At 69.2% G+C, this 108,624-nt stretch carries 81 protein-coding genes, 1 tRNA gene and 2 pseudogenes; 30 read left to right on the plus strand and 54 right to left on the minus strand.

Features of this window, described 5'->3' with window-relative positions; genetic code table 11:
* Window positions 1-36: 36 nt before the first annotated feature.
* Window positions 37-480 carry a hypothetical protein gene (locus tag RF645_RS11720; protein WP_368819117.1) on the minus strand — a complete coding sequence of 148 codons (444 nt, stop codon included), beginning with the start codon at window positions 478-480 and terminating at the stop codon, window positions 37-39.
* 145 nt (window positions 481-625) lie between these two features.
* On the opposite strand from RF645_RS11720, the gene RF645_RS11725 reads away from it, so the two are divergent.
* From RF645_RS11725 to dnaE, 5 genes are all read left to right on the plus strand, one after another.
* Complete coding sequence (locus tag RF645_RS11725) at window positions 626-976, plus strand: helix-turn-helix domain-containing protein (protein WP_368819118.1); 351 nt, start codon at window positions 626-628, stop codon at window positions 974-976.
* Entirely contained in the window at window positions 973-1,803 is an 831-nt protein-coding gene (locus RF645_RS11730; protein ID WP_368819119.1) for an ImmA/IrrE family metallo-endopeptidase, read from the plus strand. Before RF645_RS11725 ends, RF645_RS11730 begins: the two co-directional genes overlap by 4 nt.
* Window positions 1,800-2,420: a hypothetical protein gene (locus RF645_RS11735; protein WP_368819120.1), complete on the plus strand. Its 621-nt coding sequence runs from the start codon at window positions 1,800-1,802 to the stop codon at window positions 2,418-2,420. The genes RF645_RS11730 and RF645_RS11735 overlap by 4 nt, the downstream gene beginning before the upstream one ends.
* A 157-nt stretch (window positions 2,421-2,577) precedes the next feature.
* The gene (locus RF645_RS11740) at window positions 2,578-2,994 is read left to right on the plus strand and encodes a hypothetical protein (RefSeq protein ID WP_006215694.1); all 417 of its coding nucleotides are present in this window, start codon (window positions 2,578-2,580) and stop codon (window positions 2,992-2,994) included.
* Window positions 2,995-3,059: 65 nt separating this feature from the next.
* Window positions 3,060-6,761: a DNA polymerase III subunit alpha gene (gene dnaE / locus RF645_RS11745; RefSeq protein ID WP_368819121.1), complete on the plus strand. Its 3,702-nt coding sequence runs from the start codon at window positions 3,060-3,062 to the stop codon at window positions 6,759-6,761.
* A gap of 17 nt (window positions 6,762-6,778) precedes the next feature.
* Here the strand turns inward: dnaE and RF645_RS11750 are convergent, their stop codons facing one another.
* The 5 genes from RF645_RS11750 to RF645_RS11770 form a co-directional block, all read right to left on the minus strand.
* On the minus strand, window positions 6,779-7,330 hold the full coding sequence (locus RF645_RS11750) for a gluconokinase (RefSeq protein ID WP_268143341.1): 552 nt from the start codon (window positions 7,328-7,330) through the stop codon (window positions 6,779-6,781).
* Window positions 7,331-7,420: 90 nt separating this feature from the next.
* Window positions 7,421-8,452, minus strand: coding sequence for an MFS transporter (locus tag RF645_RS11755; RefSeq protein WP_368819122.1), 1,032 nt, complete (start codon window positions 8,450-8,452; stop codon window positions 7,421-7,423).
* A 228-nt stretch (window positions 8,453-8,680) separates the two neighbouring features.
* Complete coding sequence (locus tag RF645_RS11760; RefSeq protein WP_368819123.1) at window positions 8,681-9,388, minus strand: hypothetical protein; 708 nt, start codon at window positions 9,386-9,388, stop codon at window positions 8,681-8,683.
* A gap of 163 nt (window positions 9,389-9,551) precedes the next feature.
* Window positions 9,552-9,836, minus strand: a complete 285-nt coding sequence (locus tag RF645_RS11765) for a glucuronate isomerase (RefSeq protein WP_368819124.1) — start codon at window positions 9,834-9,836, stop codon at window positions 9,552-9,554.
* A gap of 21 nt (window positions 9,837-9,857) precedes the next feature.
* On the minus strand, window positions 9,858-10,091 hold the full coding sequence (locus RF645_RS11770) for a hypothetical protein (protein ID WP_368819125.1): 234 nt from the start codon (window positions 10,089-10,091) through the stop codon (window positions 9,858-9,860).
* Between the two features lie 218 nt (window positions 10,092-10,309).
* Here RF645_RS11770 and RF645_RS11775 point away from each other — a divergent pair, with 218 nt between their 5' ends.
* Both RF645_RS11775 and RF645_RS11780 read left to right on the plus strand, forming a co-directional pair.
* On the plus strand, window positions 10,310-11,527 hold the full coding sequence (locus RF645_RS11775) for a hypothetical protein (RefSeq protein WP_368819126.1): 1,218 nt from the start codon (window positions 10,310-10,312) through the stop codon (window positions 11,525-11,527).
* Between the two features lie 400 nt (window positions 11,528-11,927).
* Complete coding sequence (locus tag RF645_RS11780) at window positions 11,928-14,147, plus strand: catalase (RefSeq protein WP_368819127.1); 2,220 nt, start codon at window positions 11,928-11,930, stop codon at window positions 14,145-14,147.
* Window positions 14,148-14,257: 110 nt separating this feature from the next.
* Here the strand turns inward: RF645_RS11780 and RF645_RS11785 are convergent, their stop codons facing one another.
* Complete coding sequence (locus RF645_RS11785; RefSeq protein ID WP_368819128.1) at window positions 14,258-15,373, minus strand: tyrosine-type recombinase/integrase; 1,116 nt, start codon at window positions 15,371-15,373, stop codon at window positions 14,258-14,260.
* Between the two features lie 959 nt (window positions 15,374-16,332).
* Here RF645_RS11785 and RF645_RS11790 point away from each other — a divergent pair.
* Window positions 16,333-16,578 (plus strand): hypothetical protein, encoded by a 246-nt coding sequence (locus tag RF645_RS11790; protein ID WP_006215703.1) that lies wholly within the window; start codon window positions 16,333-16,335, stop codon window positions 16,576-16,578.
* Window positions 16,579-16,588: 10 nt separating this feature from the next.
* Here RF645_RS11790 and RF645_RS11795 read toward each other — a convergent pair whose 3' ends face one another.
* Window positions 16,589-17,029 carry a hypothetical protein gene (locus RF645_RS11795; RefSeq protein ID WP_368819129.1) on the minus strand — a complete coding sequence of 147 codons (441 nt, stop codon included), beginning with the start codon at window positions 17,027-17,029 and terminating at the stop codon, window positions 16,589-16,591.
* A 197-nt stretch (window positions 17,030-17,226) separates the two neighbouring features.
* Here RF645_RS11795 and RF645_RS11800 point away from each other — a divergent pair, with 197 nt between their 5' ends.
* The 3 genes from RF645_RS11800 (at window position 17,227) to RF645_RS11810 (ending at window position 19,556) form a co-directional block, all read left to right on the plus strand.
* Entirely contained in the window at window positions 17,227-17,706 is a 480-nt protein-coding gene (locus RF645_RS11800) for an NfeD family protein (protein WP_368819130.1), read from the plus strand.
* A 76-nt stretch (window positions 17,707-17,782) separates the two neighbouring features.
* Window positions 17,783-19,066 (plus strand): SPFH domain-containing protein, encoded by a 1,284-nt coding sequence (locus tag RF645_RS11805; RefSeq protein ID WP_368819131.1) that lies wholly within the window; start codon window positions 17,783-17,785, stop codon window positions 19,064-19,066.
* A gap of 154 nt (window positions 19,067-19,220) precedes the next feature.
* Window positions 19,221-19,556: an RNA polymerase-binding protein RbpA gene (locus RF645_RS11810; RefSeq protein WP_024290413.1), complete on the plus strand. Its 336-nt coding sequence runs from the start codon at window positions 19,221-19,223 to the stop codon at window positions 19,554-19,556.
* Window positions 19,557-19,677: 121 nt separating this feature from the next.
* Here the strand turns inward: RF645_RS11810 and RF645_RS11815 are convergent, their stop codons facing one another.
* The 12 genes from RF645_RS11815 to RF645_RS11870 all read right to left on the minus strand — a co-directional run bounded on the left by RF645_RS11815 (window position 19,678) and on the right by RF645_RS11870 (window position 34,781).
* Window positions 19,678-20,424 carry a polyprenol monophosphomannose synthase gene (locus tag RF645_RS11815; RefSeq protein WP_368819132.1) on the minus strand — a complete coding sequence of 249 codons (747 nt, stop codon included), beginning with the start codon at window positions 20,422-20,424 and terminating at the stop codon, window positions 19,678-19,680.
* 344 nt (window positions 20,425-20,768) lie between these two features.
* The gene (locus RF645_RS11820; RefSeq protein ID WP_368819133.1) at window positions 20,769-21,896 is read right to left on the minus strand and encodes an amidohydrolase family protein; all 1,128 of its coding nucleotides are present in this window, start codon (window positions 21,894-21,896) and stop codon (window positions 20,769-20,771) included.
* Between the two features lie 93 nt (window positions 21,897-21,989).
* Window positions 21,990-24,887, minus strand: coding sequence for a DEAD/DEAH box helicase (locus tag RF645_RS11825; protein WP_368819134.1), 2,898 nt, complete (start codon window positions 24,885-24,887; stop codon window positions 21,990-21,992).
* A 117-nt stretch (window positions 24,888-25,004) separates the two neighbouring features.
* Window positions 25,005-25,820 (minus strand): twin-arginine translocase subunit TatC, encoded by an 816-nt coding sequence (gene tatC, locus RF645_RS11830; RefSeq protein WP_051990512.1) that lies wholly within the window; start codon window positions 25,818-25,820, stop codon window positions 25,005-25,007.
* A 214-nt stretch (window positions 25,821-26,034) separates the two neighbouring features.
* Window positions 26,035-26,328, minus strand: a complete 294-nt coding sequence (gene tatA / locus RF645_RS11835) for a Sec-independent protein translocase subunit TatA (protein WP_368819135.1) — start codon at window positions 26,326-26,328, stop codon at window positions 26,035-26,037.
* Window positions 26,321-26,707: a hypothetical protein gene (locus RF645_RS11840; RefSeq protein ID WP_368819136.1), complete on the minus strand. Its 387-nt coding sequence runs from the start codon at window positions 26,705-26,707 to the stop codon at window positions 26,321-26,323. Before RF645_RS11840 ends, tatA begins: the two co-directional genes overlap by 8 nt.
* A complete protein-coding gene (locus RF645_RS11845) occupies window positions 26,704-28,953 on the minus strand; it encodes a WYL domain-containing protein (RefSeq protein WP_368819137.1) in 2,250 nt (749 codons plus the stop codon). The genes RF645_RS11840 and RF645_RS11845 overlap by 4 nt, the downstream gene beginning before the upstream one ends.
* A 55-nt stretch (window positions 28,954-29,008) precedes the next feature.
* Window positions 29,009-29,404, minus strand: coding sequence for an FKBP-type peptidyl-prolyl cis-trans isomerase (locus tag RF645_RS11850; RefSeq protein WP_006215715.1), 396 nt, complete (start codon window positions 29,402-29,404; stop codon window positions 29,009-29,011).
* Window positions 29,405-29,530: 126 nt separating this feature from the next.
* On the minus strand, window positions 29,531-31,276 hold the full coding sequence (locus tag RF645_RS11855; RefSeq protein WP_368819138.1) for an FKBP-type peptidyl-prolyl cis-trans isomerase: 1,746 nt from the start codon (window positions 31,274-31,276) through the stop codon (window positions 29,531-29,533).
* A 153-nt stretch (window positions 31,277-31,429) separates the two neighbouring features.
* Entirely contained in the window at window positions 31,430-32,515 is a 1,086-nt protein-coding gene (locus RF645_RS11860) for a tRNA (adenine-N1)-methyltransferase (RefSeq protein ID WP_368819139.1), read from the minus strand.
* Window positions 32,516-32,772: 257 nt separating this feature from the next.
* On the minus strand, window positions 32,773-33,912 hold the full coding sequence (locus tag RF645_RS11865; RefSeq protein WP_368819140.1) for a site-2 protease family protein: 1,140 nt from the start codon (window positions 33,910-33,912) through the stop codon (window positions 32,773-32,775).
* Window positions 33,913-33,980: 68 nt separating this feature from the next.
* Window positions 33,981-34,781 (minus strand): HAD family hydrolase, encoded by an 801-nt coding sequence (locus RF645_RS11870; RefSeq protein ID WP_368819141.1) that lies wholly within the window; start codon window positions 34,779-34,781, stop codon window positions 33,981-33,983.
* Window positions 34,782-34,909: 128 nt separating this feature from the next.
* Between RF645_RS11870 and RF645_RS11875 the strand changes: the two genes are divergently transcribed.
* Window positions 34,910-35,803: a PAC2 family protein gene (locus RF645_RS11875; RefSeq protein ID WP_350871039.1), complete on the plus strand. Its 894-nt coding sequence runs from the start codon at window positions 34,910-34,912 to the stop codon at window positions 35,801-35,803.
* Window positions 35,804-35,877: 74 nt separating this feature from the next.
* On the opposite strand, the gene mshC is transcribed toward RF645_RS11875, so the two are convergent.
* The 3 genes from mshC to RF645_RS11890 form a co-directional block, all read right to left on the minus strand.
* Complete coding sequence (gene mshC / locus RF645_RS11880) at window positions 35,878-37,197, minus strand: cysteine--1-D-myo-inosityl 2-amino-2-deoxy-alpha-D-glucopyranoside ligase (protein WP_137802447.1); 1,320 nt, start codon at window positions 37,195-37,197, stop codon at window positions 35,878-35,880.
* A gap of 220 nt (window positions 37,198-37,417) precedes the next feature.
* Window positions 37,418-38,272, minus strand: a complete 855-nt coding sequence (locus RF645_RS11885) for an undecaprenyl-diphosphate phosphatase (protein WP_137802402.1) — start codon at window positions 38,270-38,272, stop codon at window positions 37,418-37,420.
* A 154-nt stretch (window positions 38,273-38,426) separates the two neighbouring features.
* Window positions 38,427-38,732, minus strand: coding sequence for a hypothetical protein (locus RF645_RS11890; protein WP_053447417.1), 306 nt, complete (start codon window positions 38,730-38,732; stop codon window positions 38,427-38,429).
* A gap of 39 nt (window positions 38,733-38,771) precedes the next feature.
* Between RF645_RS11890 and RF645_RS11895 the strand changes: the two genes are divergently transcribed.
* Window positions 38,772-39,017 carry a DUF5703 family protein gene (locus tag RF645_RS11895; RefSeq protein ID WP_024290401.1) on the plus strand — a complete coding sequence of 82 codons (246 nt, stop codon included), beginning with the start codon at window positions 38,772-38,774 and terminating at the stop codon, window positions 39,015-39,017.
* 155 nt (window positions 39,018-39,172) lie between these two features.
* Here the strand turns inward: RF645_RS11895 and RF645_RS11900 are convergent, their stop codons facing one another.
* The 5 genes from RF645_RS11900 to arc all read right to left on the minus strand — a co-directional run bounded on the left by RF645_RS11900 (window position 39,173) and on the right by arc (window position 45,772).
* On the minus strand, window positions 39,173-40,510 hold the full coding sequence (locus tag RF645_RS11900) for a M20/M25/M40 family metallo-hydrolase (protein WP_006215725.1): 1,338 nt from the start codon (window positions 40,508-40,510) through the stop codon (window positions 39,173-39,175).
* Between the two features lie 110 nt (window positions 40,511-40,620).
* A complete protein-coding gene (pafA, locus tag RF645_RS11905) occupies window positions 40,621-42,099 on the minus strand; it encodes a Pup--protein ligase (RefSeq protein WP_053447419.1) in 1,479 nt (492 codons plus the stop codon).
* Window positions 42,100-42,103: 4 nt separating this feature from the next.
* Entirely contained in the window at window positions 42,104-42,313 is a 210-nt protein-coding gene (locus tag RF645_RS11910) for a ubiquitin-like protein Pup (protein ID WP_271403631.1), read from the minus strand.
* 103 nt (window positions 42,314-42,416) lie between these two features.
* The gene (dop, locus tag RF645_RS11915) at window positions 42,417-44,054 is read right to left on the minus strand and encodes a depupylase/deamidase Dop (RefSeq protein WP_368819142.1); all 1,638 of its coding nucleotides are present in this window, start codon (window positions 44,052-44,054) and stop codon (window positions 42,417-42,419) included.
* A complete protein-coding gene (gene arc, locus RF645_RS11920) occupies window positions 44,051-45,772 on the minus strand; it encodes a proteasome ATPase (protein ID WP_368819143.1) in 1,722 nt (573 codons plus the stop codon). The genes dop and arc overlap by 4 nt, the downstream gene beginning before the upstream one ends.
* Before the next feature lie 231 nt (window positions 45,773-46,003).
* Here arc and RF645_RS11925 point away from each other — a divergent pair, with 231 nt between their 5' ends.
* The 5 genes and pseudogenes from RF645_RS11925 (at window position 46,004) to RF645_RS11945 (ending at window position 51,469) form a co-directional block, all read left to right on the plus strand.
* On the plus strand, window positions 46,004-47,215 hold the full coding sequence (locus RF645_RS11925) for an MFS transporter (protein WP_368819144.1): 1,212 nt from the start codon (window positions 46,004-46,006) through the stop codon (window positions 47,213-47,215).
* Between the two features lie 81 nt (window positions 47,216-47,296).
* Window positions 47,297-49,162 carry a gamma-glutamyltransferase gene (gene ggt / locus RF645_RS11930; protein WP_368819145.1) on the plus strand — a complete coding sequence of 622 codons (1,866 nt, stop codon included), beginning with the start codon at window positions 47,297-47,299 and terminating at the stop codon, window positions 49,160-49,162.
* Between the two features lie 56 nt (window positions 49,163-49,218).
* A pseudogene (locus RF645_RS11935) lies at window positions 49,219-50,318 on the plus strand (maleylacetate reductase).
* Window positions 50,315-51,214, plus strand: coding sequence for a dioxygenase (locus RF645_RS11940; protein ID WP_368819146.1), 900 nt, complete (start codon window positions 50,315-50,317; stop codon window positions 51,212-51,214). The pseudogene RF645_RS11935 and the gene RF645_RS11940 overlap by 4 nt, the downstream one beginning before the upstream one ends.
* A gap of 87 nt (window positions 51,215-51,301) precedes the next feature.
* Window positions 51,302-51,469: a hypothetical protein gene (locus RF645_RS11945; RefSeq protein ID WP_006215736.1), complete on the plus strand. Its 168-nt coding sequence runs from the start codon at window positions 51,302-51,304 to the stop codon at window positions 51,467-51,469.
* Between the two features lie 134 nt (window positions 51,470-51,603).
* Here the strand turns inward: RF645_RS11945 and purU are convergent, their stop codons facing one another.
* The 3 genes and pseudogenes from purU to RF645_RS11960 all read right to left on the minus strand — a co-directional run.
* Complete coding sequence (gene purU, locus RF645_RS11950) at window positions 51,604-52,503, minus strand: formyltetrahydrofolate deformylase (protein WP_006215737.1); 900 nt, start codon at window positions 52,501-52,503, stop codon at window positions 51,604-51,606.
* Complete coding sequence (locus tag RF645_RS11955; protein ID WP_006215738.1) at window positions 52,503-53,150, minus strand: sarcosine oxidase subunit gamma; 648 nt, start codon at window positions 53,148-53,150, stop codon at window positions 52,503-52,505. The genes purU and RF645_RS11955 overlap by 1 nt, the downstream gene beginning before the upstream one ends.
* Window positions 53,143-53,988: pseudogene (locus RF645_RS11960) on the minus strand (aminomethyltransferase family protein); the annotation flags it as partial. The pseudogene RF645_RS11960 and the gene RF645_RS11955, both read right to left, overlap by 8 nt.
* A gap of 37 nt (window positions 53,989-54,025) precedes the next feature.
* On the opposite strand from RF645_RS11960, the gene RF645_RS11965 reads away from it, so the two are divergent.
* On the plus strand, window positions 54,026-54,364 hold the full coding sequence (locus RF645_RS11965) for an aldehyde dehydrogenase family protein (RefSeq protein WP_235044779.1): 339 nt from the start codon (window positions 54,026-54,028) through the stop codon (window positions 54,362-54,364).
* Window positions 54,365-54,466: 102 nt separating this feature from the next.
* Here the strand turns inward: RF645_RS11965 and RF645_RS11970 are convergent, their stop codons facing one another.
* The 3 genes from RF645_RS11970 to RF645_RS11980 form a co-directional block, all read right to left on the minus strand.
* The gene (locus tag RF645_RS11970; protein ID WP_157796679.1) at window positions 54,467-55,318 is read right to left on the minus strand and encodes a hypothetical protein; all 852 of its coding nucleotides are present in this window, start codon (window positions 55,316-55,318) and stop codon (window positions 54,467-54,469) included.
* Between the two features lie 336 nt (window positions 55,319-55,654).
* Entirely contained in the window at window positions 55,655-57,016 is a 1,362-nt protein-coding gene (locus RF645_RS11975; protein ID WP_368819147.1) for a hypothetical protein, read from the minus strand.
* A gap of 228 nt (window positions 57,017-57,244) precedes the next feature.
* A complete protein-coding gene (locus RF645_RS11980; protein ID WP_157796690.1) occupies window positions 57,245-58,546 on the minus strand; it encodes a hypothetical protein in 1,302 nt (433 codons plus the stop codon).
* A 194-nt stretch (window positions 58,547-58,740) separates the two neighbouring features.
* Between RF645_RS11980 and RF645_RS11985 the strand changes: the two genes are divergently transcribed.
* Window positions 58,741-60,474 (plus strand): heparinase II/III family protein, encoded by a 1,734-nt coding sequence (locus tag RF645_RS11985; protein WP_006215874.1) that lies wholly within the window; start codon window positions 58,741-58,743, stop codon window positions 60,472-60,474.
* Between the two features lie 1,065 nt (window positions 60,475-61,539).
* On the opposite strand, the gene RF645_RS11990 is transcribed toward RF645_RS11985, so the two are convergent.
* Both RF645_RS11990 and glgA read right to left on the minus strand, forming a co-directional pair.
* Window positions 61,540-61,625, minus strand: a tRNA-Leu gene (locus tag RF645_RS11990).
* A 138-nt stretch (window positions 61,626-61,763) separates the two neighbouring features.
* Window positions 61,764-62,966 carry a glycogen synthase gene (gene glgA / locus RF645_RS11995; protein WP_006215555.1) on the minus strand — a complete coding sequence of 401 codons (1,203 nt, stop codon included), beginning with the start codon at window positions 62,964-62,966 and terminating at the stop codon, window positions 61,764-61,766.
* 276 nt (window positions 62,967-63,242) lie between these two features.
* Here glgA and glgC point away from each other — a divergent pair, with 276 nt between their 5' ends.
* On the plus strand, window positions 63,243-64,478 hold the full coding sequence (gene glgC, locus RF645_RS12000; protein WP_040561435.1) for a glucose-1-phosphate adenylyltransferase: 1,236 nt from the start codon (window positions 63,243-63,245) through the stop codon (window positions 64,476-64,478).
* A gap of 103 nt (window positions 64,479-64,581) precedes the next feature.
* On the opposite strand, the gene RF645_RS12005 is transcribed toward glgC, so the two are convergent.
* Genes RF645_RS12005 through RF645_RS12015 form a run of 3 tightly spaced genes read right to left on the minus strand, consistent with a single transcriptional unit; the run spans window position 64,582 to window position 67,996 of the window.
* Complete coding sequence (locus tag RF645_RS12005) at window positions 64,582-65,439, minus strand: transglutaminase family protein (RefSeq protein WP_006215553.1); 858 nt, start codon at window positions 65,437-65,439, stop codon at window positions 64,582-64,584.
* A complete protein-coding gene (locus RF645_RS12010; RefSeq protein ID WP_006215552.1) occupies window positions 65,436-66,368 on the minus strand; it encodes an alpha-E domain-containing protein in 933 nt (310 codons plus the stop codon). Before RF645_RS12010 ends, RF645_RS12005 begins: the two co-directional genes overlap by 4 nt.
* Window positions 66,368-67,996 (minus strand): circularly permuted type 2 ATP-grasp protein, encoded by a 1,629-nt coding sequence (locus tag RF645_RS12015; RefSeq protein WP_040561433.1) that lies wholly within the window; start codon window positions 67,994-67,996, stop codon window positions 66,368-66,370. Before RF645_RS12015 ends, RF645_RS12010 begins: the two co-directional genes overlap by 1 nt.
* 152 nt (window positions 67,997-68,148) lie before the next feature.
* On the opposite strand from RF645_RS12015, the gene pepN reads away from it, so the two are divergent.
* The 4 genes from pepN to RF645_RS12035 all read left to right on the plus strand — a co-directional run bounded on the left by pepN (window position 68,149) and on the right by RF645_RS12035 (window position 75,079).
* Window positions 68,149-70,746 carry an aminopeptidase N gene (gene pepN, locus RF645_RS12020; protein WP_006215550.1) on the plus strand — a complete coding sequence of 866 codons (2,598 nt, stop codon included), beginning with the start codon at window positions 68,149-68,151 and terminating at the stop codon, window positions 70,744-70,746.
* Window positions 70,747-70,895: 149 nt separating this feature from the next.
* On the plus strand, window positions 70,896-72,260 hold the full coding sequence (locus RF645_RS12025) for a hypothetical protein (RefSeq protein ID WP_006215549.1): 1,365 nt from the start codon (window positions 70,896-70,898) through the stop codon (window positions 72,258-72,260).
* 11 nt (window positions 72,261-72,271) lie between these two features.
* Entirely contained in the window at window positions 72,272-73,963 is a 1,692-nt protein-coding gene (locus tag RF645_RS12030; protein ID WP_251715268.1) for an AarF/ABC1/UbiB kinase family protein, read from the plus strand.
* Window positions 73,964-74,266: 303 nt separating this feature from the next.
* A complete protein-coding gene (locus RF645_RS12035; protein ID WP_006215547.1) occupies window positions 74,267-75,079 on the plus strand; it encodes a hypothetical protein in 813 nt (270 codons plus the stop codon).
* A 13-nt stretch (window positions 75,080-75,092) separates the two neighbouring features.
* Here RF645_RS12035 and RF645_RS12040 read toward each other — a convergent pair whose 3' ends face one another.
* Complete coding sequence (locus RF645_RS12040; RefSeq protein ID WP_006215546.1) at window positions 75,093-75,827, minus strand: hypothetical protein; 735 nt, start codon at window positions 75,825-75,827, stop codon at window positions 75,093-75,095.
* A 189-nt stretch (window positions 75,828-76,016) separates the two neighbouring features.
* Window positions 76,017-77,348: a histidine kinase gene (locus RF645_RS12045; RefSeq protein WP_350869033.1), complete on the minus strand. Its 1,332-nt coding sequence runs from the start codon at window positions 77,346-77,348 to the stop codon at window positions 76,017-76,019.
* 259 nt (window positions 77,349-77,607) lie between these two features.
* Between RF645_RS12045 and RF645_RS12050 the strand changes: the two genes are divergently transcribed.
* From RF645_RS12050 to RF645_RS12065, 4 genes are all read left to right on the plus strand, one after another.
* Window positions 77,608-78,291, plus strand: coding sequence for a response regulator (locus RF645_RS12050; protein WP_368819148.1), 684 nt, complete (start codon window positions 77,608-77,610; stop codon window positions 78,289-78,291).
* Window positions 78,292-78,409: 118 nt separating this feature from the next.
* Window positions 78,410-79,573, plus strand: coding sequence for a non-hydrolyzing UDP-N-acetylglucosamine 2-epimerase (gene wecB / locus RF645_RS12055; protein ID WP_368819149.1), 1,164 nt, complete (start codon window positions 78,410-78,412; stop codon window positions 79,571-79,573).
* 22 nt (window positions 79,574-79,595) lie between these two features.
* On the plus strand, window positions 79,596-81,497 hold the full coding sequence (locus tag RF645_RS12060) for a hypothetical protein (RefSeq protein WP_368819150.1): 1,902 nt from the start codon (window positions 79,596-79,598) through the stop codon (window positions 81,495-81,497).
* Window positions 81,494-82,339, plus strand: a complete 846-nt coding sequence (locus RF645_RS12065) for a hypothetical protein (protein ID WP_368819151.1) — start codon at window positions 81,494-81,496, stop codon at window positions 82,337-82,339. The genes RF645_RS12060 and RF645_RS12065 overlap by 4 nt, the downstream gene beginning before the upstream one ends.
* Before the next feature lie 21 nt (window positions 82,340-82,360).
* On the opposite strand, the gene RF645_RS12070 is transcribed toward RF645_RS12065, so the two are convergent.
* From RF645_RS12070 to RF645_RS12130, 13 genes are all read right to left on the minus strand, one after another.
* Window positions 82,361-85,210, minus strand: coding sequence for an alpha/beta hydrolase family protein (locus RF645_RS12070; RefSeq protein ID WP_368819152.1), 2,850 nt, complete (start codon window positions 85,208-85,210; stop codon window positions 82,361-82,363).
* Window positions 85,207-86,949, minus strand: coding sequence for a hypothetical protein (locus RF645_RS12075; protein ID WP_368819153.1), 1,743 nt, complete (start codon window positions 86,947-86,949; stop codon window positions 85,207-85,209). The genes RF645_RS12070 and RF645_RS12075 overlap by 4 nt, the downstream gene beginning before the upstream one ends.
* A gap of 75 nt (window positions 86,950-87,024) precedes the next feature.
* Window positions 87,025-92,418, minus strand: coding sequence for a heparinase II/III family protein (locus RF645_RS12080; RefSeq protein WP_368819154.1), 5,394 nt, complete (start codon window positions 92,416-92,418; stop codon window positions 87,025-87,027).
* Between the two features lie 54 nt (window positions 92,419-92,472).
* A complete protein-coding gene (locus RF645_RS12085; RefSeq protein WP_368819155.1) occupies window positions 92,473-94,383 on the minus strand; it encodes a glycosyltransferase in 1,911 nt (636 codons plus the stop codon).
* Between the two features lie 406 nt (window positions 94,384-94,789).
* Window positions 94,790-96,052, minus strand: coding sequence for a UDP-N-acetyl-D-mannosamine dehydrogenase (wecC, locus tag RF645_RS12090; RefSeq protein WP_368819157.1), 1,263 nt, complete (start codon window positions 96,050-96,052; stop codon window positions 94,790-94,792).
* A gap of 119 nt (window positions 96,053-96,171) precedes the next feature.
* Window positions 96,172-98,085 carry a glycosyltransferase gene (locus RF645_RS12095; protein ID WP_024290365.1) on the minus strand — a complete coding sequence of 638 codons (1,914 nt, stop codon included), beginning with the start codon at window positions 98,083-98,085 and terminating at the stop codon, window positions 96,172-96,174.
* Between the two features lie 77 nt (window positions 98,086-98,162).
* Window positions 98,163-99,140, minus strand: coding sequence for an ABC transporter ATP-binding protein (locus RF645_RS12100; protein WP_368819158.1), 978 nt, complete (start codon window positions 99,138-99,140; stop codon window positions 98,163-98,165).
* A complete protein-coding gene (locus tag RF645_RS12105) occupies window positions 99,121-100,062 on the minus strand; it encodes an ABC transporter permease (RefSeq protein WP_368819159.1) in 942 nt (313 codons plus the stop codon). The genes RF645_RS12100 and RF645_RS12105 overlap by 20 nt, the downstream gene beginning before the upstream one ends.
* Entirely contained in the window at window positions 100,059-101,957 is a 1,899-nt protein-coding gene (locus tag RF645_RS12110; protein WP_368819160.1) for a glycosyltransferase, read from the minus strand. Before RF645_RS12110 ends, RF645_RS12105 begins: the two co-directional genes overlap by 4 nt.
* Window positions 101,954-103,177: a glycosyltransferase family 4 protein gene (locus RF645_RS12115; RefSeq protein WP_368819161.1), complete on the minus strand. Its 1,224-nt coding sequence runs from the start codon at window positions 103,175-103,177 to the stop codon at window positions 101,954-101,956. The genes RF645_RS12110 and RF645_RS12115 overlap by 4 nt, the downstream gene beginning before the upstream one ends.
* Window positions 103,174-104,238 (minus strand): LCP family protein, encoded by a 1,065-nt coding sequence (locus RF645_RS12120; RefSeq protein WP_368819162.1) that lies wholly within the window; start codon window positions 104,236-104,238, stop codon window positions 103,174-103,176. The genes RF645_RS12115 and RF645_RS12120 overlap by 4 nt, the downstream gene beginning before the upstream one ends.
* Before the next feature lie 117 nt (window positions 104,239-104,355).
* Window positions 104,356-106,188 carry a hypothetical protein gene (locus RF645_RS12125; RefSeq protein WP_368819163.1) on the minus strand — a complete coding sequence of 611 codons (1,833 nt, stop codon included), beginning with the start codon at window positions 106,186-106,188 and terminating at the stop codon, window positions 104,356-104,358.
* Between the two features lie 147 nt (window positions 106,189-106,335).
* Window positions 106,336-106,596, minus strand: a complete 261-nt coding sequence (locus RF645_RS12130) for a type B 50S ribosomal protein L31 (protein WP_006215670.1) — start codon at window positions 106,594-106,596, stop codon at window positions 106,336-106,338.
* A 304-nt stretch (window positions 106,597-106,900) separates the two neighbouring features.
* Between RF645_RS12130 and RF645_RS12135 the strand changes: the two genes are divergently transcribed.
* On the plus strand, window positions 106,901-108,624 hold a 1,724-nt coding region (locus tag RF645_RS12135), incomplete at its 3' end, for a S8 family serine peptidase (RefSeq protein ID WP_368819164.1).

Here is a 108,624-nt window from a genome sequence, read left to right on the forward strand (position 1 = left end):
GACCCGACCATGCCTCAGACCCCGTCGACAGTCGCCCTAGCGGCTTGACGAAAACCATAGAGGCACCCCCCCGGAGCGCAGGTGCGCCTTGAAGGCGTCGCTGGCGCTGTTCGGGATCAGCTCCACGATGTGGGCGTCGACGTCGAAGTAGCTGAACGATCCGCGGTCCCAGATCAGCGAGGCCGGGCGGTCCACCGCGAAGTAGTGCATGTTGGCGTCGGGATCGGCCAGGTTGTCTCCGGCGGGCACCGGCTCGGTCGGCTCAGGCAGCTCGGGCTGCGGGAACCCGCCCATGATCGCGCGGCTCGTCCCGGACCCGCTGAGCCAGCCGCGGTGCCCGGAGTAGAAGCGGCCCTTGCCCAGGAACAGGTCGAAGTACAGCTTCTGCGAGCGCATGCCGGCCGGGGTGGGGTTGGCGATGCCGTCGATCTTCCCGTTGAGCAGGGTGTGCCTGTGGCAGATGATCCGGGGGCGGGTCATGGTGCTCCTTCGTCTCGGTCGATGTCTTCTCTGTCAGGGAACACCTTGGGCCCATGCGATGGAAGGCTCTGGGAGGACCCCCTTCCGCGTGAGGTGTCGCGAGCGGTAGGCTGAATCATCTTCCCAAACTGATTCAGGAGCCCTCATGTCCACCCTCCAGATCGGATCGGCGATCGAGGCAGCCCGCACTGCGGCAGGACTGTCTCAGCGCGCACTGCAGGACCGCACCGGGATCTCGCAATCGACGCTGAGCCGCATCCTCTCCGGCAAGCGGGCAGCCAAGATGACCGAGATCATGCTCATCGCGGAAGCCACCGGCAGCACCATCTCCCAGCTGACGGGAACGGGCGCCTCCCAGCGCGTGCAGTGCGCCGCCCGGTCCGCGAACGGCGCGGGCATGGAAGGGATGCGCCAGCAGCTGCTGCGGTTCGTCGAGCTCGATACCCAGCTCGACGACCAGGCGATCCCTGGCTCCGCGCCCCAGAGCCGAGCATGAGCGCCGAGCAGGAGGGCAGGCAGAAGGCGGAGGAGTTTCGCCGGACGCACGGCCTCGGCTGCCAGCCTCTGGGAGATCTTGTGGCGCTCATCGAGCAGACCACCGGGCATGACGTCGCCGTGCTGGATGCCGGAGCCGACGAGCACGGCCTGACCATGCATGACCCCGAGCGCGACGTCACCTTCATCGGCGTGGCGCGCACCCGTCGCCCCATGCGTCAGCGCAGCACGCTGGCTCACGAGCTGGCCCATGCTCTCTTCGCCGACTGGGCGGACAGCGCGGATCTCTCCGTCCGCTCTCCTGAAGAGATCCGCGCCGATTCCTTCGCTCGCCACCTGCTCCTTCCCGCGGAGGGCCTCCGGGAGATGCTGGGGGAGCCGAGGGCTCTCGCCGCTCAGGATCTCTCCCGCGTCGTGCAGCGGTTCCTGGTCTCACCCGCCCTCGCGGCAATCGCCCTGCATGGCAGCGGGTACATCGACGCCACGACCAAGACCGAGTGGATGAGCCGCTCCACACCGCAGCTCGCGACCCTGTTCGGCTGGCGAGACCAGTACCAGTCGCTGCAGGCCGACGCTGACCGCCCCCGCCCGCCGCAGCGCCTCCTGGCCCGCGCCGTGGCCGGTTACGAGGAGGGAGCCGTCCCCCTGCAGACGCTGGCGTCTCTGCGAAGTCTCAGCATGGAGACCATCGAGCTGGAGCTGCGCGAAGCCGGCATCACGCCCCTGGAGCCGGCGCCCCCGCAGCTGGCCGCCGCAGACCTGCCGCCCGTCTCCGTGGATCTGAGCGATATCGATGAGCCCGGAGCCGCCCAGAATCGGCCTGTGTGAGGCAGCGCCCGATCATGGATGCGGGGCCGGGCCTCAACTTCTTCTCGATCCATCGGGAGCGCCTCCTCTTCGGAACACTGGGGCCGCTGAGCATCCCGGAGGTCGTCGAGTCCGAGATTCGTCGCCGCTCCGGTCAGGATCGTCGCTTCGCAGCGGCGGGTGCCGTCATGCGCAAGATCCCCGAGCACCTGCTCGAGGTCCTCTCCGACGACCTCACACCGGATCTCAGCAGGGCCGTGGAGCGGCTCGGTCGCGCTCCGGCAGCCGAGCGCCTCCGAACCGCGAGAGATCTGGGCGAGACATTGGTCATCGCACATGCCGCAGTGGTCGCCGAGGCCGGGGCGGATGTCATCGTCCTCATCGACGACGGCGGAGGCCGCCGCGCTGCGGCCGCTGAAGCGCGGCGCCTCGATCGGCTCCGCTCTCAGGGCGCAGACGTTGGCAGCATCCGACTGATCGGGACGCTCACCGTTCTCGAGCGCGCAGCCGGAAGTCGGCATCTGCCTCATAGGGACGACATGCGGGATCTCTATAACCGGCTCAGGGGCCTCGACGACGGCCTTCCTCCCTTGAAGGACACGCCGCTGATGTCCCTGCCCTGCTGGCGCCCGTCCTGATCGCGCCCCCGCAGGCCTTCTGAGACGGAGGCGCCATGGGAACTGGTGTTCCCATGAGCGTCATATTCGTCTTGTGCTGTCGTACACCTTTTCTAGTTTCGAAGCATCGATCGGACGACGATCGGGACAGGCGGGACGCGGGAGAGCGGAGGACATCATGGGACTGCTGACGCAGGGCGTGGAGGTCGAGTGCGGGAGGTCGGGAGCGCCCGTGCGGGTGCTCTGGGAGGGGCGGGTGCACAGCGTCGCGGAGGAGCCGGTGCGCTGGCATCGGCGCCGCTCGTGGTGGGTGGATGGGCATCGCGCCCCGCGGGACACCGAGGTGGTCGATCAGGAGATGTGGCGCGTGCAGGTGCGGCTGAGCCCGCGCGCGGCACTGATCACCCTGGAGCTCGTGCACACCATGGAGACCGGGCGCTGGCGCCTGCTGCGGGCCACCACGGAGACCGGAGGCGGGGTGATCGATCTGCCTCTGCGGCGCCGCGAGGCCCTCGCCCAGTGCTCGGCGGCCGCAGAGCCCTCCGGGCTCGACCGCAGGATCGGCGAGCTGCGGGCCCTCGACTCCGCCTCGTGAGCCCGACGCCCTCGAGCCGCCTGCGGTGAGTTGACTCTGATTCGAACATAGTTTCGAATACGGGGGTGACCTTCACCCATCTGCATGTGCGCACGGCCTTCAGCGCGCACTACGGCGTCGCCCGCCCGGAGGCTCTCGTGGCCGCCGCCGCGGCCGACGGAGCCGACGCCCTGGGGTGCACGGATCGCGACGGCCTCTACGGGGCGGTCAAGCATCTGGGTGCCTGCCGGGCTGCGGGCATCGACCCCATCCTGGGCGTCGATCTGCGGGTGGGCGATCCGGACCGCGAGCGCTTCCACCGCGTGGTGGTGCTCGCCGCCGGAGCCGGGGCCGGAGCAGCGCCGGGGGAGGGCTACGCCGCGCTGTGCCGGCTGATCTCGGACGCGCACCGGGTGGAGGGGGCGGAGCAGACCTGTGGGGCCGCGGCTGGTGAGCGCGGTGACGGTGCGGCTGGGGCGAGTGCACGGGGAGGCTCCGGCGGAGGCGCCCGGACAGGCGCTGCGCGGCTGCGCTCGCGGCTCGGGTCGGGGCCGAGCGCCTCGTTCCTGCCCGGGATCACCAGGCAGCAGCTGCGTCGACGGGCGGTCCCGGGGGCCTTGGGGGACCCCGGGACCGGCTCCTCAGGTGGCGGCCTCTCGTCCACGAAGCACAGCGCAGAGCCGGGGGCAGAGGACACGGCCGCAGAGGCGAGGGCGGGAGCCCCGGTTCGGCTGGTCGTGCTGCTGGGCCCGGATTCGGATGTGGGCAGGCTGCTGGCGGCCCGTCGCTATCGCAGCGCTCGGCAGGCCCTGGCTCGCTGGAAGCAGCTGCTGCCCCCGCAGGCGCTGGCCCTGGAGGTCGTGCACCACCTGGCGGAGCCCGGCGCCTCGGGGAGCGCGGGCCACGCCGCCCGGACCCTGCGAATGGGCGTCGAGTCCGGAGTGCGCTGCGTGCTCTCCAATGCCGTGCGCTATCTCGATCCGCAGGATGCGGCCACCGCCGACGTCCTGGACGCCGCCCGCACCCTGACCCCGCTGGCCCAGCTGGCAGCGGGGGAGACCGACAGCGAATCCCTGCAGCCCAACGGCCAGGCCTGGCTCAAGCCCGCCGCGCAGATGGAGGACCTGGCCCGCGACACAGCCCGCAGCGCCGATCTGGGCGCAGCAGGGGTGAAGGCGCTGCTGGGCGGCACCGCCGAGGTCGCCGACCTCACCCGCCTGGACGCCGCCGCCGACTGCGGCTGGGGCAGACCGGTCGTGCCGGAGGCCTCGGTGCTGGGCCTGAGCTCCCCGGCACCCCGGGAGCTGCGCCAGCGCTGCCAGGCGGCCGTGGCCCGCTGCTACCCGCAGGCCGCCCCCGGCTCACCGGCCTGGCAGAGGGTGCAGGAGCGCCTGGAGCACGAGCTGGCGATCATCGAGCACCTGGGCTTCGCGTCCTACTTCCTCACCGTCGCCGAGGTCTCGGACATGATCGGGCAGATGGGGGTGCGTCGGGCCGCCCGCGGCTCGGGCGTCTCCTCGCTGGTCAACCACCTGTTGGGCGTCTCGCAGCCGGATCCGCTGGAGCACGGACTGATCTTCGAGCGCTTCCTCTCCCGGGACCGCTCGACCCTGCCGGACATCGACATCGACGTCGAGTCCGCCCGGCGCCACGAGGTCTACGACCGCATCTTCGAGCGCTTCGGGCCCGAGCGGGTCTCGCTGATGAGCATGCAGAACGCCTACCGCGCTCGCGGTGCGGTCCGCGACGCCGGCCTGGCCCTGGGCATGGAGCCGGGGCAGGTGGACGCGATCGCCAAGCAGCTGTGGCGCTTCTCGGCCTCGTCGTTCCGGGAGGCCCTCGAGGAGAAGCCCGAGCTCGCCGAGTTCGCCCAGCAGGTCGCCCAGGACCGGCAGCTCGATCTGCTGGTCGATGTCGCCGAGCGCCTGGACCGGCTGCCGCGGCACATCTCCATGCACCCGTGCGGGGTGATCCTCTCCGATCAGTCCCTGCTGGAGCGCACTCCCGTGCAGGCCTCCGGGCTGGGTCTGCCCATGAGCCAGTTCGACAAGCACGACATGGACCCCATGGGCATGCTCAAGCTCGATGTCCTGGGGGTGCGCATGCAGTCCACGCTGACCTACGCGCTCGACGAGATCCAGCGCCTCGAGCTGATCCGCGCCCGTCGTCGCGATGAGGAGGATGAGGCCGCCGTCGTCCCGCCGCGCATCGATCTGGAGGCGGTGCCGCGGGACGACCCGGCGACCTTCGAGCTGATCCGCTCCACCCACACCCTGGGCTGCTTCCAGATCGAGTCCCCGGGCCAGCGGGAGCTGATCGGCAAGATGGCCCCGGAGAGCTTCGACGACCTGATCGTGGACATCTCCCTGTTCCGCCCCGGGCCGATGCAGTCGAACATGGTGCGGCCGTACCTGGATCAGCGCCACGGCTTCGCCACGGTGCCCTCGATCGACCCGCGCCTGGACCCGATCCTCGCCGAGACCCACGGGGTGACGGTCTTCCACGAGCAGATCCTGCGCATCCTCGACACCGTGACCGGCTGCGGTCTGGCCCGGGCCGACGAGCTGCGCCGCAAGCTCGGCGGCCCCGAGGAGCCGGCCGTGGAGCGCTTCGTGCGCGAGTCCGCCCGCGCGCAGGGGGACTGGAAGCCCGCGGTGCTCGATCAGGTCTGGGAGATCCTCTCGGCCTTCGGCTCGTTCGGCTTCTGCAAGGCCCACGGCGCGGCCTTCGCCGTGCCCACCTACGAATCCGCGTGGCTGAAGGCCCACCACCCGGAGGCCTTCCTGGCCGGGGTGTGGGAGCACGACCCCGGCATGTACCCCAAGCGCCTGCTCGTGGGGGAGGCCCGACGCATGGGCATCCCCGTGCTGCCCGTGGACGTGAACCGCTCCGATGACCACCACCGCGTGGAGGAGCTAGCCCCGGAGGAGGGCCTGGACGCTCAGGGACGCCGCCGGCTGGGCATCCGGCTGTCCCTGCGCGAGCTCAGCGGCGTCTCGGAGTCGGAGATCGCACGCCTCGTGGCAGGACAGCCCTACGCCTCGCTCGGGGATCTGCGTGCACGGGCGCGGCCCACCCGGCGCTCGCTCGAGCGGCTGGCCTCGGTGGGCGCGCTGGACGGGCTGCTCGAGAGCTCCGGCAGCACGGCCAACCGCGCGGACCTGGTCCAGGCCATGCGCCACCGCGCCGACGCCCGCCCGTCCGCCGTCCGCCGCGAGGTCTCCGGGCAGCTCGAGCTGCCCTTGGGCGATCCGGAGCTGCGGGGCCTGGTGCCGGGCCTGCCGAGCCCCAGCACCGAGCAGACCGTGCGCGCCGAGCTCGACCACATGGCTCTGGACGTCTCCGCCCACCTGGTCGACAGCTACGCCCCGCTGCTGCGCCGACTGGGCGCCACCGCCGCGGGCGATCTGCTGGAGCTGCGCTCGCAGACCGAGGTGCTCGTGGCCGGGGTGCGGGTCTCCACCATGACCCCGCCCATGCGCGGCGGGAACCGCGTGGTGTTCATCAGCCTGGACGACGGCAGCGGGACGGCCGACTGCGCGTTCTTCGACGAGGCGCAGAGATTGTCCGGGTCGGTGCTCTTCGGCACGCGACTGCTGCTGGTGCGCGGGACCACCCGCCGCACCGGCCCGCGCGGGATCAGCATCACCGCGCTGCAGGCCTGGGCCCTGACCCGACCGGATCTGGAGGAGCAGGTCGCCGCTGCCCGGGCCGACAGCGAGCAGCACGGCAGGCGGGGCCGGGGCCCGGATTCGGGTTCAGAGCGACCTCGTCGTCGGGCCGGCTGAGGGGCAGCAGCAGCGACTCAGTCGCGGGGCATCTCGTCCCGGATGGACTGCAGCGCCGGCAGGGCCTCGTCGATCATCTGCTCGACGCTCTGGCCGATGTCCAGGACGTAGCCGGCCTCGTCCTCCGTGAGCGCCTCGAGGGTCTCCATCTGTGAGCTCAGCAGCGCCGGGGGCATGAAGTGCCCGCTGCGGCCCTCGATGCGGGCGGTGAGCACCTCCAGCGAGCCGTTCAGGTGCAGGAAGATCGTGCTGGGGGCCGTGGCGCGGATGCGGTCGCGGTAGACGCGGCGCAGCGCCGAGCACGCCATGACCACGCCCTCGCCGGACTCCTCGGCCTCCTGCAGGCGTCGGCCGACGATGTCGAGCCAGGGCCAGCGGTCCTCGTCATCCAGGGGAGTGCCCGCGGCCATCTTCTTGACGTTGTCGATCGGATGCAGGTCATCGGCATCCACGAACGGCACGGACTTGGCATCGGCCACCAGGGCGCCGATCGTCGTCTTCCCGGAGCCGGAGACCCCCATCACGACGACTACAGGGGTGGGCCTGGCAGCTTGCTCGTTGGCGACCATCACAGAAGTTCCTCTCCTCGGTGCTCGGCGGGGGCATCGTCGCCTCCCGCGGCAGACCGCCCGCCAGGCTACGGCCCCGCGGGACGGTTCTCAGCGGGATTTCCCTCGATTGCCCGCGACGGGGCCGCTCAGCGCGCAGCGGGCCCCTGATCGTCCGGGGCGCTCGAGGAGCCCCCGTCGTACTGGGGTCCGTCGGCTCCGTCGGCGGACGACGGGGCAGCGGCGGGCGAGGCGCCTGCGGCACCGCGAGCGGCCTCCATCTCCTGGCGAGCTGCCGTCGGCAGGATGCCGGTGTCCTTGCGGGTGCGCAGGTCCAACAGGATCTCCGCGGGGCGCTGATCGGTCAGCGGGTAGGACTGCACCAGGATCCGCGGCCAGCAGGAAGAACGCGGCGGGGGCCACGCCTGCGGCCAGGGTGATGCCCGTGATCGCGGGGTCGGGCTGCGCTGCGGCGCCGGAGACGCAGCCGAACTGGCCGATCAGCCACAGCCCGGCCCAGTCGCCCAGGGCCTCGCCCACGAAGGCCAGGGCGTCGCGCGCGTAGTAGATCAGGATGCCCGTGACGCAGAACAGCCCGGCGAGATACACCACGGAGATCCCGGCCAGGGTCTGCAGAGCGCGGTTGGCTGCGAGGGTCTGCAGGCTCTCCTTGAGCCCGACCTCGGCGATCCTGCGCTCGACGTTCGCCCGGGAGGTGATGACGAGCAGCGCGATGGTGCGGGTCAGTGTGGCCTGCAGGCCGTCCGGATCGCCGGCGAACTGCTGGATCGCCGGGCTGATGGCCACGGCCGTGACGATCTGCATGATGCCCGTGCCGATGGTGCGCGCCAGTGCGAACTTGGAGCGGTCCTGGCTGTTGCCCGTCATGGCGGCTGCCAGCGAGCCGTAGGGGATGTTGACCAGGGTGTAGAAGACCGACCCCAGCAGGAAGCAGGTGACGACGGCCCAGATCAGCACACCGTTCGTGCCGCGCAGACCGGCCGGCGAGAACGCGAAGACGGCCGAGAGCAACAGCGGCACGCAGAAGACCATGATGTGGGGCCGGAACTTGCCCATGCGGGTGTTCGTGCGGTCGATGACGGACCCGATGAGGATGTCCGTGAAGGCGCCGACGAAGCGCATGGCCGGAAGATCAGCCCGACGGTGAGCTCGACGTCTCCGCCTTGCGCCCCCATGCTCTGAAATCGCGGAGGTGGCCCACCTGCACGTTGCAGGGTGCTGCCCGCAGGGCAGCGAGCGTCGCCTCAGGTCAGAGGTGACACAGATCTGGCCGCAGTCGCCCGGAGGCGGCTGCGGCCAGTTCCCGTGCTGTGCTCGGCTGCCCCGAGAGGGGCTCGGCCGCGCAGAGGCTCAGTCGCGCAGGGCCTGCGCCAGATCCGTGATCTGCTCGATCACCTCGGGTTGCTCGGCCAGGTGCGCGTCCAGGAGCACGACGAGTGCGCGGATCCGATCCTCGCTGCGAGAGACCTCAAGGACCTGCGCGGCCCGGGAGTCGCCGAGCTCGTCGCGCCCGTCCACGTACACAGTCCAGGCGGCGATCATGCGCGCTGCGGCCTCGCCGCTGCACCCGATGCGCGGGTTCTCGAAGCGCTCGAGCAGCGCCTCCCGGGAGGCCGGCACGTCCAAGCCCGGGGTGGTGAGGTGATGCGCCGCCTCGTCCCAGAACTCGAGGACCTGCTGGCGGGAGACCTCGTCGGTGATGGCCTGCTCGACGGTCTCGTGCCCGCGCAGCTGCCCGGCGTAGACCAGCAGCGAATGCGCCCCGTTGAGCAGCCACAGCTTGCTGCGCTCGAACGGCTCGAGGTCCTCGACGAACACCGCACCGGCGCGCTCCCACTCGGGGCGCCCGGCGGGGAACTCGCCCTGCAGCATCCAGCTGCTGAACGGCTCGGTGACGACCGGGGCCTGATCGGCGAACCCGGTGGCCTGGGCGACGTCGTCGAGCAGGCAGTCCTCGGTGGCAGGGGTGATGCGGTCGATCGAGGTGCCCACGAAGGACACGCTGCGCTCGATCCATTGGCCGAGCCGCGGGTCGAGCTCGGCGGCCAGGCCCACCACGAGCTGGCCGCCGGCGAGGCCGGCACGCCCACGGCGTCGGTGTCGAAGGAGCCGCTCGAGAAGGCCGCGCGCAGAGTCCCCAGATCGGCCGCCACGGTCTCCTCAGCGGCGTCGAAGGACAGCTCCGGGCCGAGGTTGTAGGCGGCCTCGGTGATCGTCAGCGTCACCACGGCGGTGGACGGCGCGCCAGCAGCTCCCATAGGCGCCGCACATCATCGACGGCGCACGGATCGCTCAAGGCGCCGATGATCTCCGACTCGTCGGCCGCCACTCGATCATGCAGCTCGAGGGTGTCCAGCGGATCGTCGGTGGGGGCCAGGACCTCGATGCCGAAGCTGTCGAACAGCGCGCGCGGCCGGAACTGCGGCTTCTGCACGAGCCCCATGAACTGGTCGTAGAGCTCATCGGCGTGGGCCTCGTCGATCTTCGAGTCGTCGATGCCGAACACGTTGACGAACGACGAGCGCAGTCAGCAGCCCGTGGCGGTGCCGTCGAAGTCCTCCCAGTGCCGGCAGAAGATCCGCCACGACTCCCGGGGATCCGTCTCGGTGTGCCCGCCCACGCGCAGATCCGCCAGGTCCTCCCCATTGGCGTGCAGCAGCCGCGTCAGGTAGTGGTCCGGGCTGATGAACAGGTCCGCGGGGTCCGGGAACGTGGTGTCGTCGGCGATCATGACCGGCGGCACATGGCCGTGCAGGGACACGATGAGCAGGTGCTAAACATCGGCCAGCAGGCTGCGGGCAATGGAGCGGGTGGCCGGATCCGCCGGGAGCAGGCGGTCCGGATGAGATGCGATCGACTCTGATGACATGCTCCCCAGCCACCGCGGCCGGGTGATGGCCCGACAACGGGTGGCCGTGACTTGCTGATCCTCGGACGCATCCGGAGCGAGCCGCGGCAGCAGGATGCCAGAATGAGCAGATGGCTTATCGAACCCAGGTTCTCGGACTGCTCGCAGACCCCGGCGTGCCCCAGAAGGTCATCGACGCGCTCGCCGGCAGGATCGCCGAGCAGCTCACCCGCAGGACGGGCACGCCCTGGGAGACCGAGGTCAGCGATGTGACCTTCCCCCTGAACGACGACGGCACCGTGCCCTTCAGCGATCGCGCCCCGGACATCCTGGACCGCCACGGCTGGCGCTACCTGGTCTACGCGACTGATCTCCCGCGCGCCCTGGACCGCGTTCCGGTCGTCGCCGAGGTCGACAAGGCAGGCCGCTCGGCCATGGTCTCCCTCCCGTCGCTGGGCGCGGTGGGGCTGAAGTCCTCGGCCCTCGAGCTGATCGTGGATCTGGTGGCCACGAGCGCCCGCGACGCGCACAGCCCGGTCGAGGGCGATGAGCTCATCGAGGCGCTGCGGCTCTCCCGACTGGTCTCCCGGGCCGGGCTGGAGGAGGGCGTGCACTACCTGGTGCGCCCGGGCCCGACGGCTCGGCTGCGCCAGGTCTCGGGCATGGTGCGCGCCAACCGCCCGGGACGTCTGATCACAGCGCTGGGCGGCGGCATCGCCGCAGGTATGGCCTCGGGCGGGTTCGGCGTGTTCTTCGGCAGCATCTGGAGCCTCTCCGTGGCACTGAGCCCGGTGCGGCATGTGCTGATAGCGGCCATCATGATCGTGACCTTCACCCTGTGGCTGATCACGAGCAACAAGCTGTGGTTCCGCGACCGTGCGGCCACCGGCTCGGGTCGAGCGCTCGTGGAGAACATCGCCACGTTCGTGACGGTGCTGCTGAGCATCATCGCGTTCTTCGCCGTGCTGTTCGCCGCCCTGGGGCTGCTCTCGCTGATCGTGATCGACGCCGACTTCCTGGCCGGGCAGCTGGGGTACGCACCCGGGCCGTGGGACTACATCGCCATCACGTCCCTGTCCGTGTCCATGGGCATGCTCGCCGGCGCCCTGGGCTCCAACTTCGACGACGCCGAGGCCGTGCGCATCGCGACCTACTCCAAGCGCGGCCAAGAGCAGCGCGAGAAGCTCGACGAGTACCGCGACGAGGAGGATGAGCAGCAGGACCAGGAGGATCAGGACGAGCAGGCCGACCGGGAGGACAAGCATTCCGAGGACCGCTCGGACCCCGAGGCGCAGCGCACCAGCGAGGACCGCAGGCGGGCGCAGGAGGATCGGGACCGGCGGCACTGATCCGTGCTGGAGCTCGATGCTCCCGCAGCATGCAGCAGGGCCCGTCGCCATCACGGCGACGGGCCCTGCTGCCTTCCGGGGGAGGGAGGCCGGGACGACGGCCTGGGTGCGGATCAGGTGGTCCCCTGCCGAGAGCCCGGCGGTGGCGCCGGCGCCCTGGGCGACCACGATCTGCTTGAAGGGGATCGCGGTGCAATCCCCGGCCGCGAAGACGCCCGGGATGGACCGCAGGCGGAGTCCATGCGACACGGGGGTCATGTGGCGCACCTCACCCACAGCTCCGGATTCCCTGACAATCCAGTCAGCCTCCTTACTTTTCAGGCTGCGAACGGATAGACAGGAGGCGGGCCGGAGGCCGACAGCCCCGACCGGCACAGCGACGACGTCAGGAGGATCCGCCATGTCAGATCACCGCCCCGAGCTTCCTCAGGTGCCAGGGGTCCCTGGCTCCGAACCGGCATCCGCGCAGGAGCCCGTCCAGCCGCGCAGCCCGCTGCCTCCCAAGCCCGATCAGTCCGCCCCGCAGACTCGCACGGCCACCGGAGAGCAGACCGGCGCTCCCAAGGGCGCCCGAGCCCAGCAGGGCGAGTTCCTCACCACCGCGCACGGGACCCGCCTGAGCACCTCCGAGGACTCCCTGAGGGCGGGGCGCCGCGGACCCGCGCTCCTGCAGGACCATCACTTCCGCGAGAAGGTCTCGCACTTCGATCACGAGCGCATCCCCGAGCGGGTGGTCCATGCTCGCGGTGCCGGTGCCCACGGCGTCTTCGAGTCCTACGGGACGGCCTCCCGCCTGTCCAGCGCCGAGGTGTTCGCCGAGGGGAAGCAGACTCCCGTCTTCGTGCGGTTCTCCACCGTGCTCGGCTCACGCGGCTCGGGGGATCTGGCCCGCGACACCCGCGGATTCGCCACGAAGTTCTACACCGATGAGGGCACCTGGGACCTGGTGGGAAACAACATCCCGGTGTTCTTCATCCAGGATCCGATCAAGTTCCCCGATGTCATCCACGCGGCCAAGCCCCATCCGGATCGGGAGATCCCGCAGGCGCAGTCCGCCCACGACACCTTCTGGGACTTCGTCTCCCTCCATACGGAGGCGCAGCATCACACGATCTGGAACATGGCCGACCGCGGCATCCCGCGCTCCCTGCGGATGATGGAGGGCTTCGGGGTCCACACGTTCCGCCTCGTGGCCGCCGACGGCTCCACCTCGCTCGTGAAGTTCCACTGGAAGCCCAGGCTGGGCGTGCACTCCGTGCTGTGGGAGGAGGCGCAGCTGATCAACGGCGCCGATCCCGACATGCACCGACGCGACCTGGCCGATGCGATCGAGGCCGGAGCACATCCGCAGTGGGAGCTGGGCGTCCAGGTCTTCCCGGACACCGAGGACGAGACCTTCCAGGGGATCGACCTGCTGGACCCCACCAAGCTCGTGCCGGAGGAGCTTGCCCCCGTCGAGGCGGTCGGGCTGATGACGCTCACGGCCAATCCCTCGAACTACTTCGCCGAGACGGAGCAGGTCGCCTTCAACCCGAACAACCTGGTCCCAGGCATCGATGTGACGAACGACCCGCTCCTGCAGGGGCGGCTGTTCTCCTATCTGGACACGCAGATCACACGGCTGGGCGGGCCGAACTGGCCCCAGCTGCCGATCAACCGCCCGCATGCCCCGGTCAACGACATGCTGCGCGACGGCATGCACCAGTCCGCCGTGCACTCCGGGGTCGCGCCCTACCGCCCGAATTCGCTGGACGGGGGCAATCCGTTCGAGACGCCCGACTCGCAGCGGCCGTTCATCGACGTGGCGCAGCCGATCGAGGAATCGGTCAAGGAGCGTCGCCGCCCGCAGTCCTTCGAGGATCACTTCAGTCAGGCCCGGATGTTCTGGCTCTCGCTCAGCGAGATCGAGCGCGAGCACACCGCGCAGGGATACATGTTCGAGCTCGGCAAGTGCTGGGATGAGAACGTGCGCATCCGCCAGCTGCAGCATCTGTCGGCGATCGATGCGGAGCTGGGCCGCACGGTGGCCGAGGGCCTCGGCCTGCCCGAGCAGGAGCCCACGACGGCGCCCGCCCAGGACGTCCAGCCATCCCCGGCGCTGTCGCAGCTGGGGAGGACCTGGCCGGTCGACGGGCGCCAGATCGGCATCCTGGTCGGGAGCCGCGTGGACGGCGACTCCCTGGCGCAGGTGATCCGCGAGATCGACGGCGCCGGCATGGTGCCGCTGGTGATCGCCCCCACCGGAGGCACCGCAGCCGGGGATGTGGTCGCCCAGCGCACGCTGCTCACAGCCCGCTCGGTCGAATTCGATGCGGTTCTGGTGGCTTCGGACCCCCTGCCCGGACCCGATGCCGCCCAGGGCCTGGACGCCAAAGCCGCTGCGCCCAGCCCCCAGGAGGTGGATCCGCGTGCGAGTCTGCTCCTGCAGGAGGTCTGGCGCCAGGCCAAGCCCATGGGCGCGTGGGGCACCGGCATCGACACCCTGGGGGCCCTGGGCATGGCCGACGGCGCCGGTGTGACCGTGGCGCAGACGCCCCAGGGCGTGCTCACCGGCGTGAAGGAGGCACTGACGCGCCATCGCGTATGGGACCGCTTCCCGACCACCGGCAGGCTGGCCTGAGTCCTCCGGACACCGGCACATGCGAGCCATGAGCGGCCGCACTCGCAGCTCGCACGCGCCCCCGTCGACGGCGGCCCCGGTCCCTCACGGCGATCGGGGCCGCCGGTCCGTCAGGGCCGCAGCGGGTGGGCGTCGATCGCGGCCGAGAGCTCTCCGGGCAGCTCGTCGAGGTAGCGGCTCGTGGTGGACACGGAGCTGTGCCCGAGCAGCCGGGCGACGACCTTGACGTCCCAGCCGTCGGCGAGCATCAGCGTGGCCGCGGTGTGGCGCAGCCCGTGGGGGACCACGCCGCGGGCCAGGCGCGGCTCGGCGGTTCGGGTGCGCTGCACGGCGCGCTCGAGCAGGCGCTCGATATCACGCACGGCCAGGCGGCGCCCGGTCACCGAGAGCAGCAGCGGCGCGGGGGCCTCCGGACCCAGGCGGGCTCGATACGACGAGATCAGCTCGTCGATCCAGGCTGCGATCGGGACCACCCGCGTGCTGCGGCCCTTCCCGTAGACCGTCACCCGCGCCGGGCCGGCCGGACCCGCGGGCGAGTGGTGATCCGCATCCAGGCGCACGATCTCCCCGGCGCGCAGCCCGACGACCATCATGAGCCCCAGCGCGATGGCGTCCCGGTCCCAGTGCCGGTTCGACTCCCGAGTGCCCGGGCCGTGGCGCAGCAGAGCCTGGGCCTCCTCGATGTCCAGGGAGGTCCGCTCGACGCGCAGGGGATCCTCGCCCTGGGGTATCAGCTCGGAGGCGGCCATGGGGGAGACGGTGGCCCAGGACTGCTCCGTGCAGTACGCGAAGAACCGCGACAGGGAGCGTCGCATCCGCAGGGTCGAGCCGGCCGACTTGGCCTCCCGTGCGGTGGCGGCCATCCGACGGCGAACGTCCCTGCTCTGCTCGCCGAGCCCTGGCTTGCGCCGGTGATCCGCGGTGCCGGCGAACAGCAGCAGGGCCTCGTCCACGTCCTGGCCGGTGACGGATTCCGCGGTGTGCTCGCTCGCGCGGGGGAGCAGCTCCAGGAAGCGCTCGAGGTCCACGCGGTAGTTCTTGGCCGTGGCCGCCGACAGCGACTGCACGCGCGCCCGTCGATCCACCGAGGCCAGGAAGCGCGCGACGGCCTCCTGCAGCGGGATCTCGACGGGCGGGGGAGGCAGAGCCATGGCGGCGGAGTCCTTCGGGTCGGCGACGACGGGCGGGTCGCCGAGCCCGGGGGAGTCGATCAGCGGATCGATCACTCGATCGGCGACTCGAACATACTATCGAAAAGCGCGACGGAAGAATGGGCCTGCGGGGGAGCGTCGGGCATCTCCCCGGAATCCTCGGGAATCGATACCGGGGGAGTCGGCGATACTGGTCTATTGAATGCTGACGAGCACCAGGATGGCCTCCACCATCTCGTGTCGTTCTATTTGTCTACTACGACACGGAATCGACGCGGGCTAGATCGTGCGACGGCAGATGCGGCGCCGCATGACTGTCAGACCCGGAGCGACAAGGATATCCCGACCGTCAGAAGAATAGCCAAGACGAGCTCCGGGTGGAATCTTCCAGGGGCCCTCACGGGCCGGCCAATGCACCGCGGCAGCGGAATATCCGATTTCCGGCGCGCAGAGCGCACCATGCGGAGGATATTTCCGAGCGGGTTATGCGAAGCCGTCATGGCCTTTGCGGTGCGGCAGCCCGCACGGAATGCCGTCTGCCGCCTAGGACGACACAGCTGGCGGTGAGCACGCGCGGCGAGTCGGGAGCATGGAGCGACACAGGCGCCAGCGCAGACAGATCATCGAGGCAAGACTGCAGGGCGGAGCCGAGACCGCCCGGCGGCGTCGAGCACCGCGCGGAGAGATCCGGCGTGAGGCGGCCCGCGGCGAGGTCGTCGCCCCGCGCACAAGTCGTGAACTCCGAGGCACGCCTCGAGTGAATGCCCACCGCCTGCGAGGGAGGGGCCATCCGGTCGGCGTCGAGCCCTCCGCTCAGCCTGACTTTACATAATGTAGATTATCGGCGAACGAGGTGCAGGATCGAGCGACCCTCTGGATCCCCGGCACCGCACCCGCAGGACGCCTCCGTCTTCGGACGAACCATGCTCCGGGACGGGAGTTTCTGCGGCGTTCGGACTACGGTGGTCACGGTCCGATCGGCGCTTACGCCTCGGATCCAGCCGCAGATCTTCCGGAGAGGCCGCACACCGACCATGAGCAAGGAAATCGAGTTCCTGAAGGGCGTGGACAAGCTGCATGCCTTCTACACGGAGAACGTCCGCATGCTCGCGCATGCCTACGACCTCGAGGACGAGGAAGCAGCCCAGCTCCTCGGGCGCTACGACTACCGCAACGTCTCCCGCAGCATCCTGCGCCCGCCGCGCGTCGATCCTCTCGGGCAGATCATCGGCGATCAGCCGCAGCAGTCGGACTCCGACGAGGACTCGCAGGGTTCCTGAGCGCCCGGCCTCAGCCGAGAGCTTCGGCCGACGAAACCCCGGTGCGCGCCTGCACAGAGCGTGCCAGTGCCGACATCGAGTCGCCGAGAACGAACTCCCGCTGGTGATCCGCCGGGACGGATTCTGCCAGCGCTCGCACCTGCGCCCGTCGGCGCGCCGAGCAGCGGGCGTCCGTGCGCAGGTCCACCAGGATCGCCGGGGTGTCGTACTCGGCTTCCAGTGCCCGACGCCACTGCTGGGCCTCGTCCGCAGCCGTGCCGCGGGTGCGGTGATCCGTCTCCCCCGTGCACAGCAGCACCCGACGGCCCGCCAGATCCGGCACCGGTTTCATCAGATGCGCCATGAGTGCAGGCATGTTGGACTGCACCGCCGACAGCGTGATCAGACCCGCCGCGATGCCGGTCACGCCGGCGCCCACAGCCGAAGCTGCGATCGAGGCGATGGGTCTCATGGTCACTCCTGTGCGGACGTCGAACGGAATCCCCAGATGATAAGCGGTTGAACGCCAGATGAACAGAGGGTGACGCCACTCCCCTGCTGGACGACGCGATCTCGGGGAATCGGCGACACACGCATGGACCTGCCTGTTCTCGAATGCGAATTCTGGCAGGATGGAGACCCGGATCACCGACGACGGAAGGCCGCCCGATGCTCGAGATGCTCGCCGACAGCGGATGGATCGTGTGGCTGATCCTCGCGGCCGTGCTGATCGTGATCGAGATCCTGAGCCTCGACCTGACCTTCCTGATGCTGGGAGTCGGCGCCCTGGCCTCCGCCGGTGCCTCTGCCCTCGGCGGAGGCGTGGTCGTCCAGGTGATCGTCTTCGTCGCCGTGTCCCTGCTGCTGCTCTTCCTCGTGCGTCCGCGCATCCTCGCCCGGCTGCACCGAGGCCCGGGCCGCGACGGTCTCTCCAACGCCGACCGTCTGCCCGGCTCCGAGTGCACCGTCCTGGAGCCCGTCACCTCGGCCACCGGCCTGGTCCGCCTCCACGGAGATGTCTGGACCGCCCGGACTTCGGGTCCGGAGATCCCGGTGGGCGAGACCGCCTACGTGCATCGCGTCGACGGCGCGACCGTGAGGGTCGAACGCAGCGCCCCCGCCATCGATCCCGCGGTACACCGGGCCTGAGCCGCCGCGGCCGGCCCGTCGATCGCCCCTGATCCGAACGCCCCCCCCCGAACACCGACGTCACGAGGAGAGCTCCATGATCGCCACGATCATCCTGCTGGTCATCCTTGTCGTGGTCGCTGTGGTGATCCTGCTGAAGGCGGTGCGGATCATTCCGCAGGCCCGCGCAGGCATCGTCGAGCGACTGGGCAAGTACCAGTCCACCCTGTCCCCCGGCCTGCACATCCTGGTCCCGTTCATCGACCGGCTGCTGCCCATGATCGATCTGCGCGAGCAGGTCGTGTCCTTCCCGGCGCAGTCGGTGATCACCGAGGACAACCTCGTGGTCGGCATCGACACCGTCGTCTACTTCCAGGTGACGGACCCCCGCTCGGCCACCTACGAGATCACCAACTACATCCATGCGGTCGACGAGCTCACCTCCGCGACGCTGCGCAACGTGGTCGGCGGTCTGAATCTCGAGGAGACGCTGACCTCCCGCGACAAGATCAATGCGGAGCTGCGCGGTGTGCTCGACTCCACGACCGGCCGCTGGGGCCTGCGGGTCTCGCGCGTGGACATCAAGGAGATCACTCCCCCGGCCTCCATCCAGGACTCGATGGAGAAGCAGATGCGCGCTGAGCGCGACCGTCGCGCGGCCATCCTCACTGCCGAGGGCGAGAAGCAGTCCCAGATCCTCACGGCCGAAGGTCAGCGCCAGGCCTCCGTGCTCTCCGCAGAGGGCGATGCCAAGGCCGCGATCCTGCGCGCCGACGGCGAGGCCCAGGCGATCCAGAAGGTCTTCGACTCGATCCACCGCGCCAAGCCCACGCAGAAGCTGCTGGCGTATCAGTACATCCAGACCCTGCCCAAGGTCGCCGAGGGCTCCGCGAACAAGGTGTGGATGATCCCCGCTGAGCTCGGCGATGCCCTGCGCGGCGTGGGCGAGTTCCTGGGCCGTCCCGACGCCGGACCGGACTGGGGCGAGGTCATGGAGGAGGAGGACGAGCAGGAGGCCGAGGCTCGTCGCCGCGCCAAGGAGGACGAGGGCCTGGTCAAGGTCACCGACGAGGACCTCAACCCCTCCAGGCGCTTCACCGACCCCGATGACTACGAGGTCCCCGGCCCCGAGACCATCGACCCGAACGCCCCGGTCGACCTCAACGCCAAGCTGCCCGGCGAAGACACCCGCGCCGGCGCCCAGCGCCCTCGCCAGGCGGCCGCCCCTCAGGACCGGGACCAGCCGTTCGATCAGCAGGGCCAGCAGCCCCACCCGCAGGCTCAGCAGGGCTACCAGGGCCAGCAGCACCCTCAGCAGCACGGCCGCGATCCCTACCGCCCGAGCGGGCACGACGGATACGGCCAGCCCCCGCAGCGCTGACCCCAGCGGCCGCAGACCACGGAAGAGGACGCGCCGAGAGCGCGTGGGAGGCATCGGCATCGCGACGTCTCGGGAATAGACTCGAGCGTCGCGGTGTTGTGTCTTCCAGCAGAGGTCTTCCCACCGACACCCCCACCGACAGGAGAAACATCCGATGAGCGATCGCAGCCTTCGCGGCATGCGCCTCGGTTCGCAGTCCATGGAGTCGGAGGCCGGCGTCGAGCCCGCCTCGCGTCAGCGCGTGGAGTACCGCACCCCGTCCGGCGAGTCGGTCTTCGTGACCTTCGCCATGGAGGCGGAGGTCCCGCAGGTCTGGTACACCAAGACCGGCCAGGAGGCCATCATCGTCGACGGCGAGAAGCCGGAGAACCCCAACGAGAAGCACCAGCGGACCCACTGGGACATGCTCATGGAGCGGCGCACCACGGAGGAGCTCGAGGAGATCCTCCAGCAGCGCCTCGAGCACTACCGGGAGCTGCACGCTCTCTGAGCCGCAGCCTCTGACAGGTCCCTCGTGGACCGATCAGTGCGCCCATGACGAAGGCCGCCCCCGATTCGGGGGCGGCCTTCGTCATGGGCGCGGCGGCTACTGAGCCTCCCGCGCGGGGGCTTCAGCGTCCGAGCAGACCCTGGGCCTTGTCCCGCAGCACCTCGGCGCGAGCGGTGACGCCCCACTTGGCCACGTTGACGATGGCCTCGCGAGTGATGTCGGCGCTCATCTTGGAATCGCCCTCGGCGCGCTCCACGAAGGTGATGGGGACCTCGACGACCTGCAGGCCGGCGAGCTCGGTGCGCCAGCCCAGGTCGATCTGGAAGCAGTAGCCGCGCGAGGTCACCGAGGTGAAGTCGATGGCTCGCAGGGTCTCGGCGCGGAAGGCGCGGAAGCCGGCCGTGATGTCCCGGATGTTCGAGCCCAGGAAGAAGCGGGCGTAGATCCCGCCGCCGCGGGAGATGAACTTGCGGATCCACGGCCAGTTCACCGTCGAGCCGCCCGGAACGTAGCGCGAGCCGATCGCCAGGTCGGCGCCGTTCTCGACGGCCTGCAGCAGCTTGGGCAGCTCCTCTGGCTGGTGGGAGCAGTCCGCGTCCATCTCCACGAGGATCTCGTAGCCCTGCTCCAGCCCCCAGCGGAACCCGGCGATGTACGCCTGGCCCAGGCCGTTCTTCTCGGTGCGGTGCAGGACGTGGATCTGCGCATCGGCCTCGGCCATGCGATCCGCCATCTCGCCCGTGCCGTCGGGGCTGTTGTCGTCCACGACGAGGACATCGCCCTGCGGGACGGCGCGACGCAGTCGATCCATGACGGTCGGCAGCGACTCGCGCTCGTTGTAGGTGGGGATGATGATGAGGGAACGCACGCTGCGCGCATCCTTTCGCCGAAGTGCACCGAGCAGGACATCGAGGGCCGATCCTGCGGGAGGCCCCCGCACCGACCGGGAATGGTGCGCCTCCTCGAGCCCTGCTGGGTGCAGTGCCGGGCCGGGAGGCGACGAGCCGGTGCAAGACGGTCAGTCTAGTCGCAGACGCGCCAGAACCCTCGAATGCGACGACAGGTCCCGACGCAGCCGTTGATCAGACCGCCGTTGACCAGGCCGCTGTGCTCCGACTCTGCCACGACCAGGCGCAGGGCCCCGGAATCGACAGGCCCGGCACAGGATCACCGAGCGTCTTCCCAGGGTAGGTGACGGGGCGTCGGAATGCCTCAGCTCAGCGGGAGGATGCGTCCGTCCACGACGGTCTGCGTGCAGCGCGGGCTCGCCTCGTCCTCGAGCGCCGGCAGCAGCGGGGTGCGGGCCCGGGGGTCGGTGCTCCAGGAGGCGCCGGTGCCCTCGGCCTGCTGGACCATCAGCGCCTCGACCTCCCACACGGCGTAGGTGGCCGGTGTTCCGGAGGCCAGCTGCCCGGCCATTGGATGTCCTCCGCCCAGAGCCCGCCAGGCGCCGCGGGTCGCGGCCACGAAGGCGGCCCTCGCGGAGATGCGCTGCTGCGGATCGGGGTGATGCAGCAGGGCTCGCACAGCCTCCCAGCCGTCGAGCAGAGCGGCGCCCGTGCCCCAGACCACCGGGATGCCCTGCCGGTAGAGCTCGGCCACCGGCGCCTCGACCGAGGGATCCAGGCACAGCGTGACAGAAGCGGCGGCGAGGCGCTCGAGGTCGCGCTGGGTCAGCTCCACCGCACCCACGAGGTCCACGCGCACGCCCATGGCGTGGGCGGTGCGCTCCCCCGCGCTGCTCGCCACGAGCTCGAGGCCCTCCAGCGCGATCGCCAGCTCGTCGGCGTGGCTGACGGCCAGCGCCGGGGCCAGAGACTCCTGCGACACGGCCGTGCAGAACGACGCCACGGCCTGGGCGTCAGCGTCCGCCACCGGCAGCCGGAGGCCGACCAGCGCAGCGCTGAAGCGCTCACGGACCTGCTCGACGACCGAGGCGACGTCATCCTGCGGATCGAGGCTCGGCCACAGCAGGACGCGCGCGGCACGGCCCTGCTGCGCCGCCTCGACCCAGTTCTGCAGCGCCTCGGCATCCTGCAGACCGCCGGTGTGCACCACGGCTCCGAGCCCGAGCGCCGCCGCTGCGCTCGGGTGCGCGCTGCGGCTCAGATCCGCAGAGCTGTCGACGAAGGCCGGGGTGATCAGCCGGCCGTCCAGCTCGACGACCTGCATCCGCTCGTCCTGCAGCGAGTCAGCGGCCTGCTCCGATCCGACCCAGACCACCTGATCCCCCTCGGCGATCAGCGCCGAGGCTCCCGGATCCACCGTCGTGTAGACGGAGCCTCGGCGGTAGAGGACAGGACCCTCGAGGGGGCTTCGCGCGGTGGACTGCTGGGACATGGTGCTCCTTCGGGAGGTTCGGGAAGTGGAAAGGGGACTCGGCACGCCCGGCGGACGGCTCAGTGCTCCGTGCCGGTCGGTGCTCGGTGCGGCTCAGGGCTCAGGGTCCTCGAGGACGGATTGGACGACCACGCCGCGTCTGATCAGGTCGACGGCGCGCTGGCAGCCGGTGCGTGTCTGGGCGTCGAGGCCGCGGATCGAGACCACCTGATCGAGAAGGTCGATCACCTGCTTGGTCCAGCGCACGAAGTCGCCGGCCGCCAGCTCGGTGTCCTCGAGCGTGGCGCGCAGGGAGCCGCCGCGGGCCCAGCGGTGCATGGGTCCGACCATGCCGAGCTCGGGCTCGGCCGTCTGATCGACGCGGTGCTGCTCCTCCAGATCGGTCAGCCGGGTCCAGTGCGTCACGGCGGTGGCGACGGCCTGCTCGATCTTGGCGGAGGGCAGTCGCGGCCGCGCACCGGCGTCCTGGCGCTTGGCCTGGTACGTGAAGACCGTGGCCACAGCGGCGATGGACGCCGGGTCCAGCCCGTCCAGGATGCCGTCGCGCAGCCCCATGGCCAGCAGGAGATCGCGATCGCCGTAGATCCGCCGCAGGCTCTGCCCGGCCGGGGTCAGCCGCAGCTCGTCGTCGCGGCGCTCGAGGTAGTCGAGCTCGTGCAGCACCGAGGTGATGCGGTCGAAGCGGGCGGCCACCGCGTTCGTGCGTCCGTCGAGCTGGCGCATGAGGCGGTCGGTCTCGCGGCGCAGCCGCTCCCAGCGCTCGGCCCAGCGGGCGTGCTGCTCGCGATCGCTGCAGCCGTGGCAGGGGTGCTCGCGCAGGCGCCGGCGCAGCTCCGTGATGCGCGCCTCCGAGCCCGAGCCGCCGCGGGCGAAGCGCGGCTGATCGCTGCGGCCTCCCGTCCGCGGAGGCACGCCCTCCTGCAGCGCGGAGCGCATGGCCCCGGAGATGACCTTGCGCTCCTTCAGCGAGGAGACCGCGATCCGCTTGGGCAGACGGATGCGCGAGATCGGCTCGAGCGGACCCTCGAGATCCTGAGCGCCCAGGCGTCGCAGGTGGGCGTCGTGGGTGACGATCGACGGCCGCGGCTGCGGCGAGTGCGGATCCGGGGAGACCACCACGGCGAAGCCCCGGTTGCGGCCAGTGGGGATGTCCACCACATCGCCGGGCAGCAGGTCCTGCAGCGATGCCGCGGCCTCAGTGCGCCGGGCGTGCGAGCGGGCCTTCTCGGCCGACTTCTCGGTGTCCTTGAGCTCCCTGCGCAGCGCCGCGTACTCCGTGAAGTCGCCCAGGTGGCAGGTCATGGACTCCTCGTAGCCGGCCAGCGCCTCCTGATTGCGGCGCACTTCCCGGGCGATGCCCACGACCGAGCGATCGGCCTGGAACTGGGCGAACGACGACTCCAGGATCCCGCGGGTGCGCTGGGCGCCGAACTGTGCGATCAGGTTGACCGACATGTTGTAGGTCGGCCGGAAGCTCGAGTTCAGCGGGTACGTGCGCTTGGAGGCCAGCCCGGCCACGGCCTGGGGGTCCGAGCCGGGCCGCCACAGCACGACCGCGTGGCCCTCCACGTCGATCCCTCGGCGCCCCGCGCGTCCGGTGAGCTGGGTGTACTCCCCCGGCGTGATGTCCACGCGGGCCTCGCCGTTGAACTTGTCCAGGCGCTCGAGCACCACGGAGCGCGCCGGCATGTTGATGCCCAGCGCCAGGGTCTCGGTGGCGAACACGGCTTTGATCAGCCCCTGGGTGAACAGCTCCTCCACGACTTCCTTGAACAGCGGCAGCAGCCCCGCGTGGTGGGCCGCCACGCCGTGCAGCAGGCCGTCCCGCCACTGCCGGAAGCCGAGAACGTCCAGATCGGCGTCGTTGAGCGAGGCGGCCGCCTCCGCGGTCACAGCGCGGATGGTGCGCCGCTCGGCCTCGGTAGTCAGCTGCAGGTCGGCGGCCAGGCACTGGGTCACGGCGTCGTCGCAGCCGGCTCGGGAGAAGATGAACGTGATCGCCGGCAGCAGGCCCTCGCTCTGCAGCTGTCGGAGAAGGTGGGGGCGGCTGATGCGCGGGATGGAGCCGCCGCGGTCGTCGCGCCCGGAGCCGCGTCCGCGGTCGTCTCGTCCGTGCCCGCCGCGCCCTCGGCCGTTCTTCTGGCGCATGCGCTCTCGGGACCGCCCGCCCGGACCGCGCCGTCCGGAGGCCTGGGAGCGGGCCAGATGCAGCAGCTCGGGGTTCACCGCCGGTGGCTCGATCCGGGCCTCGAGCCCGGCCTCTCGCGCTCGCTCGAGCCGTTCAGCCTTCTCGGCGGCCTGCTCGACCGTGTCCGTGACGAACAGGTCCATCAGCTCGGTGCCGACCTGCATGTGCTGCCACAGCGGCACCGGACGGTGCTCGGAGACCACCACGTCCGTCTCCCCGCGCACGGTGCCCAGCCAATCGCCGAACTCCTCCGCATTGGAGACCGTGGCGGACAGGCAGGCCATCTGCACGTGCGGCGGCAGGTGGATGATGACCTCCTCCCACACGGCGCCGCGGAAGCGATCGGCCAGGTAGTGGACCTCGTCCATGACCACGAAGCCGAGGTTGCTCAGGGTGGGCGAGTCCGCGTAGAGCATGTTGCGCAGGACCTCAGTGGTCATCACCACCACGTCCGCCTCGGAGTTGATCGAGGTGTCGCCGGTGAGCAGCCCCACGCGCTCGGCACCGAAGCGGCGCACGAAGTCCGAGTGCTTCTGGTTGCTCAGCGCCTTGATGGGCGTGGTGTAGAACGCCTTCTGCCCGCGATGCAGCGCCAGGTCGACGGCGAACTCCCCCACGACGGTCTTGCCGGCGCCGGTGGGTGCTGCGACCAGGACGCCGCGGCCCTCCTCGAGCGCACGGCAGCCCTCGATCTGGAAGTCGTCGAGCTCGAAGTCCAGGCTGGCCGCGAAGCGGCTGCGGTAGGTCCTGGCCTCGGAGGTGCGGGCCTTGGCTGCCATGTATCGCTCGGCTGGACTGGACATGCCCCCACCCTACGACCCGACGACGACAGCCCCGCGCCCGCCGGAGCGGGTGCGGGGCTGTCGGGTGCTGCGGCCGCCGGCAGGCACGCGGCCCTGAGGCAGACCGATCGGATCGGGTCAGCTCTTCTCGTCGGTGCGCCCCATGGCGCTGAGGTCCTCAGCAGACGTCGCGCTGTCTGCGCCGAGACCCGTCTCGGCCTCCCGGGCCGCCGCCCGCTTGGCCTTGCGGCGGTCGAGCAGCAGGCACAGCGCCACCGCCAGGAAGAACAGCAGCAGCAGCGGCACGGCCAGGTAGAACATGGTCATCATGTCCGGCCCTGGCGCCGCCATGGCCGAGATGATCAGCACGATGATCACGACCCAGCGCCATGAGCGCAGGATGGTCCGGCCCTTGAGCAGCCCGAGCATGTTCAGGCCCACGAGCAGCACCGGCAACACGAACGAGATGCCGAAGGTCAGGATCAGCTGCATGAAGAACGTGACGTAGACGTCGGCGCCGATCAGGTTGGTGCCGCCGGTGGGCGTGAACGACGTCAGCGCGATGACTGCGGTGGGCAGCACCAGCACGGCCACCGCGCAGCCGATCAGGAACAGCGGAACGGCTGCCAGCACGAAGCCGTAGGCGTAGCGCTTCTCCTTCTTCTGCAGCGCCGGCATGATGAACGCCCAGATCTGGTACAGCCAGACCGGGCTGGAGATGATCACGCCGAGCGTCAGGGCGACCTGGACCATCTGGTTGAACGGGCCGCCGACCGAGTTGTAGTTGACGGCGGCTTCCTGGCCCTGGGCCTCCGCCACCGCCGTGAGCGGCTCGGTGATGTAAGCCATGAACGGGTTGTAGACCACGAAGCCCAGGACCATGCCGATCACGAGGCCGATGGCGGACTTGATCAGGCGGTTGCGCAGCTCGCGCAGGTGCTCGGTGAGCGCCATCTGCGCCTGGGGGTTGCGGCGGCGGCTGCGCACGCGGCGCTGCTCGCGCCGATCCGCTGCTGACGGCCTCCCGGCGGGCTTCTCCGGCTGCATCTCGGTCATCGTCGATCTCCCTGGGGGCCGCGGCGACGGACTCGCCGCGGCAGGCGAACCGGGCCGGAGTCCGCAGGGACTTCGGCCCGGAGGTCAGCTGACGGGGCGGTGAGCCCCGGGGTCATCGGACGGTGCCGTCGGAGTTCGAGGCGCTGTCCGCCGCCGTGGAGCCGTTCGTGCCCGTGCTGGTACTGGTCCCGGACTCGCGCACGGTCTCGCCGTCGACGATCGTGGACTCGTTCTCCCCCGTGGAGTCCTTGCCGTCGTCCTTCATCTCCTTGACCTCGGACTTGAAGATGCGCATGGACTGGCCGAGGCTGCGGGCCATTCCGGGCAGCTTGGGAGCCCCGAAGAGCAGGACGATGACCAGCAGGATCAGGACGATGAACATCGGATTGTCGAAGAGCTTACCCATTCGGGAGTTCCTTTCCTCGTGCCGCGTGCAGGTCATGGACCCTCTGCGGCTGAGCTCTCAGCGCCCGCCGCGCGATGCGGCGCTCGACGCGCTCGGAGCGTCGTCTGTGACTGTCTTCACGATACTTCAGCCTGGCCTCGCGCACCGGCGTGAACACGTCCGACGCGCCCCGCACCGCCAGGCTCCGGGTCCGCCCGGCGGACCCGGAGGGATGCTGCGACCCCACCCGCTCGATCACGGCCCCCAGCCTGTCGAGCTCGCCCAGTGCGGCCAGAAGCCGCCGCCAGGCGAACCACAGCAGTGCCGCCAGGAACACTGCCGCGACGAGCACGAGCCCGGTCCACAGCAGGAGCCACATCCACCAGGACATGACGCTCACCCTAGTTCCGATTCCTGATCATCGGCCGCATCCAGATAGGGGGCCATGGCGGTGTTCACCCACTGTTCCCCGGCCTGGACGACGGGCGGCGGGGCCAGCGCGCCGAGCTGCCCGCCGTAGCGGGTGACCAGCGAGAAGGCCTGCTCCGCCGTGGTGAAGGAGATCTGCGCGGCCTCGAACTCGACCGGCGGACGCCCGCCTCGCCCTCGGGCGGCGGGGGCCTCCTCGACGGCAGCCTCCTCCGCGGCCACCCCCTCCAGCGGCGGCAGCTCGACGACCGCGGTGCGCGTGGCCCGGTACTGATCGGCGATCCAACGGCTGCGGCGGTCGGTGACCAGGGCGATCTCCGTCTCGGCGGACAGCGCTGGGTCCCGGGGGCGCAACTGCGGACGCGAGGCGGGGTCCTCGTGGACCTCGGCATCGCCGACCACCAGGGCCGAGCGCACGCGGTCCAGGCGGAACTCGCGCAGCGCCTGCGCCTTGGTGCACCACGCGATCACGTACCAGTAGGTGTTGGACGAGGTCAGGTGCAGGGGGTCGATCTCCCGCTCCGTGACTTCGTCGCGCGAGGCCACGATGTACTGGATCCGCACACGGCGGCGGTCGTCGATCGCCCCGCGGACGAGATCCACGAGCGAGTCGATCGGGTCCTGGGCGGCCGACCACGCAGTGATCTCCGGCAGCGGCTCGGGCTCGTCGTGGCCGGCCGCCTCCAGGGAGGCCGCGGCCAGGGCGGTGTCAGCACGTGCTCCGACGGCGTCCACGACCGTGGCCGGCTCCCCCGCCGCCTCCGCGACCTTGCGCAGCGCGGAGTCGATGGCCGGGGTCTGCTCGCCGGGCAGGGAGCGCAGCGTCTGCAGCCCGATCATCAGCGCGGCGGCCTCGGGCTGGGTCAGGCGCACCGGGTCCGAGATCTCCTCGGCGTTCGAGACGTTGACCGGCCCGCCGTCCCAGGAGGCCTCGATGAGCTGATCCGGGGTGTGCCCGGGACGTCCGCACACGAAGAGCAGGCCCAAGTCCTCGACCACCTGGTCGACGTCGACCTCGACGTGCTCGGCGACCTCGCTGATGTCCACGCCCTGGTGCCCGTAGACGTAGCGCACGATCTCGAGCAGCCGCGCCAGGTGCTCCGACGACGACGTGGAGGTGCGCCGGGAGCGCCGCGAGGGGCGGTTCCAGTCGACCTCGGCTCCTCGCAGGCGCTGCTGGAACTGAGCCGCCCCGCGCAGGCGGCGCAGCACGCTGGCGCGCACGCGGGTCTGCAGCCGCGGCTCGGGCTGGCCCGGCTGCAGCAGGGCCTCCAGCGGATCTGCGGCGCCGAGCTCGGCGTCCAGCGGGTCGGCCTCCGGCAGGTCCGCGAGCTCCGGCGACGGCATGAAGGCGTCCGGGCCCACGGCGGCGACCTCATCGGCCACGCGCTCCGGCTCGGTGACGGGCACCAGCAAGCGGTCTCGGCCATCGGTCCCGGCGCCCAGCGACTCGGCAGAGGCCATGCGTCGCAGCATCTGGCCTCGGCCCGGGGCCACGTCGACGGCGACTGATCCCAGTGCCGGTGCGGCCTCGAGCGCATCCAGGCGGTCGTTCATGGAGAACCCGGCCGGGGGCTCGAAGGTCTGGGCGGTGGCTCGGACCTCGGAGACGATGCGCGAGAGCCTGAACGTGCGCTCGGCCTGGCGATCCAGGTCCCAGCCCGTCACGTACCACGAGCCGAACCGGGAGCCGACGCCCCACGGCTCGAGCCGACGATGCGTCTGCTCATCGGTCGAGGCCGCCAGATAGTCGAAGCGCACCTGCCGGTGACGCAGCACGGCCTCCATGAGCGGAGCGAAGGCCGGTTCCTGGACAGTGACGGTGGGCTGGATCATGGGCGAGGGCTCGTCCTGGACGGCCGAGGCCTCCAGCACGGGCTCGAGCTTGCGCAGGGCGCGCCTGGCCACGGTGCCCAGCGACGCCTCGGTCCAGGCGTTGGCGGCCAGGCCGAGCACAGCCGTCTCCTCTGCGGTGAATCGCAGCGGAGGCAGCGTGAAGGAGCCGCGCGGGATCCGGTAGCGGAAGGTGGCGTCGTCCTCGAAGAGCAGCGACTCCGGGACCTCCTCGATCGGGAAGCCCAGGGCGCGCAGCTCCTGCTTGTCGCGTTCGAACATCCGCTCGAAGCCGCTGTCGGTCGTGGCCTCCTGGTAGTCGGGCACGACCCCGCGCAGCTCCGCGCGGGTGTAGCCCCGCTCGCGGTACAGCAGCGCGAGCATCAGATTCAGCCGACGCTCCGTAGCGCGTCGGCGCTGGTCGGCAGGCACTGCTGCGTCAGCGCACGTCGACGAGGTCGACGACGAAGATCAGGGCCTCGTTCGGGCCGATGGCGCCGCCTGCGCCGCGCTCCCCGTAGGCCATGGACGACGGGATCTCGAGACGACGGCGTCCGCCCACGCGCATGCCCAGCAGACCCTGGTCCCATCCCTCGATGACCTGGCCGATGCCGACCGTGAAGTCCAGCGGCTGGCCGCGGTTCCACGAGGCGTCGAACTCCTCGCCGGTCGAGTGGGCCACGCCGACGTAGTGGCAGGAGACCTGCTTGCCGGGCTCCGCCACAGCGCCCTTGCCCTCGACCAGGTCGATCGACACGAGCTCGGTGGGGGCATCGCCCTCGGGGAAGTCCACCTCGGGCTTGGAGCGGTCGAGATTTCGCTGTCCGAAGGACACGGTTTCCTCCTGGGGGTTCGGATGGGGGATCTCTGGGGTGGGAGATCGACGGTCGCACGGCCTGGACCGATGCGACGCAGACTGTGCGACCAGGATAGCCGCCCCTGACCATCAGCGCCCTGCGGATCAGCCCTCGGCGGACGCCTGGTCGTCGGCGGTCGCGGAATCCTCCGCACCGTCCGTCGCGTCGCCGGTCGCCGGCGCCTCCGGCTGCTCGGCGGATTCGGTGGCGCCGAGGATGTCCACGACGAACAGCAGGTCGCCGGCGGGGCTGCCGCTGCCGTCGGCATCGACCTCCTCCTGGGTGCCGTAGGCCTTGTCGGCGGGGATCGAGATCAGCACGCGCGAGCCGACCTTCTGGCCCTCCAGACCCTCCGACCAGCCCGGGATCACGGCCGAGAGCGGGAACGCGGTGGGGACGCCTCGTTCGTAGGAGGAGTCGAAGACCTCGCCGTCCTCCCAGCGCACGCCGACGTAGTCCACCGCCACGGTGTCCTCGGCCTTGACCTCGGCGCCGTCGCCTGCGATCAGCGTCTGGGTGACGACGTCATCCGGCGCCTCGCCCGACGGCTTCTCGATCTGCGGGGTGCCGCTCTCGCCCTCCGAGACCTGCGGCAGACCGTCGGTGCTGGCGGCCATCTCGCCCTCGGGTGAGTCCGGCAGGATCTCCTGGACGGTGTAGCGCACGGTGGTCTCCTGGACCTGCCCAGTGCCGTCGTCGGCGCTGGAGGTGATGTCCACGGAGGTCCCGACCCTGGCGTCGGCGAGCTGGTCGTGGAGGAACTGATCGCTCTCTGCCAGGTCGTCGTCGATGCGCATGACCTGGTCCTGCTCCTGCTGCGGCTCGCCGTCCTCGACCGGCGAGGTGCGCACCAGCAGGGTGTCGCCGTCCTCGACCTCCGCGCCGTCGCCCTCGTTGACCACGGAGGCGGTGGGATCGGGCAGGGGCTCCGGCTCGGGGGTGTCGTAGGAGGCCAGCAGGTCGACCACGAACACGAGGTCGCCGGCCGGGTACTCGGAGTCCTCGCCGAGCTCTTCAGCGGTGCCGTAGGCCTTCTCGGCGGGGATCGACATGATGACCCGCGAGCCGACCTTCTTGCCCTCGAGGGCCTCGGCCCAGCCCGGGATCATGGTGTCCAGCGGAAGAGCCGCCGGGGAGCCGGACTCGTAGGAGGAGTCGAAGACCTCTCCGTCCTCCCAGCGCACGCCGACATAGTCGGCCACGACGGTGTCGCCCTCGCCGATCTCCTCGCCGTCGCCCTCGATGAGGTACTCGGAGGTGACTTCGGACGGGGCCTTGCCCTCGGGCTCGGCGATCTGCGGGGCTCCGTCCTCGCCCTCAGTGACCACCGGCAGCCCGTCGGGAGACTCCTTCATCTCGCCGTCGATGCCGCTGGGCACCTCGTCGATGATCTCGTAGACCTCCACTGCGGTGGAGTCATCGCCCTCGGTGCCGCTCTGCCCGGCCGTGGCGTCCGAGGAGTAGGCCACGACGCCGCCGACCTTCATGCCCTCCATGGCCTCGTAGAGCTCCGGGACCCGCTCCTTGAGGTCATCGTCGAAGGTGAGGACCTGACCGGCGCTCTGGGAGTAGGACTCCCCCAGCTCCGACTTGTCGCCGCCGCTGTAGATCGACATCTGGACCATCAGGGTGTCACCGGGGTCGATGTCCTCGCCGTCGCCCTCGTCCAGGACCTTGGTCTCGTTGCCCTCGACCTTGATGGGGGTCTCGTAGTCGATCGAGGGGGCCTCACCGGCGGCGCGGTCCTCATCCGTCATCTCGACGGAGCGCAGTCCTCCGCCTCCCGAGCAGCCCACCAGGAGCAGGGCTGCAGACATCGCGGTTCCGGTGACGAGCAGGGGCTTGCGCACGTGTTCCTCCAGGCCGCGACCAGGTGCGGCATCTCGGTGGGGTCATCCCGGCAGCGAGGCGGCTTCCCAGGACGGACCGGTGGTCGGCGGACAGGCTATCGGTCGGGGCTGAATGCCGCCTGTGCCGACACTGGCGGCGCAGGCGGCCGGAGCTCAGTCCTGCGGAGTCTGCTCCCGCGGATCCTGACGCGCCAGGGCATCCGCCTGCGCGGCGCGATCGGCCAGGTGGCGGGCGTCGCGACTGGCGCGGCGGGCCTTCTTGTCCGTGACCTCGCGCTCCCCCAGTGTCAGCGGGGTCCAGGCCTGCAGGTCCTCCTGGGTGTACTCGGACTTCGACGCACGCCGCTTGGGCGCCAGCCGGCGGGCGCCGTCGGCCAGGCGACGGGCGGTGATCAGGAACCCGGTGTGGGCGACCATGCGGTGGTCCGGGCGCACGGCCAGGCCCTCCACGTGCCAGCCGCGGACCATGGTCTCGTGCGCGTCGGGCTCGGTGTAGCGCCCGTCGGCGCGCATGGCCTCGGCCACCCGCGACAGCTGCGTCACCGTGGCCACATAGCAGATCACCACGCCGCCGGGGACGAGCACCCCCGCGACGGCATCCAGGCACTCCCACGGCGCCAGCATGTCGAGCACCACGCGGTCCACGCTGCCGGGCTCCTCGCGCCAGCCGAGCTCCTCGGCCAGATCACCGATGCTCAGCCGCCAGGCGGGGTGGGCTCCGCCGAAGAACGTCTCGATGTTGCCCTGGGCGACCTCCGCGAACTCCTCGCGGCGCTCGAAGGAGTGCAGGCTGCCCTCGTCGCCGATCGCACGCAGCAGCGCGATCGACAGGGCTCCCGAGCCCACGCCGGCCTCGACCACGCGGGCGCCCGGGAAGATGTCGCCCATCGTGACGATCTGCCCGGCGTCCTTGGGGTAGACCACCGCGGCACCGCGCGGCATGGACAGCACGAAGTCCTTCATCAGCGGGCGAAGGGCCTGGTAGGCGATGCCCACGGAGTTCTCGACCACGGTGCCCTCGGGCTGCCCGATCAGCAGATCGTGCGGCAGGACGCCCTTGTGGGTCTGGTACTCCTGCCCGGCCGTGAGCGTGATCGTGGTCAGCTTGCCCCGGTCGTCCATGATCTGGATGCGCTCGCCCTCGCGCATGGGCCCGCGGCGGTTGATCGCCCCGGAGGGGCCGTGCGCGCGCTCGCCGGAGGTCTGCGGGGAGCTGGTGGGGGTGCTGGCCTCGGTCATGGACTGCCTTTCGCTGGCGGGAGAGCTCGCTGCACGAGCACGGGACGGGTGCGCCGGTGGCGGCTTCGAGGATTCGGGGCCGAGGCCCTTCGGGGCTTCGGCGACGGACATTGTCGCATCACCGCGCTCGACCGGCCGACCGCGACCGGCGCCCACAGGTCTCAGGCTCGGGACCGACGGGCGTCGGCAGTTCTCAGGATCCTGGAAGAGGGGGTGCGGCTGCGTCGCTTGCCTGGCGTCAGCCGGGTGCCTCGTGCTCAGCGTGCCGAGCCGTCCGGGCGGATCAGCCCGGATCGCTCGAGCTCGGCATTCAGACGCGCCGCCGACAGGGTGCCGATCACGGTGCCCTCGGCATCGACGACGACCATCACCGGGCTGGCGCAGCGCACCGCAGCCTCGAGCAGGTCGTGGCCGGAGAGCTCCTCGGGCAGGATCGCCGACGGGCGGATCGGCAGCAGGGCGCGGCTCAGCGGGGAGGCCGCGCGCTCGTGGGACGGCACGGCGCTGAGCCGGCCTCCGTCGAGCACGCCCACGGGGATGCCGTCCTCCATCCCGACGACCGAGGTGCCGGGCTCGAGCTGGGCTGCGATCTGCTCGACGGCGCGCAGGCTCTGCCCGGCGGGGATGCCGACCGCCGGCTGGCTCAGGCCCAGGGCGGTGCGGCCCTCCATGGCCGCCGAGGCCTTCGAGCGCCGCAGGCCATCCGCGGCGCCGGAGACCAGCATCCACACGAGCAGACCCGCCACGATCAGGCTCAGGGGACGCTGCCACATCCCCAGCAGCAGCACTGCGGTCACGATCGCCACGGCGCACAGCCGACCCGTCCAGGCCGCGGCCACGGTGCCCATCCGCTCGCTGCCGGTCAGTCCCCACACCAGGCCCTCGACCACCCTGCCGCCGTCCAGCGGAAGGCCCGGGACGAGGTTGAACAAGCCCACCAGGAGGTTGGCGGTCGAGGTCAGCGACAGCACTGACCAGCCGATGCGGGCAACCATGGCGCCGTCGACCTGCGCGGCCTCCCCCAGCCCGGGCAGCAGCGCGAATCCGACCGCCGCGATCAGCAGGTTCACGATCGGACCCACGACCGACACGACCGTGGACGCCCACCAGCGCGGATTCGTGCGCCCGAAGGCCGTGTGCCCGCCGGCGATCGAGAGCACGATCCGATCCACGGGCCAGCCGAAGGCCCGGGCGGCACCGGCATGGGCCAGCTCATGCAGCAGCACGGAGACTCCGAGCAGAAGGCAGAAACCGAGGGCCACCGCGTAGGCGCCGAGGCCGAGCTCGGGCATCGACCGGCGCAGAACGGGGCCGTAGAGGAGCACGACCAGGAAGCTGATGATCAGCCAGGAGGACTGCAGATGCAGCGGCATCCCGGCGATGTGCCCCAGGGGCACGGACCCGCGCGGGCCCCTCCGCCGCCGCGGCTGGGACGCCGGCGCTGCGCTGCCGGAAGGCGCCCTCGTCACGGGCGGCGCCGCTCGCGCTCGTCGACCCAGGTCCCGAGCGCTGCCGGGGTGACCTCGCTCAGGGAGCCGACCTCCCGGTCCAGGCCCACATCCGAGATGTCGATCAGGTTGGACACCCCCAGGACGAAGGCCCCGGAGCCGATGGCCGAGCGGATGCCGGTCAGCGAGTCCTCGATGGCGACCATCCGCCGGATGCTCAGCTCTTCGGGGTTATCCTGGCGCTCGGAGACCAGGGCGGAGAGCCGACGGGCGGCGAAGACGTAGGGGGCCGGATCCGGCTTGACCGGCAGACCGATGTTGCCCGTGACGATCAGATCGAACAGCGGGCCGTCCCAGCTGGTGGCGGGGTCCTCGCCGGAGGCGGCGATCGCGCCGAGCTTCTCCACGACCACATCGGCCACCGGGGACTCGGAGTTGGTCACCAGCGCTGTGGGAATGCCCTCGCGCCGAAGGGCCACGAGCAGCTCCAGGGCCCCGGGACGCAGCTCGAGCTCGCGGCGCACGCCTGCGGCCACGCGCTCGCACAGGGCGTCGACGACCTCGCGCACGCTCAGCGGGATCCCGGCGCGGACCATGATCCGCCCGGTCTCCTCGAGGTCTCCGCCGACCACGCTCAGGGAGTCCTCATCCGTCCAGACGAGGCCGTGGGAGCCCATGAGGTCGGCCTCGGCGGCGAACCAGTGCGGCTCGGTGTCCACGAGAGTTCCATCCATGTCCCACAGGACGGCGTGGGGGCGCGCGGAGGCCGCGGCGGCGGAAGCGGTCTCTGTCGCTGGATCGGGACTCGTCGGAAGCATGCTGGGATCCTATCGGCTCGCCCTGCCCCGGACCTGTACCGCGCCTGTGAAGTGATCGTGTGCGCTCACGGCGAGCAGCGGGCTCCCCGGCCGGGCGGACCGCAGGCCCCGCGCGTACAGTGAGTCGCGTGAGCGGATTCGACGAGACCTTCCCCCAGCCCGAGGCGGGCCCGTTCGGCATCGTGCAGGAGGCCGGATCGGGCGAGCGCGTGCGGGTGCTGATCGGTGCCTTCGAGGGCTGGAACGACGCAGGCGATGCGGCCACGGATGCCGTGAAGCTGCTGGCCGAGGCCTTCGGCGCGGCCGAGGACTTCGAGGTCAGCCCCGATGAGTACTACGACTACCAGTACTCGCGTCCGCGCATCGTCCGCTCCGCCACCGGCGAGTCCAGGATCGTGTGGCCGACCACGCGGATGCTGCGGGCCTCGGTGCCCGGGACCAACCTGGATCTGATCCTGCTGCACGGCTGGGAGCCGTCGTACCGGTGGTCCAGCTTCGCCGCCGAGATCCTGGAGCACGCGACCCAGCTCGAGGTGGACTTCGTGGTGATGGTGGGGGCGCTGCTGGCCGATGTGCCGCACACCCGCCCGATCCCCATCACCGTCACCTCGGAGACCGAGGAGCTGCAGCAGGAGCTCGAGATCACCGGCTCGGACTACGACGGCCCCACCGGCATGGTCGGAGTGCTCAGCCACCTGGCCTCGATGTCCGGGATCCCCTCGCTGAGCCTGTGGGCCGCCGTGCCGCACTACGTGGCCCAGTCTCCCTCCCCCAAGGCGCAGCTGGCCGTGCTGCGCCGGCTCGAGGACCTCCTGAGGATCACGGTGCCCATGGACGCGCTGGTCGAGGACTCCGAGGCGTGGGAGCGAGGGGTGGACGATCTGGCCGAGGAGGACCCGGAGATCGCCGCCTACGTGGCCAAGCTCGAGGAGGCCAAGGACACCGCCGATCTCCCCGAGGCCAGCGGCGACGCGATCGCCCAGGAGTTCGAGCGCTTCCTGCGCCGCCGCGACCAGGGCTGAGACAGCCGCCGAACCGGCAAGGGGCCCGTGCGCATCTCGCGCACGGGCCCCTTCCTCATGTCCTGCAGCAGCTCTTAGAGGACGACGCCCAGCCGTGCCTCGATGGCCTGCCGCGCGAGGTCGTCTCCGGAGCCGCGCTGTCCGCCGACCAGCACCCCTTCGGCCCAGACGTCGATCGCCTCGATCGCCCGGGGCGAATCGAGGTCATCCGCCAGGGCGTCGCGCACCGAGTCGAGAGCATCGGCGAAGGAGCCCTCCACGGCGACGTCGGCGGCCATGCGCCAGCGCGTGAGACGCGCCTCGGCGCGGGTGAGGACGTCCTGGCTCCAGGACCAGTCCTCGCGGTAGTGCTGGGACAGGATCGCCAGGCGGACAGCGGCAGGCTCGACGCCGCGCTCGCGCAGCCGCGAGACGAGCTCCAGGTTGCCCAGCGACTTGGACATCTTGTGCCCGTCCAGGCCGACCATCCCGGTGTGCACGAAGTTCCGGGCCATGGGCCGACCGGACAGCGCCCAACTGTGACCGGCTCCCATCTCATGGTGCGGGAAGACCAGGTCCGAGCCGCCGCCCTGGACGGTGAACGGCGCCGGCAGCAGCTTCAGGGAGATCAGCGAGCACTCGATGTGCCAGCCGGGACGCCCCTCGCCCAGCTCGCCCCCCTCCCAGGAGGGCTCGCCCTCGCGGTGCACGCGCCACAGCAGCGGATCGAAGATGTCGCGCTTGCCCGGGCGCTCGGGATCGCCGCCGCGCTCGCCGAAGACCTCGAGCATCTCGTCGCGGGTGAGCCCGGAGATCTGTCCGAGGCTCCAGGGGCCGGGCGCGCCGTCCTCGTCGCCCTGCACCTTCGGCTGAAGCACCGGGATGTTGCTGTCGCCGGCCTCGGCGACAGCGCGGACGTCGAAGTAGACGTCGCCGTCCGGCTCGCCGTCCTCCCCCTGGACCCGATAGGCCAGGCCCTGGGCCAGGAGCCCCTCGACGGCCGGGACGATCCACTCGAGCGTCTCCGTGGCGCCCAGGTAGTGCTGCGGCGGGATGACATTCAGCGCGGTCATGTCCTCGCGGAACAGGTCGGTCTGCTCACGGGCCAGATCGCGCCAGTCCACGCCGTCGCGATCAGCGCGCTCGAGCAGGGGGTCGTCCACGTCGGTCACGTTCTGGACGTAGTCTACCCGCATCCCGGCATCGAGCCAGGCCCGATGCAGCAGGTCGAAGGCCACGTAGGTGCTGGCGTGGCCCAGGTGGGTGGCGTCGTACGGGGTGATGCCGCAGACGTACAGCGAGGCTCGCTCCTGCTGCGGCAGCTGCTCCACCTGCCGGGTCCGGGAATCGAACACCGCGGGCGGGGCTGCCTGACCGGGAAGCTCGGGGACGGGGCGTGCGGACCAGGACTGCATTGTCACCTCTGGGGACGGTCGTACTGAAGATGGGGCGCGGAGACCTGACCGCGCGGGGGGGGGGGCGCTCGCTCGGCGGGGCGAGCGCACGTCTCGTCCAGTCTCCCACGTCGGCCGAGTGCAATAGACCCCGCCGCGCTCGGCTCCGCCTGCCGCGGCGGACGGCCGGGGCCCACGGGGTCGGATCGACGGGGTCCGGACGGGGCCTCGCAGCGGCGGATCAGCCGCCGGCGCTCAGCTCCGGCACCGCGGAGATCACGCCGGTGCCCAGGAGGATGAACAGCACGATGCCCAGGATGATCCGGTACCACACGAACAGCGAGTAGGAGCGGTTCGAGATGTAGTGCATGAACCAGCCGATGATCACGTAGCCGATCACGAAGGCGACGATCGTGGCCAGGGCGGTCTGGGCCATCGAGTACGGCTGGGGCGACGGATCGACGATCTCCGAGGCCAGCTTGTAGAGCCCCGAGGCGAACACCGCCGGGATGGCCAGCAGGAAGGCGTAGCGGGCGGCGGCCTCGCGCTTGTAGCCCATGAGCAGGCCCGCGGTGATCGTGCCGCCGGAGCGCGAGACCCCCGGGATCAGGGCCATGGCCTGGGCGAAGCCGTAGAGCACGCCGTGCTTGACGTTGAGGTCCTCGAGGTCGCGGACCTGCTTGCCGATGTGATCGGCGATGCCCAGGATCACGCCGAAGACGATCAGCATGGTGGCCGTGATCCACAGGCTGCGCAGGGTGGTGTCGATCTGGTCCTCGAACAGCAGTCCCAGGATGCCGATGGGCAGCGAGCCCACGATGATCAGCCATCCCATGCGGGCATCCGGATCGGAGCGATCCATCTTTCCCACGAGCGACAGCGCCCAGTGCTTGATGATCCGGACGATGTCCCGCCAGAAGTAGAGGATCACGGCAGTCTCTGTGCCGAGCTGCGTGATCGCCGTGAAGGCGGCACCGGGGTCCGCGGAGCCCGGGAGGAACTCCCCCACGATGCGCAGATGGGCGGACGAGGACACGGGGAGGAACTCCGTCAGGCCCTGGACCAGGCCGAGGATGATCGATTCAAGCCAATTCACGCCGTTCACCCTATGGCACGGCCCTGCGACTGCCACCGAGGGACGCCGTGCGATTCCCGGCACACATGCGCCGACACCCACCCCACGACGACGAAGCCCCCGGTGACCGGGATCACTGGGGGCTTCGGATGCCGGACGTCAGCCGGCAGCGGGATCAGGCTCCGCGCTCGTCGTCGGAGTCGTCCTCCGCGTCGTCGTCGAAGTCCTCGAGGTCGTCCTCGTCATCCTCGAAGTCGTCGTCGTCCTCATCATCCTCATCGTCTGCGAAGACGGTCAGAGGCGTGACCTCGTCGTAGTTCTCGTAGAGGGACTCCTCGTAGGCGTCGAAAGCATCGGCGATCGCCACGTAGGCGGCGTCCACCGAGGGGTCGTCCTCCCCGCGGCGATTGGACAGGGCGGCCAGGTGCTCTTCGAGGGCGGAGACGAGGGACTGGAGTGCGACGCGCGGATCGTTGCTCATGGACTCGACGTTACCGCCCCGAGGAGCAGAATGGGAGCGATGAGAGAGCAAGTCATCCAGAGTTCCCCTCGCGACCCCGGGGTGGGCCAGCCCATGCTCGACCCGCGCTTCGAGTACCTGGTGCTGACCGTCGGGCCCGGAGAGCGCCTCGCCGACGCCCGCGCGAGAGTCGTCGAGCACGCCGAATACGGCAAGTGGGAGCTGCACCGAGTGGTCCATCTCTACAGCGGGGCCCGCAAGCACTGGCTGCGCCGCCGGGTCATGCGCGTCGAGCGCACCCTCTGAGAGCAGTCAGCCAGCGCGTCGACGACACGGCATCAGCCCCATTCCCACCCCATCTCCATCGAGTGGCCGATTCGCCGCCGTCTCAGCCATGAACCGGTGACAACTCGGCCGCTCGATGGCTGGACGGGCCGGATTCGGCCGCTCGAGGGAGCGACTCAGTAGCCGGTGAGCAGCGTGTGCAGGACGTCGGCGCCGAACTCGAGCGAAGCGATCGGCACTCGCTCGTCGACCCCGTGGAACATGGCCGGGAAGTCGAGCTCATCGGGCAGGCGCAGCGGCACGAAGCCGTAGCCGGTGATCCCCAGCGGATCCAGCGCCTTGTTGTCCGTGCCCGCCGAGAGCATGTACGGCATGACCACGGCCTCCGGGTCGTGCTGCTTCAGCGAGGCGACCATGGCATCGACCACGTTGCCGGAGAACGGGACCTCGAGCCCGATGTCGTCGGCCTCGAACTCGAAGCGGATGCCCTCCCCCGCCAGCTCGCGCAGCTTCTCCAGCACGATCTCGCGCTGCTCCGGCAGGAAGCGCACGTCCAGCCCGGCCTCGGCGGTGCCGGGGATGACGTTGACCTTGTAGCCGGAGCTGAGCATGGAGGGGTTGGCCGTGTTCTGCAGCGTGGCACCGACGAAGCGGGCCACCGAGCCCAGCTCGTCGAGCATCCGCTGCGGGTTCTGCGGATCGAACTCCACGCCGGTCAGCTCCGTCACGGTGTCCAGGAACTGGCGCGTGGTCTTGGTCAGCTCGATCGGCCACTGGTACTCGCCGATGTTCGCCATGGCCCGGGACAGCCGCGTGACCGGATTGTCGGTGTTGACCTGGGAGCCGTGCCCGGCGGTGCCGTCGGCGAACAGGCGCATCCACATGAGCCCCTTCTCCGCGGTCTGCAGCAGGTAGGCGCGCTGGCCGCCGATGTTCGCCGAGTAGCCGCCGACCTCCGAGATCGCGTCCGTCACGCCCTCGAAGAGCTCCGGGTGGTTGCGCACGACCCACTTGGAGCCGTACTCCATCCCGGCCTCCTCATCGGCGAAGAAGCCCAGCATGATGTCCCGCTTGGGCTTCTGGCCGGTGCGCACCATGTGCCGCACGACCGAGAGGATCATGGCGTCCATGTCCTTCATGTCCACGGCGCCGCGGCCCCAGATCATGCCGTCGCGGATCTCGGCGGCGAAGGGGTCCACGCTCCAGTCCTCGGCCACTGCAGGAACCACGTCCAGGTGTCCGTGCACCAGCAGGGCATCGGCCGACGGGTCCGTGCCCTCCATGCGCGCGAAGACGCTCGTGCGTCCCGGGGCCGATTCCACCATGGTGGCCGCCAGCCCGACCTCCTCGAGCAGCCCGGCCACGTACTCCGCGGCACGGCGCTCCCCCTTGGACTCGCCGCGCCCGTAGTTGGAGGTGTCGATCCGGATCAGGTTCCGGCAGATCTCGGCGGCCTCGTCATGGGCCGTGCCCGCTGAGCCGGCGGGGGTGGTCGAGGGGTTCGGGGTGTTCACGGAGAGCTCCTGAGGGGTTCGAGGGACGTGAGGGACCTGAGGCCATCGTCCGCCCGGTCCGGAGCAGGTGTCCAGCCCGGGCGGCGGCGGCCCAAGATCGGCCGCTCGGCTCAGACGGCCGGCGGCAGCGGCGAGGACGTGACCGCGGTGGTGCGCTCGGCGCGCAGCCGCTCGAGCAGCTGCTCGGCGGCCTCGTCGTGCGTGGCGAACGGGTCCCGCAGGGTCACCACGCGCTGGGCCGGCCCGTTGACCTTCATGTTGACCCAGTCGGCCGTGAAGTGGACGCCGGCCTCCATGCCCGCCTGCACGAGCGCACCGCGCAGGGCCGCGCGCGTGGCCGGGGGCTGGTCGACGGCCGCCTCGGCCTCGGATCCGTCGGTGCCCGGCAGCCTGGCTGCCATGCCCCGTTCCTCCAGCATGCGGAACAGGCCGCGGCCCGGGGCGATGTCGTGGTAGGTCAGATCGAGCTGGGCGGCGCGCGGGTGGCTGTAGTCCGCACCGGCTCGCTCGGCCCACGAGTCGATGAGCTTCTTCTTGATGGCCCAGTCGATCTCGGTGTCGATGAGCGAATGGTCCCCGCTCTCGACGGCCTCCAGGGACCGCGCCCACAGTTCCAGCAGCCAGTCCACTCGGTCGTGGTGCGCGCCGTTGGCCTGCACGAAGCGGGAGACCACCTCCCAGTACTCGCGCTGCAGGTCCAGCGCCGAGCGGGTGCCGCCCTCGCGCATGGCCACCTGGAAGGTGCCGGTCAGATCATGCGAGATCTGACGCAGCGCCATGGCCGGCGAGTTCAGCGTGCGGTCCTGCAGCGGCTGGCCGGACTCGATCACCCGCAGCATCAGATCCGTCACGCCCAGGCGCAGCGCCGTGGTGGTCGTCGACATGGTCGAGTCCCCCACGATCACGTGCAGGCGGCGGAAGCGCTCGGAGTCCCCGTGGGGCTCGTCGCGGGTGTTGATCAGCGGCCGGGCGCGCGTGGTCGAGGACGACGCGTCCTCCCAGATGTGATCGGCGCGCTGCGAGAACGAGTACGAGGCCTCGCCCTGCCCGCCGCCGAACGTCTGGCCCTCGCCGAAGCCGACGGGTCCGTTCGGGTGGATGCGCCCGGTGCCCGAGTAGAGCTGCCGGGTGACCAGGAACGGGATCAGGCTGGCCACGAGGCGCGCGAAGCGGGTGTCCCGCCCGATCATGTAGTTCTCATGCGAGCCGAACGAGTTGCCGGAGCTGTCCACATTGGTCTTGAACAGGTAGACCGATCCCCCGGTGCCGTCGGCGGCCAGCTTGGCCTCCAGGGCCTGGCGCATCCGGTCGACGATCAGCTCGCCGGCGCGATCCTGCGCCACGATGTCCTGGAGGTTCGCGCACTCGGCGCTGGCGTACTCGGGGTGAGCGCCGACGTCCAGGTAGAGCCGAGCGCCGTTGGGCAGGAACAGGTTCGAGGACCGCCCCCACTCCACGATCGGCTGGAAGAGCAGCCGGGCGGCGTCGTCTGGGCTCAGCGTGCGCGCGGGCTCACCGAAAGCGGCGTCCCCGCGCTGCGTGTGGATGATCCCGAACTCGGTCTCGACGCCGATGATCCGCTGATCCATCGGATCACTGACCGCCCTTCTGCACGAAGCCCTTCACGAACTCCTCGGCATTGGCCTCGAGGATCGAGTCGATGTCCGCCAGGAAGTCATCGGCCTGGCTGCTGCGGGCCTGGGCGGCCTCCGAGGGCGCCCCGCCGCCGCTGGGGGCCGGGCCCGTGGGCTCGAAGTCCTCGTCGCGACGCTGCGGCTCGTTGTGCTGGATGCGCTCTGCCATGTTCGTTCTCCTTCGATGTTCGCTGCTGTGCGCGGCCGTCGGGCGGTCGCTGCGTGTGCGGTGCCATGCGCCCCGGCTGAGGCCGTGGACCACGGAGGCTGTGTCAGCCGATGCGGGCGGAGACCTCCACCAGATCGGGTCGATCCCGCTGCATCCGCTCGATGAACTCCTCGATGTCGGCTGCGGCCCACCAGTCCTGCGTCTGCTCCCGGGTCAGCTCGGTCGGCTCGGGCATGGTGATCCGCGCACCGCGGCGCAGTCCGGGGAGCTCCACGGCGATGGTCTCCCAGCCGGCGGCGATGACGTCGTCGGGGAAGCGCGCCACGAGGCGGCCGCGGAAGTCCGCGCGAGTGTCGGCCGGCGGGGTCCACATGGCCTGGCGGATCTCCTGCTCGTCGAAGAGGCGCCGCATCCGCCCAGCCGCCTCGAGCTTGCCGTACAGGCTCTTGTCCGGGCGGACGTCGTGGTACTGCAGGTCGATCATGACCAGCTTGGCGTCGTCCCAGCGCAGGCCTCCGCGCTCGCGGTAGCCCAGCAGCAGCTTGAGCTTGGCCAGCCAGTCCAGGCGGTCCGCCATGGCCATGGGGTCGTTCTCCAGCGTATCGAGGGTCTCGCGCCACATCTGCAGGACCTCGGCGGTCTCCGGATCGGGGCTCGCTCCGTCGGCGCTCTCCATGGCCTCGGCGGCCTCGAGGTACATCCGCTGGATCTGGATCCCGGTCAGCGGCTCGCCGTCACGACGGCCCACCACGGCCTGCAGCGACGGGTCGTGGCTGATCTGATGCAGCGCCATCACCGGCTCGGTGAGCTCGATCCTGGGCTGCAGGCCCTGCTCCACCAGGCGCAGCACGAGGGACGTCGTGCCGAACTTGAGCACCTGCGCCCAGTGGGACAGGTTGGCGTCGCCGATGATGACGTGCAGACGACGGTAGCGCTTCTGATCCGCGTGCGGCTCGTCGCGCGTGTTGACGATGGGCCGGCGCACGGTGGTCTCCAGCCCCACCCTCCGCTCGAAGAAGTCCGCGCGCTGGCTGATCTGGAAGCCGGCCCTCTCGCTGCCGGGGCCCAGCCCCACGCGTCCGGCACCGCACATGACCTGGCGGGAGGCGAAGAAGGGCAGCAGTGCGGCGGTCAGGGCGTCGTCGTCGATGTCGCGGGGCACCGTGTAGTTCTCGTGCGTGCCGTACGAGGACGACTTGCCGTCGGTGTTGTTCTTGTGCAGCAGCACGGGCTCCTGGTCGCTGGCCTCCGCGGTGGCCTGCAGCGTGGCCACGATCTCTGCCGCCACACGGTCTCCGGCGAGATCGTAGAGGGCTGCATCGCGCGGGGTGAGGACCTCGGGCGAGGAATACTCGGGATGCGAGTGGTCCACGTAGAGCCGGGCGCCGTTGGGCAGGACCGTGTTCATCACGACCTGCGGCGTCTGCTCGGACCACAGCCCGGACTCGGTCAGCGCCTCGGCCGCGATCTCCTCCGAGGTCAGCACCGGGGCCACGTCCGTGAGCTGGGTGGGGTGAGCCTCTGCCCGGGACAGCTCGAAGCCGCGGGCATCGCGCAGCGGCGTCTCCGAGCTGTAGTCGAAGTCCACGGTCCGGTCCGCGCGCGAGCCGAGCTCGCGGGCCACCAGGGCTGCGTAGGCCGTCACTGCCCGCGTGGAGAGCAGGGTCGAGTTGGCCTGGGGGTTGCCCGGTGCCAGGATCCCGAACTCGGTCTCGGCCCCCATGATGCGGCGCACGGTCATGACTGCTCTCCTGCCCGGGCGGTCGGTGCGGAAGCGGCTGCAGCGCGCGAGCCGCGGTGCAGGACGAAGCGCAGGTCCGCGATGGTGTCCTTGCGGCGCCCGGAGATCCGGGCCCACTCCTCCGGATCGGAGGTGTCCGGCAGGTCCTGCTGCTCCAGGAACTCCTCGGCCACCGCTCGACGCAGGTGCTCCTGGGACAGGCCGCGCACCTGAGCGGTGAGCAGGTCCTTGATCGCCATCTTCTTGGCGCGGTCCACCACGTTGCGGATGACCGCGCCCGAGGTGAAGTCCGAGAACCACAGGGTCTCGCGCGAGCCGTCCCGGTAGGTGATCTCCAGGAAGCGCGTGGAGTCGTCCTGGGCGTACATGGACGACACGCCCACCTCGATGAGCTGCTCCAGGGCCGCCTCGCGGGAGCCTGCGGCGATGACCTCCTCCTGGCGCAGCGGCAGCGTCTCCGTGAGGTAGAGCCCGAAGATCTCCCGGGCGCCTTCGGCGGTGGGGCGGTCGATGCGGATCTTGGCGTCGAGTCGGCCGGGGCGCAGCACGGCCGGGTCGATCATGTCCTCGCGGTTGGTGGCGCCCACGATGATCACGTTGTCGAGCTTCTCGACGCCGTCCATCTCCGTGAGCAGCTGCGGGACGATCGTGGTCTCCACGTCCGAGGAGACCCCCGAGCCGCGCGTGCGGAACAGCGACTCCATCTCGTCGAAGAACACCACGACGGGCACGCCGGAAGCGGCCTGCTCGCGGGCGCGGGAGAAGATCTGGCGGATCTGGCGCTCGGTCTCGCCCACGTACTTGTCCAGCAGCTCCGGGCCCTTGATGTTCAGGAAGTACCCCTTGGCCTCCTTGCCCCCCGACTGCTCGGCGGCGCGCTCGGCCAGGGAGCGGGCCACGGCCTTGGCGATCATGGTCTTGCCGTTGCCGGGAGGCCCGTAGAGCAGGATGCCCTTGGGCGGGGTCAGCTGATGCTGGCGGTAGAGCTCGGGGTGCAGGAAGGGCAGCTCCACCGCGTCCTGGATCGCCTCGATCTGCGGGCCCAGGCCGCCGATGTCCGTGTAGCGGATGTTCGGGACCTCCTCCAGGACCAGCTGCTCCATCTCCTGGCGCTCGACGAGCTCCAGGGCCATCCCGTTGCGGGAGTCGATCGAGACCATCTGGCCCGGGCGCGGCTTGGCCTTGCGCAGGGCGCCGGACATGCGCAGGACGCGGTCGTCGCCGGAGCGTCCGCCCACGACCAGTCGGGTGGCGTCCAGGACCTCCTGGACCGGTGCCAGCTCGCCCGACTGCTCGTAGCCCAGCACGGCGACCACGGTCGAGTTCTCGTTCATGAGCACCTGGCGACCGGGCTCCAGCTGTCCCGCCGTGGCGATCAGCGGCGAGACGGGGCAGCGCACGAGCCGCCCGGAGATGTGGACGTCAGCGGTCAGGGTCGCCGAGCCCACCGTGGTGGACGGCGGGACCACGCGCACCAGAGTGGCGATCGTCAGCGGGACCTCGACCTCGTTGGCCAGGAACTTCTTGAGCTGCTCGATCTGGCCGCGGGCGGACTCCAGGGCGGTGCGCAGCTTCTGGTTCTGATCGCCGGCCGTGGCCAGCTGCCGGTCCAGATTGCGCTTCTCGTCCCGGACCAGAGCGACCTGCCGACGGGCGGTGGCCAGCGCATGGTCCTGCGCCGTGCCGTGGGGGTCTGCTCCGGAGGTCGATTCGGTCATCGTCGAAGGTCATCCTGATCTCGCCGTGAGGGGCGTACGGTGCTGTGGGTGCTGGGGCGGCCGGCTCGCGGCCGCACTGCCGAGCATGTGTCTGAGGTTCACCTTATGCCTGTCCATGCCCGGCGTCACACTCAGACCAGCAAGTGACACAGTCGCCAGCACTGATTCGATCAGGCGTATCGATATCCGGCCTCTGCCGGAGGAGGACACGAGGCAGGGAGGGGAGCTCGCATGTCGGTGAGCCGACCTGAGGAGGGTTTCGCGGCGGGGTCGTCGGGCTATCGCCGAGTGCTCGCAGTGCTCGCGCTGGGCGGACTGGCGAACTTCGCGCTGATCTACTTCGTGCAGCCGCTGCTTCCCGAGTTCGCGCGCGTGTTCGGCGTCGAGGAGGGCGCCACGGGGGCCGCGCTGTCCGCCACGACCCTGGCGATGATCCTGGGACTGCTCATGGCGGGGCCGCTGGCCGATCATCTGGGGCGCATCTGGGTGATGGCCGGGTCGCTGATCCTCTCCGGGGCGCTCAGCGCCCTGTGCGCGGTGGCCCCGAGCTGGGAGGTCTTCCTAATCCTGCGCGCCGCCGCGGGCATCGCCCTGGCCGGGCTGCCTGCGATCGCGCTGGCGTATCTGCGCGAGAAGGTGGCCGCCTCTGCCCACGCCAAGGCCAACGCCATCTACATCATGGGCACGGGCCTGGGCGGAGCGGCCGGCCGGCTGCTGCCGGGACCGCTGTCCGGGCTCGGCGGCTGGCAGCTGGTGAGCCTGGTGCTCGGGGTGTTCTCGGTGCTCGTCGGAGTGGCCGTGGTGGTCCTGCTGCCGGGTGATCGACCCACGCGGTTCCCCTTCTCGGTGGTCGATATCGCCACGGGGACGTTCAGCCTGCTGCGCAGCGGGCGGATCGCCCTGGTGTGCGGCCTCGGCTTCTCGTCCATGGCCGTGTTCGTGGGGGTCTACAACGCGGTGTCGCTGCGCCTGGAGGCCGAGCCGTTCGCCATGAGCCCCGAGCAGGCGGCAGTGCTGTACCTGGCCTACCCGGCCGGCCTGCTGGCACCCGCCTTCTCCCGGCGTCTGGCCGAGCGCACGGGGCGGCCTGTGGCGGTCACGCTCGGCATCGCGGGCATGGCCGCAGGCGCCGCGCTCACGACCCCGGATGCCGTGCTGCCCATCCTGCTGGGACTGGGCCTGCTGACCTTCGCGTTCTTCGCCGCCCACTCCGTGGCCAGCGGATGGGCGGTGGACGGCGCGCACCGCGCAGGTCTGGACACCGCGCGCGCCTCGAGCCTGTACCTGATCTTCTACTACGCCGGCAGCTCGGTCTCCGGGACGCTGTCCACCCACATCTGGAGCGCCGCCGGCTGGTTCGGGGTCCTGGGGATGATGGGCATGTGGATCGTCCTGGGCCTGGCCTGCGCCCTGGTGCTGGCGCGGCGGGAGCGCTCTCGCTGAGCCGTCCTCCGCCCTGCTCGCCGTCGGAGCGTAGGGTGTTCCGCATCACACCCGAGGAACGAGTGCTCAGCGGAGGCGGAGATGACGCAGCACAGCACCGGACGGATCACCCGACGATCAGCCCTCGCAGCCGGGGCGGCACTGGGGGCCGGTGCCCTGGGTGCGAGTCAGGCGATGGCGGCAGCTCCAGGGCCTGAGGCACCAGCCCCGTCGGATCCTGGGCTGGGCTCCGCGCCCGAGCCACTGAAGCTCAACGAGGCGGTCGGCACCACCGCTGCCGTGTCCTGCGTGGACCCGTACGCCAGCGACATCGGCCTGAGCATCCTGCAGGGCGGCGGCAGCGCGATGGATGCCGCCGTGGCCATGGCAGCCGCGCTCGGGGTCACCGAGCCGTACTCGTGCGGGATCGGCGGCGGCGGCTTCCTGCTCTACCGCGATGCCGCCACCGGCCTGGTGCACACGATCGACGGCCGCGAGACGGCCCCCATGAGCTATACCGAGACCCAGTTCACCGACGCCTCGGGCGCCGAGCTGGACTTCGACGCCGTCGTGAACTCCGGTCTGTCCATCGGGGTGCCAGGCACCCCGGCCATGTGGGCCCTTGCCGCCGAGCGCTTCGGGACGCTTCCGCTGGGTGCGCTGCTGGAGCCGGCCGAGCAGCTGGCCCGGCGCGGCTTCGTGGTGGACCAGCACTTCCACGCCCAGACCGACGAGAACGCCGAGCGCTTCTCCCGGTTCCCGGAGACCGCCCGCGTCTTCCTGCGCGACGGCAGCGCCCCCGAGGTCGGGAGCACGTTCGCCAATCCCGATCTGGCCGAGGTCTACCGGCGGCTGCGCACCGAGGGCATCGACGTCTTCTACCGCGGCGACATCGGGGCCGCGATCCTCGCGGAGGCGAACGCACCCTCGGCCGTGTCCGGTCAGGAGGTTCAGGGCAGCCCCATGACGGCGGCGGATCTGGCCTGCTACTCCCCCGTCCTGCGAGCGCCCACGGTCAGCGCGTACCGCGGGATGACCGTTTTCGGGATGCCTGCGCCAAGCTCGGGAGGGGTGGCCGTGGGTGAGATCCTCAACCTGCTCGAGCACTACGAGCTGCGCACCGGGGTCGGTCTCGCCCAGCTCGGGGAGACCGACTACCTGCACCGCTTCTCGGAGGCCTGCGCCACGGCCTTCGCCGATCGCAACCGCTGGGTGGGCGACGTCGCGGACGTGCCGTACGCCGAGCTGCTCGGCGACGGCTTCGCTGCCGAGCGCGCCGAGATCATGCAGCCGTCGTCGGCCCGGCCCCGTCCGATCCCGTTCGGCTGGCCCGACGGCGACTACACGACGGCCCCGCCGGCCGGCGCAGCGCAGCCGGAGCCGTACGAGGGGCAGTCGACCACGCATCTCAACGTCGTGGATCAGTGGGGCAACGCGGTGTCCTACACGCTGACGATCGAGCAGACGGGCGGCTCCGGCATCACGGTGCCCGGCCACGGGTTCCTGTTGAACAACGAGCTGACGGACTTCAACTTCGTGCCGGTGACTCCCGGAGTGCCCGATCCGAACCTGCCGGGTCCAGGCAAGCGGCCGCGCTCGTCGATGGCGCCCACGGTCATCACCGACGCCGCCGGTCTGCGCCTGGTGGTCGGCACCCCCGGCGGGGCCACGATCATCACCTCGGTGGCCCAGATCATCGCCGGTCACTTCGAGCGGGGGCTGCCGCTCGTGGACGCGATCGCCGCCCCGCGACTGAGCTCGCGCAATGACGAGGACGGCGAGGAGACGGACCTGGGTCTGGCCGGATCCCCCGCCGGGCGCGGACTCACCGGACTGGGGCACCACCTGGCCCCGCGCGAGGAGAAGGACTGGATCGGCAACGCCTCCGGGATCAGCCGGGAGGCGATCGGGCTGGTGGCGGCCGCCGAGACGGTGCGCGGAGGCGGAGGGGCGGCTCGCGCGTGGTGAGGCGATGGCCGTCTCCGCCTCGATCCCGTTCGCACCCCCTCAAAGGGCCTGTGCACATGAGCCTGGGGTTCACCCACACCACACTGCCCCAGCGCGTGCTCTTCGGCTCCGGCCGCGGCGCCGAGCACCTGGACGCAGAGGTCCGGCGCCTGGACGCGCAGCGGGTCATGGGCATCGCCGGTGAGCGCGAGCTCGAGATGGCCCGCGGGATCGCCTCACGGACCGACGTGGCCCTGTGGCACGACGAGGTCGAGATGCACGTGCCCGTCGAGGTGGCCGAGCGCGGGCGTGCCGCGGCCGCCGAGCACGGGATCGACCTGCTGGTCAGTGCGGGCGGCGGGTCCACAACCGGGCTGGCCAACGCCATCGTACTGATCAGCGGCGTGCCGATCACCGCCGTGCCCACCACCTACGCCGGCTCCGCACCGACGTCTGGGGGCTGACGGAGAATGCCCGCAAGACGACGGGCGTGGACCGTCGCGTGCTGCCGCAGACGGTCATCTACGACGCGCAGCTCACCGTGTCCATGCCCGCCGAGCTGTCGGTGGCCTCCGGGCTCAACGCCCTGGCGCACTGCATCGACTCCCTGTGGGCACCGCGGGCCGATCCGATCAACGCCGCGCTGGCAGGGGAGGCGATCCGGGCCCTGAGCCAGGGGCTTCCCGCCGTGGCCGCCGACGGCGAGGACGTCGACGGACGCGATCGGACCCTCTACGGCGCCTACCTGGCGGCGGTGTCCTTCGCCTCGGCCGGCTCGGCCATGCACCACAAGATCTGCCACGTCCTGGGCGGGACCTTCGATCTGCCGCACGCCCCCACGCACGCGACGGTGCTGCCGTACGTGCTGGCCTTCAACATGTCCCATGCCCCGGAGGCAGCCGACAGGATCGCGGCGGCCTTCGGCAGCTCCACCGCGCTCGAGGGCCTGCAGCAGCTGCGACGGGTGCTCGATGCCCCGAAGCGGCTCTCGGATCTGGGCTTCACGGCCGAGGGGATCCCCGAGGCCGTCGAGATCGCCCTGGCAGCCATCCCCGCCGACAATCCCCGCCCGGTCACGCAGGAGAACCTGAGCGAGCTGCTCACCGCCGCCCTGAACGGCGACGACCCGCACACGCTGGTCTCCGCGACCGGCCCAACCGAAGGAGACCCGTCATGAGCACCCAGCCCGAGATCAGCCCCGAGCAGACCGCGGTCGAGGAGGACCTGATCGAGCGCGTCCTGGCCTCCTTCGCCCAGACGCAGGATCCGCGCCTGAAGACCGTGATGGAGTCGCTGACCCGGCACCTGCACGCGTTCATCCGCGACGTGCGCCTCACCGAGGACGAGTGGAACGCGGCGATCGCGTTCCTCACCGCCGTCGGGCACATCACCGATGACCGACGCCAGGAGTTCGTGCTGCTCTCGGACGTCCTGGGAGCCTCCATGCAGACCATCGCGGTGAACAACGAGGCCTACGAGAATGCCACCGAGGCCACGGTCTTCGGCCCGTTCTTCGTCGAGGACGCCCCCGAGATCCCCATCGGCAGCGATATCGCCGGCGGTGCCTCGGGTCAGCCCTGCTGGGTCGAGGGAACGGTCACCGACACGTCGGGCCAGCCCGTCCCCGGGGCCCGGATCGAGGTCTGGGAGGCCGACGACGACGGGTTCTACGACGTCCAGTACACCGACGGCCGCGTGGCCGGGCGCGCTCACCTGCAGGCCGACGACGAGGGCCACTACTCGTTCTGGGCCCTGACGCCCACCCCGTACCCCATCCCGCACGACGGTCCGGTCGGACAGCTGCTGGAGAGGGTCGGCCGCTCCCCCGTGCGGGCGGCGCATCTGCACTTCATGGTCACCGCACCGCAGCTGCGCACGCTGGTCACGCACATCTTCGTGACCGGGGACCCTCAACTGGAGATCGGCGACTCGGTCTTCGGCGTGAAGGACTCGCTGATCAAGGACTTCGTGGAGCAGCCGGCGGGCACGCCTGGTCCGGACGGCCGTGACCTGGGCGATCAGACCTGGGCCAGGGCGCGGTTCGACATCGTGCTCGCCCCGGAGAATGCCTGAGAATCCGCCTGAGGCCCCTGTCTGGCGCCTGGCGGCGGGCCTAAGCTGATCCCGATCTGCCCCGCGAACCGAAAGGAGAGGACCACGATGTCCCCTCGCAACCAGGATTCCGACCCGGCACTGACCGGCGGCGCCGACGACGCCGTCGAGGAGGCCCGCAACATCCAGGAGATGGACGAGGCCCAGGAGCCCGCCGATGAGGGCGTCGGCGCCATGACCGACGACCAGGAACGGGAGCCGGACACGCAGAACTGAGCCTCTGCCCGACCACGACGGCCGCCGCCTCGCCTCGAGCGAGACGGCGGCCGTCGTCGTCTGGTCGGTCGCTTGTATAACGATCGCGGTCGATCGTTATACAAGCGCCTCTCATGATCAGCTCTGGCGATCCCTCACAGCAGCACGACCGTCTTGTTCCCGTTGAGGAAGACCCGCCCCTGGCAGTGCCACTTCACGGCATCCGAAAGCGCCTTGCGCTCGGTGTCGCGCCCGGCGGCCACCAGGTCCTCCGGGCCGAAGGTGTGATCCACGGCCAGGACCTGCTGGGCGATGATCGGGCCCTCGTCGAGCTCGGCGTTGACGTAGTGCGCAGTGGCTCCCACGGTCTTCACGCCGCGCTCGAAGGCCTGGTGATAGGGCTTGGCGCCCTTGAACGACGGCAGGAACGAGTGGTGGATGTTGATCACCCGGCCCTCCATCCGGGTGGCCAGTGAGTCGCTGAGCACCTGCATGCAGCGGGCCAGCACCACCAGATCGACCTCGAAGCGATCCACCAGGTCGAGCAGCTTCTGCTCGGCCTCCGGCTTGGTCTCGGGGGTCACGGGGACGTGGAAGAACGGGATGCCGTGCCACTCCACCAGCGACTGGTGATCGCGGTGATTGGACACGACCGCCACAATCTCCACGGGCAGCTCGCCGGTGCGTTCGCGGTAGAGCAGGTCGTTGAGGTAGTGCCCGAATTTGGAGACCATGACCAGCACCCGGCGCTTGGCACCGTGGCGGACCAGCTCCCAGCTCATCTCGAACCGCTCGGCCACCGGGGCCAGGCGCTGCTCGAGCACCGCGGGATCCAGCGGGGCCTCGCCGGTGGGGGCCACGCGCACCCGCATGAAGAAGCGGCGGGTGCGCTGGTCGTCGAACTGGTCGAGCTCGATGATCGTGCAGTCGTTCTCGTAGAGCACCTCGCTCACCGCGTGGACGATGCCCGCGGCCTCCGGGCAGGACAGGCTGAGCACCAGGTGGTCGTCGCTCGGGCCGACGGGAACTGCGGCCGTGGTGGTGCGCGGGTCCATCAGGCCACCTCCTGCGATCCGAACTCGGTCATCCCGTCCATGAACCAGCGCGCCGTGTGCTCGGCGAACGACGCCCGCGGCATGATCCGCCAGGTCTGCTCGCCCGTGCGCCACAGCAGCACCTGCACGACCCCGTAGTTGGTCGACACCGCGTGACCCACCGGGAAGCCCCGAGGGTGCAGGTCCATGCGGCAGCCCTTCTCCAGCACGGCACGGGCCGAAGGCCCGGAGACCTCGATCGTCGTGCGGTTGGCCGAGACGTCGACAGCCTGGCCGCGGGCCTCGTGCTCCTCGAGGATCCCCGCCAGCTGGGCCGTCAGCTCCTCCGGCAAAACGCCCCCGGAGGCCATGGCATCGGGCTGGACGACCGTGAACTCGTCAGGTCCGTTCCACAGGACGGCAGTGGCCTCCGGCGAGCCGGTCACCTGCCCGACGCCCGACGGCAGCGCGACGCCGAGCTGCGACTCGATCGCCGCCGCCTCCGTCGTGCCGGGGGCCACGCGCAGTGCGATCAGCGTGAGGAAGGGGATCTCCCGGATGCTGACGCCGCGGTCGCCGGTCACCTCGGCCTGGGCCATCTCCTCGCGCAGATCATGCAGCGGGCTGCGCCGCAGTGCGGCGATCTCTGGTGCGGTGGTCTCAGCCATCTCGGCGGTTCCCTTCGGGGTCGTAGAGGACGGGTTCGGCGATCACGACGTCGACGGTCCGATCGACCAGCGGCGCCTGGAGCGTGTCGCCGATCCGCTGGCGGCCGCCCAGCACCAGGGCCAGACCGAACGTCCGGCCCAGGGCGGCGCTGCGGTAGGCCGAGGTGACATGCCCGACCATGGGCACGGGCCCGTCCTGCGGTGTGATCGGCGTGCCGGTCTCCACGAGCTGTGCACCCTCCGGGATCGGCTCGTCGTGATCGATGGGCAGGACGGCGATCAGATGCTTGCGGTCCTCACGGGAGGTGTCCTCGCGGGCGTAGGAGCGGTTGCCGATGAAGTCCTTCTTGGTCGAGACGACCCACGACATCCCCAGGTCCTGCGGGGTCACGGTGCCGTCGGTGTCCTGCCCGACGATCGGGTAGGCCTTCTCGGCTCGCAGCACGTGCATGGTCTCGGTGCCGTAGGGCGTGATGCCGAAGTCGGCCCCCGCTGCCGCGACGTCCTCCCAGACCCTGTGGCCGTACCAGGTCGAGACGTTGATCTCGTAGGCCAGCTCGCCGGAGAAGGAGATCCGGCATACCCGCGCGGGGATCCCCGAGGCCAGGGTGGTCTCGCGGAACTCCATGAAGCCGAAGGCCTCCTGGGAGACGTCCAGCTCCGGGGCCATCCGCGCGATGACCTCCCTCGACCTGGGGCCCACGACGGCGACCGTCGTGTACTGCTCGGTCACCGAGGTGAAGACGACGTCGAGCTCAGGCCACTCCGTCTGGGACCACTCCTCGAGCCAGTTCAGCACGTCGGCCGCCCCGCCTGTGGTGGTGGTCATGAGGTAGCGCTGCTCTGCCGGCTCGCGCATCCTGGTCGACGCCTCGATCGCCGACGAGCTCGCCGGGCATCTCGCCGCCGCAGCCGAAGCCCACGTGGTCGACGACCCGCAGGATCCCGGCACGACCATGGGCTCGCTGATCGAGGAATCCGCTCTCACTCGCGTCTCCGGCTACGTCGACGACGCCGTCTCGGACATCGACGACGCCCTGCGCCTGGCCCGCTCCGTGCGCGCCGGCGCCATCTCCGTCAACAGCTACTCCGAGGGCGACATCACCACGCCGTTCGGCGGCTACAAGCAGTCCGGCTTCGGCGGCCGCGACAACGGCCTGGAGGCCTTCGCCCAGTACACGGAGACGAAGACGATCTTCATCAACCTGCACTGAGCGGGACTTCCCCACCACGAGAGCTGTCTCCTGTCCGGCATCGAAGGTCGATGCCGGACAGGAGACAGCTCTCGTTGATTTCCCGCGGATGTCGACGCAGCCCTAATCGGCGGCAGTCTCCGATTTCATCCGGGGTCTCCCCCAGGTGGCGATAGTCATGACCGGCAGTCCGAAACCCAGAGTGATCACGTTGAAGACGATCGCCGCAGCCAAGAGAAACAGCGACGAGATGATCGCAGCGATCGCTCCCGCCAGCCCTGTCCCCGTCTCATCAGGCCAAGCATCGGTCGTCGCCATGTTGTTGACCACCAGGAAGCGCACCAGCACGACTGCAGACACGACCGTGGGGACTGCGATGAACCAGACCGGGAGCCAGACCGGGAGGAAGGCGAAATAGTCGAATGCCCAGAACGAGACAGGAATGGAGATCGCAAGCGCGATCAGTGCAAGCAATGCGAAGGAGACGTTGTCCATGGAGTCTGAGTCAGGTCTGTTCCCGGCAGCTGCCGAATGGTTCGGCCCTCCGGACGAGGGCGACGTCGAAGAGGACATCGTCTGGCTGTTCGTCGGCAGCGCTGGACGGGTCGCCGCTGACTGTTGGCTTCGTCGCACCGGGCGGCCGTCGGCCCAGTCGTAGCCATTGACCTCCGCTTCGACCATCCGGTCCGCACTACTCCTGTCTCTGGACATGCACGGGTGCAGCGGCCAGGGCTTGCCGAGCTCGTCGAAGTAGGCGCAGCCGCCGTTCTTGTTGCGGATGAACCAGACATCGGCCCCGCAGACAGGGCATTCGGCGTTCGGCGTGGATGAGATCCTCGACCACTGGATATCGCCAGTCGCCTTCAGCTTCTGTCGCGGCTTCGGGCTGTGTGTCGGAGCTGTCTTCAGATGAGCGGCCCCGAGCAGATGCCTGTAGTCGCCGGAACCCATCCGGGAGAAGTCGTCGCGACGCACGTTGTGGGAGCTGACCCAGTGGTAGTTCCCGTTCCGCCCGCGTCTCCAATGACCGCGGCGACTGAATCTCGCCATTTCCGTCCTCCCGAACAATGCCCCGTGGAGGTTCCGACGCTCCCCAGGACCAGTGCTGCCCCGGCGTGGAAGACAGCAGGACCCTCCTGGGCCAAGGACGCAGTCAGCCGGGCACGTAAGGCCCGATCTTATGCGACTTCATCGACAGCGGGGTGCAAGCCTCGACAGCGTCGCGCTGCACTGGAGCGGCACCGACCGGACCAGCACAGCAGCGAGGCCGCCGTCCCCGATTCGGGACGGCGGCCTCGTCGTCTCAGGAGGTCACTCGGTGGACGAGCCCTTGGTGCTCTTCCTGCTGCGCCGCTCCTCCCTCTTCACGACCTTCTCCTCGCGCTTCACTTCCTTCCTCTCCGCCTTCATCTGCTTCTTCTGCTTCATCTGCTGCTCGTGCGTGGTGCGCTGGAGGTCGCTCAGGTACTCGCCGAGCTCCCCCTCGCCCATCGAGGACATGTCGATCTCGGAGGTGTCGAGGGCCTCCCGGTAGACGTCCTCGTGCATGAAGTCGCCCAGGTGCCTGGCGCGCAGGTTCGACTCGTCGACCGCCTGGATGAGGGCGTTCGCGTGGCGGGGCGTCCAGCGGCGCTGCGGATCCAGTTTGTAGAGCAGCAGGGCGCGGACGCGGTCGCGGCGCAGGCTCTTCTCGGAGATGTCCGTGCGGCCGCTGAGGATCCAGGAGCCCACGAGGACCAGGATGAAGATGATGCCGAGCCAGCCCAGCCACGGGAACACGTTGTTCATCAGCGAGGTGAAGGGCATGAAGCTCAGGACGAAGCCCACGAGCGTCACGGCGATGAAGATGAACCGGTAGTACTGCGGCTTGGGTGCGGCCAGGCGCTTGCCCAGCGAGTAGAAGACGCCCAGGGACGTGCTGAAGATCATGAGGTACGTGGCGATCGAGGCGATCAGCCCCAGCACGGGGTTCATCTCGTTGACCAGCGCGAGGGTCGGCAGATCCGAGCTGTAGATGTCCTCGACGCTGAGCAGGAGCCCGATCGTCATCAGGATCAGCAGGGCCCCGAAGATGGCGCCGCCCAGGAACCCGCCCCAGCCTGCGGCCTGCGGGCTCCAGTTCTGGCCGCCGATGATGATCGCCATGGCGATGCCGCTGAACATGGACAGACCGGTGTAGTTCACGGTGGCCAGGAACCAGTTGGGCAGGGTCGAGGTCACGTTCTCGAGGGCGAACTCGTGCACGCCGCCGAGGGTCCCCGAGAAGGTGGAGATCGAGTAGATGGCGGCGCACAGGATCACGACGATCATCGCCGGGGTGATCATGCCGATGATGCTGCCGACGCGGTCCGCGTTGAACATGCCGGCGATGATCACCATGAGGACCATCAGGGCCGAGCCCACCCACAGCGGCAGGCCGAACTGCTGGTTCAGGTTCGATCCGGCGCCGGCGAGCATCACGAAGCCGATGCAGAACTGGGCTGCGGACAGTCCGTAGTCCATGAACCTCGAGACCAGCGACGTGGTGATCGAGTCGAAGACCTTGCCGTGCGTCTGGGCCCGGAAGTAGCTGCCGTACTGCAGGATCGCCATGGTCGTCAGCGGCATGATGATCAGGTTCACGGCGGCACCGGCCACACCCCACCAGCCATAGGAGACATAGAACTGGAGCATCTCCTGCCCAGATCCGAATCCTGCTCCGACGGTGACTCCGAAGTACGCGAGTCCGATGATCAGGATCTTCCTGAGGACAGATCGTTCCTCTCGTGTGGGGGTGGGGTGGTGCGCGCCGAGCTGCTCGACGGCCGCCCAGCAGGCTATCGCGGAACCAGCAAAGCTCCGGGCGGCCGAGGCGCTGCCCCAGCCGCTTCCGGTGTGATCACACGCATCGAGATGCCCAGTTCAGCGTGTCGCCCGCACGTAATTCCTCTCCCAGCGGTTCATGAAGGTCGATGTGATGAGGGGCCTGCTGTAATTCTCGAGCGGCTCGTAGACTCCCGGATCACATCGTTCAACGGCATACGCCAGCGCGTTCTGGTCCAGTGTCCATGCTCGCGGCTGATCAAGACCAGCAGTGATATAGGACTCCAGATCCCCGATGAACGAGGCCCCGAGCAGCTTCTGAGTCGCCACCAGATTCCCGGCCATGTATCGACGCCATGGGACCATTCCCAGCGATCCAGCGATATGGGGGAACGACAGTACAACCTTTGCAGTCTTCCTGAAGAAGGCCGTCGGGTCGTAGCGCATGATCAGATCCGCATCAATGGAATATACATATTCATACTGCTCCAGGATCTGGGGCAATGCGAGAAACCGAGCACACGCATAGAATGTCGTCCGATCTCCAACCCAATCCGGTACGGGAAACGCATGGAAGTGAACATTTCGCGGCACGTTCTGCTTGTTCATTCGGGACAGCGCTTCCAGATACTGTCTTGACTCCTCGATCAGCTCTCCTGCCTCATCAGCCCCCGCACAGACCAAGAGGACCAGGTCCACTTCAGGAATCTGCTGCGCATTGAACAGAAACATCGGGGCATAGATTCGGAAGAATACCGGGTCCACCGATATGACGAAAGCTGATTTTGAGGTAGCCACCTCTGGAACGGTGCCGACAATATTTTCGGCCGACCGCGACCGCTCGAAGACTTGGTTGGAATTGAAGTAGCTCAGCGCGCCCCGATCCCACGATTTGGCCAATGATGCGTTCTTGGGGTGCCCCCGCACCTCCTCGAAGGTCTGACCGGCAACATCACGCGACCACAGCGACTCCACCTGACCGCGAAGTGCAAGAGTCTGCACTTCGGTCAGGTTGCCAGAGCCCTCGTAGAGACGGGCGATCCGCTCTGACACGGCGCGGGCATCATCGGGGGATGAATCAACCCGCAGGTCACCCATTCCGGCATTCCATGCAGACTCGTAAGCATTGAGCCGAGCCTTCAACAATCGCGACGCAGGGTGCTTTATGCGATCGATCCAAGGACCTGTGAAATCTCTGTACTTCTGAAATACGTCGTCCACGGAGTGCTTGAACGCCTGCTCTGCCATGGTGTGTCCAAGCTTCTTGAGGGCGCTGTCGTAAAGATCCGATCGCTCCTTCGCCAGCCACAGGACGTCTTCTGCGGAAACGGCTGCCGCTGACCCGCCTGGGCCAGACCTCACATAAGTGGTGATCTGATGGGGAGTTGGACGCTTCGCCATGGGGTCCTCCGTGAATCTGCGCGTTCGGGGGTGGGGGGGGCAACAGTCTGCACGAGTGTATACATCACAGACGCCGGTTCTGGATGGTGACCCGACAAGGGCATGATATTTCCCAATTGACGCCGTGACCGACCCTGCGCCAGCTAAGATGAGGTTCGATTCTCCCTCCCCTCACCCCCTCGGAAGGACGACAAGTGCAGCAGATCCCCGCAGTCAGCGTCGCTGACCTTGATGTCGACGCTGCGACTCGGCAAGCACTGGGGCCGTCGTACGGTCGGCCCGCAGCGCTTTCCGATGACCTGTCGTCGCACTGGGCGGGCAGACTGGTCCTGCCTCCCCACCCCTCTTGGGAAGGCGATCGAATGGACTGGACCGCCGATCCTTTTCAGGATCGCAATTGGCAGTTCCAGCACCACACGTTGCGCTGGCTCAATCCCCTCCGGTGGTCGGCCCTGGACGGCGACGCACGCGCCCGTGATGAATGGCGAGCCGTGGCGCGCTCCTGGTTCCATGCGAATGTGCCCCCGTCATCGGCAGCCAGTGCATTCGCGTGGAAGGACATGGCCGATGGGAATCGAGCACTGCAGCTATCCCTGGGCGCAGCTCTTCTCGCTGATGACGACGAGTGGTTCATAGATCTGCTGAAGGCGCACCGAGAGTGGCTCATGGATCCAGAGCACATCGTGGGCAAGAACCACGGCCTTCACCAACACACAGGACTCTTCGTCCTGGGGGCAGTGATGCGCGATGACGAGGCCATGGACACGGCTGTCACCCGGATGGCAGACCAGTTCGCGACCACATTCGACGCCCAAGGTTGCAACGACGAAGGCTCCACTGCTTATCACCAGATGAACCTTCGCTGGTGGTCTCAAGCGTGGCGAAGGGTCGCCCTCGAGGGCAGGGCCATTCCTGATTTCGCAGCACACCGGCTGGCTGGCGCAGGAACAGTCCTCGCCCATCTGGCTCAGCCCGACGGGAGGTTGCCACAGATTGGCGATTCTTCCCGTGGCCCGGTCTCCAGGGGACTCGATCCGGTGGCGGACTTCGCCGCAACCAAAGGCGTCCGCGGCACTCGTCCCAAGGCCACTGCCTTGGTACTCGACGGCGGTTACGCGATCTCTCGCAGCGGTTGGGGGGAGCAGCGAAAGATTCACAACGAGTCGCATATGATTCTCCGTCACGGACCCTTCGTTCGAGCCCATGCTCACGCGGACCTGGGAAGCGTCCATATCTACGCTGCAGGCAGACCGTGGTTGGTAGACAGCGGATTCCACAGCTATCAGAGTGCGGACCGCACCCGTCAGCATCTGCATTCCCGACAGGCCCACAACCTGGCTCTTCTTCCTGAACGGGAGTATTCGCCCCGCTCAACAGTCGCCATCGAGCGTGCGGAGATCACGGAGACTGTCCATGACTTCGCAGTGCTCGACCCCGGGTATCCGGGCGTCCAGCTGCGTCGCCGCGTGATCTACCTTGCCGGTCCGGACTGCTGGATCATCCGTGACACTGCAGACGGCGACACAGGATCGCTGCTCCGACAGCACTGGCAGGCCGACCTCGGTCTGCGTTGCCGACGTCACGATCGAGGGTTCACTCTGCAGGACAAGGATCGTTCGATGTCCTTGACCTGGCTCGGCGGGACCCCTCGCCTCTCGCGACACGAGGCTCAAGACGGTGATCTGCGCGGTTGGGTCGGCACACGGTGGAAGACCCTCAAGCCGGGGACTCTGCTCACTGCGGAGAGGCAGAACCCTGATCGTGGGCTGACGGTCCTGATCGCACCGAATGCAGGGACACCCCTCGGTATCGTCGACTCGTATGTCACGACCTCGGGCACCGTCACAGCCACATTGTGCCGCGGAGGGGGTGCATGGAAGGTGCGCATCGAAGATCGCCAAGAGGTGGTCGTCTCACCTGTGCTCTGACTCCCTGATTCGCGTCGTTCTCAACTTCGGCGACCGAGCGCTCGACGTCGAGGCCAAGACCAGCGGAACAGAGTCGGCCCGAACTCGCCGATGACGGCGGGCCGAACATTCCTCCCAGGCGCCGACCACTCGTGGGTCATATGCCGGAAGTGCGCCTACAGCGACAGCAGGTCTCTGAAGCCTAAGCGGACCTGGAGGGGACTGGGCGGTGGTTCCAGCCTCCGGGCGCAGAATCCGGGCCACCGTGCACCTCTCCGGTCACAGGGGCTCGCGAGTGGTCACCGAGGCAGGCGACAGCCGGGCCGGCCCCTGCACCGGTGACCGCTCGTTGATGGCCCGCACGAGGCCTGCCCTCGAGCGCGTCATGGCCGGCTATCGGCATCAACGGGTCTCATTCGACGCGCATCAGACCCGCGACTTCGTGGGTCGTGTCCCCTCGGCGCGCCCCTGCCCTTGGTGGTTCCGTTCAGGCAGCGGGCCTTGCTCGCTGAAGCAGAAGCTCACTGCCCTGGCCCGACTGGAGACGTCGGGCTATACGCGCATTCCTGCGCACAGCCTCGAAGCCTGTGATAGCAGAGGCGGGTCGAAAACGACGAAAGGCACCCCGGACCAGATGGTCCGGGGTGCCTCCGATGCCCTGGGGACATCGCACTGTGCGCGGAGGGGTGTTGAGTCTCACTACCTCGTCACCACATGTCTCAAAACCTCATCAACACCAGCGGACCCACGATGAGACATGACCCGCCGCCGCCTCGGGACCTTCAGGCAGCCCGCCAGAGGCGGGAGAAGCCTCACCTGCAACCGGCACGCCGCTCGGCACCGTCGAGGCGCCTTGCCGCCGGGACGTCGGAGCCGCCCCGGTCAGCCTGGGAAACCAGAGCGACCCCACACCCGGACCCACGGGACGTGACGGCACCCGAGCGACATCGCCAGGCACCCACCGTCTGACGGGTAGCGGTCGGATTCGTACCGAAGCCTGGACTGGAAGGAAGGGGCCGTGCACAACGAAAAACACCCCGAACCGGGGGTTCGGGGTGTTTCCGATGTACTGAGACATCGCAACTGTGCGCGGAGGGGGACTTGAACCCCCACCCTCTAATACGAGGACTAGCACCTCAAGCTAGCGCGTCTGCCTATTCCGCCACCCGCGCGGGTGACTCACGATCCTGCCGGAAACCGGCCGGTCGCTGAGCAACGCGGACTACTTTAGCACAGCCTGGGACTCACCAGAGACGCGAACGGGCCGCCGGCTCCCCGAGGGGAATCGGCGGCCCGCGAGCCGGAAGCGATCAGTTCCGCTCGATCGCGGCCCGGTAGACCTCCAGGGTGCGCTCGGCGATGGCCTCCCAGGCGAAGTGCTCCTCGGCGCGCTTGCGCCCGGCGCGGCCCATCTCCCGCGCCCGCTCGGGATCCGAGAGGACATCGGTCAGCGCCGCGGCGAAGTCCGAGATGAACTTCTCGGGATCCAGCGGGGTGCCGGAGCCGTCGTCGACCTGCTCGATCTCGACCAGGCGGCCGGTCTCGCCGTCCACGACCACCTCGGGGATGCCGCCGGTGGCGGTGGCCACCACGGCGGAGCCGCAGGCCATGGCCTCGAGGTTCACGATGCCCAGCGGCTCGTAGATCGACGGGCAGGCGAAGGCGGTGGCGTGGGAGAGGATCTGGATGACCTCCCGGCGCGGGAGCATCTTCTCGATCAGGACCACGCCGTCGCGGGTGGACTTGAGCTCGTCGATCAGCTGGTTGACCTCGGCACCGAGCTCGGGGGTGTCGGCGGCGCCGGCGCACAGCACGAGCTGGACGGACGGATCGAGCTGCTTCATGGCCCGCAGCAGGAAGGGCACGCCCTTCTGCCGGGTCACGCGCCCCACGAACGCCACGGACGGCCGGGACGGGTCGATCCCGTAGGTCTCCAGGACATCGGTGGACTCGTCGCGGTCCCACTGCTCGACGTCGATCCCGTTGTGGACGGTGTGCACCTTCTCGGGGTCGACCTCAGGGTAGGAGCGCAGGATGTCGCGGCGCATGCCGTCCGACACGGCGATGATCGCGGAGGCGCCCATGTACGCGGTCTTCTCCACGAACGACGACAGCGCGTACCCGCCGGCCAGCTGCTCGGCCTTCCACGGGCGCAGCGGCTCGAGCGAGTGGGCGGAGACCACGTGCGGGATGCCGTGCATGAGCCCGGCCAGGTGCCCGGCGAAGTTGGCGTACCAGGTGTGGGAGTGGACCAGGTCGGCGCCGGCGATGTCGTCGACCATGGTCAGATCGGTGCCCAGCGTCTCGAGGGCGGGGTTGGCGCCCTTGAGGTCGGCGGGCACGGGGTAGGCCTTCACGGTCGCGCCGTGGAAGTCCGGCTCGCGGGGCTCGCCGAAGCAGCGGACGTTCAGGTCCACCAGCGGGGCCAGGACCCGGGACAGCTCGGCCACGTGGACGCCTGCGCCTCCGTAGATGGCGGGCGGGAACTCTTTGGAGATGATGTCGATGCGCACGTGATCGACACTACAGTCCCCCGCTCGGGCTGCCCATACACGCGCAGCGGATTCGCCCACGTCGTGCCCGCACGGAGGGCTCCGTGCGCCGGCACGAGCGCCACCGCGTGACCGCAGAGCGACGAACCCGAAAATGCGAGTGCAAATTGCGGCAAGGCGGCTTCCCATCGGCACCGATTCAGGGTTGAGTAAGCCCGGGTGCGCGGACGTGATCTGCGCCTCCTCTGGGGGCGGGGCCCCCGGGACGACGACGTCTTCCACGCGAGAGGTTCCATCATGGTGCGACCGAATGTCCTTGCCATCGTTCTGGCTGGCGGCGAGGGCAAGCGCCTGATGCCGCTGACGGAGGACCGGGCCAAGCCCGCGGTCCCGTTCGGCGGGTCGTACCGGCTGATCGACTTCGCCCTGTCCAACCTCGTCAACTCCGGCTACCTGCAGGTGGTCGTGCTGACCCAGTACAAGTCGCACTCCATGGACCGCCACCTCTCGGAGACCTGGCGCCTGTCGACCCTGCTGGGCAACTACATCGCCTCGGTCCCGGCCCAGCAGCGCTCCGGCAAGGACTGGTTCCTGGGCTCGGCCAACGCGATCTTCCAGTCCATGAACCTGATCGACGACGCCCGCCCCGACTACGTGGTGGTCGTGGGCGCGGATCACGTCTACCGCATGGACTTCTCCCAGATGCTCGACTTCCACATCGAGAAGGGCGCCAAGGCCACGGTGGCCGGCGTGCGGCAGCCGATGTCGCTCGTGCAGTCCTTCGGCGTGATCGAGACGGATCCGCAGGACTCCTCCCGCATCACCCAGTTCGTGGAGAAGCCCGAGACCACGCAGCCGCTGGCCGATGACCCGGGCCAGTTCCTGGCCTCCATGGGCAACTACATCTTCACCGCCAACGCCCTGGTGGAGGCCCTGCGCGAGGACGACCAGCGCGAGGACTCCAAGCACGACATGGGCGGCGACATCATGCCGTACTTCGCCGATCGAGGAGAGGCCGCCGTCTACGACTTCACGTACAACGACGTCCCCGGCTCGACCGATCGCGACCGCCAGTACTGGCGCGATGTCGGCACCCTGGACTCCTACTACGACGCCCACATGGACCTGCTGCGGCCCATGCCGATCTTCAACCTCTACAACGAGCAGTGGCGCATCTACACCCACCAGGTCGTCGCACCGCCGGCCAAGCTGGTGCGCGGGCCGTACCACGAGGGCGGCGTGGCCACGGACTCGATCCTCTCCCCCGGCGTGATCGTGGCCGGCGGACGGGTGCAGGAGTCGATCCTCTCGCCGCGCGTGCAGGTGAGCAATCACGCCCGCGTGGCCGAGTCGGTGCTGATGCACAACGTCAAGGTCGAGGACGACGCCGTCGTGGAGCGCTGCATCGTGGACAAGAACGTCGTGATCCCTCAGGGCGTGCGCGTGGGCGTGAACCTGCAGGAGGACCGCGAGCGCGGCCTCACCGTCACGGACTCCGGGATCACGGTGATCCCCAAGAACTTCACGTTCTGAGACCGCTGAACACGACGGCGCCGGCCCCCTCGCGGCAGAGGGGGCCGGCGCCGTCGTCATGCCGGGTCGCAGAGGACCGGTCGGGGACCAGGCCCGCCGCGGCTCAGCTGAGCCGGGTGATCTCGACCGTGACGTCGAGAGACTCGGTGGAGGAGCCGCCGGTGAGCATGCCCTTCAGCGGGGGGACGTCGCGGTAGTCGCGGCCGTGGCCGACCTTGACGTGGCTGTCGTCGAGCGTCTTGTGGTTGGTGGGGTCGTAGGCGCGCCAGTCGCCGTCCCACCACTCGAGCCAGGCGTGGGACTCCCCCGCCACGGTCTGCCCGATCCCGGCGTCCTCGTCAGGGTGGATGTAGCCGGAGACGTAGCGTGCCGGGATCCCGAGCTCCCGCAGCAGCGCGATGGCCACGTGGGAGAGGTCCTGGCACACGCCCTTGGCGTCGCTCCACACGGCGTCGGCGTCGGTGTGCACGCCGGTGACGCCGGATTCGTAGGCGACCCGTTCGGCGATCCGGCGCAGGATCTCCCGGGCTGCGGCATCGGGCGTCTCGGCGGTCTCGCGCACCTGCTCGGCCACGGCCTTGAGCTCCTCGCCGGCCGCGGTCAGGGACGTGGGCGCGATGTACTCCGCCTGGGTGTCGAGCAGGTGCGGGTCCCGCAGCTGCTTCCAGCCCACCCTCTCGACGTCAGTCTCCGCAGCCGCGGAGCGGTCCACGTCCACAGTGGCCGAGGAGCGCACCTCGAGCACGGTGTGGCGGTGGGGGACGTCGAAATCGGCCACGCGGGTGCCGAAGTAGTCGACGTAGTTGTGGATCGAGGCCGACGACGGCTTCACGGCCAGCTCGGCCGTGATGACGTGCTGCTCGTCGTCGCTGACCGGGGTCATGCGCGCCTCGTTGTGCGAGCGCGAGACCGTGCCCTCGTAGGTGTAGCGGGTGATGTGATCGATCTTGAGCCTGCTCACAGGACACCTCCGAACCAGGACGCCTCCTGGGCGTGGATGAAGTACTTCTCGCTCACGGCCTTCGAGGCGCGGCTGATGGCGGACTGGACGTCGTTGAGCTGCCGAGGCAGGTGCTTCACGATGTCATCGGAGCTGTCGTACTCGAGCTCCATGAGGGCCTTGCCGATGATGCGCCGGGCCTTGCTGGACACGCCCAGGCGCCCTCCGCCGGGATCGAGGTCCGAGAGCACCTTCTCCGCCCGGCGCAGCGAGTAGATGATCGTGCGGGGGAAGAGGCGGTCGAGGACCAGGAAGCAGGTCGCGGACTCGTCGTTGAAGGAGCCGCCGCGCGAGCGCAGGAAGGCCTCGTAGGCCCCGGCGCACTCGAGGATCTCGGCCCAGGTGGCCTCCCCGGAGCCGCCCCGGGAGGAGGCGCGGGTCCACAGCAGCCGGGCGGTCATGTCCGCGCGCTCGAGCGTGACGCCCAGGGTCAGGAACTGCCAGGACTGGTCGTGGGCCATGGTCATGTCGGCCAGGCCGCGGGTCATGGAGATCCGCTCGGAGGCCCACTGGCACATGCGGAAGGTGCCTACGGTGTCCTTGCGGTGATCGACCAGCCCGTAGTTGGTGGCGTTGAGGGTCTGCCACATGGAGGAGGAGACGATCTCGCGAGCCCGGCGGGCGTTCTCGCGCGCCGCTCCCACGGAGCCTGCGATGGACGTGGTGGTCTCCGGGTTCCAGGCGAGCTCGAAGATCATGTCCTGCACGCCGGCATCGGCCTGGGGCTCCACGCCCATGATGGCCATGATCCGACGGGCCTCCACGCCCTGCTCGTGCTCCGGCAGCTGCGTGATCCGCTCGAGGTGGACCTCGAGGATCCGGGCCACGCCGTCGGCGCGCTCCATGTAGCGCCCGATCCAGAACAGCGATTCTGCGATGCGGCTGAGCATCAGCGCTTCCCCTCTCCCGTGGTGCGGCGGACAGCTGCAGCGTCGTCGACGACGGCCGCCTGCTGCTGCTGCTCCTGCTGGCGGCGCAGCGCGGAGTCATCGAAGTCCCCGCCGTGGGCCGGTGCGGTGGCCTCCATGTCGGCGACGGTCTCGGTGGTCTCCGGATCGGCGGCCGGCTCCAGGCGGTGCTGCCCGACGACCCAGGTGTCCTTGGAACCGCCGCCCTGCGAGGAGTTCACGATCAGAGAGCCCTTCTGCATGGCCACTCGGGTGAGTCCGCCGGGGAGGACGTACATGTCGTCGCCGGAGTTCACGCAGAACGGGCGCAGGTCCACGTGCCGGGGCGAGAAGCCCTCGCCGTCGAAGGTGGGGACGGTGGACAGCTGCAGCACGGGCTGGCCGATCCAGCCGCGCGGGTCCTCGAGGATCTTGGCGCGCACCTCCTCGATCTCCTGCTCGCTGGCCAGCGGGCCGATCACGATCCCCTTGCCGCCCGAGCCGTCGACGGGCTTGACCACGAGCTCCGCCAGGTGCTCCAGCACGTAGGCGCGGGCCTCGTCCTCCTCGAGCCGGTAGGTGTCCACGTTGGGCAGGATCGGCTCCTCGTCCAGGTAGTACCGGATGAGGTCGGGGACGTAGGAGTAGACGAGCTTGTCGTCGGCCACGCCGTTGCCGATCGCGTTGGCGATGGTGACATTGCCCTGGCGCGCTGCGTTCACCAGGCCCGGGCAGCCCAGCACGGAGTCGGGGCGCAGCTGCAGCGGGTCGGTGAAGTCGTCGTCGATGCGCTTGTAGATCACGTCCACGCGCTGCTCGCCCTCCGTGGTGCGCATGAAGACGCGGTCGCCGCGTACCACCAGATCGCGGCCCTCCACGAGCTCCACGCCCATGAGCCCGGCCAGCAGGGTGTGCTCGAAGTACGCCGAGTTGAACACCCCCGGCGTCAGCACGACCACGACGGCGTCGTCGCCGGGCTCCGGGGCCGTGCTCCGCAGCGCGTGCAGCAGCTGTCGCGGGTAGGAGTCCACGCCGAGGATCGGGGTGGAGACGAAGGCCTCCGGAAGGCCCTTCATCATGGCGCGGCGGTTCTCGATCACGTAGGAGACGCCCGAGGGCACGCGCACGTTGTCCTCGAGCACGCGGAAGGTTCCGGCGTCGTCGCGCACCAGATCGATGCCGGCCACATGGATGCGCACCCCGCCCACGGGCTTGAAGCCCCACACGCAGCGGTGGAAGTGCGAGGACGACGTGATCAGCGACCGCGGCACGATGCCGTCCGAGATCACCCGCTGCTCGCCGTAGACGTCGTCCAGGAAATGCTCGAGGGCCTTCACGCGCTGCTTCACGCCGCGCTCCACGACCTCCCATTCCTCCTGCGGGATGATCCGCGGAACGATGTCCAGCGGGAAGGGCCGCTCCTCCCCGGCGTAGTCGAACGTCACGCCGCGATCCAGGAAGGACCGGGCCATGAGCTCGTCGCGTCCGGTCACGGAGGACAGGTCGAGGCCGTCGAGGACCTCGTGCACCCGGTCGTACGGAGCGCGCACGGCCCCGGGGTCGGAGAACATCTCGTCATAGGCCGTCTGGCCAGACAGATCGTCCGGATAGCCGCTGAACAGTCTCGTCATGTCGTGGCGGTCGCTTCCTCGTCTGCGCTGGATCTGCGGCCGCGCCGCGGAGCCGGGCCCCTTGCCCGTCATGAGTGTCACACATCCGAGCACCGCCGCCCGGTTGCCCCACGGGATGACGGGCACCGGTGAGCTGTCCCTAGGATGGGTCCGTGCCGACTCCCAGCCTGACCCGTCAAGAAGCAGCCGATCGCACTGAGCGCGTGCACCCGCACCGATGCGAGGTCGACCTCGACCTCACCGGCGCCCCGGATGCCGCGCGCCGCACCTTCCCCGTGGAGGTGGCCTGGACCTTCTCCTTCGACCGGGCCGACGGCCCCGATGAGACCTTCCTGGACTTCACCGGCGAGGTCCTGGAGCTGGAGATCAACGGCCGCAGCCTCAGCGCCGAGGAGATCGCCGCCGCCTTCGCCGAGGACCGTCTGCGCCTGGAGGGCCTGCAGCCCCAGAACCGGGTGCGCGTGCGCGGCGAGGCCCTCTACTCCCGCTCCGGGGAGGGCATGCACCGATACACCGACCCGCAGGACGGCGAGGTCTATCTCTACACGCAGTACGAGCCGGCCGATGCCCACCGCGTGATGCCGTGCTTCGATCAGCCGGATCTGCGCGCCGAGTGGGTCTTCCGCCTCACCGCCCCGCAGCAGTGGGCAGCGCGCTCCAACGGCACGCCGATCAGCACTCCGGCGCAGGACGGCTCAGCTGCGACCCGCCACGAGTTCTCCCCCACGTTGCCGATACCGGCCTACCTGACGTCGGTGCTGGCCGGGCCGTATGTCAGCGCCGAGTCCTCGTGGGAGTCCTCGGCTCCTCAGCGCCCGCAGCACCTGCCCCTGCACCTGTGGTGCCGCGCCTCGATGGCCGAGCACCTGGACGCCGAGGAGATCTTCACGATCACCCGGCAGGGCCTCGACTTCTTCACCGACCTGTTCGACATGGCGTACCCGTTCGACACCTACGAGCAGGCCTTCGTCCCCGAGTACAACCTGGGCGCCATGGAGAACCCCGGGCTGGTCACCTTCACCGAGGACTACCTCTTCCCGGACGGCGCCAGCCGCCAGCAGCTGGCGGGCCGCGCGAACACGATCCTGCACGAGATGGCGCACATGTGGTTCGGGGACCTGGTGGCCATCCACTGGTGGGAGGACCTGTGGCTGAAGGAGTCCTTCGCCGAGTTCATGGGAGCCCACGCCTCGGTCAGCGCCACGCAGTTCACCGAGGCCTGGGCGGGCTTCGCCGTGGGGCGCAAGGCCTGGGCCTACCGCCAGGACGCCCTGTCGACCACGCATCCTATCGTGGCCGACGTGCCGGACGTGGCAGCGGCCAAGCAGAACTTCGACGGCATCACCTACGCCAAGGGGGCGGCCGCTCTCAAGCAGCTCGTGGCCTTCGTGGGCCTCGAGGACTTCACGCGTGCATGCCGGGTCTACTTCCGCCGTCATGCGTTCGGCTCCGCGCGCCTCGAGGACTTCCTGGCCGTGCTCCAGGAGTCCTCCGAGCGAGACACGGCCTCCTGGGCCCGCGACTGGCTGGCCACCACCGGGGCCACCGTCCTGCGGTTGCAGACCCACCGCGATCCCGACGGGGCCCTGGTCTCGGCCTCCCTGACCCCGGAGGGCACCGTCCACGACCCCGCCTCCGAGCGCGATCATCAGCTCGCCGTCTCCGTGTGGGGGGCCGCGCAGCAGCCCCAGCGCACCGTCGAGCTCACCCTGTCCGGGCGCACGGCCCACGAGTTGCCGCATCTGGCAGGTGCCGACGGCGTGCTGGTGGTCAACGACCGCGACCTGGACTTCGCCGAGATCGTGGTCGATCAGCCCACGCGGGAGGATCAGCTGGCCCGGCTGTCGTCGATCCCGGACCCCATGGCCCGAGCCGTGGTGTGGTCCGCGCTGTGGACCGATGTTCGCCAGGCCCGCCTGGACCCGGAGGACTTCGTCGCGGCGGTGATCGAGCACCTGTTCGTCGAGTCCGACGAGGCCGTGTTCACCACAGTGCTCGGCCAGGCGGAGGAGGCCCTGGAGTCGTACCTGCCGGCACGACGTCGCCCCCAGATCCGCGGCCGGCTGATGGAGCGGGTGATCGGGCAGCTGCAGGCCGCCGAGCCCGGCTCGGACCGCCAGCGCAGCCTGGCCTCCTCCCTGGCCCGCCTCAGCCACCGCGACGGCGCCGCCCACGGCCTGACCCAGGACCTCCTCAGCGGGGAGGTCGTGATCCCCGGTCTGCACCTGGGCCCTGCCCTGCGCTGGTCCCTGCTGACCGGCCTGGTGGCCACCAACCACGCCGTGGACTCCTCGATCCTGCGCGAGTCCGAGCGCGATGCCTCCCGCATCTCCCAGATCGGTCGGGCCCGCACGAACGCGGCACGGCCCACCGCACGCGCCAAGGACCTGGCGTGGGCGGAGATCCTGGGCCACGAGCTGACCAACGACCTGCTCTCCGCCACGATCGAGGGCTTCCAGCTCGGCAGCCCGGACCTGCTGGCCCCGTACCGGACGCGCTACTTCGAGGTCATCGAGCCCGAGTGGTCCCAGCGCTCCATCGGCATGGCCACCCGCCTGGTCCGCGGCCTCTTCCCGGCCGCGGCTGACCTGTCCCCGAGGGCCGATCCCGAGCAGGATCCGATCCTGCGGCGCAGCGGGCAGTGGCTGGACGAGCACGCCCAGGCCGATCCGGCCCTGCGCCGGATCGTGATCGAGTGCCGCGACGAGCTCGCCCGGAGGCTGCGGGCCCAGGCAGCAGCCAGGCCCTGAGGCCGACGCCCATGACGTCCCAGCCCACAGCCCCGCAATCCCCGGCTCAGGCGCCGCCTCGTGACAGACTGGCGGGACCGGGAGACCGACTGTCCCCGGCAGCAGCGGATGGCAGCGCCCGGAGCGCGCCCCAGAGGCAGAGGAAGACGATGGCCGACTACCCCCTGAACGATCGGGGATCTCTGCAGGTCGTGACCGAGAACTTCTACGACGCGGAGATCATCCGTGTCTTCGGCGACCTCCCCCTCGGAACCCCCCGCAGCTACGACGGCCCCGCCGTCCTGGTCCCCGAGCCGGACCACCCCGTGGACCCCACCACCATCACGGTGCGCATCAACGGCCAGCGGGTGGGGCACCTGGCGCCGCAGGACGCCGAGCGCTACTGGCCCTCGATCACCCGCGTGGTCGCCTCCGGCTACGACGCCGTGGCCACGGCGCACCTGAAGGCCTCCCTGGTGGCCGCCGACGACTTCACGGAGGTCGATGCCGACCTGCGCCTGGACCTGGCCGCCCCGGACCTGCTCTTCCCCCTGAACTCGGCCCCGCAGCGGGCCACCGTCCTGCCGCAGGGCTCCTCCATCAAGGTGCTCGACGAGTCGCAGCACGCCGAGTACCTGCATTCCGTCCTGCCGCGGACCGGCGAGGGCCGGGTCATGCTGACCCTGGAGGTCAACCAGGTCCGCACCCCTGCCGGCGAGCACGTGGATATCGTGGAAGTGCTGCACCAGCGCCAGGTCGTGGGACGGCTGTCCACGCAGCTGTCCGAGGTCTTCATCCCGGTGATCCGCCACGCCTTCGACCACGACCTCCTCACTGCCGCCTGGGGCACGATCCGCGGCACCTCATACGAGGTCTCGCTGACCGTGCAGGCCGCGCGCCCGGACATGATCCCGGACGAGTGGTTCGAGCGCCTCCCGCGCGAGTTCCTCCCGCTGGAGCCCGAGGCAGACAGCTACCGCGTCCCGAACGCCTACGTCCCCTCCGAGCTCGAGGCTGCGCGGCCGTCGCGCTGGCGCCGTCGCTCCGGTGGGGCCACAGGCACCGCGGAGACGACTCACGGCGCGTTCCCCGGGCTGGCCGGTCGCGGCGAGCAGGAGGACACGCAGTCCCCCAAGCGCGCCCCCAGGGCCTCGGGCCGCGGCTCGTCGCGAGCCCACCCCCCAGGATCGCAGGCCGAGCGCGCCGGCGGCGGGCGCCAGGTCCAGGGCGGTCGTCCCGACGGCACGTTCGTGGGCCTGCTGGCGATCACCGCGGCCCTCGTGGTGCTCGGGCTGATCTTCGTGGGTCGTGAGCCGCTGGTGACCGCCCTGTGCCTGATCGTCGCCCTGGCGGCCGGTCTGATGGCCTTCTACCTGCGCTCGGTCATGCCCGGGTCCACGCGGCGCTCCGAGCAGGACAGCGCCGGGCTCGACGACGACGCGCGGCAGCAGGTCGGCACCGGGCCGGACACGCGCGATGACATCCCCACCGTCGCCGAGCCTGCGCAGCGCGACAAGACGCCGAACGAATCCTGACCCGCCCCAGAATGCTCTCGCGGCGCGAACGGCTCTTCCAGATCCTGGAGGTCCTCTCCCAGCACGGCTTCGGCTTCGTGCTGGCGGGCCTCAAGCCCGAATGGCGCGCCCCGCTGGAGCGCGTGCGCCTGGTGGACCCGGACAAGCTGCGCCCGCAGCCCGTCCACCTGCGCCTGGCGCTCGAGGAGCTCGGGCCCACGTTCGTGAAGCTCGGCCAGCTGGCCTCCACGCGCCCGGACCTGCTGCCTCAGGAGTACGCCCGCGAGCTGGCCCGCCTCCAGGACTCGTCCCCGCCGATCCCGCCGGATCGCATCCGCGAGCTGCTCGAGCAGGAGCCGGACACCGCCGCAGAGGAGATACTGCGCCACATCGACCCCGTCCCGCTGGCCACCGGCTCGATCGGGCAGGCCCACACCGCGGTCTACGACGGCATGGACGTCGTCGTGAAGATCCGCCGCCCAGGGATCGTGGACACCGTCAACCGCGACCTGGAGGTGCTGCGCGAGCTCGCCGTGCTGATCACGCGCTACTGGCCGGGCGTGGGCGATCAGGACCTGACCGGGCTGGTGGACCAGTTCGCCGCCTCCATGCGAGATGAGCTCGACTACCTGGCCGAGGCCCGCAGCACGGAGCGGATGCGCGAGCTGTTCGCGGGGCATCCGTCGCTGATCGTGCCCGCTGTGGTGTGGCAGGCGACCTCCTCAAGGGTGCTGACCACCGAGCGCATGTCCGGCATGAAGATCACGGATCACACGGCCCTGGACGCCGCCGGGGTCGATCGCCACCAGCTGGCCGTGACGGCCACGGAGATCCTGTGCCAGATGATCTTCGTCCACGGCTTCTTCCACGCCGATCCGCACCCGGGGAACCTGTTCATCCACTCCGACGGCTCGATCGCCATGATCGACTTCGGCATGGTCGGCAGCCTCTCGGAGGAGTTCCGCGATGCCCTGGTGACCATGCTCGTGGGCGTCTCCCAGGGCAATGCCCGTCGCGCCACCACCGGGCTGCTCAAGCTCACCGACCGCGCCTCGGAGAACCTGGACCGCGCCGCCCTGGACCGCGATGTCGAATCCATGATCCGCAGCTACGCCGACCGGCCCCTGGCCGAGGTGCGGATGGCGGCGCTGCTGTCCGACCTGGTGGCCTGCCTGCGCCGCCATAGGCTGCGCCTGCCGCGCGATTCGGCGCTGTTCCTGCGCATGGTGATCACCGCCGAGTCGATCGGCAAGGGCCTGGATCCCGACTTCGACCTGATCTCCGTGATCCGCCCGTTCGCCCGCCAGTTCGTGCTGCGCCGCGTCTCGCCCGAGGCGCTGCTGCACCGGGTGCGCGGGCTGGTGGAAGAGGCGGTCCAGCTGGGCCAGGACTCCCCCGACGTCATCCGACGGATCATGTCCGTGCTGGAGAACGGCGGATTCGACGTCCATCTGCGCGCGGACGAGCTCGAGCCTCTGCTCAACCGCGGCGAGCGCATCGGCCACCAGGTCATCGCCGGCGCGGTGATCGCGGCGACGATCAACGGCATGTCCCACGTGGTGGCCTCCGAGCCGCAGCGCTACGGCCGCTTCCACGTCCCGCTGATGATCGGCGGGACCGGAACGGTCGGGGTGCTCTCGGCGTATCTGGCGGCCTCCACGGCCACCCCCAGAGTGCGCCGGGTCGTCTCCTCGCTGCGTGAGCGCAGACGACGCACACGGTGAGCTCGGCTGACCCGATCCATCGCGTGCCCGCCTCTGCCCACCTCTGCTGGTGTGTGTTCACGTGGTCCGATCTCGTCCGCGCCGTCCACACAGACGGGCGCGAAAGTTGAAGCCTCATTCAGCTCGACGGGCTTTCGGGGCGACTTCGCTCCAGACCAGCCAGTAACGTCGATACCGTCGTGCACCGGACGGACTGATCCCCCCGGCCGATGCCGGCCCCTCATCGTCGCGCGACCCGCTGGATGAGGCGTGTCCTCCCACCCGTGGGGCTCCTTCCGCAGGCACAAGAGATCGAGGTCTCCCATGCCGGACATCGACTCGGCTCCCATGCTCGTCTCGGAGCCCATGAGCCTCGAAGCCGTGCGCCACGGCCGCCCGCTGAAGCTGTCCGCGCAGCAGCGCGAGAGGATCCGCCGAGGGTTCGCCGCCCTGGTGCGAGAAGGCCTCCAGTTCGACGGTGTGGACGTGGCCGGCGAAGAGCCGGTGCGCGTGATCCTGTCGATCCGCGAGCCCGGCGCCTACGACCTGCTGGCCTCCATCCGCGACGCCCGTCCGCTGCACCGTCGGCTGCTCTCGCCGCGCCGCGTCGACGAGATCTCCGTGCTGGAGGACAAGCTGCGCGAGGCCGTGGAGACGGTGCTCTCGGGCGTGCAGATGCTGCCGATCATCCTGGGGGCCAAGTCCGTGGTGGTGGGCACCGCAGCGGATCAGCTGAACCTCGTGCCCATGGTCACGGACGATCGGTACGTGATGCGGGTGCCGACCAATATCTTCGCGATCCTCCGCTCGTCGCAGCAGGCCCAGGCCGCTGCAGAGGACCTGAAGCACCTCTTCGAGCAGGACGACTCCACGGTCACCTTCGTGCAGGGCAAGGGGCCCTACACGAGCGAGGGCGCCACGGTCATGGAGGTGCCGGCGAACATGTGGGAGCGGGTGCGGGAGATGCACCCGGCCACGATCTTCGACTCCGTGCCGCGGGTCGAGGGTCCGCTGCTGCCTCTGGTCACGCGCACTCCGCGCGAGGACCTCCCCCGGCCCGCCCAGAGCGATGTGGGTCCTGAGGACCGCGGCCGACGCACCGATGTGCGGATGCCGCCGCCCGGCCCCCTGCTCTGAAGCTGCGGCCGTCTCAGGCGGCGCCGGGCTTCGCGTCGGCGTCCATGCCGGCACCGGGCTCCGGGTCGGGATCGGTGCTCCGCCGGTCGATCGGGCGCTGCACCTGCGCCCCGCGCACGAACTCCAGGACGCGATCGGTCGCGATGACCATGTGCTGGATCCGGCTGCGCTTGTCCTCCGCCCCGTAGGCCAGGGAGACGGCACCCACTCCCTCTCGCGTCAGCCCGGAGAGAAACTCCCGCATCTGGGCGTCGAAGCTGCCGTGCAGCAGCCCGTAGTCGACCTCCGGCGAGACGCGCAGGTGCTGGCCGTCGTCGGCCTCGGTCAGGTCCACGTGACCGCAGCGCACCTCCCGCACGGTCTGCGGCGCGGCCAGCACGAAGCCGAAGGCCCGCACGATCTCCACGAGCCCGAGGACGCTCAGGTGCAGGGCCTGCTCCGCGGTGCGGACGGGCTCCGGATTGTCCGCGCCCAGCGGCGTCGGCTGATCACCGGCGCGTCCTCGCACATCGGCGACGACCTGTGCCTCGAACACGACGGCACCGGGGCCGGGCTCGTAGAAGCTCATGCTCAGGCCCTCCTCCGGGAACCGCTCCGGAGGACGATGGTGGGCGTAGAGCGTGCGAGCCATGGCCTTGAGCGCCATGTAGGACCGGCGCACGACGTCCCGGTCGATCTCGATCGGTCGCCCGGCGGGGTCGTCGACCCGCATCACCAGGTCGATCGATGCCCTGTTCAGAGGTGTCATCTCCCGAACCTCTCCTCGGATGTCCAAGACGCCGTCCCGAGCGTCCTCTGCACCGTCGCGGAGTCATGCGCTCCAGGGATGGGGGCGCTCGGCCTGCGCGGATTCATGCTGTAATCCAGGTCACTGTCCGGTGTGAAAATCTCAGTCACGTCCTGCGGTGCTCGTTCTCGGTCGTCTTCGGCGCGGCCCTCAAGCACGCCGATCCGCCTCCTGCAGCGGGATCCGGGCCATGAGCTCCCAGGTGTCCAGCTGGCGCCCGAAGCTCAGCTCGCCGCCGAAGATGTCCACGCGCTCGCTCAGGCCGACCAGTCCGAGGCCGCCCTCCAGGAAGATCTCCCGGGGCAGTCGGGCGCTGCGGCTGCGGGCATCGCGGACCAGGTTGCGCACCCGGATCACCGCGATCGAGCGGCCCTGCGGCGTGGTCTCCAGGCTGGCGCTGAGGCTCACCGGCGCGCTCGGGATCCCGTGGCGGATGGCGTTGGCGGTGCCCTCGCGCAGCACGCGCTGGCACAGGGACCGCACGCTCGTGGCGATCTCCTCCCAGCCGTCTCCGCGGGCGATCTCGACCCGGTCGAATCCGGCGTCCTCGAGCAGCTGACGACACCGGTCGAGGGCGGTCTCCATGGAGTCCGTGGGCGCGGTGGGACGCTGCGCACCGGTCTGATCGGTGCGCAGCGCCTGGTGCTGGGGAGCGATCCCGTCCTCGAGCGCGGTGGCCTCCCCCGCCTCCTCCTGCAGGGCCGAGACCATGCGGCGCAGGTCCTCGATGGTGCCCGAGGCTCCGTCGGCGATGTCCTGCAGCACCCGGCGCTGCACCTGCGGCTCCCCGGAGAGCAGCCCGGCATTGGCCCGCAGCGCGGTGGCCGTGACGTCGTGGGCCACGAGGTCGTGCAGCTCGCGAGCCAGGTCCCGGCGCTCGGCCGAGCGCACTCCGGCCACCTCGGTCTCCAGCTGGGCGACCCGCAGCTGGGTGAGCCGGGTCCGGCAGCGGAAGAAGCGGATGGTCCAGCCCACGGCAGAGCCGGCGAAGATCATGAAGGCCAGCAGGAACGCCTGCATGCGGATGGTGACGGTGTCTCCGAGCCCCACCAGGGACAGGGCCGCCGTGAGCTGGGCGAGCATCAGCAGCATGCCCACGCCCCAGCGGTTCCACATGCACAGGATGACGCAGCAGATGATCGCCGGGGCGACCACAGCGATCGGCTGCTGGCTGAGCAGCACCATGGCATAGGCCACGGTCAGAGCCACGACGCACAGACCGCGGTTGATCCACACGCAGATCAGCGGCAGGAAGATGACGATCAGCGTGAAGGACAGCGCCTGCCCGCTCAGCCAGGCCTGCCCCATGAGGCTGCTGATGACCTGCAGCCCCAGGAAGACCAGGACGATCAGCAGCATGGCCGCTCGGAACGGAACGGGAGGGGCGAGGACCGCGGAGTCGGCCAGCTCCGGCCATCGGCTGTCCACGGCTGCGGTGAAGCGTCGCCAGAGCCGGGGAGGCTCGAGCAGATCGGCCCTCATGGCCCACTCACCGCAGCAGCCTGGATCACCCTCACTGCCCTCCCAAGGGGCCCACGACCAGGCCCGACGCTTCCGATTGATGCTGCAGCGATATTATCCATCGGTCAGCGGGATGTCGTTGAGTGCATGTACTTGTCCACACTTGAGACCCTGCGCCGGCTGTCTGTCGCTCGGCCTCCGTCGTTACGATGATCGGCGACCTGGCCGATGTCGGCCGTCCCGGCCCACAGCTCGGCCGTCGGACAGACTTGGAGCAGCGATGACCACGGATCAGTCTCCGGAGCCCGGTTCCGACGAGCTGCTGAGCGTGCTGATCGCCGATGACGAGGCCGTCGTCCGCGAGACCATCTCCATCTATGTGAGCAGCGCCCCCGACATGCAGGTCGTGGGGACCGCCGCGGATGGGCGCGCGGCCGTGCAGATGGCAGAGACCCTGCGTCCGGACATCATCCTGATGGACATACAGATGCCGCGCGTGGACGGCGTGGAGGCCGTCGCCGAGGTGCTTCGGCTCCTGCCGCGCACTCACGTGGTGATGATCACGACGTTCACCTCCCGAGAGGCCGTCGTTCCCGCCCTGCGCGCCGGCGCCCTGGGCTACGTCCTGAAGTCCGATCCGCCCGAGCGGCTGCTCTCCGCGGTGCGCGAGGCCGTGGCCGGACGCACCCAGCTCTCCCCTGAGGCCCTCGAGGCGGTGGTGGGGCATCTGCGCGAATCGGACAACCGGGCCAGCCTGCCCGCCTCCGTCACGCTGACGGCCCGCGAGTCCGAGGTGCTCAACCACCTGGCCGAAGGCCACAGCAACCGGGAGATCGCCGAGCTCATGGTCCTGTCCGAGAGGTCCGTGAAGCTGCACGTGACGAACATGGTGTCCAAGTTCCAGGTCCGCGACCGGCTGCAGCTGGTCATCGCCGCTCACAAGGCCGGGCTCATCCAGCTCTGAACCGCGAGCCTTCGGGCACGACGCGCCCCACCCAGGGCCGTCGCCACCCCGAATCGGGGACAGCCGTATGACATCCTTGGTGACGGATCCCACCCGCCGATGAGTGAAAGAGTCACCGATGCCGCTGACCGTGATGCCGATCTACGGAACCCGCCCGGAGGCCATCAAGATGGCCCCGATCGTGAAGGCCCTCCAGGACTCCGATGAGTTCGAATGCGTGGTGACCGTGACCGGCCAGCACCGTGAGATGCTCGATCAGGTCAACGAGATCTTCGACATCACCCCGGATCATGACCTCAACATCATCCGCCCCCGCCAGACCCTCAACGGCGTGCTCACCCGCACCGTCGAGGGCCTCGATGCGATCTTCGAGCACAACGCACCGGACGCCGTCGTCGTCCAGGGCGACACCACCACCTCCACCGCCGGTGCGATCGCCGCGTTCTACCGCGGGATCCCCGTGATCCACGCCGAGGCCGGGTTGCGCTCCTTCGACCTGTTCTCCCCCTTCCCGGAGGAGGCCAACCGCAAGATGACCTCCCAGATCACCTCCCTGCACCTGGCCCCCACCGACATCTCCAAGCGCAACCTGACCGCGGAGTCGATCAACGGCGACGACATCGTGGTCACCGGCAACACCGTGATCGACGCCCTGCACCACACCGTGGCCAAGCAGCTGCCCTTCTCCGATCCCCAGCTCGAGGAGCTGGCCGCCTCCGGGCGCCGCGTCCTGCTGGTCACCACGCACCGCCGCGAGAACCAGGGCGATGCCATGCGCGGCGTCGGCCGTGCACTGGCCCGCATCGCTGAAGCCGAGCCCGAGCTGACCATCGTGCTGCCGGCCCACCGCAACCCGGTGGTCCGCGAGGCCGTCCTGCCGGCGCTGGAGGGCCTGGACAACGTCCTGGTCACCGAGCCGCTGGCCTACGGCGAGTTCACCCGCCTCCTCGGCGTCTCCCACGTGGTCCTCACCGACTCCGGCGGAGTCCAGGAAGAGGCCCCGTCGCTGGGCAAGCCCGTGCTCGTGATGCGCGAGAACACCGAACGCCCCGAAGCCGTCACCGCCGGCACCGTCAAGCTCATCGGCACCGACGAGGAGCGCATCGTCGAAGAGGTGAACAGCCTCCTGCACAACGACGCCATCTACGACGCCATGGCCAACGCCGTGAACCCCTACGGCGACGGCAAGGCCGCCGATCGCACCGTGGCCGCGATCGCGCAGATGTTCGGTGTCGGAGAGCGGATCGCGGACTTCGATCCGGAGGCTCAGCCGGAGGGCTGAAGCCGCCACCTACACTCCACCCATGATCCATCCGAAGACCTATCCGTACGGATTCTGCCTCGCACCGCGGAGCATGGCCGTCGCGGCACCGGAGTCGTACTCGGCCCGAGAGATCGCTGACGACTACACGCTCTCGTTCGATTCGCGACGTCAGCTGACGGTGTCGCGAACGGACCAGGGCACGGAGGTGCTGGTCTACGGACGGTGCTATCTGCTGGGTGATGATCCGGACGGCAGCATCCCCTCCGAGCCGGCGTCCCGTCTTGCGTCGGCCCTGGCTGTCTCCGAGACAGCCTTCCTCGATGCCCTGGACCTGATGGCTGGTCGCTGGATCGTGATCACGGTCCAGGATTCTGAGATCACCGTCTATCACGACGCCGCGGGCACCAGGTCGGTCTACTTCGACCCTGCCCGCGGCATCGCGGCGGCTCACGCGAACCTGATCGGCGAGGTGCTCGACAGCCCCCCATCGGGGGTGGTGAAGCCGTCGTTGACCTGGGATCTGTCTCACCGCACCGGAGTCCGAGCCTTGCTGCCCAACCATCGGCTCCACCTGCGCTCCGGCCGGTTCGAGCGCTACTGGCCCCGCCAGGCGAATCCTTGGCTCGAGCGCTCGGAGGCCGATCGCCTCCAGCGCGTCAGCGAGCTCTGGCACCAGCAGATGCAGCAGGCGACGACGAGAGAGGACCGGCTGCCGATCTCCTTCGCGCTCAGCGGCGGTCTGGACTCCCGAGTCGCCCTGGCGCTGTCGACGCCGTACCTCGGCCACCTCCGGTGCTACACCTACGGGGCTTCGTCGACGGCCAAGGAATCCAGCGTCACCGTGCTCGAACGGGACATCGAACTCGTCACTCCCCTGGTGGATCTGCTCCGCCTGGACCACCGCGTCCTTCGGGGCTCGCCGTCAATGCGCACGCTGAGCGCCGAGGAGACGGAAGCGCTGGGGAAGAACTCGCTGACGGTTCATGGGCGATGGCTGCTCCCCCGCTACCTCGAGGAGTTCCCAGAAGCCGACGGCCTGGTCATGAGGGCCAACGCCTTCGAGATCGGACAGCACAAGTGGGCGTCCCCCACTGATGCAGATACTGCGGCTACCGCCAAGGCACTGTGGCTCAAGCGAGCGACGTCGGCTGGTGTCGAGATACCTGGTGAGTCGTTGCAGGCCCACGTGAACCGAGCGTTCAAAGAGCAAGAGCTCGCTGGAGACCTTCACGGCTACCAGGCCTCGGATCTCACGCATTGGGAGTACCGTCTGGGCCGCTGGGCCACAGAGGTCTTCAACGAGATCGATCTGGCCTTCGAGCCCTTCGTGCCGCTGAACTGTCGGGCGATGATCACTCCGCTGTTGGCATTCACACGGCAGCAACGAGCTGCGCACTACGCATTCCGCGAAGTCATCAATACGACGAACCCGGTTCTGAACTTCTTCGGCATCAACGACCAAAAGAATCTTTATGAGCAGATGAGAGATGACCGATCGCGCGTCGATTCTGACGAATCGACGAACGCCTTGTCGAAGGGACAGGCTCCGAGGTCTTTTCGCCTGCCCCTGAACGACTTCGCTCAGAAGCGGTCCAAGTCCTTTCCCCTCGTAGAGGCTCCCGCCCAGGGGGCCCTTGACCTCACCCTGCGAACATTCTGGGCCTGCCCGCCTGGCCCCCCGAGCTTTGAATATCGGATTGCTATGGATGGAATGGAGCTGCTCACGATTTCCGTGCCTGGTGAACCCAGCGAGATGACGGTGTCCCTGCGCAGTCTCCGTGAAGGCGCACAGGTGGAGCTGGCGATCATCCCGCTGCGCGAGAGGACGCAGGCGAGCTGGGAACGAGCCACCCGGATCGAGGTCGCCTGCACCTCCTTCACTCCGGCAGAGGTCGACGGCCCGGCAACAGCTCGCATCACGAGCAGAAAGCCGACTGCATGACGTCTGCTGAGTCCACCGCAACCTTGAAAGTCGACATCGACAAGCTGATCGACCTCCCTCGTTCACTGTTCGTCGCCGACGAGCCCCTCCGTCTGGATGTTCAGCTATCCATCGGCGAGACGCTCCCGCTGCTCATCGTTGCCCGCCCCGGCGCGGACAGCGTCCTCATCTTGAACAACGGCGCTGTAGATCTGGAACGCTCACAGGGCAGGCCCGTCTTCCAGCGGTCTACGTGGTCCTCAGAAATACACAGTCATCAGATCTACGTCTGCGACCCCGGCACGGTGGGAGACGATGCCTTGTCCTTGAACTGGATGCAGGCCAAGATGCCGTCGTGGATGCCCACACAGGTGACGAGGGCCGCACGTGTGGTGTCAGCGAAGCTCGGCGCGCCGTCGCCGGATCAGCGCACCTATTTCGGCTCCTCCGCCGGGGGGTACGCGGCCCTTATCGAACTTGCCGCAGATCGCGGTGCCAAAGCTATCGTGAACAACGCCCAGTTCGATTGGACGAGATGGTACGCACACCAGGTCAAGGCGGTCCTGGATGCGAGGTATGCCGGACGACTGGCGGCCGACGTCCGGAAGAACTGGCCACACCGGACAAGCGCCCTCAAGCAGCTGGCGAGAAACGACCAGCCGCTGCGGATCGAGTACTGGGTGAATATGGCGTCGAAATACGATCGAGAGATCCCCCTGAAGCACTTCGACGACTTCTTCGCGAGGCATCCAGCACTGTGCGACGAAGTCGCCGTCCGCCGCTACCACGACGCCGCCATGGGGCACAATCCGATGCCGCAGAGCCGGACGATCGAGATCCTGAATTCCCGCTCCTGGATCTGAGTCCGGTTCTGACAGCTCGCGTCATTCCCCGAAGACGAACGCCTCGCCCTGGTCGACCAGGGACATGTACTCGTCGGGAGGCGGGACCCGGTGCCCGTCACCCAGATAAGGCGTTACGAGCATGAGGTCTGACTCATCTCCCTGAGCCCTCCACGCATCAGTGAATGGCTTGCAGTGATATTCATAGTGCATCTCATCGCCAGTGTTCTGGATGAAGAATACCCGCTTGTGGAATTCGATCTCCTGGTACCGTTTGATGAGATCCATCCGACTGGCCAGGGCAGAGTCGTCTGCTACGGAGGGCGCCCCGAAGAGCACCTCCTGCGCAGTGCGGGCGATCCTGGGGACATACTGATCTACCTGGATCTGAGGATTGAACGTCACCACAGCCGCGTCTGCCAGATACGTGGCGCACTGCAGCGCAGCATAGCCTCCGCCAGAATTGCCGACGAACAGGATGCGGTCGCACCCCAACTCGTCCGCATAGGCCTTGGTCTGCATGGCGATGAGTTCGTGGAGATTCAGTCTCTCGTCCCCTGCATACCAGGTGAGGATCTGACTCGAATCGAGGTCCAAGCAAGGATCAGAAACGAACAGCACGGGGCCGGACGATCCCTTCTCCATGGAGCGCATCCGCTCGAATCTCGGAAGCGCATTCCGGGATCGGTCGGTCGCTCCGTGGAACATGACACGGAGCGTTCTCCCGGATCCCGACCTGCTGAGCAGAAACGGCAAGGCAAGCTGCCCCTTGTCGATCGTCAGCATCTGCCGCTCGAGGCCTGGATCCATCGACCGTGAGACTTCACGAGTGGTCAAGATCGGGACGCCGTAGAATTCATGGATTAGCCGATCCGAATCATCCCATGAGATCAGCGGGGAGCGCTTCCGTCCGGCCACCAGCGGGTGTCCAGAGACCTCCTCTTTCAGGTCAGCGGCAGCAATGTCGATCATGGCGGCTCCCAGACCGAAATCTCGCAGGCCCGAGACGCCGAGCTCAGAGGCCGCGCCTCGCAGATCCTCCAACGCAGCGCGCCGTTGTTCGCGATCCGCACCGTCACGATGCAGCCGCTCTTTGACGTCCCCGATACGGGCGCGCAGGTCAAGGCGGAGTCGCGCCTCCTCCTCCGGTGTCAATCCCCCGTTCAGCGCCTCCAGGACGACTCGTTCGACCAGAATCTCGCCGTCCTCGTCATACGGGCCGATACCGGCGCCCTCCTTGGCGATCACGAGCTGCTCAGCATGCCGCGGCCGACGGACAGAGATGCTCAGAGATGCGTCAGCCAGTGGAATCCGCGTGCAGCTCACGTCTTCCTGTGCCGCGCGAGGAACGATGGCTGTGATGAGACGGGTCGACGCAGCTGAGAACGCCACGCTGAGTCGTTGCCAGCCATCGTCGAGGATCTCGACCTCAGGCTGTGGTGCCGGCACGGAAAGCCAGATCAGCTCACATGCCTCCTCGCCCTGTCGAAGCAGAGCCGCCCCCTGGGAGATCTCGACATCGACACCTGGCGGAATGATCCAGTTCTGGCGTCCGGAGTGAGCGTCGGCGCTGCGCACCTGGTCCACGGCGACCAGGAAGTCACCGCTCTTCGAATAGACCACCCGCCGAGTCATGGCAACCGGCAGGAATGCTCGATCTCGAACCTCGACGTCGAGGCATTGAGCGGTATCCCGGAAGCGCGTGATCTCGGCGTCACTGAGCGTGCGGTGCCGCGCTTCGACGCTGACGCTGGAGTGGTGATCACGCTGGCTCCACGATGAGCCATCACGGCCTGGGTTATCTCCCAGCCATGTCACACCTCGAGCCGTGAGCCACAGTGCTGAGTTGTCGTGCTCCCTCCCTTTAGATTCCAGGGGACCCGATCGCAGCCCGAAGAACGTCTCCTCGTGGAAGTCGAGCTCGGTCTCTCCCCAACCGCGCCGGGCGAACATCCAGCCGCTGCGATTCACGAACGTGAGGTCATCGGTCGGCTGACCTTCACCGCTGCCGGATGCGCAGTACCTCTCGGACGAGGAGGACGGAGTCCGGTTCGACCAGGAGCTCTGCGCCTCTTCACTTCCGACGGAGACCAGTCCTCCGGTGGGAGTCGTCGCGTGGATCCAGAGCCGACTGAGCTCCGATTCCGAACGCTCCGACAGGGCCTGGGGCGAGACGAGGTCCCCTGGATCCGAGAGAGTGCGGTAGATGCTCGAATACAGATCGACCCACCGTCGCGTCATGTCACTCACAGCGCCCACGCCGCCGCCCGGCGCTAGGCCGTGTGCAAGATATCGCTCCGCGAACTCCTGGAGCAGGATCGCGCTGTCCTCCTCAGGACGGGGGCCCTGGGAGGCGGCTGCGCACCCGCGGATCATCGTCTCCTCGATCAGATGGACCCGACCGGTCCGGAGCTTGTCTCGGAAGGGCTCCGTGTGCCCGCCCAGAAGCGCGACGATATCCGCTGGACGTTCGGATGGGTCCTTCCAGAATGTTCGCAGGCCAGCGGCCAGGACCACTGCCCGCTGTCCAGCTGGCAGAAAGGAGTCCAACCTCGCAGCCCGCGCGTCATCAGCCCATGCGCCCCACCCACGGACGTAGTCCAACCACAACTGAGCATCGCTCGATTCTGCCGCTCCGCGGCGCAGCGGATCGATGAACTTCAGCGAGTTCAGCGCCAGGCCAGTGGAACGATCAGCGGGATCTGCGTGATCCCAGATGCCCTGCGGGCCGCCATCCAAGGTCAGCTTCCCTATTCTGACGGACCCGAAGCGGAGCATCTCCCTCAAGTCCGCATCCTTCGACGACGGTCGAAGATAAAGCTCTCCTGCCAAGGCGGCATCCAATGCCGACGATCCGCCGATGAGCAGATCCACAGCGCTCTTGAGGCTCATGAGGCGGCCCGCACCTCGGCCGTGCGCCGATTCAGCATCTGACGGTGCTCGTCGATCGAGTCGATCCAGATCGCCCGGTTGAACCATGATTCATGAGACGCGTAGGCCTCCCCGGCGGGGATCAGCTCACGGTAGCCCGCCAGGGTCTCTCGGCGGAGGAACCGATCCCAGATCCGGGGTGCGTCGAGTACGGAGTTGAAGACCTCGGTATCCGTCGCCCAAGTGCGCAGGCCCTTCTTCGTGGCGATCTTCGACTCCTCCTTGTTGGCCTTGTAATACGCCAGCCCGTCCCACTGCGGGACGGCTCGACGGGCGATCTCCTTGGGCGCGCGCTTGTCGATGCGCTCGTCGATGGTCAGGTCGAAGGCCATGCGGATGTACTCCTGCGAGCCGAGAAGCACCACGCTGGTGTTGGACAGGGACTGGTTGTGCCACCGGCGCAGCTTCTCGCGGAGGTAGTACACGTCCAAGCTCTGCAGACCGGGCGATCCGGCCTGGCTGATCGCCGCATACTCGCGGTCGTAGAAGTCCTCCAGGCCGGATGTGACCTGGTCCGTGGTGATCCGGCCGGGGAACACCCGCTTGAGCTCCTTGAGTGGGTGTTCCAAGGCGGTGATGCGGTCCACGTATCCGGGGCGGCTGTAGAAGTAGCCGTGAGTGATCTCTCCGTTCGTGCCGCCGATGGACAGCGCGGCGGCTCCACGAGCGATGTGCATATTCCGCTTCATGTTCGTGGGGGCAGAGTCCCCATCCCACATCAGGTGGCAGTTCGCCAGGCGCTCGGGCAGCGACATCGTCACCTCCGACGGCTTTGGATCAACGATCCGGTGGCTGACGCCCTGAGCTTCCAAATCGACCGACCTGCCGAGGCGGGACATGAGGTCCTCGGCGATCTCGGCCTCCTTGGGTAGCGTTCCCAGTGTCATCACCTTTGCACTGCCGCCGCCAGAGAGCCATAGCCCCGCCGTCATCCGGGAGTCCTGACCGCCGCTGAGGTAGACCGTCGGCACCGACAAGCTGAGGGTGTCGAGATTGCTGGCAGCCGTACGGCTAGCGTGGACCACGGCATCGAAATCTGCGACCGGCTCGCGCTCTCCCGTCAGTTCCTCGAGGCTCTGATAGGTGCTCCGACAGGTCCGTCCCTGCGCATCGATGTCCAGGAACGTGGCGCGAGGCAGCCGACGAATCCCCTGGAACGGCGACCCCTCCTCGGTGAACCAGCCGAAGTTGGCGAACATGCCGACGGCCTGGTCGTCGATCTCCAGCGGTGAATCGAGGAAGTAGGCCAGCGCGCCGATGTGATTGGAGACCGCGATCAGATCGACAGTCTCGACGACGTAGGTCCGGGCGAAGCCCACCAGATCGGTCCACACGCGGACCTCACCGGCGGGCGAGAGCGCATAGCCCCAGTGGTTCATCAGGAAGGACGAAGGCCGCCCATCGCCATAAACGCGGTTGTGCACCACGCCTGGCAGGCTCTCCGCCGTCACCTCGACATCGGACGGGATCGGGGGCTGGCTGACCCCGTACTGGTAGCCCTCCACCTCGAACCATGTGGGGGCGGTCCAGGTCCGCGCCATCCGATCGGCGTTGTAAGCCATGGCCTGGCCCCGCTCGACTTGATGATCCCCGGCCGGGCCGAAGATCCCCGTGACGTAGTCGATGGCCGCAGCCATCCGGCGTCGGGCATCGGCCATAGCTTCGGGGCGCTTGGCCACTGCCACCAGATTCACATTCATGACGTCTCCTCAGTTCAAGCGGATCGGCGGCCCCTGTCCACAGGCGGGGCGGCCGGGTTCCGGGTCGCCCCGGTCTCAGCCGGAAGTCGGGCGGAATTCCATGCGAGTTTCGAGCGACAGCTTCTCCTGGGCAGCTACTCGCCAGCGGACCTGCCAGGACTCCTCCTTGACGCGGTCGACGCGCGAGCGCCAGCCGCCCAGCGGATCCTCGGACCCGTAGAGGATCTCCGGCGATTCCCCGAGGGTCGTGGTCAGCTCAAGCTGTCGGCCCTCCCATTGCGGGCTACGAAGCAGCAAGCGGTCATCGATCACCTCGAGCTCAAGTGAGCCGTCGAAGTGCCACCAGAGGCTGATCTCGTGCTCTTCGCCATCCTCGAACTCGACCAGATCATCTGAGATCAGGTGCTGGCCCGGCAGGAAGCCCACCGTGCGGTGGTGAACCCAGCCCGCCTGCGGCGTCCGAGCCGTGATGATGTGCTGACCCTGCGCGTCCTGATGGGCTTCGACGAGCCCGGATCCATGGGGTTCACGTCGGCGGTCATGGAGGGTCCCGTCGACGCTGATCGTCGAGTGCGGCGCGGCGGTCTCCATGAACTGGCGGACCGGATCGGCGTAGTAGAAGGCCTGGTCCCGAAGCGGCGAGTCAGGAGCCAGAAGCTCTCCGTACCGATATCGGCCACCATCGCAGAGGATCTGCTGCCCCTCTTCGAACCACACCATGGTGTTGTCATCGGAGTGCTTGTGCGCCCGAGAGTGAAAGGCCGATGTGAAGGCCAGATAGGAGTCCTTGGCGAACTGGCCAGGTGAGTGCGCCGAGCTCTCACGGACGAAGACGTACCCAGTCTCGGGCAGCACGAGAGCACTGCTCTGAGAAGCTTCGCCCTCCATCCCTCCCGAGAGGACCCACTGAGTGGTCGGGGACGATGAGGTCAGCCCCTTGCCCACCATCTTCCGCTGGGCGGAATCTCCGAACTGCACCAGGCAGCCGTCTGGCTGGATCATCCATCCCAGAGCGTCCGCTGCAGCGGACACGACGGCGGAGACCGCCGGATCCTCGATCACCCCGGCGGCCAAGGCCGCATCGAAACCGCTGAGGAGCATGCGGTGGTAGTCAGGAGAGTGCTCGCTGTGACCGCCGTCGGGCATGAACTGCCCCTCAGTCATCAGACGCAGTCGGTCCTCGCCCTGTCCCCTCAGTGCGGGCATCCCAGGGAGATCGCTCAGCTCCCGCCCGAGCACCAGCTGGCTGACCGCAGAGTAGTAGCCGTGGTTGTTGCGCGGGTTGAAAGACGCATCCGCCCAGTGACCGTCCCGCTGCCGGAAAGCTTGGATCAGCAGCGCGGCATATTCGTCGTCTGAGACCTCGTTGGATACCTCAGCCGCCCGGAGGAGCGTGATGAGGACCATGGTGCGGTAGGCAATGGCCATGTCGTACCAGGCCATGGTCGAGTCATCGTGCAGGTCTGCGAATTCTGCGCTCCATGACAGCGCACGGTCCAGGCACCAGCGCAAGAACGACTCGTCACCCGTCCGTGCCCACTCCATCAGTGGAGCGTGCATGAATTCCCAGCAGTGGAAATGCATGCGCCATGAACGATCATCCGGGCCGACGTTGCGCCAGTCGATGGGGAAATCAAGACCGGCCGGATCGAAGCCGTATGCAGCCCAACCCGTCTCGACCGTCTGATGTGCTCTTGCGGAATCAGTCGGAACGCCATCGGCACCGTGGAGCTGGAGCAGTGCCACAGCCTCACCTCGATTACCGATCGTCGAAGCCTGGCGCCGCTGAGCGGCCTTCGCTACGTCGGGCACCTGCTGCGGATAGTCAGCGAGGAGTCGGAAGCGCTGCACCCCCAGCTTCTGATAGGGCTCATCGTAACGATCAGCGATCGAGCGCCATGAACGCTCTTCACGCACCCATGCGGCACCTCGAGACGCAAGCTCCGAGCGGCGCTGCGGATCATCCAGCAGCGCCGAGAGGACCTGAGCCAAAGAATCGGGGTCATCGGCACGGAAGAGTTCAGCGCCACCTGACTGGTCGGCGATCTCCCGCAGCGCATCCACATCGGAGACCACCACGGTGCGACCCGTCGAGAACGCTTCGAAGGGCTTGAGCGGCGTCACGAGACGGCACACTGCTCGGTCCTTACGAGGCACCACGAAGATGTCGATCAGGCTGTAGTAGGCCAGAACCTGCTCGTGCGGAACACGACCAGTGAACAGGCAGCGATCTGCGATCCCGAGATTCTTGGCCTGCGCGACCAGAGAAGCACGGACAGGACCGTCGCCCACGATCAGCAGCCTGGTGTCTCTGCCCGCCTGGATGAGGCGTGCGAAGGCAGTGACGAGAGTATCGATGCCCTCGTACTCGACGACCGAGGTGATGTACCCGATGACCGGCACATCGGCAGGGAAGCCGAGCTGATCCTTCAGCGCCGCATCTGTCTCGACGACCGGGAAATCAGAGGGCAGCACGCCATTCGGCGTCACGGAGATGCGGGAAGGATCCTCGCCGCGTTCCACGATGTGATCGCGCATGACCTCCGCGAGCGTGGTCACGTGGTCGCTGTCGGTGCGCGCCTGGTTCTCACGGTCATGCCGCAGCGTGTAGGCATCGGGGAAGCCATAGCGCTCGTTGTCTGCGTCAAGGGGACGACCGACAGCCGTCTCCACGCGCGAGAGCCAGGATTCCTCCCAGAATCCGCGGCTCTCATAGATCAGCGGCAATCCGAAGGCATCAGCGACCGGGCGGGCGATCAGCTGATTGATGTAGTCGGAGTGGCAGTGCAAGATGCTCGGACGCTCGTCGATCACGAGCTGGCGCAGTGCATCCGTATTGTTCTGGAGCCACTCGTCCCAGGTGATCGTTCCGCGCGCGGGGCCTTCCGGCAGGTGATAGGTCACTCCGTCGCGGATGACGGGCGACTCATCGAGGGAATCGACGCTCGCTCCCGCCTGACGCATGACGTGGACGTCGTACCCCTTCTCCACCTGAGCCTGCGCGAGGTAGTGGGTTCGCAGCGTGTAGCCGGTCTGCGTCTCCGGCAGCGCCTTCCCCACGACATGCAGGATCCTTCCGGTGACGGGCGAGAAGCCCTCTTCAGGCTCTGTGCAGACCGGACTCAGCTCGCCGCGCAGCATCGACAGCTCGGAGCCTCGGATCTGTGCGGTCAGCTGGTCCTTCTCGCGCTCGGTCACAGCGGCGATGCCGCGGATGACCTCAAGTGCATGGCTGTAATAGCCGCGCTGATAGAGCTCGCGGAAAAGCTTGCGCCGCTGCCCCAGGTTCATGACCAGCCCGGGTGTTCCGGCTGACCACAGCTCATAGATGAACAGCGGGTCTTCGATGTAGGACGTCACGTCTCCGAGCGGCAACCCGCCGAGAACGGTGTCCAGAGGCATGCCTGCCGGCAGGTGCGGGAGAATCCTGGCGATTCGCTGATGCTCCTGCTGGACGCTTTCATTCAAGGTGTGCGTAGCATCGGACAGCTTCGTCTCCAGGGCCGCGATGCGCTTCTCTATGGACGCCTCGGACACAGTTGCCATAGGAGAGGGCGTCGCCGACTCCTCGACCTTCGCCAGAGCACGCGACAGCCGATCATCCAGGTCTGCGAAACGCTGTCGGATCCAGCGATCCTCACGCATCATGATGGCCGCCGCGTTCAGGTTCGCACCGCCCATGAGCGCAGAGCGGCTCTCATCCTCCGTGATCGAGATGCCGTCATCCCCGATGGTGATGCTCCAGATCCTGCCGAAGCGGAGGGCCCTGATCCACGTGGACGTGGGTGTCGCCCGGCTGGACACCACGCTCCACGTGTCCTCGGTCGAGTCCGCGAACACGCTGGTGAACGAGCCCGTACGAGCTGTCTTGGACACCTCAACCACCGCACCGGGCTCCTTCTTGCCCCAGGCACGAGAGACCCAGCCGACGGGCGACTTCTCCCCCGCATACGTGACGACCGGACGCTCGCCATGACCCAGCCACTGCAGACCGAGGCTACGACCGCTGTGCCCCTGGACTTCGACGGCGCTGTCCCTGAGCCGTCCTCGGACTCTCGGGTTCAGGTGCCACAGCTGTTTAGCCGTCACCTGCTCGTCAGCGGTGAACCGATCGATCACGATGCCCAGATCCAGGCCGGGCAGATAGACCAGACGACGGGTCAGGACGACCCCCTCGTAGTTCGAGTCCACCACGGAGTAGTCGTGCGCGTGATCGGAGACAGTGGACCGCTCGAGACGGACATGCCCGGCAGGGTTGTACTCGCGGCCATCGATGACCACGAGATTGTGGGCTGCTCGTGATCGGAGGTACTTGCGGAAGCGGTCCTTGGGCTCGTAGTTGTACGACCCCGGATCCGTGAGCCAGTCCTCGCCCCCGGAGTAGTACGTGATGCTGCCTCGGTCATCGTGCTGGTGCGACCTGATGCGAGGGCCGTACCGGAGGCTGTACGTCGTCTCTTCCTTGTAGCTGCGTCCCTCGCCGCCCCAGCCCGATCTGCCGAAGATGAAACCGTTCGGGGCGGTGATCGCGGTCGCTGAAGGTGGCGTGCCCTCCGCACCGAGACTGGCCACGTAGTCCACTTCCGGCCATCCGGAGCGCTCGACAGGCTTCAGATGTGTATCCCCGATGGTCATCATGAAGCCGTCCGGCCGAGTCGCATGCGCCAGGAAGACCGCAGCACGTTCGAGCGTGAGGCGGGCGCTTCGAGGCACCTCGATGCCCTCGAGCTCGATCCGGTCCCAGGAGGCCTTCCACCAGGCGAGGTTGAGTCGGTGGTATTCCACAGACCCTTCGTTATTGGCACCGTTCACGTCGAATGACGCGTCGAACAGCGACAACATGCGGCGGATCGACAGATCCTGCCAATCCTGCCGACGCAGGAAACTCGCCAGCACGAACAGGCCGATGTTCTGGTGAAGGGCGTGATTGCCCTCAGAGAGATTCTTCTCGTCGGCCAGCCATTCACCGTGCACTTCGAGCGCAGCTACGAGGGCCTGCTGCTCCTCCTGGCTCTCTGCGAGCGGCCAGCCGAACACGATCTCCTGAGCGCGCATTCCATCTGCCATGTCGATCCAGGCAAATTTGGAGGAAGGGGACTCCGGAGGATTGCTGCTGATCCAAGACAGCACCGTGGACATCCAGAAGTCCCGTGCTTCCCGGTCTCCTTCCATGGCCAGGTGCCTGGCGGGCGAGATCCACCGCAGTGCATGGTGCTGGAACTTCCAATTTCGCGACTTGAAAGGGTCCGCGACCCAGTTCGTCAGGTCCTCAGATGCCCATTCGGGGTGGGGAGGCACCCGCATCTTGCCGTCGAGCAGCTTGCGGGCGCGCTCCACGTAGTCCGGCTTCCGGACGAACCCTGCCCCGAGGCACTGCCTGGTGCTCACGGCGCTGTCGACGTTCAGTCCGGCATCTTGAGTCGCGCCCGATTCGGGGGATTCGTCGTCGGAGATGCGGTCGTGAGTCATAGAGGCCCTTTTCTGATTCAGGGGTTTCGGGGAAGGAGTCGGTTGTGCGGAGGATCAGACCGTTGAGCCGCGCAGGGCGCCCAGCTGCTCGTAGATCTCGGACACGCGTCCGGCCATGTCCGACCACTGCCGGTTCTCACGGACCCACTGGAGGCCATCGGCGGCAAGCCGCTCACGCAGCTCCGGTCGCTCGATCAGCTCGGTGAGTTTGGCCGTGAGGTCGTCCACGTCGCCCTTGCGATGCAGCAGACCTGTCACATCGGGCTGCACGATCTCGGCCAGAGCGGCCACGTCCGAGGCCACGATGGCCTTGCCCATGGCCAGCGCCTCGAACGGCTTCAGCGGAGACACCATCTCGCACACGGGAAGCGGCAGACGGGGGAACGGAGCGATATCCACGAGCGAGTAGTAGCGCTCCACGTCCTCGTGAGGGACTCGACCGAGGAAGCGGACGACTTCTCTCAATTCGCGAGTCTCTACCTCAGCCTGGAACCGCTCCAGCTCGGCCCCGTCTCCGACGATCATGACCACGAAGTCATTGCGGACGGCACGCATCCTGTCCGCGGCTTCGATCAGCAGGCCCAGACCTTCGTAGTCCAGGACAGAGCCGATGTAGCCGATCACGGTCTTGTCCTGGAATCCGAGCTCGGCCTCCAGCGCCGCATCGCGCGGCTGCGGCTGGAACCGGTCGGCATCCACGGCGTTCGGCACCACGGTGATCTTGTCGCCGTCCACACCGCGGTTGACGAGCTCGTCTTTCAGCGCCTGGGTGATCGCCAGGACGTGCGTGGCGTTCGCGGCGGCATCCGCCTCCATGCGGGCCATGAAGCGGTACATGCCGCCCTTGGCCCATTCGAAGTCTCTGGAGCCCCGCGTGACCTCCCAGAGGCCGCGGACCTCGTAGATCGAGGGAATGCCGAGACGATTCGCCGTGGCGACCGTGGCCAAGCCGTTCCAGTGGTTGGAGGCGCCGTGCAGGACCGCGGGGCGCTGCTCCGTTGCCGCCTTCTCCAAGGCGCTCACGTACCGCTTCACGTACTCCGTGATCGGGCTCTTCTTCTCGATGCCCGGAGTGGTGCTGAGGCGGTGGTACGGGACGCCGTCCACCACGTTCATGGGCGCGATCTCGCCGAGCTCCGCCATCTTGGGCATGTCGTAGGGATAGCCGAGTCGAGTGACGCCCTGAACATCCCAGCCGAGACCGCGCAGCCCGGACAGCAGGCCATGCGTGCGAGTGCTATAGCCAGCGGAGTGGTACGGCAGAGAATTGTGCAACAGATAGAAGACGCGGTCGGACGCCGGCGCATAGGCAGGCTCGGACCTCCGGTGCGGGAAGGGGAAGCCCTTCTTGGCCAGCTGATAGTTCGTGGGCACCGTCGAACGGTTCAGCTTCGCGCTCTGGCGCTTGCCCCACCCGTCGTTCGGCTCGAGTCGGGTGAACTCCGCAAGGAGACGGCGGGCGCCCTCCATCCTGTTCGCTCGCAGGTCGCGGCGGATGGCGAGTCGCAGGCTCCATCGCGGAACTGCACGGTCCGGCAGCGCTCGGATGAGCTCGATCGCGCGCGTACGACGGCCCCGCTGCAGGCAGAAGAGCAGCTGGGCCAGGATGAACTCGTCCTCGGCGAGCCAGGCCGGCTTCTCGGGTGCGTTCTCGCTCCCCTCCTGGCCGTGCAGTGCCACGACCGCACGCGTGACGCGATCGGGGCTCTGTGCCAGCAGTTCGAGTCCCGCGGTGCGTCGAGCCGGCACCAGCAGGTCCAGCGACCGGCGATGGTGCTCGGGGCGGCCCGGAAGCGCCTCGACCAGGGCATCCAGTGCTTCTGTCGCAGAGGTGGACCTGTCCGAATCGCCGGCCGAGGCGTCCAGGAGCATCTCGAGAGCGTCCAGGTTGGTCGGGTCGACAGCCACGCTGTTCTTCAGCGCTTCGAAGGACGCATCGTAGCTGCGCGACTCCAGGAGGCGCATGCCGTAGAGGTGCCACGCTGTGCTGTCGCGGGGGTCCTCGAGTGCGAGTTTTCGGAGCTGATCGGCCGCCTGATAACGGTCCCCTCGTGCCCGTGCCTCCTCGGAGGCCTGGCGGTGGGCCTGTCGGGTCGCCTCGCGTTCAGCCTCAGTCCGAGCAGCGGTCTGGGACGCGTTCGCAGACCCGGCCACGGGTTCGAGCATCCGGTCGGCTGATCCGGCGCCGCTGCGCCGCACCTCGTACCCACCGGGAGCGACCAACGATGCGGCTTCCCCTCGGAGATGCCACAGGCGGCGACGGAGTTCTTCGACAGTGATGGGGGGCATTCGAGCTTCCTCTGCGGGGCGGACTGAGGCCGACGTCGGGGTGAGAGAGGCGGCCGGTCAGACCGGCCGCCTCAGGGGGGGATCAGCGCCAGAGGCCCTTGGTGTCCACCACGGTCTTGCCGGCCAGCGCGGTGGCCGGGACGGTCTTGAACTCGTCGTGGTCCACGAGCACCAGGACCACGTCGGCGCGCTCGATGGCCTCCTGGTACTCGGTCAGTTCCACGTTGGACAGGCCGGCCAGCGCCTTCGGCAGCTCGGAGACGTTGGGCTCCACGGCCAGGACCGTGGCATCGGAGAGAGCCTCGGCGAGGTCCTTGGTGATGTTCAGCGCCGGGGACTCGCGCAGGTCGTCGATATTCGCCTTGAAGGCCAGGCCCAGGGCGGCCACGACCGGCTCGGACTTGTGGGCCACGGCGTCGCGGACCTTGCCGATGACCCAGTCGGGCTTGCCGTCGTTGACCTCGCGGGCGGTGCGGATCAGGTTCGAGTTCTCGCGGTCCGAGGAGACGATGAACCACGGATCCACGGCGATGCAGTGCCCGCCCACGCCGGGACCGGGCTGCAGGATGTTCACGCGCGGGTGGTGGTTGGCCAGCTCGATGAGCTCCCACACGTCGATCCCCAGCTTGTCCGAGATCAGGGACAGCTCGTTGGCGAAGGCGATGTTGACGTCCCGGAAGGAGTTCTCGGTCAGCTTGGCCATCTCGGCGGTGACGTCGTCGGTCTCCAGCAGCTCGCCCTGGCAGAAGGTCGCGTACACGGCCTTGCCGCGCTTGGCGGCCTCCGGGGTCATGCCGCCGATGATGCGGTCGTTGGTGACGAGCTCCTCCATGGCCTTTCCGGGCAGGATGCGCTCGGGGCAGTAGGCCAGGTGGATGAGCTTCTTCTGGCCCTGCTCGGCCTCCTGCGGATCCACGGTGAGATCGGGGCGGGCCTCGGTGAGCACGCGGCCCAGCAGCTGCGTGGTCTGGGGCGGGGAGGTCGACTCCAGGATCACGAGCTCGTCGCCCTCGAGCAGCGGCGCGATATTGCGCGCGGCGGCCTCGATGTAGGAGGTGTCGCCCACGTGATCGTCCTTGAAGGGAGTCGGCACGGCGATCACGAAGGCGTCGCCGTGCTGCATCTCGGTGGAGGCGGTGAACTGACCCGAGTCCACGGCGCGCTTCAGCTCCTCCTCCAGTCCGGGCTCCACGATCGTGACCTCGCCGCGGGAGACGCGCTCCACGACCGACTCGTTCACGTCCACGCCCTTGACCCGCACGCCGCTGTTGGCCAGCGTCACGGCGGTGGGCAGGCCGATGTAGCCCAGCCCCACGAAGACGACGGTCTGGTTGCTCTCGCTCATGGGTGCTCGTGTCCTTGATCTCCGCGTCCGCGCTGAGGAGGCGGATCGGCGGGGTAGTTGCAGTTACAGGCAGATTCGCCATGCTGTGGGCCGTTCGGTGGAACCCCAGGCGGGGGTCATCATACGCACAGGTGCGCGGTGGCCGACCCGAAGAACATGACCTCACCAGTGGAGATGACGTGCTGGTCCGTCACATTCCAGGTATGTCCGTGTCCGCCCCGGAACTGCCGGAAGTTGAAACGATCCGTGGCATAGACGCGGCCGCCGGCATCCACCACGTCCTGCAGGAAGCCGGTGTCCTCCCCCGTGGTCCGGTCACGGAAGGGATGGGCCTCGAAGACCTCGCGCGCGGCCATCAGCGTGGGTCCGAGCACGAAGTCCGTCCAGCGGTGCTCCCGCTCGCCGAAGCGCAGCAGCGTGGCGTCGTAGGACTGGACGTAGAGGTAGCTGGCCTGCTTGCCCACCACGTCTGCCTGCGTCACGCGCAGGATGGCCAGCTGATCCGCCAGGTAGTCGGGGCCGTACCAGTCGTCGTCGTCCATCTTGGCGATCACGGCGCCGGAGGAGGCCTGCACGCCGGCGTTGAGGCAGGAGCCCAGCGACCAGTCCCGGGGCGCCGGCACGATCACCAGGTCCTCGATCCCCCGCTGCGCCGCCAGCTCGGCGGCCCGAGCGGCATCGGGATCGAAGCCGTGGCACACGAGCACGACCTGCGGGCTCACACCGCGCTGAGCCGCCACCGAGTCCATGGCCTGGCCCAGGCGGTCCGGCCGGTTGGTGGACAGCACCACGGACACGGACGGGTTCGACGGCTGCCAGGAGCCGTCCTGCTGCGGAAGGGCCAGGTCCAGGACGGTCGCCGCGCGGTGCGTGTACGTGTGCTCGGCCCACACCCGGCGCTGAGCCCTGCGCACCGTGCGATCGCGCAGCTGCTTGGAGCGCACGAGCGCCCGGACGACGTCGGCGGCCTGCTCCCGTGTCTCGACGACGGGCAGCTCCGCCTGCGGGAAGTACTCCCCCACGGCTGCCGACGGCGTGGAGACCACCGCCGTGCCGCGCGAGAGGATCTCGAAGATCCTCCGGGCGCACATCGACGGCGAGTCCACGACCGAGTTGACGTTGAGGAAGACCTTGTAGGCCTGATACGCCGTGAGCATCCGGGCGTAGTCCAGCGAGCCCACCACGCGCTGATCCAGCGGGGCCGGGAACTGATAGCGCTCGTCGTCGCCCAGGTACCGGGAGAAGATCTCCAGGCCCTTGCGCATCTTGGGCGAGACGTCCAGGGCACCGCCGAGCAGCAGGTCCATCTGATCGCGGCGCTCGGGGAACTTGTGCGCGAAGTACATCCCGCCGAAGGCCACGTCCCGTGCGTCGACGCCGCGGGCCCCGCGCACCGGGGAATGCACGGCCGGCTGCGCGGCGAAGGCCAGCACGCCCACGCGATCGTGGCCCAGATCCCGCCGGTAGTGCTCCACGCGGTTCGAGTCCGAGGTCAGGACGATGTCGAACAGCCCCGCGCACTCCAGGAAGTCGTCGTAGTGCGGCGGGTCCTCCTTGTTCCAGAACACGGTGGGGATCCCGGCGGCGCGGAACGCGGCCACCAGCTCCCGGAACGGCTCCTTGACCCCGGAGGTGCCGGTGAGCTGGTACTGCCACTGGTCCTGATTGCCGTGCCAGGCGGACTCCACGAACAGCAGCTGCGGCCGGTGCTGCTCGAGCTGCTCCCGCCACCCGGTCCGGGACAGCTCCACCTGGTCCCACTCGTAGCCGAAGGCCCGGGAGGAGAAGTCGTCCAGGATCGTGGCCACGGTGACGTCGCCGAACGGACGGGTCCACTGCTGCGGCCATTCGGTCGGCGCGAACGAGACGCTGCGCCCGTCACCGCTGACGGCCGCGGAGGTGCCGCCGGGCAGCCCGCGGCGGCGCAGGTGCTTGCGGGCTTGATCCACACCGCCCTGGCGCAGGTGCCACAGCAGGGTGCGCAGCTCGCCGGTCGAGGCGATCGCGGGCTTGCGGGGCTTCCAGGAAGGCACGGTGGGGGTCCTCTCGGTCGCGCGGTGCGGGGGCACCTGCGGGGGATCGGGCGGTCGGTGCTCGTGCGAGCAGGGTCTCAGGAGGTGTTCACGAGCTCCAGCGGGACGCGCTCGGCCAGCGCCTGGTCGCGGTAGTCCTGGGCGCTGAGCAGGTTGCCGTCGGCCAGCAGCTGCATGTAGTGCTCGTAGCGCTCCACGACGGGCTCGACGGGTCCGTCGGCCACGACCTCGCCCGCGTCGATCCATACGAGCCGGGTGCACATGGAGCGGATCTCGGCCATGGAGTGGGAGACGAACAGGACGCATCCGGCGTTGTCGCGGATCTCGTCCATGCGCGCCTTGCCGCGGGCCTGGAACTGGGCGTCGCCGGTGCCCAGGGCCTCGTCCAGGATGAGCACCTCCGGGTTGGTGGCCGTGGCCACCGCGAAGCGCAGCCGCGCGGCCATGCCGGAGGAGTAGGCCTTCATGGGCCAGTGCAGGGCCTTGCCCAGGGCGGCGATGTCCACGAGCTCGTCCATGACCTCGTCCACCTGCTGCGGGGTCATCCCCTGGGCCAGGCAGCCCAGACGGATGTTGCGCTCCCCCGACAGCGCCGGCACCAGGGAGACGCTCACGCCCAGCTTGGACGGGCGATCGATCGCCCAGACGCGCCCGGAGGTGGGGTTCATCTGCCCGGCCACGATGTTCATCAGCGTGGACTTGCCGGAGCCGTTGCGGCCCACGAAGCCCACGAACTCCCCCTGCTCGATCAGCAGGTTCACCCGGGTCAGCGCCTGGTTGTCCACCTGGGGCGGGCGGCCCAGCGCGCGGCGCAGAGCCCGCGAGACCGGGGACAGCTTCTGCTCGTCCGCCCCTCCCGTGCTCGTGACGCGATAGACCATGGTGACGTCGTCGATCACCACGGCGGGGTCGCGCACGGGCTTGAGGCTCGTGCCGGTCAGCCCCGAGCCGTCCTGAGCCACCCACTCCTGGACGATCTGCCGGCGACGGGCCTCGCGCCACTGGGGATCGATCGAGGGGTCCTCGAACAGGGAGTCATCGCTTCTCGTCGGCATAGCTCTCCTCGTTCCACCAGAACACCAGCAGCCCGATCACCAGGGCGCCCACCGCCCACGCCGTGAGGATCAGCCACGACGACAGCGACGGCGCCTCGGCGTAGAGGATCGCCCCGCGCGCCATCTGCAGCACCTGGTACAGCGGGTTGAGGTGGAACAGGGTCAGGATGGTCGGATTGTCCGTGAACCGGGACGGGTCGTAGAAGATGCCCGAGGCGTAGAGCCACAGCCGCGTGCCCAGCTGGATCAGGTTCGCGACGTCGGGGATCCGGTGCACGAGCGGCGCCAGCAGCATCCCGGCGCCCCAGTTGAAGATCGTCTGCAGCACGAAGATCGGCAGGATCAGCAGCCACAGGGGCGTGATCGGCTCGGCCGGCGGGGCGATCAGCACGAAGAGGAACATGGCCGCCAGCACGTAGAGCTGGCTCCATGCCTCGCGCACCACGATCCCCAGCGGCAGCGCCGCTCGCGGGAAGGAGAAGCCCCGGATCAGGTTCTTGCCCTGCACGATGCTGCGGGCGCCCGTGGCCACGGAGCGGGACGTGTAGAGGAACATCATCAGGCCGATGATCAGGAAGCCGACGAAGTTCTCCACACCGCGATCAGTGCGCAGCAGCAGCCCGAAGACCAGGAAGAAGGTCAGGCCCAGCAGCATGGGATTGAGGATCAGCCAGATCTTGCCCAGGATCGTGTGCTCCTGGCTCACCGACAGCCGCACCCGGGCGTCGTAGAGCACGAAATGCCGCGCGCCCCACAGGCGACGGATGTACTCCCCCAGCGGCGGGCGGGCGCCGACGGCCATCAGCTCCGAGGAGTCGTAGTGCATCCGTTGACGGTCGAGTGCCGCCGCCCGAGAGGCCGCCGACGCGCCGGAGGGCGACGGTGCGGAGGCACCGGAGCGGGGATCCGTGCTCTCGCTCATCGCGCCTCCGTCGTCCGTGCCGTCTGCATCGTCTCGTCCTGTCCTGCCTGCCCGGTGGGGCCGCGGGCCGTCAGCTCGTCGTAGCGCTCGAGCGTCCGGGCGGCGACCGCCTCCCAGGTCCGCTCGCGCAGCACCGCCGCGCGACCGGCTCGCCCGAGTCTAGGCCCCGTCCCCGCTTCGCCCCACAGGCGCCGCACCGCGTCGGCCACAGAAGCCGGGTCCTCGGGCGGCACGAGCAGCCCGGTGACGCCGTCCTCCACGAGCTCCTCGAGCGCCGGAAGCCGCGAGGCGATCACCGGCACACCCCGTGCTGAGGCCTCGGCGAGCTTGAGCGGGGTGACCGAGCGCGTGACCTCCCGGTCCAGGCGGGGCACGACGAACACGTCCAGGGCGCGCTGCCAGCTGCGCGCGCCGTCGCGGTCCACGCGGCCCGGGAAGACCACGCGGTCGGCCACCCCCAGGTCGCGGGCCAGCGCTTCGAGCGCCGGACGGGCGGCGCCGTCTCCGACGATCACCGCCGTGATCGGCTCGGGCAGCAGGACCATGGCCCGCACCAGGTCGTCCAGGCCCTCGTAGTCGACGATCGAGGACACGGTGCCCATCAGGAACTGCCCGGGCCGGATCCCCAGGGACGCGGCATCCACGTCCGCGCGGGCCTGCTCGACCGGCTCGAGCTCGGCGGCGTGCTGCGGTCCGACCGCGTTGGGGCTCAGCCGGACCGAGGCTGCGTCCACGCGCCCGCCGGTGACCTCCTCGACGCGGCGCGCCATCGCCGCACCGAGCGTGGCCACGTCGTCCGCCGCCTCCATGACCTCGGCCTCGCGCGCCTGGAAGCACGTGTAGCGCTCGGAGACCCCGGCGACCGGCGGGCGGCGCGAGGCCCAGGTGTCCGCGAGCTGCCCGCGGACCTCGTAGACCCACGGGATGCCCAGCACTGCGGCGACCTCGCGGACCACCAGGGCGTTCACGAAGTGCGTGGTCGTGTGCAGCACTGCGGGGCGGACCCACAGGCACAGCTCGAGCAGCGCCTCGGCCTGCAGCTGGAGACGGCCGGAGGCCGTGCGGGGAAGGCGGGCCGGGGAGATGCGGTGATAGCTCACGCCGTCGATCACCTCCAGGTCCTTCGCGCTCAGCCGCCCCACCTGCGCCGGATAGCCCGGACGGGTCTGGGCATGGACCTGCCAGCCCGCGGCCGCCTGGGCGCTGAGCAGCGCGTGCGAGCGCACGGCGTAGCCGCTGGCGGTGTGCGGCAGGGAGTTGGTCAGGACGTGGACCACGGTCCGCGGCTGCGGCTGGTAGGGCTCCCGCAGCGGCGGCAGCGACGGTGAGCGCCCGTGCAGCTGGGCCCGCTCGTCGGCCAGGCGCAGCAGCTGGGCTCGCTCCCCGCGGGTGGCCTCCCCGCGCAGCCAGGCGCGCTGCAGCGGCACCAGGGCCGCGCCCAGGGCGCCGAGCTGGGTGTCGCGGCGGGCCAGCGTCCCGGCAAGGCCGCGGACCGCCGACCCGGTCGGCAGGGCGCCGCCGCTCGGCCCGCCCCGCCGAGGGATCGCTGCTGTGAGCCGGAAGGCGTCGTCGGGCCGGTCCGCGGCGATGGCGACCTCCGCCAGCCGCCGCAGGGCGGCCGGGGCGCAGCTCTCGTCCAGCAGAGCGCGGTCGAAGGCCTCGCCGAGCGCTTCCTGCTCCCCCACCAGGCTCAGGCCCAGGGCGGCGGCCGACGGCAGCGGGATGCGGCACAGCGCCCGCCCGGCCCGAGCGGTGAGGCCGGCGGGCAGTCGTCGGGAGACCTGCAGGACGAAGACCGCGGGGTCTCCGCCCAGGTGCTCCCAGGCGGTCCGCACGACCAGGCTGAGATGGCGCAGGCGCGGATCCGTGCGCGGCGCGTCCGAGCGGCCCGTCATCGGCTGCTCCGCGGACGGCCGTCCTCCAGGAGCTCGCGCAGCAGGGCGTCGTAGCGCTCGGCCAGATCGGCGTAGTCGGCGTGCTCGGCCACCCAGGCGCGCCCGTCGAGGTTGCACCGCAGCCGGGAGCGGTCCGCGATCAGGCCCTGCCACAGATCGGCGATCTCGCGGGCGGTGGAGCCCACCACGTCGCCGGCCCCGGCCTGGCGCAGCACCCACGCGGCCTCCCCGCGCACCACGGCGGTGAGATGGCGGCCCACGGCCATGACCTCGTAGGTCTTGGAGGGGATGGTGGCGTCGAAGGACTTCCAGTCGTCGCGCAGCGAGATCACCAGCGAATCCGCCTGCCGGTAGTGCTCGAAGACCTGATCGCGGAAGACCGGGTCCAGGAACCGCACCGGCGCCCCCAGGGAGGCGGCGTGGCGCACCAGCATGGCCTTCTGCGAGCCCTGCCCCACCAGGGTCAGGCGCATGCCCGGCCCCACCAGCGCGGCGGCCTCGATCAGTCGCTCCAGGCGCTGGCTCTCCCCGTGATTGCCCAGGTACAGCACCTCCAGCCGGTCGCGGACCAGCGGCGGCGGATCCAGCACCGGTGTCTGCTCCAGGCGCACGCCGTTGCGCACCGTGCGGACCTCTCGCACACCGCGCTCCCGCAGCGTCTCGGCGAAGCCCTCGGTCACGGTGACGACAAGATCCGCCCTGTCCTGGACCGACTCCACGGCCCGGTTGATGATCCGCTGGGCACGGCCCCGCAGGACCCCGGCCTCCGTAGCGAGGTTCGGCCAGGCATCGCGCATCTCCACGACGAGAGGCTTCCCCCTCAGCCGTGCGGCCAACCAGCCGCTGGCCAGCAGCGGCAGCGACGGCGCCGTCACGATCACCACGCAGTGCCCGCGCACCGTCAGGGTGCGCAGCGCGCTGCCACCGGCGGTGACCAGCTGATCCACCAGCTTGGGCAGACGGGCGTCGCGGGCTGTGAGATACGGGACCCGCACGATCGTCTCGCCCACCGGCCCCGGCCGACCGCGCCCCACCCTGCCGCGGGAGGAGCGATCAGCGTCCGGGCCGAACCCGTAGTGGGCCACCGGTGCCACGACCGTCATCTGCCAGCCCCGCTGCACCAGGTGCGGGATCAGGGACTGCCAGCGGCGCTGCGGCGGTGAGTGCTCAGGCCAGTAGGAGTGGGCGAGCAGAAGCGCGTTGGAACGCGCTGCGCTCACAGGCCGCTCCCGTCGTCCGCGGAGAGCTCCTGGTAGTGCTCATCCAGCGTGCCGTCGTCGATGGCGTCGCCGATCTCCTGCATGGCCTCCTCGTCCGGGAGCACGACCGACTGGCCGTCGTCGGAGGTTCCGATGCCGTTCGTCGGGACCGTGAACATGTGGATGTCCGAGCGCGAGACGCCGACCATCTTGGGCACCAGACCGCGGATGTAGCCGGAGTCCAGTCCATCGGAGACCGTGAGGTACGGGGAGATCGTGCTCACGATGTCGGAGATCTTTCCGGGATTGGCCAGGACCTCGGGCTCCAGGAACCGATCGAGCAGCGCCTGGATGAACGCGCGCTGGTTGGCCACGCGTGTGTAGTCGCCGTCCGCGAAGGAGTGGCGCTCACGGGCGAACGTCAGGGCGGTCTCGCCGTCCATCGTGGTGGGACCGGCCTCGTAGACGTCGCCGTTGTCGGCGGTGAACGACTCCGGGACGTCCACAGTCACTCCACCCAGGGCATCGACCAGGCCCTCGAAGCCCTCGAAGTCGACGGCCATGACCTCGTCGATCCGGGTGTCGAAGTGCCCCTCGAGCGTCTCGACCATCAGCGGCATGCCGCCGTTCTGGTAGGCCGCATTGATCTTGGCCTCGCCCATACCGGGGATGTCGACCCAGGTGTCGCGCATGACGGACATGACGTAGATCTCGCCGCCGTCCTCGGGAATGTGCATCAGCATGATCGAATCGGCGCGCGCGCCCTCGCGGCCGAGCTCGCCGCCGCCCTCGGGCCGCTTGTCCGAGCCGAGCAGCAGGATCGTGGTGCCCTCCGAGTCCTCCGGCCGGTCCGCCTCCTCCGGGAAGGCCTCCGACGACGGCACGGAGGTCACATTCTCGTCATAGGAGCGCGAGAGGCCGTTGATGTAGAGCGCAATGACGGCGATGACACCCACCACGAGCACCAGGAAGGCGATCAGGAAGCCGAGCAGGATCTTGCGCCCGCGCCGCTTGCGCCGTGGGCGATCCGAGTCATCGCGGCGCCTGCCGTCGAACAGGTCGTCCTGGATGTCATTGCTCATGCGGGGGCCTCCGGGGTGGCAGCTGGACCGGGACCCTGCCGGGACGGCATGGCTGCGAGGGCAGCGGGTCGAGGAGCGCTGTGTGGGTCGTTCGGGGGTGGGCTCGTCGTCGGCACATCATACGGCCGGGATGCGCACCACGCTGGCAGATCCGGCGGGGACCTCGAACGCGATCTCGCTGCCGGCATCGACGGTGCTCACCTGGGCCGGCGCGTCGTCCTGCGGCAGCAGCGGCAGCCCGAACCCGTCGACCGAGGGCTGCCCGTCGGCCACGGGCTCGACGGCCGAGTCGACGTCCAGGGCCGTGCCGTCGTCGTCCTGCGTGGCCGGGCGCGAGGGGTCCTCGCTCGAGGAGCCGTCGGGGCGGGCGTCGTCGAACAGCGCCGCCTCCGGGTAGTGCTGGCTCCACCGCTGACCCGTCAGGGTCGAGACCCGGGCCTCATCCCGCGACCCGGGGACCGTCAGCTCCATCGGGCGAGCCTCGCCCCGCGGATCGCGGAAGTCCATGACCACCAGGGACAGCGAGCCGTCGTCGTGCTCGATCGCGTAGGCCGTCGTGGACGATCCGCTCGCGCCGTCGACCGCGCCGCCGGAAGCCGGGCGCAGCCGGACGTCCAGGAACTCGCCGTCGGGCAGCGAGCCCACCAGGGCGAGGGCCAGGCCGTTGGTGCGCGGCACGAAGGCCTCATCCGGACTCGCCAGGGTCCCCGACGAGCACAGCAGGGACATCGGCGCCCCGCCGCGGCACGGCGCCAGGGACGAGTGGAAAGCCACCTTCTGCGCCCCCAGCTGCTGGGCGCGCAGGAGGTAGTCGGCGCTGTAGACGCCGGCGGCCAGGGTCTCCGTGAGCTCGTTCGTGCCCGCGCACGACGACGCCGACGTCTCGGTGATCCACAGCGGCATCCCGGTCGCCTCGGCGGTCTGCGCCGCCTGGCCGACCAGATCGTCCACCCGGGCCCGGGTGCCGGCGGAGACCACGTTCTCGATCGTGGGCTCCTGCTCGGCCTGGTGCGCGGCCCGGTCCGGATCGCCGCACTCGGGCAGCGGGTACTGGTGCATGGCCAGGGCGGACTCCTGGGCCGGGTCGGTCAGCTCGGACTCGGCTGCCGCCTCCCACCAGGTGCGGTCGTAGGCGCCGGGGGCCGCGATCGTGACGCCCGGCGCGGCCTCGCGCATCTGCGCCACGGCGTCGCCGGCCTCGTCCACGTACTCGTCGGTCCCCCAGTCCTCGTCGCGGATCGGCACCGGGTTCTCCGGGATGTCGGGGAAGCCGTTGGGCTCGTTGCCGATCATCATCCCCGCCAGGCGATCGCCGAAGGCCTCCTGGGAGTGCTGTGCGAGCTCGCCGGCGCGCACCGGATCGGTGTGCCCCAGGTTCGCCGAGACGATGACCTGGGCGTCGACCTCCTCGGCCAGACCGGCCACGCGCTCGAGGTCCTCGGGGGTCACGCGAGTGATCTCCTCGCCGTCCTCCAGGGGCCAGTCCTCGGGCACGGGCTCGTCGTAGGCCGTGAAGAAGAACCGACGGTCGGTCGCGTTGCCGCCGAAGCGCAGGGTCGGGCGATCCAGCGAGCCGAGCAGCCGCACGATGTCTGGGTTCTCGGCGCTGAGGCGATCATCGGCCAGATCCGTGGCCTCGAAGGAGATGCCCGCGGCATCGGCGCGGTAGGAGGTGCCCGTGGGCTCGCCCAGGCTCACGCCCATCGTGTCGTCATCGGCGTCGTCGCCCGCGGAGGCGCTGGCCAACGACGACGGCGCCGACTCCTCGCGCTGCTCGGCGATCCACTGCTGCGGATCCTCCGGCGGCGGGGCGGTCGGCCAGGGGTCGGAGGAGGCCGGCGCGGCCGGGGTCTCGGGCTCCCGGGGCTCCTCGGAGCCGTCCGAGCATCCGGAGAGCACCAGCACGGAGACGACGAGGAGGGACGGGACGCTGAAGCGGGGGGTCTTCATCGTGGACGATAGTAGCCTGCCGGGGCCGGTGGAGGCGTGTGAGGCAGCCCGCACATGCGAGAAGGACCGCACCCCGTGGTGCGGTCCTTCTGCGAGGGCAGCGCGGACGGCGCTGCGCGAGCCGGTCGCAGGACCGGCTCAGCGGCTTCAGCGAGAGGACTTGCCGAAGGACTTGAAGCGCGCGTTGAAGCGCTCGACGCGGCCGGCGGAGTCCATGATGCGCTGCTTGCCCGTGTAGAACGGGTGCGACTCGGACGAGATCTCCACCTCGATGAGGGGGTACTCGTTGCCGTCCTCCCAGGTCTCGGTCTTCTGCGACGTGGCAGTCGAGCGGGTCAGGATGACCTTGCCGGAGGCGAGGTCGCGGAAGAGCACCGGGTGGTAGTCCGGGTGGATGTCGTTCTTCATGGTCTGTGTTCCTTCGCTGGAGGGGCCGCTGGATTGTGCCAGAAGCCATGACGCTTGGGTGCGGGTGCACTGGGCACCAGCGAGCCATCGTACACCCGCCCTGCGCCACGCGCCCGGACCCGTCGCCATTGAATAAAACCTGATGAAGTTCGATGAATTGCTCGAATGTTCGCGTACCCTCTTCGGGGGACGACGACGGCTGCGTCTTCCGTCGATCCCCGCACCACTCCCCCCCCCCGCTCCCCCCGAAGAGGACCCAGCCGTGCCTTCACCCCTGCCTCCGAGGCCCCTGTCCGCAGACCCCGTGACCGCATCCCCCAAGCGCCGACGCCCCATGGTCCTCGCTCTGGCAGTCGCCTTCGCGGTGACGCCCGCCCTGTCGATGCTGCCGGCCCAGGCCGCGGAGGACCCCGCCAAGGCGGACTCCCAGGGGATCGACTCCGCGCTGCCCGGGCCACTCGACCGCTCCGGACTCGACGAGACCGGCCCGGCCCAGGACGGCGCCGCGGACGAGCAGGTGCCCCAGGAGACTCCTCGCGTGATCGTGCGCTTCGAGGACCCGGCGACCTCGGAGGCTCAGAAGGAGCAGATCGTCGCCGAGGCCGCACAGGAGGCCGACATCCTGCCCGCCGAGGACCAGGCCCCGAAGGGCGCGGCGGCCTCTGCCGAGACCGAGCCTCAGCGGGTCAAGCAGACCGCCGACTCCGCCGACGTCCTGGAGTTCCCGGAGGAGCTCGAGGTCCAGGAGCAGTCCGATCTCATCGACCAGCTCGAAGAGGACCCGCGGGTCGCCTACGCGGAGCCCGATCGCCTCGCCCGCGCCGCGGCGACGAACGACCCGCTGTACGGCTCGCAGTTCACGCTCGAGGACCGCAGCGTCCCGGACGCGTGGCGCATGGCGACCGGCCGCGGCGTCACGATCGGCGTGCTGGACACCGGCCTGATCCGCCACCCGGACCTCGACGCCAAGCGCGTGTCCGGCTACGACTTCGTCTCGCCCTACCCGGCCGACTTCCCGGTCGACGGCAACGGGCGCGACGCCGATCCCAGCGACCCCGGTGACAACAAGAGCTCGAGGTGCCAGGCGACGTGGCACGGCAGCCACGTGGCCGGCATCGCCGCCGCGTCCACGAACAACGGCATCGGCATCGCCGGCGTGGCTCGCGACGCGAGCATCCAGCCGGTGCGCGTGCTCGGCAGCTGCACCTACGGCTACGAGTCCGATATCGCGGACGGCATCCGCTACGCCGCAGGACAGACCATCGGCGGGGCCGTGAACCGCAACCCATCCGACGTCATCAACATGTCGCTGGCCCTGTACGGACAGTGCGGGCGCACCATGCAGTGGGCGATCGACTACGCAGTCGGGTCCAACGTGCCGGTCGTCGTGGCGGCCGGGAACTCCGCGGACAACGCGAACATGTACCCGCCCGCCAACTGCAGCAACGTGATCGCCGTGGGCGCAGCTGATGAGAACGGCCAAGTGGCCTCCTACTCGAACACCGGTCCCAACGTCGACGTCCTGGCTCCCGGTGGGCACGGCACCCGGTACTCGATCATCTCGACCATCGACGCCGGCACCACCGGACCCATACGAGCGAGCTACGGCTACAAGAACGGCACCTCGATGGCCACCCCGTTCGTCTCCGGCACCGTGGCCATGATGCTCGAGGCCAACCCGGACTTGACCCCGGCCCAGATCGAGCGGACGCTCAAGTCGACCTCGACCGGTCCGCTGGGCCGCCTGCAGGTCTCCCCCGCCGATGCCGTCCGCGCCGTCGCGCCCGCCAAGACCGCGACCAAGCCCACCCCCACGGGCCCCTTCCGCGATGTCTCGGCCAGCAATCAGTTCGCCACCGAGATCACCTGGGCCAAGAACAAGAAGTACCTCAACGGCTGGTCGGACGGCACCTTCCGCCCGACCCAGAACATCGACCGCAACGCGATGGCCGCCGTGGCCTACCGCATGGCCGGCTCGCCCGCCTACACTCCGCCCAAGGTCTCCCCCTATAAGGATGTGTCCCCGTC

The sequence above is a fragment of the Kocuria sp. CPCC 205260 genome (genome assembly GCF_040981045.1).
Lineage (GTDB): Bacteria > Actinomycetota > Actinomycetes > Actinomycetales > Micrococcaceae > Kocuria > Kocuria palustris.

Excerpts from the sequence above, each read along its gene's own strand:
- RF645_RS12075 (WP_368819153.1), bottom strand. The coding sequence starts at position 86,949 with ATGAATGTGAATCTGGTGGCAGTGGCCAAGCGCCCCGAAGCTATGGCC.
- RF645_RS11805 (WP_368819131.1), top strand. The coding sequence starts at position 17,783 with ATGATCGCCACGATCATCCTGCTGGTCATCCTTGTCGTGGTCGCTGTG.
- RF645_RS11825 (WP_368819134.1), bottom strand. The coding sequence starts at position 24,887 with ATGTCCAGTCCAGCCGAGCGATACATGGCAGCCAAGGCCCGCACCTCC.
- RF645_RS11750 (WP_268143341.1), bottom strand. The coding sequence starts at position 7,330 with ATGGTCGCCAACGAGCAAGCTGCCAGGCCCACCCCTGTAGTCGTCGTG.
- RF645_RS11780 (WP_368819127.1), top strand. The coding sequence starts at position 11,928 with ATGTCAGATCACCGCCCCGAGCTTCCTCAGGTGCCAGGGGTCCCTGGC.
- RF645_RS11980 (WP_157796690.1), bottom strand. The coding sequence starts at position 58,546 with ATGGCGAAGCGTCCAACTCCCCATCAGATCACCACTTATGTGAGGTCT.
- RF645_RS11740 (WP_006215694.1), top strand. The coding sequence starts at position 2,578 with ATGGGACTGCTGACGCAGGGCGTGGAGGTCGAGTGCGGGAGGTCGGGA.
- RF645_RS12045 (WP_350869033.1), bottom strand. The coding sequence starts at position 77,348 with ATGAGGGCCGATCTGCTCGAGCCTCCCCGGCTCTGGCGACGCTTCACC.
- RF645_RS11895 (WP_024290401.1), top strand. The coding sequence starts at position 38,772 with ATGAGAGAGCAAGTCATCCAGAGTTCCCCTCGCGACCCCGGGGTGGGC.
- RF645_RS11890 (WP_053447417.1), bottom strand. The coding sequence starts at position 38,732 with ATGAGCAACGATCCGCGCGTCGCACTCCAGTCCCTCGTCTCCGCCCTC.
- RF645_RS11755 (WP_368819122.1), bottom strand. The coding sequence starts at position 8,452 with ATGCGCTTCGTCGGCGCCTTCACGGACATCCTCATCGGGTCCGTCATC.
- RF645_RS11845 (WP_368819137.1), bottom strand. The coding sequence starts at position 28,953 with ATGCTCGCGCTGCTGTACCGCGAGCGGGGCTACACCCGCGCGGAGCTG.
- wecB (WP_368819149.1), top strand. The coding sequence starts at position 78,410 with ATGCCGCTGACCGTGATGCCGATCTACGGAACCCGCCCGGAGGCCATC.
- RF645_RS12065 (WP_368819151.1), top strand. The coding sequence starts at position 81,494 with ATGACGTCTGCTGAGTCCACCGCAACCTTGAAAGTCGACATCGACAAG.
- RF645_RS12060 (WP_368819150.1), top strand. The coding sequence starts at position 79,596 with ATGATCCATCCGAAGACCTATCCGTACGGATTCTGCCTCGCACCGCGG.
- RF645_RS12120 (WP_368819162.1), bottom strand. The coding sequence starts at position 104,238 with ATGAGCAATGACATCCAGGACGACCTGTTCGACGGCAGGCGCCGCGAT.
- mshC (WP_137802447.1), bottom strand. The coding sequence starts at position 37,197 with ATGCAGTCCTGGTCCGCACGCCCCGTCCCCGAGCTTCCCGGTCAGGCA.
- RF645_RS11730 (WP_368819119.1), top strand. The coding sequence starts at position 973 with ATGAGCGCCGAGCAGGAGGGCAGGCAGAAGGCGGAGGAGTTTCGCCGG.
- pafA (WP_053447419.1), bottom strand. The coding sequence starts at position 42,099 with ATGGATCAGCGGATCATCGGCGTCGAGACCGAGTTCGGGATCATCCAC.
- RF645_RS11945 (WP_006215736.1), top strand. The coding sequence starts at position 51,302 with ATGTCCCCTCGCAACCAGGATTCCGACCCGGCACTGACCGGCGGCGCC.
- RF645_RS11870 (WP_368819141.1), bottom strand. The coding sequence starts at position 34,781 with ATGCTTCCGACGAGTCCCGATCCAGCGACAGAGACCGCTTCCGCCGCC.
- RF645_RS11910 (WP_271403631.1), bottom strand. The coding sequence starts at position 42,313 with ATGGCAGAGCGCATCCAGCACAACGAGCCGCAGCGTCGCGACGAGGAC.
- RF645_RS12110 (WP_368819160.1), bottom strand. The coding sequence starts at position 101,957 with ATGACGGGCCGCTCGGACGCGCCGCGCACGGATCCGCGCCTGCGCCAT.
- RF645_RS11795 (WP_368819129.1), bottom strand. The coding sequence starts at position 17,029 with ATGAGACCCATCGCCTCGATCGCAGCTTCGGCTGTGGGCGCCGGCGTG.
- RF645_RS12130 (WP_006215670.1), bottom strand. The coding sequence starts at position 106,596 with ATGAAGAACGACATCCACCCGGACTACCACCCGGTGCTCTTCCGCGAC.
- RF645_RS12125 (WP_368819163.1), bottom strand. The coding sequence starts at position 106,188 with ATGAAGACCCCCCGCTTCAGCGTCCCGTCCCTCCTCGTCGTCTCCGTG.
- RF645_RS12085 (WP_368819155.1), bottom strand. The coding sequence starts at position 94,383 with ATGCGCCTCCTGGAGTCGCGCAGCTACGATGCGTCCTTCGAAGCGCTG.
- RF645_RS12030 (WP_251715268.1), top strand. The coding sequence starts at position 72,272 with ATGCTCTCGCGGCGCGAACGGCTCTTCCAGATCCTGGAGGTCCTCTCC.
- ggt (WP_368819145.1), top strand. The coding sequence starts at position 47,297 with ATGACGCAGCACAGCACCGGACGGATCACCCGACGATCAGCCCTCGCA.
- RF645_RS12050 (WP_368819148.1), top strand. The coding sequence starts at position 77,608 with ATGACCACGGATCAGTCTCCGGAGCCCGGTTCCGACGAGCTGCTGAGC.
- RF645_RS12105 (WP_368819159.1), bottom strand. The coding sequence starts at position 100,062 with ATGAGCGAGAGCACGGATCCCCGCTCCGGTGCCTCCGCACCGTCGCCC.
- RF645_RS11820 (WP_368819133.1), bottom strand. The coding sequence starts at position 21,896 with ATGTCCCAGCAGTCCACCGCGCGAAGCCCCCTCGAGGGTCCTGTCCTC.
- RF645_RS11800 (WP_368819130.1), top strand. The coding sequence starts at position 17,227 with ATGCTCGAGATGCTCGCCGACAGCGGATGGATCGTGTGGCTGATCCTC.
- wecC (WP_368819157.1), bottom strand. The coding sequence starts at position 96,052 with ATGAGCGAGAGCAACCAGACCGTCGTCTTCGTGGGGCTGGGCTACATC.
- purU (WP_006215737.1), bottom strand. The coding sequence starts at position 52,503 with ATGGACCCGCGCACCACCACGGCCGCAGTTCCCGTCGGCCCGAGCGAC.
- RF645_RS12100 (WP_368819158.1), bottom strand. The coding sequence starts at position 99,140 with ATGCCGACGAGAAGCGATGACTCCCTGTTCGAGGACCCCTCGATCGAT.
- RF645_RS12025 (WP_006215549.1), top strand. The coding sequence starts at position 70,896 with ATGGCCGACTACCCCCTGAACGATCGGGGATCTCTGCAGGTCGTGACC.
- RF645_RS12015 (WP_040561433.1), bottom strand. The coding sequence starts at position 67,996 with ATGACGAGACTGTTCAGCGGCTATCCGGACGATCTGTCTGGCCAGACG.
- RF645_RS11725 (WP_368819118.1), top strand. The coding sequence starts at position 626 with ATGTCCACCCTCCAGATCGGATCGGCGATCGAGGCAGCCCGCACTGCG.
- tatC (WP_051990512.1), bottom strand. The coding sequence starts at position 25,820 with ATGGCGCTCACCGAGCACCTGCGCGAGCTGCGCAACCGCCTGATCAAG.
- RF645_RS11775 (WP_368819126.1), top strand. The coding sequence starts at position 10,310 with ATGGCTTATCGAACCCAGGTTCTCGGACTGCTCGCAGACCCCGGCGTG.
- RF645_RS11925 (WP_368819144.1), top strand. The coding sequence starts at position 46,004 with ATGTCGGTGAGCCGACCTGAGGAGGGTTTCGCGGCGGGGTCGTCGGGC.
- RF645_RS12080 (WP_368819154.1), bottom strand. The coding sequence starts at position 92,418 with ATGACTCACGACCGCATCTCCGACGACGAATCCCCCGAATCGGGCGCG.
- RF645_RS11860 (WP_368819139.1), bottom strand. The coding sequence starts at position 32,515 with ATGACCGAGGCCAGCACCCCCACCAGCTCCCCGCAGACCTCCGGCGAG.
- RF645_RS11810 (WP_024290413.1), top strand. The coding sequence starts at position 19,221 with ATGAGCGATCGCAGCCTTCGCGGCATGCGCCTCGGTTCGCAGTCCATG.
- RF645_RS11720 (WP_368819117.1), bottom strand. The coding sequence starts at position 480 with ATGACCCGCCCCCGGATCATCTGCCACAGGCACACCCTGCTCAACGGG.
- tatA (WP_368819135.1), bottom strand. The coding sequence starts at position 26,328 with ATGGGTAAGCTCTTCGACAATCCGATGTTCATCGTCCTGATCCTGCTG.
- RF645_RS12040 (WP_006215546.1), bottom strand. The coding sequence starts at position 75,827 with ATGACACCTCTGAACAGGGCATCGATCGACCTGGTGATGCGGGTCGAC.
- RF645_RS11790 (WP_006215703.1), top strand. The coding sequence starts at position 16,333 with ATGAGCAAGGAAATCGAGTTCCTGAAGGGCGTGGACAAGCTGCATGCC.
- RF645_RS12010 (WP_006215552.1), bottom strand. The coding sequence starts at position 66,368 with ATGCTCAGCCGCATCGCAGAATCGCTGTTCTGGATCGGGCGCTACATG.
- RF645_RS11955 (WP_006215738.1), bottom strand. The coding sequence starts at position 53,150 with ATGGCTGAGACCACCGCACCAGAGATCGCCGCACTGCGGCGCAGCCCG.
- arc (WP_368819143.1), bottom strand. The coding sequence starts at position 45,772 with ATGACCGAATCGACCTCCGGAGCAGACCCCCACGGCACGGCGCAGGAC.
- RF645_RS11940 (WP_368819146.1), top strand. The coding sequence starts at position 50,315 with ATGAGCACCCAGCCCGAGATCAGCCCCGAGCAGACCGCGGTCGAGGAG.
- RF645_RS12070 (WP_368819152.1), bottom strand. The coding sequence starts at position 85,210 with ATGAGCCTCAAGAGCGCTGTGGATCTGCTCATCGGCGGATCGTCGGCA.
- glgC (WP_040561435.1), top strand. The coding sequence starts at position 63,243 with ATGGTGCGACCGAATGTCCTTGCCATCGTTCTGGCTGGCGGCGAGGGC.
- RF645_RS11975 (WP_368819147.1), bottom strand. The coding sequence starts at position 57,016 with ATGCTCCAGTTCTATGTCTCCTATGGCTGGTGGGGTGTGGCCGGTGCC.
- RF645_RS12035 (WP_006215547.1), top strand. The coding sequence starts at position 74,267 with ATGCCGGACATCGACTCGGCTCCCATGCTCGTCTCGGAGCCCATGAGC.
- dop (WP_368819142.1), bottom strand. The coding sequence starts at position 44,054 with ATGACCGTGCGCCGCATCATGGGGGCCGAGACCGAGTTCGGGATCCTG.